Origin of the sequence: Chitinophaga sp. OAE865, assembly GCF_040546735.1 — a bacterium.
In the GTDB taxonomy this organism is placed as follows: Bacteria; Bacteroidota; Bacteroidia; order Chitinophagales; family Chitinophagaceae; genus Chitinophaga; species Chitinophaga polysaccharea_A.
The window spans coordinates 3,302,269-3,417,611 of sequence record NZ_JBEPOF010000001.1; the positions used below are offsets into that span (position 1 = coordinate 3,302,269).

Genomic DNA, 115,343 nt, shown 5'->3' on the forward strand with positions numbered 1-115,343 from the left:
CTACCCATATCGGCCTTCCTGAGAATACACCGTTCATTTATTATTCCATTAAATAAAGTGGAGGGATATAATCCTAATTATCTTGTCGTTGACAATAAGAGAATACCTATAGGCAGGAATTATAAACAAATTTGCGCTGAAAAATTCAATCCCGGGCAATCATAATATGGCTGTTTTATTGATTAGGAATAGCCCTGAAATAAACCAGGTATAAACCAGGTTCATAACAGGACTATTCACTTTTTGGGGTTAAGGCCTCATTCTGCAGGCTATTCAACTTTTTGAAGGGTAGTAGTGGAATTGGTATTACTGATGATCTTTTTAACGCCGCCGGAGGGCAACGGAACAAGTACAGTAAGCTCGCTGACGCTTTCCTCTTTTACGATACCGATGCCGTGTGCCACCCAAAGCGTTACGTTTTCAACGCCATCACCGGTGTATGTTCCGTCTTTCGTTGTAATAGTGGTATTTGAAGTGTTGGAATAAGTAAACCGGTTGCAAACAAAACTTCCGGCAGGCACCTCAATCGTTTCAACGATGGCGGTACCAAGGGATGTACTTAGCAATTGCTCCATCGATGCGGTATTTCCGTTACTTACATAATCAATATGCTGCCCCTGGGTAGTATTACCGGCAACCATCAGGATACTGCCATCCTTAATTGCATTTTCCATTGTAATAAATGCCGGAAAACCAAATGTTTCTGCTTTTGTTACTGTAGTATTAGGCATGCTTTTCAACAGGTTAATAGCGGTTGCCCAGGCCTCCGGGAGTTTTATTTCATTATAGGTTTTCCCGTTCAACGCGAATATTCTGTTGTCCAATGGCATTATGTTACCGCCGCTTTCTATATCCGTATGCACGTTGTAAATTTTAATTCCCGCAGAATCTTTTTCTGAATTTATCCATTGGGTGGCCGTTCCGGCGTCACTTCCATCACTGTTGATCTTATAAAGAAATTTTTTGCCTTTTGCCGGGATAAATGTTTGTGCGGCTTCTTGTTGCTTAGTATTATCTGTTGATTCCTTCCGGCAGGCGGAAATAGTGATAGTCACAGTTAACAGGATTGAGGAAAACAGTTTCATTTTGGATGTGTACATTGCTTTGATATTTTTATTTGAGTGCAAATGTATAAACGCTGCATAGCTTAATTGAAACAAAACGATTGATTCGCAATTTTGTAGCCGGATAACTCAAAACGTCGATGAATGGTTTCGTAGCTAGCAGTACCGCCTTAAAAGCTTTCTGCGCAATCCGGAAATGCCGGCCAGTAGATTCATGATAGCAATCGAAGTGCTGATAATGAACCTGGGTCCGGCAGGATGCATATCACTGATTTTAGCAACTACCGCTAATACCAACGGATTGCTGGGCATTCCCTTTTCGTTGGTCTTTCCATCTTTTGCAAGGCCATACAGTATACGCAGGGAATTTTCAAACCCTGCTGAACCAGGTATAATTACCGTCGTAAAAACTACCGGTAGCATTGACTCATTCGAAAAACGATGCCATTCGTTTTTTTGCACAGTAATTTTTCCGCCTGCGCTAAGGCGGGTGCTGGTTTCCCTGGTAGTTATCGTAAGTTCGCCTTCGATTACAATAAACGATTCGGAAAAATGCTTGTGGAAATGCATGGGTGTTCCGCCGCCGGGCATTAACTTAACCTGTAATGTTGTAATACGCCCGTTTGTCGTAACTGCCGATTGGACGAAAGTTACCTCATCTTTAATAACAGGATTTGTAATAGTTTCATGCATACTGCAATGTTATGAAAAGCAAATAAGTTGCGATATACTAATCGACTAAAGGCAGGTTTTGTATGCAGATGCCTGAATTTGTCGTTGTACCGGTATTTTTATCCGATTTTATTCGGGTACCTGATGGGAAAAATTTTTGTTTACGCAATTCTCAGTGCCTTCAAATTACATTTAAAAATGAGTTTGATGTGATGAAAATGCATGATCATTATACCAATGATAGATTCTTCACAAACCTGCGCTCCGTAAAAATCGACACGCTGCCCGGTATCAGATATAGTTATTCTAATGAGGGCATGGAACTGTCTGGCATTGTCCTTGAAAAGACTTACGGGCTGTCCTGCCAGCAGTTGCTGAGAAAATATATTACAGGTCCGCTGAATATACCGGCAACACCGACAGCACTCCTGATTAGTGATGCAACCAGTTATACCAAAGGCTATAGCGTGATAGCATCACCATGCCGCATGGAAACTGGAATAGGTTTGCCGGCGGAGCGGCAATTATTTCCAACAGTCACGACATGGCTGATTATTTTCTTAAGCACCTGATCCAGCAGCTTATCCGTCTGCTTAAATTTCTTATCGGTTAACTGGCATTCATTATACAATTGGATCAGGCTATGTAAGGGTGAAAAGGCAAGCGATCAAGCACCTCCTGGGGTAAAGCGTGAGGTACTCCCTCATCAGAAATTCCATTGTCTTCTACTTAACCAAAGCTTCCTTTTGTTAATCTCTTAGTCGCATAATCATAAGTATTTACTTACTTATATCAAAAAAATACTGCCCCATATTTATCTTGAATATTTTAACACATTTTCAGAGGAAAAATACTCAGCCCCCATTCATACCAGTCCGGTAATACGTGCAATTAAAGTTTCTCTGATCCTGCGATACAGAGCAGAATTGGGCTTAGGGTGAATAATTCTGGTCAGTTCATCCCAGCTAAATGTGTGCAGATGATCATCTTTCTTATCGCCAACAATAGTCCCATCCGAAAATTGAAGCCAAACCTGGTCAGCCTGGCCTATTGAGAGGAATCTCCCTTTCCAGTTGACCAGAAGTCTGTATAGATGACCTTCTTTAATGTATTCCGGGATCATTTGCCTTGTTTTTTGAAGCTCTGACAACCTCTTGATCAAGATGATTTCAACTAATGCTGGTGGTACTTCAAAATTGGCCGCAATATCGATACAAATAGTTTTCATCTCTTTGATCGTTTCCTTTTGATTCATGGACACGATTTATCTATATGAATAATGAATAGCATCTGCGCATAACTATAAATAATACTCGTTTCTCTTATTTGCCGGAGCGGTAAATAGCTATTTTGGTTGCTCAGTCTGATACTAACTGTAAACTAAATGCCCGGTTATGTAGTTTTTCAGGAAAGAAATGGTTGATAAATTTGGTTTGGCTTCCATAACATGAGATCATTATGATCTTCAAGGTTATAATGCAATGTATATTGTTTTTTGCATTAACGCGCGATTCCTGCGGATCTTTTTGAGTCTCAGAGGGGGGGATTTTTCCCGGTACGAGGTAAATTTATTTTTATTAAGTAGGCCCACATAACTGTACGTGTTATTGTTTCTGTCTGCGGGTAGAATTCAGGATTGTCGGTGCTTTTATATTTCAGTATCCGGTATTGAATTTTGAAGCCGTGTACCGGCTATTTGTAAAATGTTCCATTCTGTAGTTTGGGTTACAGCAAATCATGTAAATAACCGGTTCCCCCGTCATATTTCGATTAGCAGACCACCAGAGCCTGAAATTTTTTCGTTCTATTGAAAAATTGGCAGAAAAAATGACGAAAATTCCTGGGATGTTGCTCCGGCACAGCACTTGATGGCGGTTTTTTTACCGGGGTTAAATAGCATCCCCGCATAGTGATAACCAGTATAAAAAAGGAGGTAAGTATGTCAGGTATCCAAAAGAGATGGGCAACTTTCCCGTCATTGTTTAATCTGTTTGATGATTCATTTACCCGTGAATTCCTTAATTGGGATAATTTCAACGGTTCATCAAGTGGTACTACCATTCCGGCAGTTAATATCAAAGAAACTGCAGATAATTTTGAAGTACAGATGGCAGCACCAGGTATGGAGAAGAGCGACTTCAAGATCCAACTGGACGGTAACATCCTGACCATCACCTGCGACAAAGAATCCAGCATAGAAAGTGATGAGAATGAAAAGTTCACCCGCAGGGAGTTCCGTTACCAGGCTTTTCAAAGAACTTTACTATTACCCAAAGATGTGGTTGACCAGGACCGGGTTACAGCGAAATATGACGTCGGCTTGCTGCAACTCACTATCCCCAAGCGGGAAGAAGCCAAACAAAGACTTTCGCGGTTGATCAGTATTGGCTAAACAGCTATTGGGCTCTGGTTGAAGCAGGCCTGAAATTGCAGGTCTGCCTGGCAGCCGGATAGATATCAGGCTCACTCATCATCCCATGTAAGTTTTAACAATAAAAAATTAAAGAGATGAAAACCGTTGTGTTCATGACCTTCCTCATGATGGCCAGTATTGGATGCAATGGCCAGGAGAATAGAAAAAAATACAGCTATCACAAAGGTGATACAACAATAGAAAATCAACCGAGAATATCCTGGAAGGTCAATAAGGAAATCGACAGTAATGGCAACATTATCAGATATGATTCAACCTATGTGTGGTCTTACACGAATAAAGGCACACATGAACAGGTAAAGGTTGATAGCGTGATGAACCTGTTTAAAAGCAGGTTTGACACCCAGTTCAGGAACTTGTTCAGGCAAAACTTCGGAACGCCGGTGTGGAACGACAGTTTATTTTACAGGAAGTTCACGGACCCGGGCTATTTTATGCACAAGTGGAAGAACAATGAACTGGATATAGATAATTTCATTTCGCAAATGGACTCAACCCGGAATGCCTTTTTAAAAGATTACTTTCCGGGATTGGAAGCGTCGGAAAAGAAAAATAAGTGATAGCAGATGAACGAACTGTCGCTACTTCCTGTCGCGGAAATGTGCGTGGTGATTTTTGCGCTGATTTTTTTGTTGAAGAGATTGAAACAACCCTACCAGATCGCTTATATCCTTGCGGGTATATTGCTTGGTCCATACATGCTACATATTTTCTCTGGCCCTGAGCAAACGGCGGTTGTAGGAGAGATTGGCATATTATTGCTGATGTTTTTCCTTGGAATGGAGATCAATGTTCCCGGTAAACAAAGTCATTTGGTTAAGCCGTTGATAGCGCAGGGGACAAAAATGATATTGGGGTTTGGTTTTGCGCTATTGATAGGTTCCCTGAAGGGATGGTCAATTGTGGATATTATTATGCTCTCCGTTTTGTTTGTCTTTAACAGTACCGCGGTAGTTAGCGAATATCTCAAACGAAGCGGAGAGCTACATTCAGATTTTGGTACCACGATCCTCAATATACTGATCACCCAGGATATCCTGCTTGCGCCTGTGCTCACCCTGTTCCAGTTCTTAGGCAATAAGGAATTTCACATTATAAAGATAATAGTGCCGCTGACCCTTTCGCTTATTATCTTTTTAATATTAAAAAGCCTGCGTAATCATAAAGGCCACGGTTTATTTACCGGTAAGCTGATTAACGATGAGGAAGATCACGATTTCCAGGTCTTTGCCGGCGCTGCCATTTGTTTGTCTTTCGGAGTACTGGCTGAGCTCAATGGTTTAAGCGGGTCCGTTGGCAGCTTTATCGCAGGGATGATCATTGGCAGGTTACCGGCATTTAGCTGGCTGGAACATTCCCTGAAACCGTTTAAGGTTTTCTTCGTTTCCCTGTTTTTTGTTTCTGTAGGTTTACGGCTGGATATCTCTTATTTGAAAAGCAATTATGCCGTCGTCTTTGGTGGCACTTTTTTTATTCTCTTTAGCAACTGTGTGCTTTCAGCGCTGGTGTTCCGGTTACTTCGGTACGATTGGGAAGAGAGCTTCTATGGCGGCGCGCTGCTTTCTCAAACCGGGGAGTTTGGCATTCTTGCCTTAACAGTGGGGCATAGCTTACATGTAATAGAAGAGGGATTGTTTAAAGCAGGCATCGCTATCACAGCGCTTTCGTTGCTTCTATCTACAATCTGGATTGGCCTGCTGAGGGGACTGACAAACCGGTGGAGAAAAAGTCCCCTGCGGAATACAGGGCGAATTTTAAAGCAGGCAGGTGATTGAATTTTCACATGGTCCGGCTGGTGTTGCAGGAGCTATTAAAAAAGTATTTGATCCTGTTTAAGTCTTCGTATGCTTTTCGGGGAGTATGCGCATGCGCATACTCCCCGAAAAGCTATTTTCAATGGACATTAACAGGCTTTACTTCAAGGCCTGTTAACTTGCAGGCTTCCGGAGCACTTCAATCAAACTATTGATCCCCGCTTTTTCAAAACCCTGGTCAACAGTGGCGCTATACAAACTATAAATGATTTCCGGAAGAGAAGTGTTAATGCCGGCTTCCCTGCTCGCTTTTAGGGTATGTTCTACACTGGCTTTAAGCATGTGCATATTGTTGTCATCACCGCCGTAAGTACCTTCATCTGTTTCCCTGAAAGTTGAAGATTCTGCTATCAGCACCGGCATAAATTGCATAAATTTATTCAGATATGGTTCAAACGTTGCTGCCCTGATACCGGCAGATTGCACCATAGCAATAGCATGTAGTATACCTGCTGCTGAAATATACATATAGTCGAGCAACGCCTGGTAGTACATCATGGCGAGACGGGGGTCTTCACCGCGGAAATCAGTAGCGGTCATTACTGATAATACCGGCTGGTGCCGGTCAAAAACCTCTTTTTTACCGCTGTACAAAGTATATATTTCAGGGCCTTCTTTACCAATATAAAGCGGTGGTACCATAATACCGCCGGAAAGAAAGGAAGCACCGAGGTGCTCCAACCAATTGGCTGCTGCCGCTACCGTGCCCGGCGAATCGGAGCCCATATTAACGATAGTCTTTCCTTTAAGGGCAGTCTTTGCTGGCTCCAGCACGGTATACATATTGGCATATTCCGTAAGACTCATGATCAGCAGCTCACTGGCTTCTACAGCAGCTGTAATATCCGGGGCCAGTATAGCGCCCTGTTCTACCAGGTGTGCCGCCTTTGAAGAGGTACGGTTCCACACAGTTACTTTATATCCTTTACTGAGATAAGCGGCAGCCATTGCCTGCCCCATAGGGCCCAGCCCGATCACCGTTAATGCCCCTGCATTGTTTTGTTTGTTTTCCATTGCATAAGTTTATGATGCAAGTTAAAACGGGTAGCCACTTACCGGGCATTGCAATTGTCGGATTTAACTTAGAAAATGTCGGAAAATGGATCAGGACTGCCGGTATTTTAATGGATTGATGCCGGCATGTTTCTTAAAGAAGGCGGAAAAGTAGTCAGGGTTTTCGAAGTGCAGGCTATCGGCGATCTCCGAAATGGTAGAACTGGTTTGACGTAACAATGATTTGGCATGATGAATACGTGCATTATGGATGATCTGCAGGGCTGTCATACCGCTGATGGTCTTGATAGTTGAGGAAAGATGTTTGGTGGTCAGGTGCATCTTATCAGCATAGAACCTGACGCCTGATTGTTGCCGGGAATACTGCTGTACGAGATTCATGAACCTGTTGTAAATTTCCTGCGGCCTGTTGGCAACAGGTCCGGTTACAGGCTCCGGTTCGGCATATTTTTGAGCTAGCAGGAATACGATCTGCAGATAGTGCTGAATAATGGACCTGCTGAAAGAATTATCTTCCTGCTGATATTCCTCACTCATCTTTTTGAATAGCGCTGTAAATTCTGCAGTAGCCTTTTCTGTAAGCACTATTTCCGGGTTGCTGAAATAATTAGATAATGGAACTTCCTGTTGTTTGTAATGCCCCGTTGGTGCGGTATGAAGAAATTCCGGTGTAAAAAGGATCGTGAAACCGTTAACAGAATAGGCACCATCGGCATCACAGGACTGCAGCCTGTAAGGGTTCACAAAAAAGAGCTTATTGCCTTCCCCTGAGAAATTATAGTGATCCAGTTTAACCGGATGCCCGTTCTGCTGAAAAGTGATTTCAAAAAAATGATTTCTGTAGGGAATATCATTCAGGCAATTATATATTTTCCTGTCATCCCATTGAAAGATCACAAAATCCCTGAACCGCATTTGGATATCAATATCAGATGCAGTAAGGAACTCGTTTATATCTGTATAGTTATTAATAACAGGCATACTGCAAATTAATGAAATTAGCAGAAGAATGATCCTGCCATAAGAAAGAGTCCAATCCCCCGGAGCAAAAAAGGGGCATTAATGATCACTTTGGCAACAGTCAGCTATCAGGCTATAAAAGCGGCAATAATAAACCCGATAAACAGCCTGAAAGCCGAGTGAGAATTTCCAGGAATACCATCAATTGCACCCGCATTTGGAAAAGCGGAGGTGCGCTGGGGTTCCGTAGTTACTGTGCTGTTGTGCCTGATAAAAAGATCGGTATGATCTGGCTTTCCAACCGGTCAGACCTTGCAGATGATGAAATCGCGGAAATGGTTGATCAGATATTGTCGGCCGCCAAACAATAATGTATTTGAAGAGAATATGCCTCCTGCAGATAAAATTACGGGGGAAAAGAACAGCGCTTTTTTTCAAAGCGCTGTTCTTTTTTATTAGTACTCCTGGAAGTCATAATACGATGGGCTGCCACCGCCGCTTACAGAAACCTCTACATAAGTATTTGCATTGTCTGCAGCATTACAGTAAACCGGGTTAGATGGTGAAAGAAATCCATACCCGTTCGCAGAATATACTATGTAATTGCCGGAAGAAACATACAAATAATTGCCCGACCAGCTTAAGCCAGGTATGGGGCCATTACCGAAGGCATAGATGAAATTCCAGGCGAAAGCAGGTGAATGCAGGCCAGGTAGGGAAGCCGGCTGTCTTAACGCGGAAGTTGCTTTCATGCTAAGGCCGCAGCTAAGGAGGATTGCCGCGGTCAAAAGTAGAGTCCTTTTGGTCATAAGATAATTTTTAGAAGGTTAATGTGATGAAACTTCCTAAAAGTTAATGAGACTTTTTTTAAGCAATTCATCAATTTGTATCATATTGTCGACAATTTGTATCATTATAGATAAAGTATTCATGTCCCGCCTCACATGCAGATTGCGCGATACACATTCCCCGGAGGTTCCATCTTTAAACGAATTACAGTACGCACTCCAACAGATGATACAATTTATTTTAAACCTATAGGATTTTGATATCATTATTTATATTTGGACCTGGTAGTTATGAAATTCTTCGGTTATATCGCGTTGCTGAATTTACTGTTACAGCTTGCCATTTCTTCATGTTATGGGCAGTATTATTTTAAGCATTATCAGGTGGATGATGGGTTGGTGCACAATGCAGTAACCGCTGTAATACAGGATAGTACGGGTTTGATATGGGTAGGGACCCGTGGTGGGCTGAACCGTTTCGACGGGTACTCTTTTAAAGCATATAAAAACAATAATGATCAATTCGGCAGCCTGGGAAATGATGTTATTAATTGTATAGCCGAAGATAAGAACAGGATGATCTGGATAGCTACGGGCAAAGGTCTTTTTAAATATAACCCGTACAAAGAAGTGCTCACGGAACTTGAAACCGTTCCCAAAGAATATACCAACAATCTTGTTGTAGACAATGATAATAACCTATGGTTCCTCATCCGGTTTTCCCTGTATAAATACATACAGGCAGAGAACAGGGTAGAGGATTTAAAAATAAAAGCATCCTGTATCGCACTGGATTCAAGTATGAATTTGTGGATGGGAGATAACGACGGTAACATTCATATCTATAACCCTCAAAAAAAACCTGGTACCAGGATAAGGATTGTTAGCAGAAGTTTGCCTCCAAATGCACGGTCCATCAGCAAAATCTACCCTATTGATAATAACAGGCTCCTGATAGGCTGTTTTAAGCAGGGACTGAAAAGCTATCATACCAAAACCGGCATCGTTCGGTCCTTGTCACTGGACGATGATAAAGATAAAGACATATTTGTCCGCGATATTGCCGCAGGCAACGACGGGCAATACTGGATTGCCACCGAATCAGGAATTTACATCTACAATTTAGCCGGCAACAGGAGCATAAGCCTGAAAAAAAGGGCAGGTGACCCTTACGCTCTGGCAGACAATGCTGTGTATGCAGTATGCAGGGATAAACAGGGCGGTATGTGGGCCGGTACCTTTTTTGGTGGCTTAAATTATTATTCAAAAGATAATGCACGGTTCGAAAAATATTATCCGGTACCGGATGCTAATTCTATTTCGGGAAATGCAGTAAGGGAAATATGTGCCGATAGCAGCAACCATTTATGGATCGGTACTGAAGATGCAGGGCTTAATAAATTGGATTTAAAAACAGGAACATTTACAAACTATACGGCTACAGGCAAAAAAGGAAGTATCTCTTATGATAATATACATGGCCTGTTTTCCTGGGGAAACAGGTTGTTTATCGGCCCTTTTTTGCAGGGTATGGAAATAATGGATACACATACAGGCCTGGTTACAGACCGGTTTAAACTTATTGGTGATAGAAACAGACTGGTAAGTGATTTTGTCATTTCAATCTACCGGACAAGAAGCAATAAACTGCTGGTGGGTACCGCATATCGTAATGCCGGGCTATTTGAATATGATACCCAACATAAAACATTTAAGCGCATTAGTCAGATACCATACAACACTTACATTTACGATATATTTGAAGATTCAGAAGGAAATATCTGGACAGGCAGTGTAAAGGAAGGCGCTTTTTATTATAATCCTGAAACGGGCCGGCATGGTAATTTACGCTTTGGCGATACTACAAAGGGAAAGACCATTAACGAATTTCCTGTGTATAATATTTTTGAAGACAGCAACCATGCTTTGTGGTTTGCCACAACCGGTTCCGGGCTTATAAAGTTAAACCCTGACCGGAAAACCATCAAAAGATATACAACGGCAGTCGGATTGCCAAGCAATGTCTTGTACAGCATCCTGGAAGACAGTTCAAAACACCTGTGGATCAGCTCGTCCAAAGGCCTTATTTGTTTTGACCTGCAAACAGAACAGGTAAAAGTGTACACACAGGCCAACGGATTGATAACAGACCAGTTCAACTACAACTCGGCATATAAACATACCGATGGTAAGATGTACTTCGGCTCCGTTAAAGGAATGATTGCCTTTGACCCGGCTTTATTCAATCAAAAGGAACCCAGCCCGCCTACATATATTACAGGTTTCCAGGTTAATAATATAGAAGCGGTACCCGGCGGGCATAACAGCCCGCTTTCCAGATCTATTTTATATACGGATACGGTTATATTAAAATACGATCAAAATAATTTCAGTATTGAGTTTGCCGCGCTGAACTTCTCCTCACCCCGGGCAACGCGCTACAAATATCTGATGAAAGGTATTGACCAGCCCTGGACTTATCTCAATACCAATCGCAAAGCCTATTTTACCGATCTTACCCATGGCACCTATGAATTTGTTGTTCAGGCTGAAAGCAATACCGGAAGCTGGACGGGCAGGGAACGACGGCTGGTCATTAAAATTCTCCCGCCTTTCTGGAAAAGCAACTCCGCCTATATTGTATACCTGCTGCTCTTAGGCACTATTATATTCATCACTGACCGTTTATACCGTCAATACCTGGAACATAGAAATTTGCGGAAGTTGCAGCTGTTTGAGCACGAAAAAGAAAAAGAAATTTACCAGGCCAAAATAGAATTTTTTACCAATATCACACACGAAATACAAACCCCGCTTACACTTATAGCAGGGCCTATAGAGTGGTTGAGCAAAAGGTTTCACAATGATCCTGATGTAAAGAAAAGCCTGGCAATAGCTGAAAGAAACACCCGTCGCCTGATAGAACTGGCCAGCCAGCTGCTTGATTTCAGGAAAACTGAAGCGGATCAGTTCAGCCTGAATTTTGTAGAAACGGATATTGTCGGGCTGATAACCGACCTGGTAACAGGCTTTAAAGGGCAGGCTACCGGTAACAATATTGATCTGGCTGTAACGTTACCGGAAAAGAACTTTACGGCTTTTGTAGACCGGGAAGCGCTCATTAAAATATGCACTAATATAGTGTCAAATGCCATTAAGTACGCAGCTACCAGGGCTACGGTTAACATAAGCACGGTAAACGATGCCGATGAATATTTTACAATCAGGTTTAACAACGATGGCAAAGGCATACCGGAAGAGTTTAAGGACCAGATATTTGAGCCCTTTGTAAGGGTGCGTGGAAATGACAGGCCAGGAACCGGTATCGGGTTGTCGCTGGCAAAATCGCTCACAGAGCTGCACAACGGATCGCTGCGATTGATTTCCGGGGAAGCAGATCTGGTTATATTTGAACTGCAACTGCCCATACACCAAAAAATTGAATTTCAATTGAGCAGTTGGAAAAAGATAAAGTAGTATGACTGAAAGTATTCTTATTATTGATGATAATGAAGATATCCTGGAGTTCTTATCTGTTGTTTTGAGAGATGCCTACAAGTTGCACCTTGCAAACAACGGGGAAATTGCACAAGCCGTTTTAAGTAAAGAGATCATTCACCTCATCATATCGGATATTATGATGCCGGGAATTGACGGGTTTGAGCTGTGCAGGCTGATTAAATCCAATGTGGAATACTGCCATATCCCTATCATTTTATTAACTTCCAAGAATACATATAAGGCCCACATCGAAGGGCTGGAAGTAGGAGCAGACGCTTATATACAAAAGCCGTTCTCATCGGAATTGCTGCAGGTGCAGATTGCCAACCTGCTTAAAAACCGCCGCAAAATAAAAGAGCATTTTGCCAGTTCGCCTTTTGAGGATGTGAGGGTAATGGCGCATTCAAAAACAGATGAGGCCTTTCTAAAGAAGCTGGATGAATATATCAGGGAAAATATTAAAGACCCCAATATTGACATTGATATGCTTGCTGCACACATGTTCATGAGCCGAACTACGTTATATCGAAAGATCAAATCATTATCCTCACTATCCCCTAAAGAACTGATAGATATTACGCGTCTTAAAAAAGCCGCGAATTTAATTGCCAGGAATGAATTCTCATTTTATGAAATTTCAAAGATGATAGGTTACAGTTCGCAAAGCCTTTTCAGTCGGAACTTTCAGAAGTATTTTAAAATGTCGCCCATCGAATATTTTAATTCATTGCCAAGGGAATAAGCGGAGTAGTGATAAGATTACCCTACTCTTTAATCTTTGTCCTCATCGTCAACCGCATTTTCCCATTTGGTCCACATCTCTACACCAGGGGCATAACCGTTATACCCGGGATTCTGACGCAGCTTCCCATACAGGTTTGCATCAATAGCCGATTGGGGAATTGGCCAATAGATATTATGTGGTGCTATGGTGTAGGACCTGCCCTTTACGGTTACCTTATTTTTATTGTAGTAATTGCTGTAATGTTGTATACGCTGATACCAGTAACTGTTGTCTGAAAGGGTATTCACATTATAACTATTGCCCCATTCATCTGCTTTGCCACTTAAGGCCAGGCTGTACGACATACGGCTTAGCTCCATGTGCCGCCATTCTTCCATCCATAATTCACGGGCACGCTCATTGGCAATATCGCCAATAGTAACTGTGGTGTATAACTGCTGGCATTTTGCTCTTTGTCTTACAATATTTACATCTGCTGCAGCTGCGGCTATATTCCCTTTATAAAATTGAGCCTCCGCACGAAGCAGGTAGGTTTCCGCAAGACGATAACAGTACCAGTCGGCCGACCCGCCCTTGTTGTTATTACTGGCAGCATTGCCAATATGATCGGGATCATTTACAAAAACTTTATAGTGCGGCCAGTCAAACCAGTTACGCACGGTGTCGGTGCACAAGATTTTGTTGCCATTATAAAGTCGCAGGTTTTTACCGAAATACAATACATCAGAAGGATCATTATACTTCATGGAATCCATTATTGCCCAGTTGCCGACACGGCTGTTGTGCCGCAGATCTGCAGTATCATTGATCCCGTTTACGTTCCAGAGATCATGTTGTGCAAAATAGGTGGGACTGATCATCGCAATACCACGACCCACAGCGGAATTATAGTCCACGTTGGCCCGGTAAGAACTGCTGGAGGAAGCATAGCATTGCATAGATTTTCCTGCGGGTGAAACCAATGTAGAAATATTCCACATGGGGCCCCAGTTCCGCATTGTACGCATTTTTATAGCTGCATCGGTACCATCACGGTTGGGCATGGCAAGAATGGCTTCTTTGTTAGACATGATACATTTGTTCACCGGGCGGTGCAGGTCCCATATCACATTGCGCGTAATATGCCAGGTAGCTTCCAGCGGGCTCTCAAACGTACCGAATGTGGATGTCATTAAAGAATAGCCTGAATTATTAATTAAAGAATCGGCTTGCGCAATAGCTTTATCCCATTGGCCGGTAGCAAGGTAGCATTTGATCAATAGCTGGCGGCAGGCGCCTTTATTTACCATTCCTATGTAAGCCATACCAGACTGATCAGGTACCCACTGTACAGCATCTTCCATATTTTTGGTGATCATTTCTAAAATAGCCTCACGACTGGTGCTTTTATAGTTTTGTTTGGGAGAAGATGGAATCCGGGTTATCAGGGGAACATTGTTGAACTGAAAACACAGGGCAAGATAACGGAATGATCTGTGAAAGTAGGCCCGGCCTATATATTCATGCTTTGTAGCTTCATCCAGGTCGGGAACTTTATCAATATAAGAAGTAATTGTATTGGCATACTTAATGCCATTATAGGTTTCTCCCCAGAAATAGCTCAGCATGTTCACATCATTAGTATACATCCCGTCTGTTGGAGTAAGCCGTGTAGCTACATCTGCAAAAATACTTCCGTCATCCGTTTTACCCGATACTGCCATGTCTGATAACATATACTCGGTGTTAATAGGTACTGATATATCCCTTGTTGTAATATAGCTCCAATAACTTCTCAGATGCTTGTCGCACATTGCTATCGCAGCATCCAGCCCCGACCTGGTGGTGAAGGTAGCTTCAGGCTCATAAAAAGACAGGGGATCCGGTTTAAGATATTTCTTACTGCAGGAGGCAATCATTGCTGATGTGATCACCACGAAGAAGATTTTTATTATATAGTTATTTTTCATGCGTAAAATTTTAGAATGTCAGGTTTAATCCAAGCGTGTATATTCTCGGCGCAATATCACCGGTTTCTATATCCCAGTAATTCCAGTTTTTATCTTTTTTCCAGACTGCCACATTGCGGACCGTCGCATATAATTTCAGGTTTTCAATCCCTGCCCGTGAAATAATTTTGTGTGGCATTCTATAGCCAATTGTTACGTTATCAAGCCTGATAAAGGAACGGTCAAATACCCTGTTGGGTGCGGCAACCCCGGCCGGCCCCCTCGCATCCAGCCGTCCAAAGAAATTGTCCGGCTTATCGGGCGTCCAGTATCTTTTGTCGTATGTATTGGCATTGTATGTAACCAGTGAAACACTATTGTCCTGGTTCAGGTAAGAAGTACTTAAGCTTTTATTACCCCAGTAAGAATAGATGTTGAACGAGAAATTAAAGTCTTTATAGGTAAAATCATTTCTTAATGACCACATAACGGGTGGTGTAGTCTGGCCCAGGAATTCCTTATCATTATTATTATAGACCGGCTTTGTGGTTCCATCAGCGTTTTTAATGTCATCTGCCGTGTAATTATTGGCCACTTTAGGATCGCCGGGGCGTTGGCCGTATCTGGCGGCTTCAGCAGCCTCATTTACCTGCCATATTCCTGTTACACGGTAGTTCCAGATAGCACTGGCCGGTTGCCCGATAAACCATCCGTTGGATATATCATCAGATTCTTTGGAAGCTACCACATTTCCACTGGCATCCAGCACATCCTCATACCGGTAGTAAAGATGCCTGATGGTATTTTTATATTTCGAGAACCCAAAGGTGGTATTCCAGCTAAAACCGGGCATTCTTATATTTTGTGAGGTAACTGAAATTTCGAAACCCTTATTTTGTACTTCCCCTAAATTGGTAGTGATACTGGTAAATCCTGAGAAATCAGGCAGCGATTGGCTCATGATCATATTGGTGGTGGGCATGTAATAATAATCGAGCGTAGTGGAGATCCGGTTATTTAAGAAAGCAAGATCCAGCCCGATATTAAATGCAGTAGTTTTTTCCCATTGCAAATGTGGATTTTCCATACGGTCGATCCTTAAATAGTAATACTGGATATAATTACCGCTGGCGTCTACATATCCCTGGGTGGTTGCGCCATTGGCAAGATTGGCCAATGCGATGTAAGGATTGGCAAGCGACCTGTTCCCGTTTTGCCCGTAAGACAAACGCAATTTACCATTGCTCAGCACATTCCAATTAAAGAATTTCTCGTTGGTAAATGTCCAGGCCAAAGCTGTTGAAAAAAAGGTAGCCCGCGGATTGGAGGTACCGAAAGCAGAATAGCCATCACGGCGCACAGAGGCCGTTAACATATAACGGTCATCATACGAATAAAACACGCGTGCAAGCATACCATCGGCGGTTTCATGTGAATCGTCCGTATTAAAACTACTGTTGAGCGGGTCGCCGGTAGAAGTTTCATGAAATCCTAATGCATCACTCGGTAGAATATTACGTGCGTTAATAACATCGCTCCAATACCGCCTCTCTTCTGCTTCCTGGGCCAGGGTTACATTTACCTTGTGCTTCCCGGCAAACGTTTTTTCCCAGGTGATGGTATTATTCAACGACCAGTCAAAGCGTTTTCCCCAGTTCCGGTCCACACCACGGTTAATTGGCAGCCAGTCGGGATGCTCGGCCGATTCAAAATAACGGTTATAATACCACTGGTACCTGGGGGAAACATTAAAGGAGTAAGTGATATTAAAAGGCAGTTTTACTTTGGCAGAAAGGATGGTATTTAGTACAGTATAACCTCTTTCAAGTTTCATATACTGTTTGTTGAAGTCAAAATTATAACCTTTGCTGGCAGTCATTTCATCTCCCATAGGATGTACTTCCAGGTTCCCATTCTCGTCTCTGTAAGATGCAAAGGGGCTGTTATTGATGATCTGTGATCCCCAGTTAACTGCGATATTTCCGTCGGACCGGTCCTGGAAGTTAACATTGGCGCTGATATCCAGCCAGTCGGTTACCTTGCCCTCCACCTTTAAGTTGGAACGTACTGCCCTGTAATTATCACCCACAACCACACCCTGGTTAGATAAGTAGCCAGCAGACAGGTAGTAATTCATTTTATCGCTGGCTCCCGATACGCTGAGGTTATAATCCTGGTTAAAACCGGTACGGAAACTATGATCATACCAATCGAAGGTTTTACCTTTCAGATAGTTATCCAATGTTGTATATTGAAGACCTAACCGTTTGGCCCATATTTCATTATCAGATGCATTAATTGTATTCGTTGAATAGGCTCTCCATTCGTCAATGCTGATCCCATATTTTTTCAGCATATCGCTGGTAGGCATTTCATAATACCCCAGTTTGCCCGCTGTTGCCGCTTCTGATATGTAAGGCTCATAAGCCCCCGTTGCTGAATTGATGCCATAGGTAGCAGCCGTATACCAGTCCTGCCGGTATTGCATATAACCATCAGGCCCAAAAACTTTCCTGTTGGCGGCCATATCGGAAAGCCCGAAGTTGGTGGTCATATTGATGGTAGGTTTTCCTTTTTTCCCTTTTTTAGTGGTGATGATAAGTACCCCGTTGGCTGATTTTGCCCCGTAGATGGCAGCAGCAGAGGCATCTTTAAGGATATCAATCTGCTCAATATCATCAGGATTGATTTCAGATAGCTCTCCATAGAAAATCATACCGTCCAGTATCAGCAAGGGATCGTTATGTCCGCCATCCGTGTAAACGGAGCGCTGGCCCCGGATCCGTATCGTGCCTCCGCCTTTTGCAGAAGGATCAAAACCTACGCTCACACCTGGTGTTCCGCGTATGACATCCTGCACCGTTTTAGGGTTCTCGTCTGCGATCTTGTCCGGGCGGATAGAAGTTATTGCTCCGGTAAGATCTTTTTTCTTCATGGTGCCATAGCCGATAACAACCACATTGTTCAGGTCGTTGGTAGCTTGCTGCAGTATAATATTCAACGGTTTTCCATCCGGTATCACCTCCCTGCTGATATAGCTTACGTGTGACGCTCTCAGGGGTACGCCTTTGTTAGCCTGAATGCTGAAATTTCCTGATACATCTGTTTTTGCGATCACTGTTGTTCCCTTGGCTGCAATTGTAACACCAGGTATTCCGTTACCCAGGGAGTCTGTAACTCTGCCTGTTATCGTTTGCTGCTGTGCTTGGGTACAAAAGGGAAACAGCAAAAACAATAAAGCCCCGAGTAATCCGGGCAGTAAGAGTCCCGTGAACAAAGAAGAGGGCTGGGTCTTCCTGGTTTTTGTATAGTTTTTTTCCATAATGATCATTTAGTCGCTATCGCGATGAAATTTATAATAGCATATATTGGTTTGTGCAGATGGGATATCATCCCCGCTTGTTTAATGAGCGGAAGGTTCATGATTGGCTGATGCATGCTTTATCATAAGTGGACGCGCTTTTCCCTTTTGAGTAGTGGAAAACTGTATAAAAGCCTTTCAAAAACTAACAGCATACTACACACCTGATCTACGTGGTCTGTCTTTGTGGAATCATTAATCTTAATATTGTGGTACGAAGTAAAAATTCTTTTCTCGTACGTTTTATTCAACTTTTTGTCGAATCATTCCAAAGTAAAGAAGTATAAAAGAAGGGCTGTTAAATCATAGGTAGAGGGAACCTGGTTTTCAGGCTAAGCCGCTGGCGCTTCCTGCAGGGCGCCAACGGCAGCATTAACTATCCGGTTATTTTCCTAAAAGTGCGGTTGCGCACCACAGATAGGGCGCCTGCCCGTGAAGGTCGCCTGCATTACGCGGACGGTCGTGGTAATATTGCTTATCGTTCTTTTTGCCAGTACCAACACAAACTTCGGTTACATTATTACGTGCATCTATATACGAAACCATGGCCATCCATGCTTTTCGCGCTGCGGGAGCATACTCAGCCGCATTTAACCATCCCTGCTGAACGCCTGTAATAAATGCATAAGTAAACATAGCGGAGCCGGATGTTTCCGTCCAGAAATCTGCTTCATCAATAAGCTGGTTCCACATTCCACCCGGCCTTTGGTGTTCTTTCAGGCTTTTCATCATGGTAAGATAACCTTCCATAATACGGGGACGGTCCTTGTGATCTTTAGGCAGGTCACGAAGCAGGTCAGGCATGCCTACCGCCATCCAGCCGGCTCCTCTTGCCCAATAGTAGGGAACATCCGGAGCGTGGTAGAAAAGCCCGTTGGGACGTTGCAGCTCATTCAAGTAAAGCACCATTTCTTTTGCAGCCCTGTCAATATATTTGCGGTCGCCGGTTACTTTATAGGCTTCGTTTTGTACAACCGTGATCATATACATATCGTCGATCCACAAGCGGGTTTGCCATGAATACCCTTTATCGGCCCAGGCTTTTTCATCCGGTTTCGCATCCTTTGGTACTTCCCATTGTGAATCGGCATAGGCTAATCCTATTTTCTTGTAGCGCTCGTCTTTTGTTACCTGGTAGAGTTTCAGGGCAATGCTGCCAAACATATTGTAGTCCACATGGTTCATGGGTGGCAGCAATGCTTTTTCCAGGGCAAAGAAGGGTTCAAATTTATCCCGTAAAAGTTTGATGAGCTTCTGGTCTTTTGTTTTTACAGCATAGTCCAGCGCACCATTCCAGGTGCAAACTTCAGCATAGTGAATATACTTTCCTGCATAGAGCTCATGTCTGCCGTCCACGAAGTGGTAGGCCAATCGCTTGCCCACGTCGCCGGGTGCAGATCCCTTTGGAAATTGGGTCAGAAGATCCTGCTGTGCAAACAGGAATTGAAAAGATATAACCGCCAGCAACGATAAAAATAATTTACTCATAACGCTTTTTTGTAGAACTTATTTAAATTTTAGTGAATATTTCCAATGTTATGAACAACGACTTCTATAGATCATATAATAGAATCGTCTCCATTTATACCAGCCGGGAAGTATCAGTTCTGCGACTGGAATCGTGCGAAGAAATAAAATATCTCTTTTAAATTTTGTTCAGCTTTTTGTCGATTTGATCCTAAAAAAGGAGCAGCAAAAATACCTGGAGTGTACGGAGGGAGTCCTGGATGGAGAAAATACTATGCCCAATGCCAGTACTCATTTATGGGAGAGATATGGAAAAAGGTTTATCAGGAATAGGGGTCTGGTAGCTCCGGGGCATAGATGCGGAGAGAATTGCCTGGGCTGGGTATTGCGGGTCACACAAAAACAGGTCAGGCCCGATCAGTCTTCCTCCTTATTATACAGGCTTTGTTCCAGGAAACTGCTATTCCCCTTCATAAAAGCGTCGAGACATGACCGTGCGAAAGAGGTATCCATGCCATCCATCTGTGTACTGAATTTTGGATTGAGCACATCTTTCTTTTTAAAAAATCCCTTACGTTCCATTTTAGGCCGCATATATCCTATCCCAACACGGCCCCACAGGCCTCCTGAAATGCAAAAGGTTTCCTGTTCGCCAGGATTATTCTGCCGGTTTATTTCAAAAAAATAAAACGGATTTTCAGGACTGCTTCCACTCGCTTCGATCTGCTGGTAAAGATCCTCCCAATTGATCTCCTGGTAAAGCCTGATGGCTTCTTCGCTGTTGCAACCCGCATAGGCAACAGGGTAGCGGGTAAATGGCGATTGTATTTTTATATCGTACATAAGCGGTTTATTCCGGTAATGCGGGTGAAATTATAGCATTTCCAAATTTATTTGGTAGTGTAGGCAATTTATATTTGTTTTGCCCCATCGTTACAACTAATGGAGAATATTTATAAAAATATTATCAATCGACCTTCTTAGCAGGCACTCCTCCTGCCGGTAGCATTCCGCTGCCATTATCCACCTTATCAGCATGTATTTTCCGGCGTCATTGACAGCCATGTCTGTGTACGCGATTTCCAATCATTAACATACTTATCTGTATGATTTTCGAAAACAATCTGGCCTTCGCACAGGGCCTGGACAGACAAGATCCGTTACATCACCTGAGAGACGAATTCCTTTTCCCTAAGCAGAACGGCACGCCGTTCATTTATATGTGCGGTAATTCACTCGGATTACAGCCGCGGGCTGCCCGTAGTTATGTTGATCAGCAAATGAACAACTGGGAAAATCTGGCCGTTGAGGGATGGTTTGAAGGGAAAACTCCCTGGATGTACTATCATAAAGAACTGAAGGGCCTGATGGCCCGTATCGTTGGCGCCAGTCCCCGGGAAGTATGCCCCATGAACACACTCACGGTAAACCTGCACCTGCTGATGGTAAGCTTCTACCGGCCTACTGCAAACCGGTTTAAGATCATTATGGAAGCCGGCGCTTTTCCTTCCGATCAGTATGCAATGGAAAGCCAGGTCCGGTTCCACGGCTATGATCCGGAAGAAGCCATTATTGAAGTGCGGCCACGTGCAGGTGAGGCAACCTTGCGGACAGAAGATATACTGGCTGCTATTGCCCATCACGGCGATCAGCTTGCGCTCGTGTTATTTGGCGGTATAAATTATTTTACGGGCCAGTGGTTCGATATGCCGGCTATCACCAAAGCAGGGCATAGCGCCGGTGCAGTGGTGGGGTTCGACCTGGCACATGCCGCTGGTAATGTACCATTGGAATTGCACGACTGGGATATTGATTTTGCCTGCTGGTGCTCTTATAAATACCAGAACGCAGGCCCTGGAGGAATAAGCGGGATCTTCGTACATGAAAAGCACTTTTCCGATACCTCGCTCCACCGTTTTGCAGGCTGGTGGGGATACCAGGAACAGCAGCGATTTAAAATGGAAAAAGGGTTTATTGCCGAAGCAGGCGCCGATGGCTGGCAGGTAAGCTGCACCCAGGTGATACCAATGGCATTGTATCATGCCTCACTCAAGCTCTTTGAAAAAGCCGGTTTCATTGGCCCACTGCGGGAAAAAAGTACGAAACTAACTGCCTATCTGCATCATCTTATCAATGAAGTGAATAAAACGCTGGGCTTTGAACAATACAGGATCATCACCCCGGCCGCCGAAACGGAAAGAGGCGCGCAGCTGTCTGTCGTAGCCAGATACAAAGCCAAAGAGATCTTTCACGCGTTAGTAGCCGGCAATGTCCTGGGCGACTGGCGGGAGCCGGATGTTATCAGGCTTAGCCCCGTGCCGCTGTACAACAGTTTTGAAGATGTTTTCCTGGTGGCAGCGCAGCTGCTGACCATAAGTAAAGAACTGATCACGCCAAAACAATAATTACCGGTATGGAAATAACAGCTGAAATTAAAGACAGACTGTCCCTGTTGCAGGAAAAGTATGCCGCGATGGGGCAGGACATCACCGCATATCTCGATGGCCTGCTGTATGCCGATTACCTCACTTATTGGGACTATATCCACCTGGATACACTACTGAGCCTCCAGCATCCGAAAACTTCCTATCCGGATGAAGAGATCTTTATCATGTATCATCAAATCACCGAACTCTATTTTAAACTGGCCCTGCATGAATGCAAACAGATAAGCAACCATACCTCACTGACCCCTGCTTTTTTTGCATCCAGGCTTAAAAGGATCAATGCCTATTTCACGGCATTGGTATCCTCTTTCGATATCATGGTAGACGGAATGGACAAAGAACAATTCCTGAAATTCAGGATGTCGCTGCTTCCTGCAAGCGGCTTCCAGTCTGCGCAATACCGTATGATCGAGATTTATTCAACCGAGCTTATTCAACTTACAACAGCTGGTAAAAGAGATGCATTAAAACATGCCTCACTGGCGGAGCAGTTTGAATACATTTACTGGAAATACGGCGCTTCAGAATTATCTACCGGCAAACAGACGCTTACCCTGCAACAGTTTATTGCAAAATATGCCGGGCAACTTCTGCAGCTGGCCCAAAACAATACAGACCGTAATTTTTCCTCCCTGTACAAAACATTGCAACAACAGGGAGAAGACATGAGCACTGTGGAAGAAGAGCTCAGGAAACTGGACCTGTTCGTAAACGTGGAATGGCCCTTGTCGCATTATAAATCCGCCGTAAGATACCTGGAGCGCGACCCGGTAGACATTGCCGCTACAGGCGGCACCAACTGGCAGAAATACCTGCCGCCAAGATTTCAGAAAAGAATTTTTTACCCATACCTGTGGACGGAAGAACAGGTGGAACAATGGGGGAAATCCTGGGTGATGAACGTATTGAAGACTTACAGGATTTAACAACCAGGAAGCCCGGTATACGTTCCTTCTGGTCCGCTACCGGGCTGGTTGCTTAAAATTAAAGCAGTATTTATTTATGCTATTGCTTCCGCTTTATATCCCGCCTTTTCTATAGCCTGCTGTATCTGCTCTTTTCCTGCCTTATCTGTAGAAACAACCAATAATTTATCCGGGCTGAGGAGATCTACTTCCCAATTATCCTGTCCTGCTACTTCATTTAATACAGGCGTAACGGCGGCAATGCAACCTGAACATTTAATGTTTGTTTTGAACTGAACTGTTTCCATGTTTATTTCTTTAAAAGTTAATTATTCTTAGTTGATGATGTAAAGTTATTGCAGGTACCCGTGTTGTATCTTATACAATTGCCAGTAACTTTTATATAATTATTCTCAGTCAATTTCCACTGTTACATCGTCTGTTACAGGATAGCTCTGGCAAAGCAGGATAAGCCCCGCTTCCAGGTCCGGTTTCCTGAGTGCGTAATTGCCGGTCATGTTCACCTTCCCGGATGTTAGCCTGGCAGCACATCTTCCGCAGGTGCCGGATTTGCAGGAGTAGGGGAGCGGGATTTTTTCTTCCAGGGCAGCAGCCAGGATAGACTTCCCGGGGTGTACTTCCAGCAGGTTGGATTGTTCAAAGAAATGCAGCAGTACCTCCTGCATATTACCTGGCAGGGGATCATGATCGGCCTCCTGCCCCGGTGCAAACCACTCCATGTAAATATTATCGTCCTGCACCTGTTGAGCTTCCAGCATATCTTTATGCATTTTCATCAATTCAGCAGGGCCGCAAAGGAAATAATGAGCGGCATTAATTGCATCTCCCACAATTGATTTTATGAGCTTCCTGGCAACAAGCTTGTTTATCCTTCCTTTAATAACAGCAGGGTGTGTAACATCATTATCACCGGGCTGCGAAATAGCATGGTAAACATTCACTCTTCCCTGGTGCCGGGTGGCCCATTCTTCGATTGCCTCCCGGAATATGATCTCTTCTTTTGTGCGACTGGAATAAATAAGCGTAACCGCAGTATGTTGAGAGGCATTGATCACTGAACGGGCTATGGAAAATAATGGTGTAATACCACTACCGCCTGCCAGCAATACAACATGATCTTTATGATAGGTCCCCGGCGCTGGCGTAAAAGAGCCCCAAGGGCCCGTTACCTGCCAGTGCTGAATCAGGCTGGCATTATCAACAATATAGCTGCTCATTAGGCCTCCCTTTATTTTTTTGACGGTAACAGACGGCCTGGCATCTTCACCGGGCAATGAGCTCAGGGAATAGGACCGGGTAACAGGAGCACCGTTGATCTCCAATGTAATATTGATGAACTGTCCTGGTTTATACTCAAAAGGATAACCGTTTGTATTAAATACTATAGTTACTGCACTACCGGTTTCAGGGATAATTGCTGCAGTACTCCATATCTGTGAACTCATTCTTCGTACATTTTTTATTTTCTGTATTACAATTTTGCAGCCTTCAGCCGCAGGCTGTTGCTCACCACGCTCACAGAGCTGAGAGCCATGGCAGCACCGGCTATCATAGGATCCAGCAGGAACCCGTTTACCGGGAATAGAACACCGGCAGCAATGGGAATACCGATAACATTATATATAAAGGCCCAGAAAAGATTCTGTTTAATTGTGCTCACAGTTTTCGTGGAAAGCCGGAGCGCTTTTGGAATGCTGTTAAGATCGGAAGTGATCAGCGTCATTTTTGCAACGTCCATGGCAATGTCTGAGCCCTTTCCCATGGCAATGCTTACATCGGCCTGGGCCAGCGCCTGGGAGTCATTAATACCATCTCCCACCATTGCCACTACCTTACCTGCCTGCTGCAGTTCTTTTACAAAGGCTGCTTTATGAGAAGGCAATACTTCCGCCTTATAGGTTTGTATGCCTACCTCTCTCGCTACGGCTGCAGCAGTATGCAGGTTATCGCCGGTAAGCATATACACTGCAATGCCATCTTGCTGCAGGGTATGGATAGCCTGCCTGGAAGTTTCTTTTATTTTATCAGCAATAGCAATAATCGCCAGCAGCTTTTTAGTATCGGCGAAATAAATAACCGTTTTGGCCTCTTCCTGCAAACCGGCAGCCTGTGCAGCCATCCCGCTGTCTGCAACAATATTGTTTTCTTCAAGCAGGCGTTTATTGCCCACAAAATAGGACTGCCCGTTATAAATGCCTGTTACGCCTTGCCCGGTAATACTTTCAAAACCTTTTAATGCAACCGGTCCGGCGCCTGATAGATACCCCGTTACGGCTTCCGCCAGCGGATGTTCGGACTGGTGCTCAAGCGCGTAGAGGATAGATTGCTGAACCTGGCGATCAGTATCCCCGCTATTCCAGATAATGTTGGTGACTACAGGTTTGCCTTCAGTAATGGTACCTGTTTTATCCAAAATGATGGCGTCCACTTTATGTGCAAGTTCCAGACTTTCGGCATCCCTGATAAGAATATTGTTTTCAGCTCCTTTACCTACACCTACCATAATGGCTGTTGGCGTAGCCAGGCCAAGCGCGCAGGGACAGGCTATAACAAGCACAGTAACGGAAGTCAGCAATGCATGCGTAAATGCGTTATCCCCACCAGATATCATCCAGCAGATAAAGGTCAGGATAGCAATACCAATTACTACAGGAACGAATATTCCCGCGATCCTGTCCACCAGTTTCTGTACCGGGGCTTTACTGCCCTGCGCTTCCTGTACCATTTTGATGATCTGCGCCAGGAGCGTATCAGTACCTACTTTTTCTGCCGTAAAACGGAAGCTGCCTTTCTGGTTGATGGTACCTGCAAATACGCTATCTCCCTCTTTCTTGGCTACAGGCACAGGTTCGCCTGTGATCATGCTTTCATCTACATAAGATTCACCGGCAGCCAGCTTACCGTCTACAGGGATCTTTTCACCTGGTTTTACCAGCAGCAGATCACCTGCTTTAACGCCTGCAATGGGTACTTCGCTGGTATTCCCGTTGGGGCCAACTAACATTACTGTTTTAGGCTGAAGCCCGATGAGTTTTTTTATGGCAGAAGAAGTATTGGATTTGGCCCTTTCCTCCAGCAGTTTACCCAGTGAAATAAAGGCAATCACAACTGCGGCGGCCTCAAAGTAAACATGCGGGTGCAAACCGCGCTGGTGCCAGAACTGTGGGTATACTGTATTAAATGCGCTGAAAAGCCAGGCTATACCGGTACTGAGCGCTACAAGCGTGTCCATATTGGCTTTTCCATGCCTGGCCTGTTTCCAGGCATTCACAAAAAAGCTGCGGCCCAGGATGAACACCACCGGGGTGGCCAATGCCATCATGATCCAGTTAGCATAAGGCATATTCATAAAGAACATGCCAATGATAACAACCGGCAGCGACAACACAGACGACCAGACCGTTCTCCTTTTGATCTCCTGGTAATGCCTGTGCTGTGCTTCCTCTTTAGCCTCTTCCTGGTTTTCTTTTTCGATCAGCAAATCATAGCCTATGGAGCGGATAGCATTTTGCAGGGCTTCAGGAGTAACGCTTTCATGGTTATATTGTACCCAGGCGGTTTGATTGGCAAAATTAACACCGGCATCTTCTACACCGGGCACCGATTTCAACATCGATTCCACGCTAACGGCACAAGCTGCGCAGGTCATTTCCAGTACAGGAAAGGTTTCTTTTATACTTTCTGTTTTCTTCTTTTTAACAGCAGTTGTTTCCTGCTGCGCTGATATAGCTGCTGACATATTTCCTGATTTTTTACAAAGCTACACCAGGTCTGAGGCAGGGATGTTATACTATTACCTGTGAATTGTATATAATTTTAAGACCGGAGGCCCTGGTCATGGGAAAGGGACAGCTTGGTTTTCCGGATCTCCCTGAAATAGGATGGGTTCAGGCCAGTGGTAGATTTGAACTGCCGCGACAGGTGCGCTGCGCTGCTGAACCCCAGCTTAAATGCAATATCCGCCAGGGTAGCATCGGTATACACTAGCAGTTCCTTTGTTTTCTCAATACGGTACTCCATGATGTATTTTTCCAGGGTCACATCTTCAGCGGCTGAAAAAATACTGCTGGCGGTGTTATAATCTCTATTCAGCTTTTTTACTACGAGGTCGGAGAAACGGAAATTATCAGGGAAATCATAATTGCCTGAATAAACCTGTTCAATCAATGATTTTATATCGAGAACAAGCCGGGTCTTTTTGTCTTCCAGCAGCGTGAACCCAAGCCCCGCCAGTTTTTTACTGAGCGTGGCAATATCCGGGGCCGATAAGGCAGACACGGTGGTAACCTCCCCCAGATGGATGCTCGTCACCGGGATGTTAAGCTCCCGGAACACCTCTCTGATGGCCAGAATGCACCTGTCGCAAACCATTCCTTTTATTAAGATCTTATAATTATTCAGCATAAAGCACAGTTATTTGAACTTATACAAAAGTCTGGTAACCCATGGGAGATGCCGTTATACAATTATGGAGAAAATTTACATAATTATCAGCAATGGTGATGGGTGATAAAACGCTTTTCCCGGTATATAATATTGACTAAGTTTACAATTGTATGCAAACAATATCAGACAATACCCTGCTTAATATGCTCAGAAGTGAGAACAGCGCTTCTTTTGAGGTATTGTATCAATACTGTTTTCCTGCTATTGCCACATATATTGTCAGTAACCATGGGCAAAATGAGGATGCAGAAGATATTTTCCAGGAGGCAATGATTGTATTGCTTCAAAAGGTAAGGCAACCGGATTTCCTATTGACCTCCTCCCTGAAAACCTATCTTTTTTCCATTTCCAGGAACCTCTGGCTGAAATATCTGCGGGATAATAAGTTGCTGCCGGTAGAAGATGTGTCCATGTATCCATGCGCAACAGCCGCTTTTACAATAGAGCTGCAGCGCGAAAAAAGTAAAGATGAGAAAGTACAGTCCTGGATATCCCGCATCACGGGGCATTGCCAGCGTATTTTAAAAGCTATCTTCTTTTACCGGGAACCCATGGAGACGGTAATGAAAAAAATGGGGTGGAAAAACAGGCATACGGCTGCCAACCAGCAATATAAATGCATTCAGCAGGTTAAGAAAATAAAGGCAAGGGAAGAAGGGTGATAAATTTTATGGACCGGTATTAACTGGAAACCACTTTTAAAACCGTTTCATTATGTCTGCAAGAACAAAAATCATTCTTTGTATTGTCTCTGTTGTATTAACGGGCATTTGCCTTTATCATTTCCTTGGTTGATAAAAACAGTTAAAATGAAAACAGCTCTCAATATCCGGGGATATAAGGGAAATGGCAAGGGCTGCCCTGTTATTCCTGCTCATCTGCCCTGGTATAAGAAAGTAGTCTTAACATTTTTCCGTTTCGGCGTATGCCCCCTGTGTATTACTATGAGTGTAGCATATAGTATTGGCAGGATTTTCAGGAGAATGAAAAAAGATGTTGGCGAGGTGGCCGGATGACCACCTTCGCCAACCATGTTTAGAACGGCGCTCCCCTTTAAGGGGAGCGCCTGTTTATAATCATCCTTGTTGTTATCATTAGTGATTTACCGCGCAGTGTCCTCTACAGGATCGGGGTTTGCCGGGTGCTTTGGATCATAAATGGCTACTCCCACCCTGGAATCGGCACAGCCATAATAGAGGTGCCATTTCTTTTTAAACCATACCAGGCCTTCAATAAAAACGGTTCCGCTTGAATACTGGCCCCGTTTCTCGAAAGCTTCCCGGGGCCTGAAAAATGGCAGGTCAAGCCGCGCAATTAATTTGGTGGGGTCGGTTTTGTCAAACAGCATCTGCCCGGCGCTGTATATTCCATCCGGGAAACGTTTATCGCCTTTGGCGGCAATGTTCCTGCCATTGTATAACAAAACGATGCCCTTTTCTGTAAGCAGGGCAGGAGGGCCGCATTCGGTCATATCGCTGTCGAAATAACCTTTGCGCGGAGATGCCAGGATCAGCAGCTCTCCCTTATCGTCCACTAAAGGGCGCCAGTCGGTAAGATTAGTTGAGGTGGCAGCATACACATGCCGCTCGCCCCAATACATAAAATACTGGCCGTTTATCCTGGCAATCACCTGCCTGTTATCCTTCACCTGCGTGAGAATGGATGCCGATTTGGTTGCCATGTCAAAGAATTTCCCGTTATGAGCGTCCTGGAAAACAGGCCCGTGCTTTGTCCAATGCACCAGGTCTTTTGAAGTGGCTGCCGCCAAACGGGGCACCTTGCGGTTCCATTGGGTATACAACATTACGTATGTACCGTCTTCAGTTACTGCTATTCGCGGATCTTCACAACCTCCGGGCCATTCAAATGTTCTTTGCTCATCCTCTGCCGGGAAAAGAACGGGCTCCTTCTTCCGTTTGAAATGTAGTCCGTCCTTACTTTCGGCATAGCCGAGGCGGGATGTACGGCTGCCGATCTTTACCCCCGAGTTATCTTCAGCACGGTAAAGGACCACTATTTTGCCTTCTTTAACCGCAGCCCCGGGATTAAAAGTATCGTTGATCTCCCATTTAATTACTGACTTACTCATTGGATCTGTGAACCGGGTAGTAGAGTCGGGTGAGATGATGGGATTTTTCCCGGGCGGTCTTACAAAACCTCCCAGGGCCCAATCCGGCAGGGGGGAGGCAGACTGTGCAAATGTTATTTGAGTGATGAAAAACGACAACCAAAGTATGCTGCTGAAATATCTTTTAATCATAACTGAATCTTTATACTTTTTAATTAAATGCGGCAGTGGCCAGTGCCGGGATTTTCTGATCAGTAACCGGTATTTTGCGGATACTTGTCGCCGGTAATGGTCCTGTCTATCTGGCTTTGAGGAATTGGCCTCAGCATATGCTTGTCTTTAATATTCGCCCCTGCATCGGGGTTATGTAATTTTACACGCTCTATCAGTTTCTTTGTTCTCACCAAATCCAGCCAGCGGGTTTGTTCACCGGCTAGCTCGCGTGCGCGTTCGTCAAGGATAAAGTCCAGTGTTACATCAGCCGGTGTAATAGCCATGGCTGCAGCGTTCCCGGTAGGATATGCCGCGCGCCCGCGTACAACATTAATATATTGTGCGGCACTGGCATTATCACCAATATTGAAAGCCGCTTCTGCAGCCAGCAGGTAGGTTTCGGCCAGGCGGTAGGCAATCACTGGTCTTACTGATGGATCATTTATACTTGCCCTTTTAGTATCCTGGTATTTGAGCATGGTGGGAAATAACTGCAGGGTATACTTTCTTGGCGGCACCAGCAGGTAGCGTGTCGAATTAATCTCAGCATCGCTCACATCCACTCCCGGCATATAAATAGCCGTATCGCCAAGTGCATATTTGGGAACGCCATTTACCTTGGGGATCTTATCAGCAGAATTAGACAGCCATACTGATTGAAATGTTTTGTAATAGCGGGTATCGTTGGTTTTATCGGCAAAGCAGGTGTCGCTCATCCAGCGGGTGGGCTCCACGCGTGCAAACGGCCGTCCATAGGCCATGGAGCGAACCAGGCCCGGGAAATTCTCATACCCCATTACATAGTGAAAGTTTAATTCGTTGCTGTTGTTGTTATAAGTCAGGTTGGAAGTATGCTGCACACTCCATAATACCTCCTTGCTTGCCTCGTTGCCTTCCGCGTATACGGATGCAAAATCCGGCAACAGGGCAAGACCCAGGCCTGCGCTATTATCGATCAGGCCTTTCGCGGTGGAATAGGCATTTTGAAAATCGTCAGGTTGTTTAGCATCGGAGTATGCCCTGGTGAGATATACTTTTGCCAGCAGGTGCGATGCTGCCGCCGCGGTAGCCTTACCTGGCAATACGCCGTTTTGCACCGGGCTTGGCGGTAACCCGGCAATGGCATCTTTTAAATCCTGGATAATAAAATTGTAAACATCCGCGAGAGGCGCCCTGGTAGCGCTTGTACTTGGCTCTGTAATGAAATGCGTGTTAAGTGTAACAGGGCCCCAGAAACGGACGAGTACGAAATAGTAATTCGCACGCAGAAATTTTGCTTCAGCAACTTTTTGTTTAACAGTGGCAGGATCAAGGCCCGTCACTACACTTCCGTTGTCGATGATACCATTGCAATTGTTGATGAAGGTATAGCAGGCATTCCAGATGCCGTTTACCCAGCCGCTGCTGGCGTCGAAGCTGCTTGAATAAATATTGAAATCATTGTTACCGCCCCCGCCGGATTTGAACTCATCGGTACCGGGCACGGTCATGGTCATAAAGTTTTCGGTTCCCCATATATTCCGGTTACCGGCATATGCTGCATCCAGGCCCGACTGGAAGCCCTGTGCGGTATTGAAGTATTGCGGGATCAGCCCTGAATGGGGTTCTTCAATTAATTGTTTGTTACAGCTCAAACTTAAAAAAATGATGGCTGCCAGTGGAATAGATTTATATATGATAGATCTCATCGTGATAGAAATTAAAATGTAACATTTAAACCAAACAGTATAGATTTATTCGGCGGTGTATCCACGCCCAGGGTGCCAGCCGATTCAGGATCTACACCCGGAAATCGATTGTGTAACGGGGAAAATAAAATGATGGCATCATTTAAACTGCTATAAACCCGGAGTGCCTTTATGCCGGCTTTACGGATAATATGAGACGGCAGCGTATAGCCAAGATTGATAGTCCTTATTTTAAGGTAAGTGGCATCATAATAGCCAAGGAGATCGCCATAGGTGGGCGTGCCTACGTTAAAATTAGGTTTAGGATAAGTGTTTTCGTTATTATAAGGGGTCCAGTAATTAACATTCAGATTATTCATTTTCCCGTTTAACGCGTTTACATTGCTGCCTGGTTGGAGCCAGTAAGCGATCTGTGTACCTCCCACACGATAGGTAGTTACTACGGTCAGGTCAACGCCGCGGTAACTAAAGCGGTTGGTGAGGCCACCGAAGAACTTTGGCTGGCGTGAGCCAACAATTGTGCGGTCGTTTGAATTGATTACGCCATCGCCATTCAGGTCGGCTACTTTTATGGTACCGATCACGGAGCCGGATCCGACCATTGTGAGGTTCAGCTTCCTGGCCAGGGCAGAATCGGCCGCTGTATTTTGCCAGATGCCCAGTCGTACATAGTTATAAAGCGCATTAATAGGAGCTCCTACAAAGCGGTTATTACCAATGTCCTGTGTTACCCCATTTTGCAGCGCGGTAATTTTATTGCGGTTAAAGGTGATGTTAAAGTTGGTGGTCCAGCCAAAATCTTTCCGGTCTGCCGCCCTGATATTGATAGACGCAATGTTGATCTCCAGGCCTTTATTTTCGGTTTTACCTACGTTGGCAAGGAACTGTGAGGTGTAGCCCGTTGTAATAGGCAGGTTTTGCGGAAGGATAAGATTACTGGTACGCTGCCGGTAAGCATCCACAGATCCGCTGATACGGTCATTAAACAGGCTGAAGTCCACGGCCAGGTTCAATGTAGCGGTATACTCCCAGCCCAGTTTGGGATTGGGTACATTATTGGGATAAGTACCGGTAACATTTGTGGAGCCGTAATTATAATTGATCGATGTTAGCCCGCCAAGCGTCTGGTAGGGATTTACAGCAGCATTTCCTACTGTTCCGTAACCGGCGCGCAGTTTCAGGTTGGATATCGCGGGAATGTTTTTCATGAAGTCTTCCTGTGTAATGTTCCAGCCAACCGCTGCAGAAGGGAATACATGATATTTATTCCCCGGCGCCAGCGTAGAGGAACCATCGGATCTCATGGTGAGGGTTAACAGGTATTTGCTCTTATAGTCGTAGTTCACACGTCCCATGAATGAAACGATGCTAAACTTCGAATAACTGCCTTCGCCCTTGAGATTGGCGCCTAATGCGGGGTTGAAATACTGGATATAATCTGCCAGGATATTGTTATAGCTGAAGCTGGTAGAAGCTTTATAATCCTCCTGGTAGCTAAACAGGCCGGTAGCTGTTAAGTGATGATTTTTGGCAAACGTATTTTCATACACAAGCAGGTTTTCCAGCGTATAATCATAGTAATCGTAATTGGTATTTTTTGCAGTGGAAGGGCCGCTCAGGTTCTGATAAGTGGCGCTGCCATAAAACTCGCCATAGGTTTCCGGCGTAATTTCCACGCCCCCGTTAAAACGGTATTTAAGGTGCGGTGTAATCTGTGCTTCTGCATACGCAGTGGTGAAGGTATTATACCGGGAACGTTTTTGGACCACTGCGCCAGGCTTCAGGTTAGCCAGGGGATTATACACCAGGGAGCCGCCTCCGGGGAATGGAATAAGATTGCCTTTTTCGTCGTAGGGAACGGTAAGCGGGCTGGAGGTAAGCGCCTGGCCCACGGGGTTGATACTCTCCCCGTTAATTTTGCTCACGGTATTCAGTGAGCTTAAGCCGATCTTAAATATCTTACCCAGTTGCTGGTCAATACTTACTTTGAAGGTATAACGCCTGAATGACTGGCCGGGAAACAGGCCGGTTTCGTCATAAAAACCAGCGGAAGCCGCATATTTTGTTGATGGTGTACCACCGGATATGCCAAGCTGATGATTGGTTTTAAAACCGTTCTTAAAAATCAGCTTTTGCCAGTCGGTAGCAGTTCCGTTTTTCATACCGGCCAGTTCAGCGGGCAGGAAGGTGATACCATCTGTATAGAATTTTGGATCATCTATTCCGTTATAGGGATTGGGCGTGCCTATGGTGTTTGGGTTGTTTGCATTGTAGTTACCCCATTTCTTGTAGGTTTCATAGGTTTGAGGATCCATCACATCGTAGTAACCGAGCGGGCTTACTACGCCGGCATAACCGCTGTAGGTAACTACCGGTGCGCCCGTTTTGCCCCGTTTGGTAGTGATCAGTATCACGCCGTTTGCACCTCTTGAGCCATAAATGGCGGTGGCGGATGCGTCTTTTAATATTTGTACGGCTACTACATCATCCTGGTTGAGGTCATTGATATAGGTGCCGTTGAACGGTATACCATCTACCACATAAAGCACGTCGTTGGCGGCGCCCAGGGAACGCTGCCCCCTGATAGAGATAGATGGGGTGGCGCCGGGATGACTGTTGCCACCGGCTTTTTGTATATCAAGGCCCGGCGCCTGGCTTTGCAGCGCACTTACCAGGTTACTTGCAGGCACGCTTTTTATCGCTTCTTCATCTATAGATGCGATGGAGCCGGTAACATCCGCTTTCTTTTGTGAGCCATAACCCACTACAATTACCTCGTTCAAAGCCGATGGCTTTTCCGCTAAGGTTACATTGATCACCGTTTGATCATTCACCGCTATTTCCTGGCTGATAAATCCAACAGAGCGGAATACCAGGATAGCAGATTTATCCGGCACCGAAATGCTGTACCTGCCATTACCATCCGCAATGGCGCCGGTAGCGGCGCCTTTAACGGTTACGGATACACCGGGAACAGGTGAGCCTTTGCTGTCGTTTACCTGCCCGGTTATTCTGATGTCTGCCACCGGGGCGGCATGTGTTTCCGGCGCCGGGGTTTTACGGCTGATCACCACATTGTTCTGGGTGATCACATATACTACCGGCTGGTCTTTGAAACATTGATCAAGCACCGCTTTCAGCGATGCGTTGGTGACTGTTATTGAAACTTTTTTTGTTTCCTCCAGTGCACTGGGATTGTATAAGAAATTAAACCCGGTCTGCAACCTTATCTGGGTAAATATTTCTTCGAGGGATGCATTTTTAACTTTCAGATTAATCGATTGAGCGAATGTTGCCGCCCTGACCTGCAAAACTGTTGCAAGCAATAGAATCATTGTAAGTTTCATAACTGAGGAATGTTTAAAGAGCGCATAGAATATCCCCTGCACGTATATACATTGGGGATATCGTACAAATAAATGTTTGGTTTTATAAACTAGCTGGCGGGTTAGTTAGGCATAATTGTCACCTTCCTCCCCTCAATTTTAAATTTTAAGCTTTTGGTTAATTCAATTGTTTTTAACAGATCTTCCAGTTTTTCGTAACGGGAAACGGTTCCGCCAAGGCGTTGCTTCATTACATCGCCCTGGTAGCTAACGTCTACATCATACCAGCGTGCTATGGTTCGCATAACGCTTTCGATGCCCTCATTCCTGAAAAGGAAATAGCCGTTTTTCCAGGCAATGGCATCGTTGGAATTTACTTCATTGATGTGGAGCTCCCTGTTAGCTGCTAAAGTTGCCTGCTGTCCTGGTTTAAGCAATACCTGGTCGTTATTGACAGATAATTTAATGGAGCCTTCCAGCAGCGTAGTTTGTGTGATTGGTTCATCGGCATAGGCATTCACATTAAAACTGGTTCCCAGTACCTGTACTTCTGCATCCCTGATCTTCACTTTGAATGGCTGGGCAGCATTGGCTGCTACTTCAAAATAAGCCTCCCCGTTAACCTCCACAAGTCTTTCCTGACCAGTAAAAGCGGTAGGGTAGCGCAATGTGGAAGCCGCGTTCAGCCATACCTGTGTGCCATCGGGGAGTGTAACCCGGAACTGGCCGCCCCTTGGGGTTGCCAGTGTATTATACTGAACAGCGGCAGAGGGGCTTTGGGCATCATACTTTAGCTGGCCGCCCTGTTGATGGATAGCCGTTGCGCCTTGCCGGATCACCTGGTTGCCGGTGCTGTCCAGTGTTACGATAGACCCATCCGATAAGGTCAGGATGGCCTTGTTGGAGCCTGGTATTGCGTTGGCAATGGTTTGCTGCGCCGCCGGATGTTTGGCCGGCCGTTGCAGCCAGAAGTAGGTTCCCGCCACAAGCGCGAGTATGGCGGCAGCTGCAGCCCACCGGTATTTCCGCAGCCGGATGGTACGAACGGGGACCGCTTCCTGGTCGAGCCGCTGCATAATCAATTGCCTGATCCCTTCATCGGGAGTTCCTTCATAAGCCCGGACCACCAGTTCCCCGTAGATGGTTTCATCCAGCAGCTGTGCGCACGCGGGATCTTCCAGCGCAGTCGCCAGCCGCCGGCGTTCCTCCGCGGAGATCCTGTCATCCAGGTATTTTTCCAACAGATCCTTGAATTCGTCGATATGCATATACTATAAAGACGCACCAACGTAAAAAGAGGGTTGCTCCCTTTAAAAAAAAATTTGGAGCAGGAGCCGCAGGGCATGCCGTATAAAGGTCCGTACCTGTGCCAGGGCCTTTATCATATGGCCTTTCACCGTTTCGCGGGAAATTCCCAGTCTTGCTGCAATCTCCTCATACTTTAATCCTTCCTGCCGGCTCAGTTCAAAAACGGCCCGGCGTTGCGGCGGCATCTGGTTCACTGCTGCCTGCACCAGTTCCCGGAGCTGCTTGGTCGCCAGCCGTTCATCGGCCGGTAAGTCGGTTGCCGGCTGCAGCTGTTCCACATCATCGGGGATCGGTATCATCAGCTTCTTTCGGAATTCACTCAGGATCCTGTTCTTTGCCATTGTATATAGGTAGTGCTGCGGCCGTTCTATATCCGGTAGGGAGCTGCGGTTTTTCCAGATGGTAAGAAATACTTCCTGGACTACATCCTGGGCTTTGTGAGAGTCTTTCAGGTAGGCCATCGCCTGTCCATACAGGTTATTCCAATATTGATCCGCCAACCGGGTAAAGGCATCATGATCGCCGTTGGCAATCTGTTGGAAAATATCTTTCTCTGTATGTAGGGAACTCTCTGGCAATATAAGTGCAAGCTTTGACTGCTAAAAATAGATAAAAATTTCTACCCCTTAAAAATTCGCGTTTTGGGGAGAGATATCATGCAGTGAAATGCTGCCTGCCTGAAAAATGGCATTAAAATGGAGGCGTCTCCGGCTATGAAAAGAAAAATGCTCCTTATTATTACTTTGGCTGTCACGGCCACTGTTGGCAAAGCAAACGGACAACAGCCTGTGGCAAGTGCCACCGATACTACCCTGGAAAACAAGCGGAAGATAATTGACTCGCTCGATAGAAAGCTCTTCGAGGTACTGGGCGCAAGAGAAAGGGTTGTCCGTGAAATAGGCGTTTACAAAGCGCAGCATCATATCGCTCCATTACAGGCAGCCCGCTTTCAGAAGGTGCTGGAAAGAGGGATTGAGGCAGGTAAGAAAGAAGGATTGTCGGCAGAATTTGTCACTGAAATGCTCAACGCTATTCATAAGGAAAGCCTGAGAATAGAAGAGGCGATCTCAGATGACAAACCTTAGCGGGGGTTACAAAATTATATCTTATTTTGCCCGGTAACTAACTGCTGATCCCAGCCTGTTTTATGTTGAAATTTCATTTTCATAAGTATAAATATGGGAAAGAGCTGCTGGTCGACTGTTTCAAAATTTCGGAAATAGCCGGTCGGAGTATTTCACTGAAGGAGCTGCATGCTACCACCTTCTATGAAATCTTTCTCTTTCTTGAAGGCGAGGGCGCTATCATTTTTGAAGGCAGCCGGCTGGATTTTAAAAGCCCCGTTGTACTGCTGCTGCCGCCGGCCCGCCCGCGGCAATGGGATCTTCATACCCGGCCCGATTGCAGCATGGTCATATTTGAGGGAGAGTTTATGGAAACCTTCCTGAAAGACCACCTGTTCCTCCACCGCTTGCATTATTTCGGCAACTATGATTGCCCACCTATACTGCCATTGCAAAAGAACGATGTAAACATTTTTCAGCAACTGACGGATAATATAAGGGAAGAAATAAAAAGCCAGTCGTTCGACAGCCAGCAGCTGTTAAGGGCATATCTATACCAGCTGCTTATACAGCTTAACCGCCACTATACCGGTTTCTATCAGCTAAAAGGGAATCTCTACCAGAACACGGATATGCTGAAATTCAGGGATTTCCTCAAAAAATATATAAGGGAAAAGCAAACGGTCAAAGAGTACGCGGACTTACTAAAAATGAACCGCAACCGGTTAAACCAGCTATGCCATGATACATTTGGCAAAGACGCCCATATAATTATACGTGGTGAACTTCTGCAGTCCTGTAAGAACGAACTGCTGGGAAGCAATAAAACCATAGCTGAGATCAGTTATGAGCATAACTTTTCCGCCCCTTCCAATTTTGTACGCTTCTTTAAATCCCTGGCAAAAATTTCTCCTGCCGCTTACCGGGCTGAGTATGCAGATTGATAATAAGTAATGCATATTGATAATGTTACAAGGACCGCTTCAGGGTAGCTTTGCACCGTATTAAAGTTTTCCAACAAAAAAAAGTTAAATGAGAAAGATCATTATGCTAATGGTGCTTGGCTTCACAGTATTCAGCCAGGCGATGTCACAGGAATTGCCCAAAGCAGCGGTTGTGCTTACTGCGCAAACACCCCGGTTAAAAATATATACCCTGGTAGCCCCACCGGAAATGTTTGCAAACACCAGTCATGTTATAGAGCTGCCGCATGAGCTAATCATTGTTGATGGCCAATTCTTTGCACCTTATGGTCAGCAGTTAAAAAACCTGACCGACAGCCTGAAGAAACCCGTTACAAGGTTCTATATCTCACATGACCACCCGGATCATTATCTTGGATTCGGAGATGCTTTCCCCGATGCACCGGTCTACGCTCTCAAAGAAACAAAGGAAAGTATTGAGAAAGAAGGGCTCCAAACCCTGAAGCAGCGACAGGCGCAATTTGGGGCTATTATTGCCAGATCAGTGAACATCCCTGCTCACGTGCAAAAAACGGGAAAAGAGACAATAGACGGGGTGACATTTATTTTTGAGAAATCGCTGAACAATGAAGATGCCGTATCTATGGTGATAAAGATCCCTTCCGCCAGGGCCTTCATCGCCCAGGATATCGTTTATAATAAAATACATTTGTTTATATCAGGGAATACAGATGGCTGGCGTAGGGCGCTAAAAAAAGCAGGGGAGGAAAAGGAGTATACAATCATACTTCCGGGGCATGGAAACCCTGCTGATCGCTCCGTTATTAAAGAAAACCTGGAATACCTGGATGTTGTGAATAAAACACTGGCGGCATCCAGATCCAAAGCGGAGTATAAGGCCAAACTGCTGGCGGCTTACCCTGCGTATGGAGGCACGCGTTTGATAGATATTTACCTGGATTATTACCTGAAAAAGGATTGGGCGGAGAAGTAATGGGAAAGGTACTCATAACAAGCCCTGTTCCCTGAGATGATCAGCTTTTATCGCCTGATCATCTCAGGGAACAGGGCTTGCCGGTTATCTATTATCCTGCTACTATAACAAATCCTCCGTTTGCATTGATGGAAACGGGAAGTATGCCTTTCTTCGGGATATCTGTTTTCGTTTCTTTTAAGAGGTTTGTATCATCATCTGAGATCAGTGTTACATTTTTATTTTTCAGGAAAGATAAATTAAGCGAAAGATTTTTTGCTACAGGCTCGCCATTCATTCCTGCAATAAACCATTTCGTGCCTTTCCGTCTTGCAATCACCACCAGCTTGCCTGGATAGCCATCTATAAAGCGGGTTTCATCCCATGTATCGGGTAAGGTGCGCAGGTAGTTCTTAGCAAACTCCGGTACATGCTCCATGCCTTCCGGCGACTCTGCCATATGCTGAATGCCCGACAGGAAAACAACAGTAGTCGCTAATTCAAACGCAGTGGTGGTTTTACGGATACTTGCAGATCCTATCTTGTAAAGATTCATGGGCGTGAAGTCCATCGGGTCGAACACATTCCGGGTGAAAGGCAGCATGGTGGCATGGTTTGCTTCCAGGTTGGCATCATCCTGGCTGAAGGTGATGTACTCGAAACCCCTCACTGCCTCGGCAGTCACCAGGTTGGGATAGGTGCGCGCCAGTCCTCTTGGCAACGTGGCCCCGTGAAAGTTGACCATCAGGTTATAACGGGCCGCATCCTGTAATATATCGTGGTAATACTTTATCATTGATTGCCCGTCGCCGCCAAAGAAATCAACCTTAATTCCCCTGATGCCCATTGCCTGTATTCTGGAGAATTCCTTTTCCCTGGCTTCTTTGGTAAGCAGTATATTCCGGGGAGTATATTTTACCGTATTCCAGTCGCCGGCGGAATTGTACCAAAGGATCAATCCAATATTTTTTTGCCGGGCATAATCCGCCAGCTCTTTTATCTTCTCATAGCCTATCTTCTGATCCCAGCTTGCATCTACCAGGCAATACGGCCAATGCATATAGGAGGCAAAGTCAATGTATTTCTTCTGCTCATCGTAAACAATAAAATCATCTTTACTATTGATCCAGCTCCAGCTTGATTTTCCGGGCTTTATAAACGAAGTATTGGCAATAACGGAAGGGGAGGCCACATCAGTGCCCAGCGTTGATTCCACGATGGTTTTTAACGAACCGATAGTGATAACGCGCCAGGGAGAAAAGCCATTCATCTGCTGCTGAGGCAACAAGCCATCCTTATACATCACTTCCCTGGGATCAGGGAACTTTACCTGGTACAGGGGGCTGCCTGCTTCACAATTGAGACGGGTGGCACACCAATCAGCCCCTACTGCGGCTTCTGTGATCAGCAACCAGGTATTGTTCACCTTGAACAAGGCCGGGTAAATGAAGCCGGCGCCGAATTTTGAGGGCGTACCCGCGGGAACATCCTGGTCGTAATGCTCTTCGTAAGACGGATTTGCTTTTTCCCAGCCGGATTGGGTAACAGCAATGGGTTGTATAAATGCTTTGGCGGAAGAAGGAAGTTGAAAGGAAGTATTTTCCGAACGGACAATCTTTGTTTCCCGGCCATCCAAAAACTGGTACCTGAAGGCAACTCCATCATTTGATACCTGGAAAACCACGGAAAACTTTTTGCCGTCTTTATTCTGAAATGTAAAGCTGCTCTTTCTTGCATCATACTGAATGGATAGCTTTTTACCGCTCAGCATATTGTAATGATCGTGCACACTGGTGGCAGCAGATACATTGATCAATTGTAAACCATTGGAGAAATTGATCCCGTCCAGCTCAATTCCAAGGGACGATGGCTCCAGTACAGTTAACTTATTGTAGGTAACAGCGTATTTGGGAACACCGTTATTATCTGCAAATACGGTAACACTAATCTTTCCATCAGGACTGGATATACGATTTACAGCGAATGACTGCAGGCAAAGTAATATGGACAATGCCATCAGTATTGTAATTCTTCTCATCAGTTTATTATTTAGTAACATTAGTAGCTATTGAACGTAAAGTAGTAGTTGCCACGGGAAGTGAGCCGCTTCTGGCAGTAATGGTGATGCTGCCTTCCCTGCTGGTCGATTGAATGATGGCCAGACATTTTCCCTGCCAGGCTTCCATCTGCATGCCTTTTAACGGCGTATGGCTTTGCTGGTTACCGTTGCCCACAGCTGCCAGTTTACCTGCCCCGGTTACTTCAAAAGTAATCTTATTGCCGGCAAAAGGCACAGGTATACCATTGGCATCAAGCAGCTGCACGGCAACATAACTGAGGTCCTGTCGGTTGGCTGTAAGCACTTTCTTATCGGCCGACAATGCTATTTTAGCGGGTTCACCAGCGGTTTGAACTGCAAAGGACACTGTTTTTCCATCCCGGGTTTTCCCGATGGCTTCCAGCTTACCTGGTTCATACGGTACTTCCCAGAAAAGGAAGGCTTCATTTTTAAGATCCCATTTACGGGTTCCCAGCGATCTGCCGTTTAATCTCAGCTCCACTTCCGGTACATTGGTATACACATGCACTGCCAGGGTATCGCCTTTTTTATGATGGTTCCAGTGGGTTTCCACTTTTGGCCAGTTCCAGAAAGAGCACAGCTCCCTGTTCCTGGCGGAGGTATCGGTTTGTACGGCGATATGCAACATAGGGGTATCATTCCAGAGCGCTTTCCTGAACCAGTACCCCGTTTTCGGAAAATTGCACATATCAATCACGCCACAGGAGGCGCCACGGGATGGCCATACAGGCCATGTTTTCCAGAACTCGCAACCGCTACCTACTTCACCTATGCCGGCTTCGCCCAGGTAATCAAACCCTGTCCAGAGGAATTCCCCTGCCACATAATCTTTCTGTTGCCCTTCCAGCCATTGTTCATAAGAGCGCAGTTGCCAGCACTTGCCAGGGTGATAGGGATAGATCACCGTTTCGGAGCCAAAGATCACCCGGTTGGGATATTTTTCATGATCCGCTTTATACCAGGCTTCCTGGTAGTTGTAACCAACCATATCAAGTAATTCTCCCATCCCAAAGGAATTGACCTTGAGGATTTCGTTACAGGCTGCGGTAAAAGGACGGGTATTATCGTATTTACGCGAAGCGCTCACCAGCATGCGGGTTATTTTTAAGGCGTTCTCTTTGTTGTACTGTTCTCTTACTTCATTCCCAATACTCCAGGCAATTACACAGGCATGGTTCCGGTCGCGCCTGATCCAGTTTTCAACATCTTTTTCCCACCAGTTTGCAAACTGAGGAGCATATCCTCCCGGTGTTTTTCCATCCATCCATTCATCAAATATTTCGTCGATCACCACAAAACCAAGGCGGTCTGCATAATCAAGTAACTCCGGCGATGGAGGATTGTGGCTCATCCGCAGCGCATTACAACCCATACCTTTTAAAATTTCCAGCCTGCGTTTATACGCGTCATCCAATACGGCAGCGCCCAGGGGGCCTCCATCGTGATGCATGTTGATCCCTTTCAGCTTTACATGTTTCCCGTTTAACGAAAATCCTTTATCAGGATCGAAGCGGAATGTTCTTACACCAAAAGCCGCCGCATAATTATCGGTTATCTTTCCGCCTGATCTTACTTCTACTTTTAACTGGTATAACGCAGGATGTTCTACAGACCATAGCACGGGCCTGCTGATCCTGATATGTTGTTCGATTTTCTGTGGCTCACCGGGTGTGGCTTTCACATTCGACTCCGCCCTTCCCGCTTCCTTCCCGGCAGCGTCTATGAGTTTTGTTATTACCGTGCAGGACTGATCAGCATTATTTTCATTGCGAAGATCTATGGAGATGTCTACGCTGGCCTCATCATTGTCTGCTTTCACCGTGCGGGCGAAAACTCCCCATTGATCAATATACAGTTTGCTTTTTGTAACCAGCCATACATGCCGGTAAATACCCGAGCCGGTATACCACCTGGAATTAGGCTGTTCGCTGGTATTCACTTTTACGGCGATAATATTTTCCTGTCCTGCAGGATTCAGGTACTGTGTGAGGTCATAATAAAAAGAAGAGTAGCCATATGGACGAATACCCAGGTAATGTCCGTTGATCCATACTTCGCTGTTACGGTAAACACCATCGAACAACATCCAAACCTTCCTGTCTGAAAAATTTGCCGCTGTTTTAAAGTGTTTCCTGTACCAGGCGATGCCGCTGTAGGTATAGCCTCCGCCTGCACCTGAAGTGTAGGTGGAATCAAAAGGATGCTCAATGCTATAATCGTGGGGAACATCCAGCAAACGCCATCCGGAATCATCAAAGCCAGCCTGCTCAGCGCCGGGGTGATCATTTAAAGCAAACCTCCAGTCAAGATCGAAAGGGATCTTCTGCTCTGCTTTGCATGTTATTATTGTAAAAAACACCACCAGCAACGGGAGGCATAAAGTTCTGATCATTTTCTATAATTTATCAAATTGATTGCTAAAGGACACAGATCTATAGTTTGTATTTATTATTACCCTTTGCCGGTAACAGATCATTCACTGCGGTAACAGATTATCCGGCCGGGCCTGCCTGGGCAAAGTCATTTAACAGGAATAAATGTCCGGGTTCTTATTACTGATCACTCTTAAATTTTAATAGTGTCAAAATGACAGTTAAAGGAAGAAGCAGCTGGAAGTATAGATAACTGTATTAATGCATTCATAACGAAGAATTATTAATGTGGAACAATGTATCAAATTTATACAGCTTCCGGAAGAATAAGGGGGTGCGGATGTTTTGAATTAGGGTATAAAATGTTGCAATTGCAGGAGGAGGTTGTTGTAAAAACCGGGATCAATTGTTTATGTATCTCCGGAGGGCAGGTTAGGTAATGCGCCTGCCTTGTCGCTATTCCGGTGCGGTTATATACTCCCCGTTGTTCTTTTTTATATCTGTGCTGATGCTGCACCTGAAAAAGACAGCCATATGAAAGCCAGCTCCCGGGCGGACATAAAGGCAGTACTGAGTTACAAAGCAGGTGGTTAATTCGCACCAATATAGGCAGCCACTACATAAAGCACCTATTGGGTATAGTTCACAGTGTTCCTAACTTCTGTTCAGAAAATGCTCCATGAGCTCCCGCTTATAGGTGTTACCTACAGGCAGTATCAACCCATTTTCCAAGTGTACCCTGGCGCCTTCCAGCTTTTGTATCCCCGACAGCGCAACGATATAGGACCGGTGTATACGCCTGAAGTACCGTTTATCCAGCTGTTGTTCTATCTCGATAGTAGTTGATGCGCTCAGGTACATTTTTTCGTTTGTAAATACCTTGACATAATTACCATAGCTCTGTATATGCGAGATGGAACTGGTGATGATCCTGGTTATCCCGGCATCAACTTTCAGCATCAGGAAGTTGTTTGCCTGCTGTCCTGTTGCCGGAGCCGCATTGCTGGCAACAGGCGGTTTATAACGGGTAAATACTTTATCTACGGCAGCCATAAATCTGGCAAATTCAAAAGGCTTCACAAGATAGTCCACCACCTGGTATTTATATCCTTCCAGCGCATACTGCGTATAAGCGGTGGTCAGTACAATTAAAGGCGGATGCGACATTGCCTCGAGCATTTCCATCCCGGAGAGACCCGGCATGTTGATGTCGAGGAATAGCAGGTCTACCGGGTTCTTAAACATAAAATCCATGGCGTCTGCAGCGTTATAAAAATTTCCTGCCAGCACGAGGCTGCCGGTTCCTTTTATATAATGACCAAGCACCAGGTGCGCTCCTTCTTCATCATCAACGATTATGCAACGTAGTGATCCCATAAATTACCGGCGATTTAATAGTATTTCTAAAACAGCCCTGAATTCGTTTTCATCCCGGGAAATACCGAGCTGGTAATCTCCGGCATACAACAATTCCAGGCGTTCACGGATAGTGGCCAGCCCAATACCTGTAGAGCTCCTGCCTGGCAGGCTATCTCCTGAAGAATTTACAATATCAACCAGCAATGTCCTTTGTTCCAGCCGGATGTTTATATGTACGTACCATTTCCGGGCAGTGGTAATACTATGTTTGAAAGCATTTTCAATTAACGTGACAAGGATCAGGGGAGCAATGGAAAGCTGTTCCGGTTCCCCGTCTCCGCACTGTACAGTATAGGATATTTCACAGCGCTTCCCGATCCGTTCCTTTTCTATCGCTATATAGTTTTCTATAAAGTCTATTTCTTCCTTCAGGGAAACGAGCGGCTTGCGCCCTTCTTCAAGCTGATACCTGATCAGGTTAGATAATTTCAAGATTAAATCGGGGGCGCGTTCAGGCTCTGCTAAGCTCACGCCATACAGATTATTGAACATGTTGAAAAGAAAATGCGGGTTCAACCGGGCATGCAGCAACCTTATATTCATTTCAGCGAGGAGCAGTTTATCTTCCGTCCGCTTCCGGATCTGTGAAGCGTGCTGCCTTACCAGGAACAGGAACATGATAGTGATTATACTGGCGATGCTGATAACAAAATGATAAAGTAATATAGAAATGACGCTTTCCTGCTGGAAAATGTCCGGCTCTATCCAAAAACTATCTATGGGAAAAAGAACCAGCGTTCCTATGATCAAGGCGCAGAGCGTTGCTATGGCATATTTCCCGTATTGCCTGCTCCAGAATAACGGCAATATAAAGTGCCAGTGGAATTTTGCCTGTGCATACAGCACCACAAAGAAAACCAACCCTTTTACAACTGCAATGAATGAATCCAGCTGGAACCATTGGTTCACCATGGTCAGAATGAACATGGCTGCAAAAATTCCGATTTCCTGCAGGTAATGTTTGCTGAACCAATTGATCGTATGTGCCATCTTCTGTTAGATTTTCCGGGAAACCCAAAGGTCAGTTTTTGATATAGAAAGGAAAAATTCAAATGACGAACGTCGTTCGTCATTTGAATAGCAGTGTTGCTCATTCACTTTTTCTGTTGGAAAATTAAACATTTTCCTTTGCCGGCAGATAAAATTTCAATGTTAAAAACAAATATGTCTGATGGCTGGAAAATTTCTTGCTTTATTATTAGTGACTGTAATCCCATTGGCAGTTAATGCCCAATCTGCTATTTCTGCTGAAAAGGCTTCCTTTCAAGTGAAAGGGTTGGTGGTGGATACTTCCGGAAAGCCACTGGAGCGGGCAACCGTTCTTTTGCGGGGTAAAGACAGCGCCATGGTTAAAACCGCTGTAAGCGGCAATGAGGGCAGGTTTGTTTTAACGACGCCTGTAAAGGGAACTTATGTACTGAGTATTTCACATACCGGTTATGAACCATATTCCAGGATTATAGAAATGAATGTGCCGGAAACGGACATGGGTAAATTTATTCTTACCAGGCAAAGCAAACAGTTAAACGAGGTAGTGATACAGCACCGCAAAGCCTTGCTTCAGAACAAGGGTGATAAACTGGTGTACAATGCCTCTGCTGATATTGGAAATAAAAGCGGATCGGCTGCGGATGTTTTGCGCAAGGCGCCTATGGTAACCGTGGGCTCCGATGGTGTTGTAAAGCTCCGGGGTGACGCGGGTGTTAAGGTATTGCTCAACGGTATCCCATCCGGCATCTTCGCCAAAAATCTCAAAGAGGCGTTGAAAATGATCCCGGCCAGTGCTATACAGTCTATAGAAGTGATCACTGCGCCTTCGGCCAGGTATGAAGCAGAAGGTGCGGCTGGTGTCATTAATATCATCACAGGAAGAAAAATAAAACAAACATCGGGCAACCTGGACCTGAGCGCAGGCAACCTGGAGCAGTCGGCCAACCTGGGCCTCAGCCTGTCCAGGGAAAAGTTTGATGTTACGCTCATGGCAAGCGGCAGTTTTGAAAAGGAACAACAGAAAAATAACCTGGACAGGAGCTTGCTGCACAACGGGCAAAACACAGGCAATCTTATCCAGCGTTCCGATGTTACCCAGAAAACAAAGGGCACAGGTATAGAGCTGGGCACTGAATACCGCCCCGATTCATCACAAAAGATAGGTGCTATACTCTCTTACTGGCAGGAGCAATGGCCCGTAAAAAGCAGCCTGTATAATTATTATAAAGATGCCAAAGGTATTGCTGAATACAACCAGCTTGCAGATCAGAAGGGTGGGTATCACTACTATGATCTTGCGCTCAGCTATGTAAAACGTTTTAAGCGTAAAAAACAGGAGTTGCAGTTATTGGGGAATCTTAGCCGTTCGGCAGACAGGTCCGACTATACCACAGATCAGTTCAACCCTGATGGCCGGCATTTTTTCCGGGAACTGAGCCCTAATAAAGGGCGGTCCGGGGATTATAGTTTCCAGCTGGATTATACCCATCCGCTCAGCAAAACAGGCAAAAGCTTCCTGGAAACGGGTATGCGCTGGAGTAAGAATAATGCGGCCAGCAACTATACCGTATTTAATAATCTTCATAGTCCAGGTAGCGGTGATCTGAAGCAGGACCCTGAGCGCAGCGATTCGATGAATTATTTCCAGGATATTACAGCTGCATATGTAAGCACATCGTTTGAAACCCAAAGCAGGTGGCGTTTCCGGCTGGGCGCCCGTTACGAGTACACAAGGCTGGGCGCCCGCTTCAGGGGAACAGCACCGTCCTTTGCCACTCATTTCAGCAACCTGGTGCCGGGTATCCTGGTGGCAAAGGATATAAATGAAGAACAGGAGCTTAAATTCAATTATACAGAACGCATCCGCCGGCCTTTTATATGGGATCTTAATCCTTATACGGATGCCAGTGATCCCCGTAATTTAACAACAGGCAATCCCCGTTTACGACCGGAAATTACTCGTCTGCTGGAAGTTTCCCACGCATACAATATGCCCTCAGGTTTTACTTTGATCAGTAGTGTTTACTACAGCTTCAATTCAAATTCAATAGAATCCCTCGCTGCGGCCGACAGTAACGGCATATCCAGGACCATGCCTCAGAACATTGCATCCAACAGGCGTTTGGGCGCAAATATCAATATGTATACTGCTGTAAACGATAACTGGACCATCAGCGGAGGCCTGGAATTATACCAGGTATGGTTTAAAAGCCCGGCGTTGCAAATTGGTAATAGCGGGTTCTTTCACGCTTTTAATATCAATACCTCCTACACTGCTCCCGGTGGTTATATATTTGAATTATCCGGCGATTACAGTAATGGTTTTATCACCCTGCAAGGTAAAAACACCGCGGACTATACCTACCGGCTGGCTGTTCAGAAAGAAATTATACAGAAGAAAGCAAGTATTACGCTTTCATTTAACAATCCTTTCCGGAACTATCTAAAACAGCAAAGCGTAGCCACTGCTCCAACATTTCAAAGCCATACGGTTACCCGTTATTATAACCAGTCTTTATCCATTGCATTTAACTGGCAATTTGGAAGAGCGCATAAAAATGAAGAAGAAAAGAAAGCAGGGCAGGCAGAGTATCCGGGCCGGCGGAGAAGAAGCAGGTAATTTACATCGGCGTTAAATACCCTGCAAAACCACCGCAACGGAGCAATTTCACTTCTACCGTATCAGATTTATCTACTACCATATACCGGGTGGCAAAGCTTTTATCATGCTGGCCATCTGTAATCAGCACCAGCCTGAACTTTATGCCTTCCGGAAGAAAGTCCAGTTGTATATTCTTTTTCTTTTCCTTTCTTTCCGCATTAATACCGCCAATGTACCATGAACTGCCTTTGCGGCGGGCCATGACAACATCCAGGCCGGGGTATCCGTCGACCAGCCGGGTATCATCCCAGGCATTAGGTACCTGTTTTAAAAACGTTCTGGCAGCATCGGGTAAATCGTCATATCCTTCAGGACGGTCTGCCATATGTTGAAAGCCTGATTCAAACACCACGCTCAGCGCCAGTTCATGACCATAAGATGTGATGTGCGGGTATTGGGAATTGGTAAAGGTAACGGGGGTATAATCCATTGATCCTACTACGTTGCGGGTAAAGGGCAACGTCGCATTATGCGCCGGCGCCATCATGGTAAAATCAGGTATGTTGTTATACCATTCCGCGCCCATAACCGCTTCGTAGGTCATCAGGTTGGGATAGGTCCTTGCCCAGCCCCGTGGTACCAGGCAGCCATGAAAATAGACCATCATCTCTGCCTTGGCGGCATCTTCCAGGATATCCAGGTAATATTTGATCATCTCCTGTTTCTCGCTTTCAAAGAAATCTATTTTTACGCCGGCAAATCCCATCTTTTTGAGCCTGGCAAATTCTTCTGTGCGGCTTTCATGCGTCAGCATCCGGTCGCGCGGGGTTGCCCTAACGTTGGTATGTTTCCCTCCAGAGTTATACCAGATCAGCGGCTTTATGCCTTTTGACCGGATGTACCGGGCTGCATCCTCCAGCTGTCCGCCGTTGCCCATAGCATCCCATTCCCAGTCGAGCAGCGTATAGGGCCAGTTCATGCGTGCCGCCAGGTCTGCAAAATCGCAAACAATCTTATAGTCCTTTGTACCATGGTTACTGGACCAGTAATTCCACGACACCGGCCCGGGCTTGATCCAGGTAGTATTTTTTATCACAGAAGGAGCAGATACATCATCCACTAAAGTAGAGGCCACTACATCCGGAAGATCGCCCATAATAATCACCCTCCAGGGCGATTTCCAGGGAAGCGTTACGGTAGGCTGGGAAGCGCCCAACCCGTTTCCATCCCTGGCATCAGGAAACGCGATTTTATAACTGGAAGGGTGTGCTGCATTTGTAAGCTTGGATCCGCAATAGCTGCTGTTCACATCAGCTTCATGCAAAAGGAACCAGCAGGATTTATCATGGGTATTAAACAGGGCCGGGTAACACCAGTCCTGCGAAAGGATGTTTTCATTGCTCATTGCTGAATAGGGCCGTTCGTTGGCCGTATTCCATTTTTCCATCCACCGCATAGTTTCAGCCGGAATGGTATACGCCGTTAATTCATCTTTTATAATAAAAGTTCCCTGTTTACCGGGAAATTCATAACGGAATGCCACTCCATCATTATACGCCCTGATGATCACATTCATTTTATTTTTTTGCCTGTTCTCAAAAACAATCACTGTTTCATTGGCGCTATTACTGCAAATGGACCTTTTGCCATGCACCGCTGTATATTGTTCATTTATCAGCAGCGGTTTGCCTGCTTTCACAAATTTCAGCTCTTTTGAAAAATCCTGGTCACTGCGCAACAGGCCCAGATCAATAGCCGGGATCACCTCTGTTGTTTTACCGTTATTATTGAAAGATACTTTCATATACCATTCACCGTTATCCCCCTTTTGCCGGCAGGCAAGCGATACCACTATTTTTTTATTGGGAGAATGAACCGTGATCTGCCGGGCAAATAAAGAAGAGACGCTAAGTGCAAAAAATAAAATAAGGACAATAGTCGATTTCATACGGGGAATGCTTTTTTGGATTTTAATGCTATGATGCCTGATTAATTTTAAAGATCATAGCATCAGAGCAATTGTTGTTTCCGGAATTTTTATCAGAGAAACATGGGTGGCACGGTTATTTTCAGTCTGAAATATTGAAAACGATTGCAAAACTAAATTTTGAATGCCAGGTTGCTTATAACAGGCAGGCAATTTATAGATTATTTGTATTTATTTCCCCGTTTTAGTAAAATAAATTTTGAAATCGATTTCAAGTTTCTATATTTGCTAAACCAAAAAATGACAGGCAGGGAGTAAGCAGGAGAGTTCTTATCACGTTATGATCGAATTGCTGCCTGTTGTTATGTTTATAAGTGTCATATTGACTATTTAATAAATTCCGGCAGAAAAACTATACAGGTCCGTTCACAGGGAACCTGCCATAAAGAATTCATGTTTCCGTTGGCGCATGGAGTACCCTTTACAGGAACAAATCCCTGCTATAAAATAAAACTTATTCATCTTCCTAAATAACTTTCATACTTTATGAAACGCAGAACCGTAATAAAAGGATTGGCAGGGGCATTGCCTGCACTCTGGATATCAAAGGCAATGGGTAATGGACTGGCTGAAATAGCAGCACCCGGGGAACCGGTTGCCAAAGGTCCGTTTAAAGCATCATGGGAATCACTCAAACAATATACAGTACCGGATTGGTACCGCAATGCCAAATTCGGTATATGGGCACACTGGGGGCCGCAATGCCAGCCCGAGCATGGCGACTGGTACGCGAGGGGTATGTATGAAGAAGGAGGCTGGCAATATAATTTTCATGTGAAAGAGTATGGTCATCCTTCTAAATCAGGCTTCAAAGAGGTGATACGTGAATGGAAGGCAGAGAACTGGAACCCTGAAGAGCTGGTGGCCTTATATAAAAAAGCAGGCGCCCAATACTTCGTGGCAATGGCTAATCACCACGATAATTTTGACAACTACAACAGTAAATATCACCCCTGGAATTCCACGAAACTGGGACCGAAGAAAGATATCATCGGAGGATGGGAGAAAGCGGCACGTAGCCAGGGGCTTCCCTTTGGCGTGAGCGTTCACGCTGCACATGCGTGGACATTTTATGAAACCGCCCAGGGCGCAGATAAGAACGGCCCGCTGGCAGGTGTGCCTTATGACGGTAAACTAACCAAAGCCGATGGAAAAGGTACCTGGTGGGAAGGCCTCGATCCGCAGGTATTATATGCACAAAGCCATGTTCCCGGCTCCAGGGATATTGGTAAAGTGTGGGACTGGGATGCCACCAAAGGATGTACCGTTCCCGATAAAGCCTACTGTGAGCAATTCTTTAACCGCACAATGGACCTGATCAATAAGTACGGGCCCGACCTGGTGTATTTCGATGACACAGCGCTTCCCTTATGGCCCATCAGTGACGCAGGGCTCAGGATTGCGGCGCACCTGTATAACAGCAGCATCAAAAAACATGGTAAGCTGGAAGCGGTATTGAATGGAAAAATACTGAACGAAGAACAGCGGAAATGTATGGTATGGGATATAGAACGCGGACAAAGCAATGAGATAGAACCTTTCGTATGGCAAACCGATACCTGTATTGGCAGCTGGCATTACGACCGGGGCATTTACAACGACCGTCGCTATAAAACAGCCGGAACCGTGATCCACACACTGGCCGATGTGGTAAGCAAGAACGGGAACCTGTTACTGAATATCCCGGTAAGAGGAGATGGTACTATCGACAGTGAAGAACGCAACATAGTGGCCGGCATTACGGCATGGATGGACATCAACAAGGAAGCGATCTACGACACAAGGCCCTGGAAAATATTCGGGGAAGGACCGGCAGTGGAATCCGTGGCGCCGTTAAGCGGGCCGGGCTTCAATGAAGGCAAAGGCAAGCCAATGGGAGCGGAGGATATCCGTTTTACGGTGAAAGGCGATGCGTTGTATTGCATTGTAATGGGCTGGCCTGAAAACGGTGAAGTGAATATCAGATCGCTATCATCCGGTAGCGGCCATTATCCCGGCAGGATAGGACAGGTGGAATTACTGGGAGGAAGTAAATCACTGCAGGTGGAACGTGGCGATAAGGGGTTACTGGTAAAGCTGCCGGAGCAGAAGCTCAATACAGCAGCCCTGGTATTGAAAGTACTGCCTGCATAAGTATTTATCAAAGAAGTTAAGACCTGAATAAAAAAAATATGACATTCCCAAAGATTGTATTTGGCACCAGCGGGTTGGGAAATTTGTTTACCGTTCTGGAAGAAGCTACAAAAGAGGCGATTGTAAAGGAATGCCTGGTTCGCTCTCAATCACAGGTTGTATTTGATACTGCCGGTAAATACGGCGCCGGACTGGCGCTGGAAGCATTGGGCGCGGCTTTGCGTAAGGCGGATATTGCTCCTGAAAAAGTACTGATCAGTAACAAACTGGGATGGTTACGCGCGCCACTTACCACACCGGAACCTACTTTTGAACCGGGCGTATGGAAAAACCTGCGCTACGATGCGGTACAACGCATCAGTTACGATGGCATACTGGAATGTTTTGAGCAGGGAAATTCCCTCCTGGGAAATTACACCGCGCAAATGGTATCCGTACATGATCCCGACGAATACCTGGCCAAAGCCCGTAATAAAGAGGAAGAGGAACAACTGCTTTCGGATATTATGGGCGCCTACCAGGCGCTGCGTGAGCTGAAGCTGTCGGGCAGGGTGCAATCTGTGGGTATCGGCGCCAAAAACTGGCGGGTGATAGAGCGCATCAGCAGGGAGGTGGCGTTGGACTGGGTAATGATTGCCAACAGTTTTACCATCAAAGTACATCCCAGGCCCTTACATACTTTCCTGGAACAATTGCAACAGCAGGGAGTGCAGGTAATTAACTCTGCAGTTTTTCACTCGGGCTTTCTTACCGGCGGGAATTATTACGATTATCAATTGATCAATGCTGCTGATGAAACACATCAGCAGCATTTGAAATGGCGGGATGAGTTTTTTTCAGTTTGCCACGCGCATGCAGTTAAACCAGCTGCCGCCTGTGTGCAGTTTGCCTTAAAGGCGCCGGGAGTGGTAAGCGTAGCATTGAATACTACTCACCCGCAAAGGGTAGCTGAAAACCTGGAACTTGCCAATGTGCCTATACCACCCGCATTCTGGGACGAGATGAAGGAAAAACAGCTGATAAATTTAACGGGAGAAGCCACTGTTCATTATTAATCCACGTAAGAACTATACGCTATATGAATAAAGCATTATCAGCCAATAAAACAACCCTTGCCATAGGGCTTATCACCGCCTTGTTTTTTTTATGGGGTTTTGCACTGAACCTGAATCCCATCTTAATTCCTCACCTGAAAAAAGCCTGCCGTCTCAGTGATGTTCAATCCGCCTTTATTGATTCGGCATCTTACATCGCCTATTTTTTGCTTGCTTTGCCAGCCGGAAGGTTCATGTATAAATATGGTTACAAAGGAGGGATTCTCTTAGGATTATTATTGTTCGCTGCAGGCGCCGTTTTATTTTACCCCGCGGCGGCTACGCGCTCCTACCTCTTTTTTCTTTGTGCGCTGTTTATTATTGCCAGCGGGCTTACATTTTTGGAAACGGCTGCCAATTCATATATCACCGTATTGGGCGACCCCGCTAAAGGCGCCTACCGGTTGAATCTTGCACAGTCGTTCAACGGCCTTGCTGCATTCATGGCGCCGCTCATAGGCGGGCGGTATATATTGTCGGGGAAAGCATTAACGGCATCACAGGAGGCTGGTATGTCTGCCGGTCAGCTGGATGATTACCTGAAAGCAGAAGCTTCCTCCGTGCAGCTGCCTTTCCTGATTATAGCCCTGGTAGTGTTGAGCGTGGCGGTACTGGTATGGAGAACTTATTTACCCGAGATTAAGGAAGAAGAGACCGGTAACGCCAACGGCTCTGTTTTGAACGAGAAAAATCTTCTGTTGGGTGTGGGCGCACAGTTTTTTTATGTAGGCGCACAGGTTTGTATCAGCAGTTTCTTTATCCGCTTTTCACAACGGGTAGCAGGTATTGAAGAAGTGCAGGCCGCCTATCTTTTATCAGCCGCTCTGCTGATGTTTATGGTAGGGCGTTTTGCAGGAACTTTATTAATGAGATTTATGGCGCCGCCCAGGCTACTGGTCATTTACAGTATACTGGTAATGCTGCTGCTTGCTGTTGCCATTTCAACAACAGGCATCACCGCTGTATACGCGTTGATGGCGGTGGAGTTTTTTATGTCTATTATGTTTCCCACCATTTTTGCTTTAAGCGTAAAAGATCTTGGCGCAAAAACGAAGAAGGGATCTTCCCTGGTGATCATGGCTATTGTTGGGGGAGCAATTTTACCGGTGGTTATGGGACGCGTATCAGACGCCAGTAATATACAGCAGGCATATATTGTTCCGGCAATTTGCTTTATTGCAGTATTATATTTCGGAATAAAGAATATTGCAGTTACTAAAGTAGAATTATCTGCCTCACATTAAAAGCCAGTAAACTTTAAGGTTTTATAAAAAGTAGAGATGAGAACACTTGTATGTACGCAACCGGGAAATTTTGAGTATTTGGATGGTATAACCCCGGAGCTAAAACAATCGCATGCCATACTGAAGATCAGGCGGGTGGGCATTTGCGGCACCGATCTGCATGCTTTTGAAGGAACGCAGCCTTTTTTTGAATATCCCAGGATCCTTGGCCATGAACTGGCCGGGGAGCTGGTGGAGTTTGATAACGCCCCTGGTTTCACAGCCGGTGAGCCGGTCACTATTATACCTTATTTCTATTGCGGAACCTGCATAGCCTGCCGCAATGGTAAACAGAATTGTTGCAGCCGTATTAAGGTATGTGGCGTTCACCAGGATGGAGGGATGGTTGATTACCTGGCAGTGCCGTCGTACTCGCTGGTGCATGGACAGGGACTGAGCTTCGATGAGCTTGCACTGGTGGAGCCGCTGGCTATTGGCGCACATGCGGTAAAACGGGCAGGTATCCTGCCGGGAGAATATGTGCTGGTGGTAGGCGCCGGTCCTATCGGTTTGGGAACCATGCAGCTTGCACAAATTGCCGGTGCAAAGGTTATTGCCCTGGATGTAAATGATCTCCGCCTTAATTTCTGCAGGGAAAAGTTAGGGATCACGCATGTGATCAATGCGCTGAAAGATAATGTGAGTGAAGCATTAATGACGATAACCAATGGAGATATGCCAACAGTAGTGATGGATGCAACGGGCAACCTGAAAGCCATCAACAATGCTTTCAGCTATATGGCGCACGGGGCCAGGTATGTGCTGATCGGTTTACAAAAAGAGTCCATCAGCTTTAGCCACCCGGAATTCCATAAGCGCGAGGCAACTTTAATGAGCAGCCGCAATGCTACCAGTGCCGACTTTGAACATGTAATTGACTCCATGAAGAAAGGATTGATTGATCCTAAAACGTATATCACCCACCGTGTTAAACTGGAACAGGTAAAAGACACGTTTGAAAGCTGGCTGGATCCTTCCAATGGAGTGATAAAGGCAATGGTAAGCATGGATTAATGTTTTCCCTGAATAGGCTGGTAACAAACGGGCCCCTTATTTGAAACAATAGAGCGCCATCGATACGGGTGATTGGCTATAGCTTTGTATGCTGTTCCAGATGTACTATTTATTCCTACAACAGTTTCTTATTACAATTTGAGAATGATTGCCCCGGCCGGAAGCTTTGCGCTTCCGGCATATTTAGCGGCGCCGGTTGGCGATGGGCCTGGCGTACAATAACCATTTATTCCGGAGCAAATAGCATTAAAGTTTTAGTAATGATTTTAGTGCTGATACACTATCAGTTAACCTGCATTTTTAAAATCTTTCACATTATTGGTGACAATTATCGTAGCTCTGCTTTTGATGGCTGCAGCCAATACATGTCTGTCATCTACGTCAGGCAATGTTATTTCATCTATCAGTGATTCATATGAAGATACATGGGCATCCGGAAAGGCACTTTCCATAGCGGTACGTGCTTTTTTCAGGCTGTCAGACTTGATGTCGGGTCTATTTATTAACAGGTTCCTGATCCATTCATCGTGTATCAGGTCAGTCCATTTAGGTTGAAATAGTTTAGCATCTGCCAAATGCAATAGGATATCCCTTATCGGGGCGGGGTATAAAACATTCGCATCTAATACAGCTATTAGCCCTGTCGTATTGGTCATTCGTATCCGAGGTTAAGCTCCTGTGCCTGTTTGGCCAGGAAGTTCAGCTTGCTGTTTCGATTCTTTTGCAGCTGTTTATCGTAGGCAATAATATCGCTCAGGAGAATTCTTCTGTGTGTGCCCACTTTAGTAAATGGGATGTCTCCCTTTTTCAACAGACTTACTACATAAGGTCTGGATACGTTTAACAAATCTGCCGCCTCCTGGGTACTGATCTCTGCATCACTGGGAAACAGCGTAACAGATTTCCCCTCTGCCATAAGATCGAGTATGTTGTAAAGCAACGCAAATGCTTTTTTAGGAATCTGCCGGGTTCCTTTTGTATCGTCTATTCTAATAGTTACACTTTCACGTTTAGTCTTTATGATCATTTGGAAGGTTTCTTGCAGTTCCATCAGGAAAGATTTCGCTAATTTCTGATCTTTCTTGTTGGTTTTTTCTATGATGGCTTCCATAATCCTTTATATTTTTAATAGATCAAAGATACGTAAACGAAATAAACGAAACAATAATTTAAATAGATTATGTTATAAATGAAATATAATCAATCAAATATGAATTTTTTAAAAATATCTATTTTGAAATGAGGAGAGATCTCTCCGCTTCCGCAACCACAATAGCAGCCAGCTCTTTTTCCAGCCTGTTACGATTGGCAAGACTATTAGTAAGAATAACGAATCCTGAATGAAGACCTGGAAAACATTCCAGGGAACTACGTGAGCCGCCCGTTCCTCCGCTATGTTCAAGTATCCGATAGCCTTCGGGCGATGTATGTATAAACCAGTTCATTCCCATACCTTCCTGGTTTGTTCCAAAAGTAAGCTGGTGAGAGAGAGCTATAGCCGGTGAAGTATCGGTGTTATTGGCTTTGATAAAGGAGATCAGGTCGCGTGTGGTTGATCGCAATGCCCCCATTGCAGGCAGGTGGTGCAGGTCCCATAAGGGCACCACCTGGCGGTTTTCATTGTGTGGCCACGCAATTGCATCTGCCGGTAACGCGGTAATATCTATCCGGGTGTCCTTCATAGAAAGCGGTTCCAGGATATTTTTTGAAATGAGCGAAAAATAAGACTGACCATACGCATCTTCCAGCAGGGTGCCAAGTAATGCTACTGCCATGTTGGAATAGGAAGATATCTTTCCGGGGAAGGTGTCCATTTTCATATTGTGCAGGCCCTCGTACAATAATTGCCGGGTATAGCCATGCAGTGGATTGAGCGAGTCATACTCCGGCCGCTCCCACATATTCGGAAAGATACGGGTGATCCTTGAAGTATGATTGCTCAGGTCTTTTACCCGGATAGGAACGCCTTTATACTCAAGATTCGGATAGGCGCCTTTCAGGTACTTACGTATATCATCGTCCGGCCTTATCTTTTTATCCAGTACCGCCTGTCCGAGTAAGATACCGGTAAAGGTTTTTGTGGTTGAGCCAATCTCGTAAAGCGTGTTGTTCCGGGGGAGTTTATTGTTCCCTGCTTTTGTTTCGCCATAGTTATAAAAACAGGCCTTGTCTTTTAAAAGGATGCCAATGGAAATCCCTACCGCCCGCTTGTCCTGCAAATACTGTTGTACACTGTGATCTATCAGTGAATCCAGCCTGGTGTGAAGAGGGTTGTCGTTTGGAATCCCTTTGGTGTTAATACTGGTTTGCCCGTAACAGGCGGAAGTAACCAGGATAATAGCTATGTTGAAAAGTACCTGCTTCATATTTTTTATAGATGCAATACCTCCAAAATAGGGTATTATTTCTATAAAAGTAAAACAGCTATCCACATGAAATGTTTGTGCAGTCAGAACCTCAGTATGGGGTTTCCGGGCCCTTCCAAAGTTTATGCTTTGTGGCCTCCATCAGCCCATCTTTGTGGAGGAGTACCGAGATGCCTTTCATTTTCATGTAAGGAACGCTGAGATAAACAAAGCCCTGCCTGCTGGAGCCTGTTCCCCAGGAGTTTTTTGTTTTATAATAGATATTGCCATGTTGATCCTTTGCTTTGCCAACAATATGCATAAGGTGATCGTCGGTGGTTTCGAAAGATTCAAACGCATCCTGGCGCATTTGCTGGGTAACTTTCTTTTCCGGCCGGATATCTGTAAGTATAAGCGTGTTATCTTCCTGTTTTTCCGGCAGAACGGCTACTCCCTGGTCGGGAGCAAAGGTGGGCTCAGTGGCATCCAGGTCGAGGGCCAGTGAAAACCCGGCATCAACGGCATGGTCAATGTTATCCATAAATTCATCAAGAGGCAGGTTATAAAACCGTTCATTGGCCCAGTTGGCGGGTATGCTCAGCTGGAAAAGTTTATAGAACGGGACATCCGAAAAAGAGGTAATGGTGAGGTAATCACCTGGATTTAATTGGGTATAGGCAAGAAAGCTCTGCGGCGTATATGTTTGCCCGTTATATTGAAACTGTTCCGGCACTTTTCCCAGGAAACGATCCAGTATTTCCGGTATCTCCTTTTTCCATCCTGTACCGGCCTTATTCGCCGGATTGGCATATCTTTTTACGGCGGTATCCAGTTCATTGAACATTTTGAAATGATTATGCCGGGTTTTCCCCTCCTTTAGCCCCGTATATTCCTGTTGCGGCAGCATTCCGAATGCCGCTGCAGTGATCAGCGGATCATGATTAAGCCCGCCTTCGGTAAAGCGCGCAGTTCCCTGTCGCAGGATATAATTCCGGGCCTTTAGTAAATAGGCGCATCTTACAAAATACATCTCCGAAAGGTCGATCTTTTCACCTTTCAGCCGGATGATCTCCGACTCCAGGAAAGAAGTGGTGGAAAAGCTCCAGCATGTTCCGGAAGCGTTTTGGTCAATAACCGGTAATGCAGTTATGTCTTTTATATCGGAGAAAATATAATTGCTTTTGGGTAAGGTTTTCGTAACTTCCTTTTTGGCTTTGCTTTTACAGGCCTCCGTTACGGGCAACAAAAACAGGAATAATAATACCGGGAGTTGATTTCTTTTCATAGTTGTACTTATCATGTTTTTTTGTTAACCGGTTTGGGGTTAATGTGAGCCACATATTGTAACTCATATTAAAGGACATCATCACTCAAAGAAAGTTGCTCCGGAATGCCTGTTTTTTAATAACAGGTACTTGTGGAAGTACAAGGCATGAGATCACCTGCATATTCCTCAAAAATCCTTTAATCTGAAAAACATAAAACTAATATCTTCCCGCGGCGCTGTTGTTCCTGGTACAGGTGGATGAAGGGGAGGAACCTTCATTACAAAATAATCGCCCAGTTTTCCTGTTATTTTATTCCGGGAATGGAAGGTGGAATCTTTTCTGCTGCTATATTCTGTCAGCTGAAGTACTTTGCCGGTTTTCTTTGAAAAAAATACATTCCTCGGACTGATCCTCGATTGAAAACTATACCTGAACGATACCCACTTATCTGTAATAAACAGGGAGTTGTTATCATAAATAATATTATCAGTTTCCATTTTTTTCCAATAGGCAAAATGATCCCTGATAGTTGTGATGGCTTTGGTTTCTTCCGTTATCAGGTTGCCCCCCGGCGCATCTACCTGGTATATGGGGATTGCCCCGTCCGCTGTTACGTGGTAGATCTTATTGTCTAACAGCGGAAAATAGAAAACCGAATCTTTGTAGTTGTCGAACTGGTGCGGGAAGGCTATATCAAGTTCCTTTATCAGCGGGAAAAAAGACAGTTCCTGGGAATGATAGGTGACCATGTTGCCCTTCTCCTTGTAGATCCTGAGCCTTACCATCTCTTTATTGTTATTCACGATCTCGCTTACATACATTCCATCGCTTTTTGCAAATGTTAGCCCGAAATATCTTGAGCCTATAATTTCAAGTACTTTGGTCAGCTTTCCGCTGATGTCATACCGGAATATTTTATTCTGGCTGAGATCCAGTATTTCAACCTGGCGTTGGTGTGCATCATAAATAACATCTGTCATGCTTGCATACTGATCACGTTTATTTTCCACCTGGTGGATTTTTGTTTTGGGGACGCCGTGCTGATCAAAAATTAATACCGCCCCCTGTGAGCGGTCAGCGATAATGAGGAGGCTATCTGTTGCAAAGAAACCGGAGATTTGGTTAACAAAAAAGTCTTTGGTGGTTTTCAGTTGAACATAATAAACACTGTCGGCAATATCTTCTATAAAAACAGTCTGGCTGTCCAATGGTGTAATTTTAATTTTTACAGCGGGTGAGTCATTCCATCCTTTGCCTCCTTTTTGAGAGCAGGAAGCTGATAGCAGTATCAGAAAGATCAGTAAGTGTTGCTTCATTAGTATATGATTGAGTCGGCTTGTGAATACGAATACATCTGCCACCCGGGAGGGATGGCAGATGTTAAAATGAAATGATCAGGGTACTATCGTGGGCGGAATATTTGTTACATCATGATAGTTATTATGCGGTGTGAAAGGGTTATACTCTGCACCACACTGGTTGCCTGAGTTGTTAGGATAAAATACATAATAACCGGTGTCGTAGCCAATCCAATGCTCAACCACGTAATAATAATCATCATTTACCCAAACCCAGGTGCCTGTTCTGAAGGTCCTGTCGCCGGTAGATCCGCAATACCTGTTACCATTACCATTGGTATCAACCCATGCTGCGGATGCCTTGTTGGAAGAATTTGTAATATCAAAGCTGATAAGGGCATACTGGAGGTTGCAAACCAATATGATTACAACGGCTATACCGCCTGCGATTTTAAGGATTCTTTTCATGGTTATAATTTTAAATTGAAATATGGTTTGATTAACGCTTGCTGTTTTTGGTTGAAAGTATGGTATAAATAGACCCCATAGGGGTCACCAGTATTGCAGCAGGAATAACTCAACTGTTATGTTGGGGAGGTTAATAATAAACGGTGTCATTGATGTGGGTTATTTTGAGGAATCGTTGCTTTCTCTAAAAGATCTTTTAGCTCCTGTTTCAGGGTATCGCTGTTGCGCCAAACCTTGCTTCGCTGATGTGCATAAATTCCGATGGAAAGGGAATAGAAGAAAATAAGGGTCAGTACCAGGCGTATATGCTTTGTTTGGTTCAATGCCTTGTCTGCAAAAAAAGCTACCAGGAAAAATATTCCAACAGACGACAGGTAAGCATACCTGTCTGCCACCATGGCGAACCTGGCCATGGGAATGATATGCAGCACCATAGCAATGTGAATCAGGAAAAATGCAATGCCAAAAAAGACCCATTTCTTTTTCCAGAAATCCCAGAATGAAAATAACATGATCAGTAACAGCAGGGGATATATCCAGAATCTTTTAGGCACCTCTTCCCCGATAGCATTGGGGAAAACATACAGGTAGCTTAGCTTAACAGGGATCAGGCATTTTACCAGGTATTCGGTTACCGAATAGCTCGCAAATATAATATTCTGGTAAAATGGATAATGGCGGGAATTGGAAAGTAAACCCACTTTATCTGCACTTTGTGAAAGTAAAGTGATATAACCCATTAGGAATGCAAGGAGGAACAGCGGCAGTTTCTCCATCCATACCTGTTTGGTTTTTAAGTTCCTGTTTACGGCATAATCAACCAGTAGCAAACATACCGGGAACGTTACTGCCTGTTCTTTTCCTCCGAAAGAGCAGATGAAAAAAAGTATGGTGAGTAAGTAATAAGTTACTTTGCCGGAAGATAAATACTTTAAATAAAGATGGAGCCCAACCAGGTAGAAGCAGCTGTAAATAAGAATTTTGGAGGCCGATATCCACGCCACTGATTCTACCAGCAGCGGATGAAGGGCCATGATAGTTGCTGTGAAGAATGAGATCCTTGTGATGGAAACGAGCGTAAAATCACCTGATTGGGTTAAGATGCGCCGGATGAAGAAATAGACCAGCAGCACATTGCACAGGTGCAGCATAATGCCTGCCAGGTGAAACCAAAACGGGTTGTAACCAAATACGGAATACAGTATTGTATATAGCAGCTGGTTAAGAGGAGCGTATTGCCCCTTGTAAAATTCCGTCAGGATGGCCCATAGGTTCTGTGAGTTCAGCCCGTTTTCCGTATAGGGATTAATCACTACCCATTGATCATCCCAATGCGTTTGAAATTGATGAGAAAATACAGGGAAATAAACTATTAGTGTGAAGAGCACTAATGCAGCCACGGATAATGTTACACTATTAACAACAACGATTTCTTTCAGCCGTGGAAATATACGCTGCGTGGAAACAGCACTAACGTTGTGATTCATTTGTACAAAACTAAAGTTGTCAGGAAAAAGGTTCAGTCACGCTTCCCGTTCTCATTACGGGAAACACATTTAGATGCACTACTTTGTCAGAATAATAACCGGGTATCATGGATATATTATTATCATAAGGATTAGTGTCTGGCATATTACCGGGCTAACACTATCACGTCTCTCATCTGCCTGGAATCTCAGTTTCTTCAAATACGGGTTGGAACTATGTTCGTGGAATTATTTCAGGCACATTTACTACGGGCAACCAGGCGCCTGAAATTATCTGATCTCTTTTGCTAACGCTTTCAATCCGTTTAGCTCAACCTGAATACAGTACTTAAATATAGGATAATTTATTTCATAATGCAATATTTTCATCACAATGGCAGCAAACGGAAACCAGGTACCGTTTAAAGAATAAATTCCGATACGGAAATTTATTTTTTATATCTTGATCGGCTAATTCACTTACTTAGTTATAGTTATACGATCTTAAACAAGCCGCAATTAAATGATTAAATTTCCACTTAAGCTGATCTGTTCTCTTACAGCGCTTATTGTAGTAAAACCGTTTTCAGGGTATTCTCAAACCGCCCCCGCTGAATTAACCATCACCCGATTTTCCGGTCCTGCCATTACACCGAGCCCCGCCTGCCTGGCAGTAGCGCCTACAGGGGAAGTATTTGTTGGTGTGGACATGATAGGTTCTCTTGGCAAAGATCCGGGGAAAGGCCGGATACTAAAGCTGGTGGACAAGGACAATGATGGTAAAATGGATGAGCATACCGACTTTGCCACTGTAGACAATCCACGGGGTATCATTGTGATGGGCAACCAGGTATTTGTACTGCACACTACATTTTCCGGCGAAACAGGCAAAGCCACCGGAATGGCCCTGGTGGTTTTTGAAGATAAAGATGGCGATGGAAAGGCCGATGGCCCTGCCAGACCGCTTGTTGAACACCTCAGTAACACCAAATACATCCAGGAGCGTGGAACAGACCATGCTACCAATGGTATCCGCATGGGTATTGATGGCTGGATCTATATTGCCGTGGGCGACTTTGGGTTCCATGACGCTACCGACCGCTCCGGTAAAAAGCTAACCATGCTTGGCGGAGGCATCGTAAGGGTACGCCCTGATGGTACCGAAATGGAGGTGTTTACCCACGGTACACGCAATGTGTATGATGTAGCCATCGATCCGTACATGAATGTATTTACAAGGGAAAACACCAATGATGGCGGAGGATGGAATGTACGCTTCTCACATCATATCCAATCCGGCGAATACGGGTACCCGGTATTGTTCCAGCATTTTACAGATGAAATAATACCCGCGCTGGCGGACCTGGGCGGAGGCTCGGGTACCGGCGCCTTATTTATGTCGGAGCCAGGCTGGCCCGAAAAATATAACAATGTACCTATGATGGCGGATTGGGGAAGAAGCATGCTTTACATCCACAGGGTAAAGCCCGATGGCCCAACCTTCACACAAAAAGAAGAAGACTTCATTGCACTCCCACAGATCACCGACCTGGATGTGGACGGATCAGGCAGGCTTTACCTCTCTGCATGGGATGGCGCCGGTTATTCCGGTAGCGATACCATTGGCTTCGTGGTGAGAGCCGTGCCCAATAACTGGACCTACAAGGCTTTCCCGGACCTGGCCAAAGCCCCGGTGGAAGAACTGGTGAACCTGCTTAAATCTCCCAGTGCGGTGGCCCGGTTAAATGCGTCGCAGGAGCTGCTCCGCCGCGGCGACCAGCAGGGAGTTGCTGCCGCTTTAAAGATCGCATCGGACGCACAGTTACCATTATACGCCCGTTTGGCCGGTCTCTATACATATGCACAGGCCACAGGAAAAGATGGTATCACGGCGCTGGTGGAGCTTACAAAAGACCCTGCCGTGAAGGAGCACGCATTGCGCGCCCTGGCAGATCGCAAAGGCATTCGCGGGGATGTTCCGGAGCAACCCTTCCTGGATGCGCTGAAAGATCCATCTCCACGTGTTCAGGCCGCAGCAATTGTAGGCCTTGGACGTTTAGGCCGTATAGAAGCCGCCACGGCTTTACTGCAAACAAAAGTGCCTGCCTCATTTGTAGCGCCTGTCAAAGATAAGGAAGGACCACATGCCACACCCAATGCCGCTATTGTGTTGCCTCACCTGGCAGTGCGCGCACTGGTGGAACTGAATGCGGTAGATGCCGCCGTATCGGCCATTAAAGGCCCCGATGCCACGCTTGCATTATGGGCTTTGCGTTATATGCATGATGAAAAGGCAGTGAATGGTTTAATTGCTGCCTACAAACAATCGAAAGACGAAAAGCTGAAGAAGCAGATCCTGGTTACGCTGGCGCGCCTGTACAGGAAAGAGGACACCTATGACGCATCCTGGTGGTGGGGAACCCGGCCCGATTCACATGGCCCGTATTATAAAGCCGTACTCTGGGCAGGATCGCCTGTGATCGAGAACTTTATGAAGAAGGAGGCGGCAAACCCTGTCCGCCTGCAGCTTTTCAGAGAGCTTGATGCCCGTAACAGGATGGAGATCGCAGCTTTTGCCCCGCTGAAAAAGACGGAAGCCGTTGCAGTAAAAGAGCCTAAAGTGGACCTGGAGAAAATAAAAAGTAAGAAAGGACAGGTTGGTAAATCTTCTATTGAAGATGTGCTGCTGGCCGTGAAGCAGTTAAAAGGAGATGCCGCCAAAGGAAGGGTACTGTTCACCAACCAGGGATGTATCGCCTGTCATAGCCTCAGCAGGGGTGAAAAAATGAAAGGGCCTTTTATGGGACAGATCGGATCTATCATGAACCGTGAGCGGATCGCCGAATCCATCCTTAAGCCCAATGCTTCTATTTCACAGGGATTCGCAACTGTAACAGTCACCGCGAAGGGGAATAAAACCTATGTAGGATTTATCACTGAAGAAACAGCAACCAAAGTGGTGATGAGAGATATTGCAGGAGAAGTGTACACGGTTAATACGGCAGATATCCTGAGCCGCAAGGAAATGAAAACCTCCATGATGCCGGCAGGACTTGCCAATGCACTGTCGTACGACGAGTTTGCATCACTGGTGAGCTTCCTGGCGCAGCAGAAAAAATAATGCGCTTTATAAAACATTTATCTCCTCCGGGCTGTCGTACCCGGAGGAGATAAATTAAAGAACCTATTCCGCTCTCAGGCTTTTCACCGGGTTGGCAATAGCTGCCCTGATCGATTGATAACTCACCGTCAGCAATGCAATCATTACAGAAAGAAAAGCTGCCAGAGCAAACACCCACCATTCAATGTTCACCCGGTAAGTATAACCCTGTAGCCATTTATGCATGCCCCACCAGGCCACAGGCGCTGCCAGAAGGAAAGACACGATCACCAGCTTCACAAAATCTTTGGACAATAATGTGGTGATACCCGCTACAGAGGCGCCTAATATTTTCCGGATACCGATTTCTTTTACCCTGTTTTCTGCTACATACGTGGCCAGCCCGAATAAACCAAGACAGGAGATAAATATTGTAAGCCCTGCAAACAGGCCAGCCAGCTGGCCCTGCAGCTTTTCGCTTTCAAATTTGCTGGCGTAGGCCTGATCCACAAATTTTATATCAAAGGGATAATCGGGGTTATATTTCCTGAAAATGGCTGCGGTCTTATCCAGGTTCTGGCTGGTTGAATTGTTCCCGTTCAGTTTTATCTGCATCACATTAAAAGTCATAAACCGGCTCTTCGCGCCACATATCAGCATCGGGTTGGTAGGTTCGTACGGATTGGTAAGAATAAAGTCTTTAATAACGCCTACAATGTGCCAGTCGACACCCAGGTCACTTACTGTTTTACCGATCGGGTCTTTGAACTTCATTATTTTCAGCGCCGATTCATTGATAATAAGCCCGGCTGAATCTGTAGGGTATTGCTTCAGGTCAAAATCGCGGCCCTGTACAAACTGCAGGCCTGCGGTAACGCCCAGCCCTTCGTCGCACAGGTACCGGTCGAAGGACGGATTATAGTTAGGATCTTTTCCTTCCCAGTCCTGTCCCCATCCATCGCTCCATCTTTCGGTAAGAGGGGAATTTGTTTTGGTAACGGAAGTGGCAATACCAGATGTCAGCAATTCATTTTTTATCAACGCATAATTCTTAGCGATGTCGCCTGTCATGAAATGGTATACAAGATGATCCTTGTTGTATCCTGTATTCCGGTTGCGGGCATAATCTATTTGTTGTTTTACAATAATAGTGCAGATAATAAGCAGGATAGCAAATGTGAACTGTACCACCACCAGCGCTTTCCTTGGTGTTATCAGCGCATTGGTTTTCTTAAAGGTGCCTTTTAATACTTTCACTGGCTGGAAAGAAGAAAGAAAGAAGGCCGGGTAGCTGCCAGCCAGCACGCCGGTGAACAGGATGAAGCCTGCAAGTCCCAGCCATGTATACATATTACCAAAGTGGAGGAACAGTTTTTTACCGGTAAGCTGGTTAAAGGCCGGCAGGCTTATCTGTACAACAATGACGGCCGCAATGCCTGCCAGGAATGCGAGGAAAACGGATTCCCCGATGAACTGGCCGATAAGGGAGCTTTTCTGGGCGCCCACTGATTTCCGGATCCCCACTTCCTTTGCGCGTTTTTCACTCCGGGCGGTGCTCAGGTTCATGAAATTTATGCAGGCGATCAGTAATATAAATCCTGCAATGATGCTGAACAGCCGGATAAAGGTGCTGCGCCCCCCGTTATCTTCCACGCCGTTGCTGAAGCTGGAATACAGGCGCCAGCGGCTGAGGGGGTAAATACCCAGTTCCCAGTTTATTCTTTTGGCTTCATCATCGTAGCGTTGTTTGAGGTGTTTTATTTTAGCCTCCACCGCTGCATAACTGGTATTGGGCTTCAGTAACACATAGGTAGGCGTGCTGTTGTCGTGCCAGCCCAGGTCTGTTCCTTCCCGGTATTTGGTATAGGACCGGGGCAGCAGGTAATCAAAATTGAATCTTGAATTAGTGGGAAGGTCTTTCAGAATTCCGGTAACCGTGAAATTATCTTTATTATCAACCTTTACAATCTTACCCAGGGCTTCCTCAGTGCCGAATAATATTTTAGCAGTTTTTTCCGTGAGCACTATCGAATGCCTGTCGTTCAGCGCTGTGAGCGGATCGCCTTTCAGCATAGGGAAAGTGAATATCTGCAGGAAGCCGGTGTCCACTATATTGGCCGATTTCATTACTTTTTTATCACCTGCCGTAAGCAAATAGTTATCATAGGTTACCCTGACTGCCCGCTCCACCTCGGGCAGGTCTTTTTCCAGTGTGCCCGCCAGTAGCGAGGAAACGCTGTTCCAGCTGCGGATCTCACCATCCATGGGCACATGATTCCATACTTCATAGATCCGGTCTTTGTTCTGATGGAACTGGTCGTAGCTAAGCTCATCCTGTATCCAGAGCAGGATAAGCATGGTGGCGGCCATACCAATGGCCAGGCCGGTAATATTGATGAAAGAAAACCCTTTATTTCGTAAAAGGTTCCTGTAAGCTACTTTGAAGAAATTTCTGATCATAATATCCGCTTATAAGTCCGGGTTTGATCCTGGTAGTTCTCAAACGGGATGCCTGATACCCAGATGGCTGATTTACAAGACTATATCCTTAATACGAAAATAAAATTGTTCACTTTCAGTACAGCCGGCTGTCCGTTTTTGATACATGCCTGTTTACCTCCTGAACAACGCCGCATACATATGCCCTGATCCGTATAGTGAAGGTCTTTCATTCAGCCTGCCGGCAGATGTAAACCCTGCTTCATGGAACAACGTTTTTAAATCCCGGAATGGTACGGGATAGGGTACCCATGGATTGGACCTGGATGTTTCATATTCCACAATGAGAAAAGCCCCGTCCGGCTGCAAATGCCGGGCTATTTTATCAATAAATTCCGGCTTCCCGGGTACATAGTGCAGGGAATTGGCCATCAGTATCCCATTCAGCCCTGATACCGGTAAATCATCTGCCAGGAAATCCAGTTGCCCGGGCTTTATATGAACCTGGTGCGGATCAGGTAGGGAGGCTAACCGCGGCCGCTCTTTATCGAACGCATAAATAGTGCTGCCTGGTTCCAGCAAATGGGCCAGGGCGTAGGTAAATGTGCCGGTGCCGCATCCCAGGTCGGCCCAAACTGCCGGGGCGACTGCTTTGGCAGGTGTGTGCTTTATCAGCGCAATGGCGTCTTTTATATCCATAGGGCATAAATGTAGGAATTTGGGAGGGCTGTGCAAAGCGTTGGCAGGGAATGTACTGACCAGCTATCCGCCATCAGCAGGCCGGCCCGGGGAATACCGGGTACTACCCGTGAATGAGAAAAGGAGGAGCCCATGATTCCCCGTAGCTGAGAATATACGGGGAATATACGGGGAAATATGGCTTATCTACGGCGCAAATATGGCTTAACCGGGGAGTATCCATACTTTTGTTATACAGTAGCTTTAGGCCGCACACTTGCTGTTTCCAGCAAATTAGTTACTTTTTTCTAAACTATTGTCCTGTTCATTTTTCCCGTCCCTGTGTATTAATCCCTACTTTTGCTGCTGATAATGAAAATGAACCGGCATGAAGATTTATATAGGATTATTTATAATGGGCGTACTGGCGGCATGCGCCGGGAACGGCGGTCATGAAACCCCCGCCCGGGGAGATTCTTCCATGACAGTAGCCCCGGAGGAAAAACAGTACGATACCGCCCTGGTGGCTAACAGGCGTGACCCTGTATGCAGGATGCCCATTAAGGCGGGCATTTATGACACAGCCCATTACCAGGGCGCCGTGATCGGGTTTTGTTCTGCAGCCTGTAAAGACAGCTTCCTGTTAAATCCCGCTGCTTATACACTTGTGATGAAAGCGGCTTCCACACCTGGCGTAAAATAACAATGAAAAAGATCCTCCTGCTCGCATTACTGCTGTCCGCATGTAACAGGCCCGGAAAAAGGCTGCCCATCCTGGGAGAGCCTGATGTAATGGCGCATGAGCAGAACGGGAAAACGGTATACGACACCATTTACCCGGGGGTACCGCCTTTTTCGTTCACCGACCAGGACAGCCTCCCGGTAAATGAGCAGTCATTCGCCGGAAAGATCTACGTGGCGGATTTTATTTTCCTGTCGTGCCCGAACATCTGCCCGAAAATGACCGCAGAAATGAAGAAAGTATACAACACCTTCAAAGCAAATGACGGCGTCCTCTTCCTGTCGCATACCATAGATCCGGAAGATGATTCCATTCCCCGCCTGAAGGCGTATACCACCAGCCAGGAAGTAAGCGGCCCCAAATGGCGGTTCGTGACCGGTAACCAGGATACGGTATACCACCTGGCGGAGAAAGGATATTTCTCCACGGCATACAAAGACAGTACCGCTCCCGGTGGGTATGTTCACAGCGGGGGACTGCTTCTCGTTGATAAAGCCCGGCACATACGCGGCGTATATAACGGTACAGACCCTAAGGAAACAACCCGGCTTATAAACGATATTAACATCTTACTAAAAGAAAATTGAAACGGATATTATCCATATGGCTTTTGTGTGTAATGCTTTTGCAAAGCACCGGCAACTGCTGGATAGTAGCCGCATTTTATCTTAACAGGAACTACATCGCCTCAGAACTTTGTATCAACCGGTTCGATCTTATTCCTGTGTGTAAAGGCTCCTGTTTCCTCGAAAAGAAAATAAAGGAAAACGATCAGCAACAGGAAGGCAATACGGCCAGCCGGCTTAAAGAAATTACCCTGTTCTGTGAACCCTTTGATCTTGCCCCGGCAAAACCCGTATCTCCCGGAATTATCATCTCCTTTTGCGATTACCATTCGCCTTATTTCCCCCAGCTGCTGATCAGGCAGATCTTCCGCCCGCCCGCTGCCATGGCTTAACCAGTCACTATTGCGTTAAACATCATTAAGCTACTACATGAGTATGAAATCCGGCGAAATCGCTGTGTTATCTGCCGACATGTTTGACACTGGTAATGATTTTTTCTGGATAGGCAGCCCGGGATGTATCCCCGATAAGTACCCGCTGCTGGAACAGCCCCACAGGCAATTGTTCTACATGCTGCTGTGCATTGAAAGCGCAGAAGGCAGTGCGGTGATAGATGGTGTTACCATCCTGCTGGATCATCCGAAAATCATTTGTGTGAAACCCGGCAGCATATGCAGCATACATATTAACCGCAATGCCAGCGGTCACGTGATCTGCTTTACAGAAGGTTTCTTCTCCCTGAGATATAACAACAATGTATTGCTCAACTTCTCATTCCTGAATAAGGAAAATGTGCATGAGGTACGTCTGAACGCCGCCAAAGCGGCAGAGTGGAGCCACATTACCCGGTTTATGGAACAGGAATTCCATCACCGCCAGAAGGGAGCCGGCAACGTGCTGCGGTCTTATCTCAATATCCTGCTCTGTAACCTGGAGCGGCTGTTTAACCCGGTGGAAGGAACCGAGCGGAAGAACAACAAGGAAGAAAAACTGCGGCAGTTCAAACTGTTACTGGACGAGCATTTCATTGCGCATAAAACGCCTTCTTTTTATGCAGGTCAACTTAATATCACCACCAATTACCTGAATAAATTGTGCAGGGAATACAACGGGGTATCGAGCGGAGCGCTGATCCGAAAACGGATCACGCTGGAAGCCCGGCGACTGCTGCATTACACGGGACTATCGGTAGCGGAGGTGGCCAAGGAACTTGGCTTTGAAAGCGCCTCTTATTTCGTCACCTTCTTTGGAAAAAACACGGGCACAACGCCCGAGAGTTTCAGAAAAAACCAACAGTAAAAATATTTGTATGTCAATCAATGAATATAACGCCGGGCCGGGAAAGAAAAACCTGCTGGGCACCATCATCCTGTTAAACAGGATAGCAGTGGGCGTGCTCTTATGCTGCCTGATCCTGCTGTTGCTAAAATTGTTGTAGACTAAAAATCATCACATGGATTTTCCAATGTTTCACCTCGACTGGCTGAACGACCGGTTCCTCATTGCCATGATCGCCATCGTGCATGTTTTCATCAACCACGGGCTGGCAGTGGGTTTTATTCCCTACATCGCGTGGCTGGAACAAAAAGGCGTTAAAATGGCTGGTCCCACGCAGATCACAAACCCTGCCTGGGATGAAATGGTATATAAAAAAATGAAGGTGGCCTTTATCATCACTACCACCATCGGGGCTATGACGGGAGTAGGTATCTGGTTTTCCGCCGCATTGATCAGCCCTTCTTCTATCGGGAGCCTGATCCGCGTGTTCTACTTCGCCTGGTTCGTGGAGTGGCTCACCTTTGTAACGGAGGTAGTGCTGATCATGATCTATTTCCTCACCTGGAAAAACGCAAATGCCACCCTGCGCGGAAAGCTGCGTCATATCCGCCTGGGATGGTTCCTGTCCATCTTTTCCTGGATCACTATGGCCATTATTGTATCCATACTTGGATTTATGATGGACCCCGGTAACTGGAACAAAAACCATAGCCTGCTGAACGGGTTTACCAATCCCATTTACCTGCCACAGCTCTTTTTCAGAACGCCTGCGGCCATGGTCCTGGGCGGCATCTTTGGTATGTTGCTCACCACCATCTTTGGTAAAAAAGGCAGTATAGAAAGGAGCGGGGCGCTGAAAAGTGCTGCACAGTGGATCCTGGGCTGGGCACCGTTTGCACTGGCGGCAGCCTGCATCTATTACAACGCCATGCCGGAGGCCATGCGCGCCAATATGAGTACGGCAGTGGGTAGCATGGAATTTGAAAAATATTATGGATTGCTGAGTTATATTATTCCCGGCGCCGTGTCGCTGGTGGTGCTCATCAGTATCTGGGCCTGGGCGCGGCCGGAGAGTATACGTTTTGTCTTTGTACTGGTGCCCTGCCTGGCTGCCTTTGGGTTCCTCGGCATTTTTGAAAGGGTAAGGGAATTTATCAGGAAGCCTTACGTGATAGGAGGGTATATGTATTCCAATTTATTACGGGAGGAAGATTATCCCTTATACAAAAGGGATGGTATCCTGAAATACGCCACCTATGCGGGATCGGCGGTTATAACGGAAACGAATAAACTAAGTGCAGGCAGGGATGTGTTTATGTTGTCGTGCAGCCGTTGCCATACCACCAATGGCATTAATTCCATTGTAACGGTATTTGAAGGCGTATACGGCAAAGGAAAACCACTGGAGGAAAATTCAATGGAAGCATATATTCCGAACATGCACAATGGCCGTACCTATATGCCGCCCTTTCCGGGGAATAAAGCAGAGCTGAAGGCGCTGGCCGCTTATATCCGGCATCTGCAGCTGAGTGGGGAATCGCTGGAGGGAGCGCAAACCACCGGCGTAATGGTGAACCCACTGCAAAATGTGTCTGCCGCAGAGGCATTACTGAAAGAAGAAAAGAACCCATAAAACATCAAAAACATGACAGCTTTTTTGCAGGCGGGTACGCCTGTGCCAAGAGATATCCCGTTGGATCTGCCTTTGCCGGAATGGTTGCTGGTAGTATTACTGGTAGTGTCGTTCCTGGCACACATTGTATTTGTGAACCTGATGCTGGGCGGTTCTGTGCTTACCTTATGGGCGCAGCTGAAAGGGTTGAAGGATAAAGAGTACGATACCCTGGCGCATGAGATCGCGCGGACCATTACGGTCAACAAAAGCCTGGCGGTAGTGCTGGGCGTGGCGCCTTTACTGAGCATTAACGCGCTTTACACTATTTACTTTTATTCCGCCAACGCCCTGACCGGGCTGATGTGGATCTCCATCATTCCGCTGGTTACATTTGCCTTCCTGCTCACTTACCTGCATAAATATACGTGGCATAAGCTGGAGCACAATAAGCCGCTGCATATATCCATTATCGCGGCAGCGGTGTTGGTGTTCCTATTTATCCCGCTTATTTTTTTAGCCAACATTAACCTGATGTTATTTCCTGAGAAGTGGGGCACCGTCAGGGGATTCGTGAGCGCTTTGGCGCTGCCTAACGTTTTTCCCCGGTACCTCCACTTTCTCTCTGCTTCCATGGCGGTAACGGGTTTGTTTTTGTGCTGGTATTTCGGGAGAAGGAATTATCCTTTTGAACGTTACTTTACTACGCTTACCCGGTACCAGGTAAGAAAGAAAACCTATTCACTGGCTTTCGCATTTTCATTGTTCCAGTTTATGATTGGGCCGGTGGTGCTGTTAACGTTGCCGGCGAAGGGAATGAACTGGCGCCTGCTGGGGATCATTTTTGCAGGAGCCGCCATTGCGCTGCCTGCCATGTACTGGATGTGGAAAGCCATCAACGGGCCGGAGGAGCAGCTCAACAAACATTTTGGTAAAGTGGTGGCAGCCATGACCCTCACGGTATTGTGCATGGGCAGCGGCAGGCAGGTGTACCGGGCCAATGCGCTGGCGCCGCATAAAAAGCTGATGGCAGCCAAAACTGCGGAGTTTGAGCGCTTATCGGCCGAAGCAAGGATGCACCCGGTGCAGGAGGATGCGGAAACTCCGCCGGGAGAAGGAGGGAAAGGCGCTGCTATTTTCCAGGCTAATTGCTCGTCCTGTCACCGGCCCTACGAAAAACTGGTGGGCCCGCCCATGACGGAAATGGTGAGCATTTATAAAAACGATGCAGCCGGTTTGCAGCGCTGGATCAAAACGCCGGGAAAGAAAAGGGCGGGATACCCGCAAATGCCCGGCTTCCCGCAGTTGTCAAAAGAAGATCTGAATGAATTATCTGTATATATTCTTTCCATTAAATAGCTTTTATATGTTTATCATAGCCATTATACTATTGCTGTTCTGTATCCTTCGACTGGTGATCCTTATCAGCAGCACGGTGCAGTTATTATCAAAAGATGCGGAGCTGCTGAAAAAGCATGCAGCGGAAGAAAAAGATTACCTGCTGATAAAAGGGTTTTATTAATTGAAAAGAGCATGTATCAGAAATAAATGAAAGCGTGGAGCTTCGCTTAAACAACAGCCGGCCTTCATCAGGCATCCGGGTAAAAGAGGATATATCGTACTTTGATATATCCTCTTTCGATTTTGACCAAGGTCAATGTTTTTTAAAAAGGTTCGCTGTAGCTTTGGTATATGATAACAATGCTTGCAGATCTGATACGGGAAAAAACATCGCTTGACGATGAAGAGCTAAGCACAGTATTATCCTGCTTCCATACTGTCGAAGTTCCGAAAAACAAATTGTTATTGGAGAAAGGAGTGGTAGCCGACCGGATTTTCTTCATTAATAAAGGTTGTCTTCGTTTGTATTACAGTAACGATAATAATGTAGCTACCCGGTTCATGGCATTTGAGCATACTTTCTTAACGTCTATTGTCAGTTTTATTTCGAGGGAGCCTTCACCTGAATATATACAGGCTGTGGAAGCTTCTGAACTGCTGGTGATTTCCCATCATGATTTTTTCCGGTTAAGGAAAACAATACCGGCATGGGATAAAATGTATATCTATATACTTGAATACGGGTTAACTGTGATCACCTCCAAACTAAGCAGCCTGCTTACACAGAATGCCACCGAGCGGTACAGGAACCTGCTTGAAAATAATCCGGAACTGATACAAAGATTATCTAACGCCAATCTCGCCGCTTACCTGAACATTTCTCCTGAAACGCTCAGCAGGCTGAAATCACACATGTAATAAAATTCAACATCATGTCAGCAATACTCAACAGATATTCACGCGTGTTAACGCAGGACGAAACATTGCCCGGTGCAAAGGCTATGTATTATGCCATCGGTTTTAGGGAGGAGGACTTCAACAAAGCACAGGTAGGCATTGCAAGTATGGGTTGGGACGGCAACCCCTGTAACATGCATCTCAATGACCTGGCAACAGAGGTGAGGGATCACATCAACCAGACCGATGGGCTCCTGGGTCTGCGCTTTTATGCGGCCGGTGTTAGTGACGGTATCAGCATGGGCACGCCAGGAATGCGTTATAGCCTGGTAAGCCGCGATCTGATTGCGGATAGCATTGAAACAAATGCCGGCGCGCAGTATTATGATGCGCTGATTACAATACCCGGTTGCGATAAGAATTTGCCTGGTTCAATGATGGCCATGGGACGGCTCAATCGCCCTGGTATCATGTTGTACGGAGGTGCGATTGCGCCGGGGCATTACCAGGGAGAAGATATTAACCTGGTAAGTACCTTTGAGGCATGGGGCCAAAAAGTGGCGGGTAAAATCAGCGAGGAAAACTTCAAAGGGATCATCCGGCATGCATGTCCGGGCGCCGGCGCCTGCGGAGGTATGTATACCGCAAATACCATGGCAAGCGCTATAGAAGCTTTGGGAATGAGCCTGCCCTATTCTTCGTCCAACCCCGCTGTAAGCCGGCAAAAAAAAGAAGAATGCGCCGCCATCGGCAAGGCCATCAAACTGCTGCTGGAAAAGGATATTAAGCCCCGGGATATTATGACGCGCAAAGCCTTTGAAAATGCCATTACCCTGGTGATAGCGCTGGGCGGCAGTACGAATGCCGTGCTGCACCTGATTGCAATTGGCAAAAGTGTGGATGTGCCGCTTACTCCGGACGATTTCCAGGATATCAGCAACCGTGTGCCGTTGCTGGCGGATTTTAAACCCAGTGGTAAATACCTGATGCAAGACCTGCATGAGCATGGCGGAGTGCCTGCAGTGATGAGGTATTTACTGGAGAAAAAAATGCTGCATGGAGACTGCCTGACGGTTACCGGTAAAACCCTGGCAGAAAATCTGGAGAAGGTGCCGCAGCTGGACTTCAATAAGCAGAAAATAGTGATGCCACTGGAAACTCCTCTTAAACCGGGCGGACATTTGCAGATATTATACGGGAACCTGGCGGAGAAAGGAAGTGTTGCAAAAATAAGCGGGAAAGAAGGTGAACGGTTCTGCGGACCGGCCCGCGTTTTTGATAACGAGGAAGCTTTCAGCAAAGGTATTACATCGGGTAAGGTGAAAGCAGGTGATGTGGTAGTTATCCGTTATATCGGGCCTAAAGGCGCACCAGGCATGCCGGAAATGCTGAAACCTACAGGAGCCATTATCGGCGCAGGACTGGGCAAAACCGTGGCATTGATCACAGACGGCCGGTTCAGTGGCGGAACGCATGGTTTCGTGGTAGGACATATTACACCGGAGGCCTCAGAAGGCGGGTTGATTGCTTTGGTGGAAGATGATGACCTGATAGAGATTGATGCAGTAACCAACACCCTTAACCTGAAGGTGGCAGAAGAGGTGATAGCAGTGCGCCGCAGCAAATGGGTGAAGCCCGCAGCTAACGTAAAGAGCGGGGTATTGTTAAAATACGCCCGGGCCGTAAGCAGCGCTTCTGAAGGATGCGTAACTGATCTTGCATAGGAGTCGTTTTAATCATTACTATTTCAGCTCCTCCGGCAACCATAGGGGATAATTACTCACAGCGTTCTTCGCTGTTTCTCTAACAGGTACCTGCCACTTGTCAAAAAAGAGCGAAAGGTTTTTCTGCGTGGCAGCACAAATAGCCGTAAACCAGTAATCCCTTTTATCTTCTTCTGTTACCGGATACTGAGAAGCAGGCAGGGCGCGGTATTTTTTAAACACCGCTTCAACAGGTTGCCAGCCAAAACCTTCAATAAGCTCGATGTACATTTTTAAAGCAAGGAACGGATCTTCACAAAATTTATCAAAGCCCGGTTGTTCTTTCATATACTTACGTATATCATCCATTACCGCCTGTTTACCCGAAATATTTTCGTGGTTATAAAGCCCTTTATGTAATACGTGATCATATACATACATCGTGTACAGGTTTACGGTTACTTCGCCAAGGCCATTGAAATCAATACCCCAGAACTGGTGACGGTGGCCCAGTTCATGAAAATGACCCCATGAGCCCTTTGCACGCAGCTGCTGTTCATCCAGCATAAGGGTGCAGCTTTCATCATCGGGCGCCATGATTTTATAGGGGGCAGTATACATATAACCGAAGGCCACCTGCTGGTCTATGATGATCCTTTCCGGGTGAACCCTGTCGGGGGCGATATCTGCCAGTTTAGCATCGGCATCCATTACCTCATCCCAGAACTGCAGGAGCTTCCCGGGATCATCCAGCTGACGGATACGATAGGAGGGTACAGTGAGTATAATTTTATCGGTGGCCAGTTCCGCCCAGGGCCCGGGATACTGGCGGATGGTCTTTTGCCAGTCTTCCCGGCTGGTAACGCCCTGTTTGAAATAAGGGCTTTTAACGGCGCCCTTTACCTTTACAGTAAGCGTTTTCAGGGAAGAGGTGTCTGGAATATTGATCATCAGCAGGCCGCCGAAAGGAGAAAAGATAGTAGTGACCATTTGTTCCAGTTCAAATGTCCTGGTGAGGTTATCAATATGACGGGTGAAATAAGTCATGTGGCTGAGGTCATCTTCATGCACGCCTATCTGCGCTTTCAGGTGCAAGGGAATACAGTTTGCGGGTATGGTCACTGTTACGGTATCGCCCGCGGCCACATACAGGCCGGTGCTGTGCCACCTGTAAAAAATTCCATCAGGTTCCAGTAAACCCTGTGCGCCGGTTTTTACGGGGATCACTATTTGTTCATTTACTCTCGGAGCAGTTTTGCTTACCTCGCCGGGGAATATTCTGCTGGCAGGATGTATGTACCCTGTGTCAGGATGCGATTGCTGGCGTTGTGTAACCAGGTAGTTCTGTACCCGGTAGATTAACATGCTTTTTACATCATTTTTTGAAACAGGATGTTGGGGAGAAGGGATAACGGGCGCCTGCGATGTTTCGAATAATGCCCTGATCTTATTGGATATGGCAGATGTACCGGGATTATTGAACAGGTAGTTGGCGATGGTACTTGAGTAGCTGTCTGCCTCCGCAGTGGGGGGAATAAACCCTGGTGTTTTAAACTCGTTCAGCAAAGAAGTGATATGCACGTAAGCCGGGATAGGGTTGGTAGTAAGCCAGCCTTTTTTGTCATCCGGTTTTGCCGTAGAGCTGACGTGAAACATGCCTGCCTTTCTGAACAGCTGGTTCAGCCCCATTTCAAAATAAGTGACCTTTTGCCGGTTTAGCATGCCGGCAACGGGAGAGCCGAATATGAGGGAGCCGCCTTTTCTTACAAATGCTTCCAGGTTGTTTATTTTAACGGAATCGGTAACATCCTGTGTAATGATAATAATACCTGTTGAGGAATGGATACTAACGGTATCGGTTATGCTTTTATATCCTTTTGGGAATGTTGGAAGATCCATATTACTACCCCATAGCTGTATGGTATTGCCTTTGGTATTGGCTGCCCAGGCAATGGCATTTTGCAGCAGCTGCTGTATATTTTTATCGTTTGAAAGCGGTTTTTTAAAATACTGGTCCGATCCTGTTATCAGTATCCTGCCTTTACCCAGCCGGGAAGTGACGATAACAGGCAGGTGCTGTTTGATTTCTTTTTCAGTTGCGGAAGCAATAATAACAGGTATTTCGCTGATGGGAATGGTGAATGCTGCATCATCAGGGGCAGGCGGCAACATTATCTTTTGCACTTTATTCAGCAGTTGTTTTTGATCGCCCTGCCGGGCATATAAGGAATGATGAAGAAAGATAAGGCATAGAAGGATACCGGCGGCAGTGTTTCTTGGTGTCATGAGCTGGGTTTAATAATAAACTAATGTCAATTTAATAAGAATAAACATAGCTGCGGGGATCTTCCCGGACTAGACAGGAATATTATAGCCGGTCTGACATTAAACAGCGGCACGTGTTGTGTATGATTATTGCGGATGTTGTGTATTATAGCAGTGACACTAAATGCAAATCATACAATGATAAAACGAGCCTATAAGAAAGCCGGCCTGCCGGTATCGGAGATCCGCAGGTTCCTGGAGCCTGGTCCTGTTGTGCTGGTAAGTTCCCGCTGGAAGAACAGTACTAATATTATGACCATGGGCTGGCATACTGTCATGGAGTTTTCTCCTTCATTGATCGGATGTATGATCACGGCTGCCAATCATAGTTATGAGATGATCCGGAAAAGCGGGGAATGTGTGATCAATATTCCCACCGTTCACCTGGTGGAGGAAATTGTGGGCATTGGCAATACCACCGGCGCCCGGGTGGATAAGTTCCGGAAATTCGGGCTAACCCCGGAAGAAGGAGCGGTGGTGAAAGCGCCGCTGATAAAGGAATGTTACGCCAACTACGAATGCAAGGTGGCTGATACACAATTGCTGAAAGGTTACAATTTCTTTATACTGGAAGTAGTGGCGGCACGGGCTGCGGTGTTTCCAAAATATCCTAAAACGGTACATTACAGGGGAGAAGGTATCTTCATGGTATCAGGAAAACATATTAACTTGAGCACTAAATTCAAACACCAGAACCTTTAGTATGCTCGCTACCGTTATAGAATACATTTTACTGATCTTTTTTATTCTGTCTCTGGTGATGATCGCCCAGAAGCTGAAAATTGCTTACCCCATCGTACTGGTGCTGGGTGGACTTGCGCTTAGTATGTTCCGGTTGTTCCCTTCTATTCAGATCAACCCGGAAATGATCCTGCTTATCTTCCTGCCGCCCTTACTATATGAAGCGGCCTGGTATACTTCCTGGAAGGAGTTGTGGCGGTGGCGGCGTGTTATTTCCATCTTCGCTTTTCTGATAGTGATCTTTACCTCCGGGGTAGTGGCGGTAGTGTCGCATGCGCTGATCCCGGGATTTTCGCTGGCGCTGGGTTTTGTGCTGGGAGGGATCGTGTCGCCACCGGATGCCGTATCTGCCACTACTATCCTGAAATATGTGAAAGTGCCTAAAAGGCTTTCCTCCATCCTGGAAGGGGAGAGCCTGATGAATGACGCTTCCAGTTTGATCGTATTCAGCTTTGCCAGCACGGCCGTTACCACTGGCGTATTCGTATTGCAAAATGCGGCGCTGAGCTTTGTTATTGCGATTGCAGGGGGAATTGCCATCGGGTTGCTGGTAGGGTTATTATACTATGCTATCCACCGCTGGTTGCCTACCGGTACAGATATGGATGTGATTTTAACGCTTACGGCGCCTTATGTAATGTATATCTCCGCAGAATATTTCCATGGGTCCGGGGTGCTCGCAGTAGTGAGCGGAGGGTTGTTCCTCTCGGCCCGGAGCCAGCATTTTCTTACATACCGGAGCCGGTTGCAGGGAGCCAATGTGTGGGCCACGCTGGGATTTATGCTGAACGGACTGGTATTTATGCTCATAGGGCTGGAGCTGCCGGTGATCATTAAGGAATTGGGCACTGTTAGTCTTTCTGAAGCTATTAAGTACGGTGTTATTATAACCGTGGTGCTGATCGTGACCCGTTTGCTTTGCACCATGTTTGCCTCGGTGTTCACTGTATTTATCAGCCGGTACATCACTACTGCCGATAACCGCCCGGGCTGGAAAGGGCCATTGCTCCTGGGCTGGGCAGGTATGAGGGGCGTGGTATCACTGGCGGCGGCTTTATCCATCCCTGTGTATATGGACAATGGTCAGCTTTTCCCCCAGCGCAACCTGATCCTGTTCATCACCTTTACGGTGATACTGCTTACCCTGGTGGTGCAGGGGCTTACGCTGCCGGTGCTGATCCGGTGGGTGAAAATGGAAGACCCGGATAATGAGCTGCCTGCTGAAGAGCAGGAACGGATGATCCGCGACCGGCTGCTGGAAGGAAGCATCCATTTCCTGGATACGCATTTCAGCGAGGAGGTGAGGTCGCATGAAGCATTAAAACAGCTGCGCGACGACCTTGAGCACCGCAAAGCAGTGGCCATGCACAATAAAACGGATGGGGTGGATCATAAGTTATACAAGAAAGTATACCTGAAGATGCTGGATCACCAGCGTAGCATATTACACGAACTGAACAGGGACCCTCATACCTCGCATGAGCTGATCAGGAAGTTTCACGAGCTGGTGGATATTGAAGAAGAGATCCTGAGAATGAAATATGATCATGCTTCCTGAAAAAGCCAGGTCATTCCGGGCTTCACAGGGCATACCCGCCGGTTACTTTGGGCTTCGTAAATGAAATATAAATATGCTTCCTGGAAGGGCGTAGCATATCGGCAGGGGAGCTTCCGGGTTTCTCCGGAGGCGCCCGCTCATGGCCTGTTCACCTTTCCTGCCGGTAATTTATTTCACATGAACACTGATCACTTTGGCCAGGTCGAACATGGAGATCTGCTTTTTCCCGCCAAATATTTTACCCAGTTTATCATCTGCATTGATCATGCGCTTGTTGGCGGTATCCTGCAGTTTATTGGCTTTGATATAGTCCCATACTTTCTTAACGATCTCTGTTCTTGGCAGCGCTTTATCGCCAATAACGGCCGCCAGGTCAGCGGAGGGAGACAGCGGTTTTTTCAGGCCTGAATTGCCGGATGCGCCGGCAGCGGATTTTTTGGCAGGACTAGCCTTGGTTGTCGCTGCACTTTTCTTAGCCGGAGCAGCTTTCTTAGCCGCAGCTTTTTTGGCTGGCGCAGCCTTTTTAGCCGGGGCTTTTGCAGCAGCTGCTTTTTTAGGCGCAGCGGCTTTCTTTGCGGCTGTTTTTGTAGTGGAACCTGTTTTGGATTTTCCTGCAGTGGTTTTCTTTGTTGCCATTTTTTTGTGTTGTTTTAAGATGATATTTATTCAGTTTTTCAGATGACCTTTTTCATTTCGGGTCAGCGTTCAGGGTAATACCGTTTTAAAACGCAGGTATCCCCTGTATTGTTGCAGCATGTAGCACATAAAGGCCAGGTTGTTTCCGGGCCGTTGCGGCATAAAGCAAAGGAGCACTCCGGTAAGCATCCCGTGAAACCATCAACACATATGCCAGTTTACGGCAGTCAGACAGGCAATTTCTCCGGTTGTGGCGGATCTGATCGCCTTTTGTTATTGGGTGATTGCTGGCTAAAAACAATACAGGCCCGCTTTTAAAGCACTTAATTGTATCTTGCCACCATGAAAAGGAGTGATTACCTGCGGCAGGGAAAGTCCGAAAATTACCAGGATGCAGAAGCAAAGGGCTTATTAAAAGCCGGTGAGGCGGCGGTATTACTGTCGAAGAAGTTCAATATCAGAATATCGGCGAAGGAACTGGGCGTATTTTCCACAGAATGGCACCACGCCGGCGTTTTTAAGGGAGCAAAGAATGGCCGGTTGATCGGCCGCAAAGTTTATTTCTTTTCGGCAGCTGCGCTTAACAACATCTCCCTGGATGCCATACTGGCCAACAGGAATAAGGCAGCGGAAAAACCGCTGCCGGACAATAGTCCTGTGCAGGGCTGGTACCCGCAGTTTTTTCGTATGACCGATCCCGTTACCCGCAAAACCTTCCCCAAACCCTTTATCGGCATTTACAAGGGGCCTGCTTCCAAAGCGCCGAAAGGCTTCCGGCCATTGGCGGATGAAGCTTTCGCCGCGGCGGAAAAACAACGGGGCAAAGCATTGAAACCGGGAGAGGAGCCCTGGTCATGATCGGAAGAAATACCTTCCGATCTTTCTTTAATTTCTTAAAATTATATTGATAATCAATTAATTGTGATTTTGTATATAACGGCAGGGTAGTATCCTTTGCGTATATTTGGCGGCGTTGTTATTATATACAAAACGGCCTCACTGAACCGGTAAGGCTGAAATCAGTAGCCGTATTTTCTACTCCAGCAGCTCCGAAGACGGCGTTAATTTAAAATTTAACACAAGGCTATCGCCTTTGGAGAGCGTAATCTTCTTTACCGATAGTTCATTGTACATAAGCGCTGCGCCTGCAAAGTTATATTTTCCTTCAGCTAACTTAAATGTGAACCTCCCTGCTGAATCCCCCTGATAACCCTTGCCGTTTATTTTGATTCTGGTCAATATACTATTGGAATAACGACGACCTTTTGTGCTTATTTCTCCTGTTACAATGGCACTGTCGTCACTTTCACCTACGCGTTTTAGTCTTATAGCTTCCAACTCATTTCCATTCTTTTCTGAATATTGTTTGGTACCCTGCCCTGATTTATACCATGATCTGCAAGCACCTAAAAATAAAAGGAGGGATAGACTTATCAATAGTTTATTCATATTCAATGGTTTTAGTTGTTATTGCATTTAGTTACAGGCTCTTTTTCCTTTGGGTGATACAGTGGTACCATCGCTTTGTTCTACAGATGACGCAGTTTGTTCCGCCTCAAGAATTGCATTTATTCTGTCTTGGTCTGCCTGTGGTAACCTCATAAAGTACCTGGTAGTCTGCAAGCCACCCCAGGCCATATCCGCGTAATACTGACTATTAAGTACATAACCCGATGCCCGTCCAAATAATTCCAGGTTGTGAGCTATGTCATTAATAAATGATCGTACTATCTCATTGTGGTGTGCCTCATTTAAATCAGTTTTTCCGGCCACGAATTCTTCAAACAATTTTGGATAGTCCAGCTTTGCCTTCTCTGCATCACTTTTAAAGGCATTGACCAGCCAGGCATGAATGCCTTCATGTAGCATGGTTCTTGCAATTGACAGGTCTGTTGCAGCCTTCAGATATCGTTCATCAAAAGTAGATATTACTGATTCCCTGTAAGGTAAATTATTCGTATTAGCATTTGTCTTTCTTCCTGCGTCTCCTATCACCAATGTCCAGCTAAATGTGGCGATCTGCCCTGTAAAATTATCAATAATTGTTGCAAACTCCCCCGTCCTTATTGCCAATAATTTATTGAAGATGTTCCGTGCGCACGCTGGCAAATTGAGTTGATTTGCGCGCTGATCAAAGCTTTCTAGTAGCTCTTCTTTTGAAATAGTTACCGTCTCAGGGTCCAGGGGCGCAGGCCAGCAATTACAACCACCGCCACCTCCTCCAGTATTGCCGCCACTTGTACATTGGGTTGTGGAGTAATTGTAATGACAATCCGTTGGATAACTACCTACCTTAACACAATTGTACCAATCGGTCGTAATGCAGGTTTGTTCCGTTGTTACATTCCTTTTACGCTTATCAATTACTGTCGTAACCACATTGTATTCACGACCATTCTCATATTTGTAACCCGATTTGATGGCTCCGTCCCAATCTTCAACTATTATCGTACCTGAGAAGGCATCTTTCTTTGAATTCTTGTCCGGAAACAGCAAAACGACATCTGCCTGCTTAACCTTATTCTTATCACTATAAACTACAAGAAAGGACGTGCCATTAAGCGACTGCTTTGTTCCGCCCATATCGGTTGTTGTATATGTATTAGGAAGGTTAAGTGGCACGACTACTGTTTTTCCCCATCTTAGGTCCTGGACATTCGCCATTCTCCAATTTGCAATTTTGCCTAGGGGAAGTCTGTTGTTGCGCTCCACAATTGGGTTTTGTGTGAGCTTATCAGGCAATACTTCCTTCAAAAAATAATTTTTTGCATCTTGAATCAGACGGGTATCAGGGTCTATCGAAGCTGCCTGTTCGTTATTTTTATTGCAGGCAAGAAATAGGTACAACAGACATAAGGGGGTAAGTAGAAACAATACAGATTTAGTTTTCATAATTTTTTTTTGGGTAACATCGCTAAATGCTGATACTGGAATAAAGTAAAATATTTTCACATAGAATAACCTCTACATGCTCTCTCAATCTCTTGAATTTGTGTTTATGTGATGGCATAACCTGCCATCATACATAATAGATGGGACCTCCCGGGTTAATTAAGAGGTGGTATAAATATATGATAATTTAGTATTGTCCGGATAAAATAAATTTATAAAGCAAAAAAATGACTCATTGACCGCTTCAGGCGTAGCTTCTACTTAAAACCCCGGGAGCTACCCCACTTTTGACAGCGATTTCCCATTCCGGCTTTTTTGCTTAACTTAATTACAGTAAATCATCCACTACATGAAAAGCTTACCTACTTTGCCACTTATTTCCAGGTATGCTGCAGAGCAACCCCGCTTTACGTTACTGGATTCCGTAGCCAACAGGATTTCCCTGATCGTATTTTGCAGCGTTTTCAGTTTCCTGTTCATGTACATCTTTCTGCCATTTAATATTAACATGTGGTACGAAGGGCAACAGCTGTCGCTGATGGCATTGTTCTTTATTTTTACCCTGTGCGGGGTACTGGTGCTGAGCATTTCACAGTTCGGCCTGTACCGCCTGAAGTGGCGCCGCAGACTCACTAACGCTACTTACCTTTGCTGGTTTGTAGGAGAAATAGTGGGTATCGCGGTAATGGTTACTATAGTGGATGTAATTCTTGTAGATACCTTTTTCCTTACCTGGTCTGAATTTATTAATACCCTCCGTTATATCGCCCTTATTTTACCATTGCCTTACTGCATTGCCCTCCTGTGGTTCTTTACCAGGGAGAAGATGGCCCAGCTCCGGAGCCTCGAAAAAGAACAGGTAACCAAAACCATAGCAGATCCCTGTATCCTGATCCGCGATGAACATGATAAGCCCGTACTTACCCTGCACCCGGGCAAACTGCTGCTCATGAAAGCGGAAGACAACTACGTGCAGGTGTTTTACCTCTCCGGGAATACTATCAGTAAAGAACTGGTCAGAACCTCCCTGAAAAAACTGGAGACTTACCTGTCTGCCGGTACTTTCGTGCGCGCACACCGCTCATATCTTGTAAATATCTCCAAAGTGGTTCTTTTTAAGAAAAATTCAAAAGGACATTACCTGGAACTGGAAGGGCTGAGCGATATCAGCGTGCCGGTATCGGCCAGCTGTTTAACCGCCTTCCAGGAACGATTCGCCCCCACGCCCTGATTTTACCCCCAATAGCCCTGGTTTCGCCCCAAAGTCAATGGTACCAACACTTCCCGTGCAGGGATTTTGGTAATATCGCTATGCCGCAAAGGCAATAAACGACTAACAACCAAGCCATCTAAATCCCACCTGCCGATGTTAAGATCCTTTATCATAAGTATGGTATGCCTGTTGGGGGTATGCCTTACGGCAAATGCACAGATCGTGATTTCGGGCAACGTCCGCAACAGCGTTACCCAGGAAGTAGTGCCCGTTGTTTCCGTAACCATGAAGGAAGCACAGAACGGGGATTATACCAACGACCAGGGAAATTTTAAATTCTCCACCCGGAAAAATTATCCTGTTACCCTTATACTGTCATCGGTGGGCTTCGAAACAAAAGAAATCATCATTTCCGGCCCCGGGTTCCAGCGTATAGAATTGTCGCCGGCTTCGGTACTGGGAAAAGAAGTGGTGGTTTCTGCCAGCCGGTTCACACAAAAGAAGATTGAGTCGCCGGTAACCATTGAAAGGATCAGCACCAAAGACATTATCAATTCTCCACAGCCCAGCTACTATAACATGCTGCAGGGCCTCAAGGGAGTAGATGTAACCACTTCCAGTCTCCTGTTCACCACCATCACCACCCGCGGTTTCAACACCAGCGGCAATACCAATTTCACACAGATCGTGGATGGTATGGATAACCAGGCCCCCGGCCTCAACTTTCCTATCGGGGCTATTATTGGTCTTACTGAACTGGATGTAGACAACCTGGAGGTGCTGTCCGGCGCCTCTTCCGCATTATACGGCTCCCGCGGCCTCAATGGCACCATGGTAATGACCGGCAAGGACCCGTTCAAATACCAGGGGCTCAGTGCGCAGATCACGCAGGGAGTGAATCACGTGAAGAAAGGAAAATCCAACGACCCGCTGGGGCCATCGCCTTATTACGACTGGACCGTGCGCTGGGGTAAAAAGGTGAGCGATAAGTTTGCCTTTAAAATAAATGTGCAGTACACCCAGGCGAAAGACTGGATGGCCAACGATACCACCAATACCAACGGTCCCGGTGGCCCCCGGCAGGACCCTAATTATAACGGCGTGAATATTTACGGCAGCAAAACATCGGTTGACATAAATCCCTTCCTGGAAGGCGCCCTGGCACAGGTGCCGGAGCTGGAGCCTATTATAGCGCCCCTGCTGGCAGAAGGCCAGCATAAGGTGGCGCGCACCGGCTACACCGAATATGGCTACCTGAGCAGCGATGCCAAAATGTTTAAAGCCAACGTGGAACTGCGTTATAAGATCAAACCCAAGCTGGAAGCTATTCTCTCAGGCACCTACGGACAGGGTAACGCGGTATACAGCAATGATACCCGTTACGCGCTCACCGGTTTTCACCTGGGGCAATACCGCGCTGAAGTGAAAGCCGAGCACTGGTTTGTGAGGGCCTATACTTCCCGGGAAAATTCAGGGCGCACTATCATTGCCATGCCTACTGCCCAGCTGATCAACGAGGCCTGGAAGCCCAGCTATGACGCCGGTACAGGCGACGGCTGGTACCCGCAGTATACCAGCGCATTGCTGGAGGCCATGTCGCAGGGCCAGAGCTATATAGACGCCAGCAACCTGGCCAGGGCCTTTGCCGACCAGGGCAGGCCCGATGCCGGCAGCCCGCAGTTCCTGCATCTGAAAGACAGTATCTCCAACATCCCTACCTCCAAAGGCGGTACACTGTTCACAGATAAAAGCCGCCTGTTCAATGCAGAGGCCCAGTATAATTTTACGCACCTGGTAAAGTTTGCAGAACTGATTGCCGGCCTGAATTACCGTCTTTACCGGTTGGATTCCAAAGGCACCCTGTTCCCGGACAACGACAGCCCTATTGATGTAGCTGAATACAGTGCGTACGCCCATCTCACTAAAAAAGTGATCCGCGAAAAACTAAGCCTGGCAGCTGCTTTCCGCTACGATAAGAATACCCTGTTCGCCAAGCCCCGGGTCACTACCCGGGTATCTGCCGTACTGGAAGTGAACAAGGAAAGTTTTATCCGTTTCTCTTACCAGAACGCCTACAGCTTCCCGTCTAATATACAGTCGCTCCAGAGCACCCCGGTCGATTACAACAGCTTCGCCTCCGGCGGGTCAGACAGGCTGCTCAACGGTGTATACCAGTTCAATAAATACCCGGCCTATACCCTGGAAAGCGTGGATTCTTTCCAGCGCACAAAGAACCCTGCTGATCTGAAACAGTTTAGTTTAAACGACATTAAGCCGCAGTCGGTAGATGCGTTTGAGTTAGGTTATTCCTCGCTCATCGCAGGCCGGGTGCTGATAGATGTGCTGGGTTATTATTCTACCTGGAAAAATTTTATCGGCTATGTAAACGTGGCCAATACGCCGGGTACAGCAGATCCCAATGCCTTCCTGGATCACAGCACTTATATCCAGTATAATATTGCCTATAACGGTGCGGAAAAAGTGAATACCTATGGTTATGCCGCCAGTGTGAGCGTAGACCTGTCGAAACATTTCCTAGCAAAAGTGAATTTCTCGTCCGATTTCCTGAAAAACCGGAACAACAGCCAGGTGAATAACTTTAATACGCCTAACTATAAATTCAATGTGGATTTTGGAAATACCGGCTTTGGTAAGAAGGAAAGATTCTCATTTAATACTACCTTCCGTTACAGACCGGCCTATTTTTACCAGATTGGTTTTGGCAGCGGTACAGTGCCCGCCTCGGCAGTGATTGACGCCCAGGTGAGTTACCGGCTCCTGCAGGCGCATTCCACGATTAAACTGGGAGGAGTAAATCTCACCAATACTTACTACAGAAATGGCTTTGGCAGCCCGGCCATCGGGGGGATGTACTACGTCACCTTCGCTTACAATGTTTTCTGATTTATCTAAATAAAACAACCTGTATATGAAACGGTATCCTATCTGTTGGTTATTGATAACCCTGTTGGCAGCCTGCCAGGGCCCGGAAGTTAAGGAGAAAAACGATTATAAGACCCGGCTGCAGTTTGGCCCGGGCGAAGAAACAAAAATTGCCGAAGCGTTCCTGTCGCTGACCGATAGCAGCAGCATCACCTTAAAGGAAGGCACCTACAAATTTGATAATCTCAGTATCGCCCAGGTGAATCACATTCTCATCCAGGGCGCCGGACCGGATAAAACCATTTTTGATTTTTCCGCCCAGAGCCAGGGTGGGGAAGGCATCCGGGTAACTGATGTAAAGGGCTTTACCATCGACGGTCTTACCCTGCGCGACTCCAAAGGTGACCTGATCAAGATCAACAAAAGCGAAAAGGTGGTAGTTGCCAACGTGCATGCCATCTGGTCTGTTTCCGATTCCACCAGCGGCGGCTACGCCATTTATCCCGTGATGTGCAAAAACGTGCTGGTAGAAAACTGCTACGCACAGGGCGCATCAGATGCGGGCATCTACGTAGGGCAAACCGACAGCGCTGTTGTGCGCAAATGCAAGGCATTTAAAAATGTAGCCGGCTGCGAAATAGAAAACACTTCCCATGCAGAGGTATACGACAATGAGTTCTGGGGCAATACCGCCGGCTTCCTCATTTTTGATCTGCCCGACCTGTCCAAACGTGGAGGCTTTGTAAAAGCGTATAACAATTATATGCATGACAACAACGAAAAGAACTTTGCCAAATCCGGCAGCTTCGGTTCCACCTGGGGCGTAGGTAACGCCGCCCCCGGCAGTGGCGTAGTGATCCTTGCGGCATCCGACATAGAGCTGTACAACAACCGCATCATTAATAATAATTCCAGTGCCATTTCCGTGGTGTCGGGATTTTTTATTGATGAAAAAGCAGGAGGAAAGATCAATGATCATTATTTTCCTATTCCCCGTAATGTGCATATACATGATAATATCATGGAAGTGGGACCTGCATTTCCGCCGGCAGTATTTGAGCATCATACCGGTAAAATACTGGTAGGCATAGAACAGAAACTGAATGCAGATGATCCGTCGAGGAAAAATGCGCGGCTGCCTTTTATTACCTATGATGGCATTACCACCAACATTCTTACAAAGGGCACTGCTGTGAACCCCGATTCGCTTTGCATACAGCAAACAGGTCCTAACTTGTTTGTGAACGTGGATGCTATGAATATGATGTCGAAAAACTGGAAGCCCAGTACCGATATCACGCCTTATGTATGTAAATAGTTTTTTTGTTTAAATTTTTTTAGGGAGATGAGGAAGTCCTGCTTATTTGTGATGTGTTTAATTTTATGGATCGCCGCCACGCAGAGCTGTCAGCAAAAGCCGGCGCCTGCCGCAACGGCCGGGCTGTTCCAGTTTAAACCGAAATTATCTGATTATGGATTCTTTACCGGCGCGCTTAAAACATTGCAGCCGCGTAAAGGCGTGGTGAACTATGAGCTGGTAACGCCATTGTTCACCGATTACACGGTAAAAGACCGCTTTATTGCTTTACCGGAAGGGAAAACAGTGACCTATACAGATCATGGTCCGCTTGATTTCCCCGATTCAACTTTTATTATAAAGAACTTTGCCTACACCAACCCGGCACACGAAAAGATCATGATAGAGACCCGGTTGCTGTTCAAAGACCCGGCAGACCACCAGTGGAAAGTGATGAACTACCTGTGGAACAAGGAACAGCAGGATGCAGAGAAATGGATCCTGGGAAAAAAGATCCCTGTCATTTTCCTGGACGACAAGGGGCGTGAGCATTCCACCATGTACCAGATGCCCAATACGAACGATTGTAAACGCTGTCATATTAACAACAGCGTGCTTACGCCTATAGGGCCCAAAGCGCGTAATCTTAATTTTGTGCGGCGGGGGCAAACCCAGGATCAGCTGCAGCGGTGGGCAGCCAACGGGTTGCTGGCAGGGATGCCTTCACCAGACAAGGTACCGCGCCTGCCGGATTGGAAAGACAGCCTTCACTATACCGTGAATGAGCGCGCCCGCGCTTACCTGGATGTAAACTGTGCGCATTGCCATACCAAAGGCGGCGATGCATTCAATACGGGGTTGTTCCTGGAATATGAGCAAACTGCCCCGGATCACCTGGGCATCATGAAATCGCCCGTATCTGCCGGCGGCGGCGCCGGCGGGCTGGATTACGATGTTATTCCCGGCGATCCGCAGCACTCCATCCTCGCCTACCGCATGAACAGCGTGGAGCCGGGCACCGCGATGCCGGAGCTGGCGCGTACAGTAGTGCATGCAGAAGGAGTAGAGCTGATAAGGCAGTGGATCCGGGGGATGAAATAAAGGCCTTCGGCCTTTGTGCGAACGTTGTCTGACTCAGGATTAAACTGATTAGAATGATTTTCCTGAGTTTTTTAGATTTTTAAAGGATTTTTTGGAAATATAACCGGATATTTTTCCTGGTAATTTTTAAAGGATTTTGGGAGATAAGTAAATATATTATTCGCTTATATCTCCCAAAATCCTTTAAAAATCCAAAGTTATCAAATCAGACTAATCATTCTAATCAGTTTAATCCTGAGTCAGACAAAATCCGCGTAAGGCCGGAGGCCTTACTTACAAGCGCCTTCCACCAGGGGAATGTTATCGAATTTAAGCGCCGCGTTATCGCTGTTGAATATGGGTAAACCCTGGTGATCCACGCTGTCGGCCAGCGCTTCGTAGGCTTCGTGGTCGGATATTTTGAAGATCACCGGGCGGGAACTCTCCACGCCTTCACTGTAGAAAACGTATTTGCCACGGATAATACCGTTGCTGACAATGCCGTTGAACTGGCCGGTGTTTTTATCTTTCTCAAAAAAATTATATACCAGGGTGCCGGTAGCTACACTGTCGTGCATAGTGATCCTGAGCTGGATAGTATCCCTGCCAAGTACTTTCTCGAAGCAATGACCGGATTTTTCTTTTTCCACCACCGGTGGTACTGAATCTTGTACAACATTGGTTTGCTGCTGCCCGCCTTGCTGGTTACAGGATGCAAAGAGGCCTGCGCCAAGCGCCAGTAAAATATAAGGTGTTTTCATATAGTGAAAATAAGGAAAATGGCGCAATTGCTTTGGTACGCACCTTTTTATTTCCCCGGAAAAAATTGTAATTATGTGGCGCCGCCGCCAGGGTGGCGTTATATCTTACAAACAATGAAAAAAAGAAGATCCTTACCGGCCGCTTTGTTTTGCCTGCTGGCCATTGGCGCTACCGCCCAGAATAATGGAAACAACCAGGATGCACTTGCAGTAGCGGCCTGTAAAAAATGTCTGGTAATAGCGGAACAATCACAGCACCGGATCGTGATTGCAGAAGTGTCTTCCGGCAGGGTGATCTGGGAATGGAAACCGGAAAGCTCCAATGTGCAGCCGGCACATGTAAAATGGTTCAGTAATCCCAGCGATGCTAAAATGGTGTACAATAACGGGTACGTGTTAATGAATGCCTCCGGTGGCGGTGTAGCGCTGATCAGGGTGGCTGATAAGAAAACCGTATTCTATGCCTACGCAGGCGGCAACACGCATTCCGCCGAACTGTTGCCCGATGGCAATATTGTAAGCGCTTCCAGCACCGGTAATTACCTGATGGTGTTTAAAACAGATACCCTGCATTACCCCGGCGATGTATATACGAAAAAGATCCCCATCGATTTTGGGCATAACGTAGTATGGGATGCCAAACAACAGCGGTTGTGGTCTGCCGCCAGGGAACATATGCATTCCTTCCGGTACAACTTTAACTGTAATGCTCCGGACCTGGTACAGGATACGGTTTTTTCCCTTCCGGGCACAGAAGCGCATGACCTGTTCCCTGTATATGGCGAAAATAGTTTATGGCTTACCAACACCACCAACGTATACAAGTTTGATCCCGTTACCCTGAAGCTGACGCAGGCTGATGTGGTGCAGGCGAATATTAAAAGCGTCTCCTCTGCAGGGGATGGATTTCCAACCATTGTGGCAAGGCCTAAAGTATCCTGGTGGACAGACGAGGTGATAGACGCCAAAGGCAAGCGCCTGTTCATCCGGAAAGGTTGGAAGATCTACAAAGCAAGATGGGTGGTGCCCAATACATTTAGCTACCCGGCAGGCGATCAGATGCATTTGTGCAGGTAAAACCCTTTAATCTTCGTACTTTTGCGCCAATGCAAAAAGAAAAGTACGCAATAGGTAATATTCTTACCAATCTCAAGATCGATTCACTCAATGAAATGCAGCAGGCATCGGTGAACGCGAACAAGCATCACGATGATGTAATCCTGTTGTCAGCTACCGGTTCCGGTAAAACGCTGGCATTCCTGCTGCCCATCCTGGAACGGCTCGATCCTGCCAATAAAAGCACCCAGGCCCTCATAGTGGTGCCTTCCCGTGAGCTGGCCTTACAGATAGAGAAAGTGTTCAAACAGATGGGCACCGGTTATAAGATCACCGCCTGTTATGGCGGGCACCTGCGGGAAACAGAGGAAAATAACCTGATACAGCCTCCTGCGGTGATTGTGGGTACACCCGGCCGCCTGGGGGATCATATCCGCAGGGGAAATATAACCACCGCGGCCATTGAAACCCTGGTGCTTGATGAATTTGATAAAACCCTGGAACTGGGTTTCCAGGAGGAAGTGTCTTTCATCATAGCGTCACTGCCAAATATAAAAAAGCGGATGCTTACGTCGGCTACGGAATCAGTGGAGATCCCGGGCTTCCTGGCGCTGAACAATCCGGAAAAGCTGGACTTTCTGCCGGAGGAAGGCACTCCTGCCGCCCGCTTAACGATCAAAGAAGTATTATCGCCTGAAAATGATAAGGTAGAGACCCTGTTCCGCCTGATCTGTTACCTTGGCAACCGCTCTACCATTGTGTTCTGTAACCATCGCGAAGCAGTGGAGCGTACCAGCAGAATGTTGTCTGAAAAAAGTATTATCAATACCTTCTATCACGGCGCCATGGAGCAGCGGGAGCGGGATGCCGCCCTCTGCAAGTTCCGCAACGGCTCTGTAAATGTACTCGTTACAACAGACCTGGCCGCCCGTGGGCTGGATATTCCGAATATCCGTTATATTATTCATTTCCACCTGCCGCATACGGAAGACAGCTGGACACACCGCAACGGCCGTACCGCCAGGATGGAAGCCAGCGGAACCGCCATACTCATACTGGCGCCCGACGAAAAACGCATGCCTTACCTGGCAGATGAAGTGATCGAAAATATAGAACTGCCTGCCACCTCTACTATACCCGACAAACCAAAATGGACCACCATTTTTATTGGCGCCGGTAAAAAAGATAAAGTGAATAAAGTAGATATCGTTGGGTTCCTGTCCAAACAGGCGCACCTGAAAAAAGAAGATATCGGCTTAATAGAAGTGAAGGATTTCTTTTCTTTCGCAGCAGTAGTGAAATCGAAAGTGCAGCATGCGCTGGAAGCGGTGAAGAATGAGAAGATCAAGAATAAGAAAGTAAAGATTGATATAGCGAAGTAGGAAATTTTGTAAGATGATTTAAAGAGGCGTCTCAATATGCTGAGGCGCCTTTTTTTTAACTGACGCTATTTTTTAGGAACGACAATACTCTTGCAGTAACAGCCTCCGGTGCATCTTCCTGTACCAGGTGCCTGGCTTCCGGCACCGCTTTGAAAGTAGCGCCTGGAATGCGCCTTGACAGTTCCTTACCACGTTCAACAGGGATCCATTCATCACATTCTCCCCAAAGTATAGTAACCGGGCAACGCATTTCTGCATACCGGTTTTCAATCTCATCTGTATAACGGTCGCTCATCTGGGCAATTTGCCGATAAAAGGCAGCCTGTCCTTCTTTTCCCATCCAGGGCTTCAGGTAATACTGCATTTCTTTTTCCGGAAGCGGACGAAACACGGCGCCCCCGATGTATGCACGAAGTATGGCCTCATGAATGTAGGCCGGCAATCCGGTGAAAACTTCCGGATGATTTTTTGCAGCCTGAACAAATGGTGAGCCGGAAGGGCCTATTGCAACAGGATCTATCAGTGTTAGGGAATGATAGTCATGCTTGTTTAACAGATGCGCACGCAAAGCGGTGGTGCCGCCAAAGTCGTGTGCAACAACGTCTGGTTGTTCCAGGCCCCAATGATCGAGCAGCGCTGCGAACACCTCATTTTGTACGCCTAATGATACATCCTGCTCTTCGTGTTTTTCCGAGCAGCCATATCCCAGGAGGTCAAAATAAAACACGCGGTAATGCTCAGCCAGCCATGGAGCAATCCGCCGCCATACAACGGATGAAAACGGCGTGCCGTGAAGGAGGACTACAGGGCTTCCTTTTCCAATAATGCCAAAGCGGATTTGCTGACCGCGAAAATTAAAAGTATCCGGTGGTTCGGGGAGATAAGATATAGTGGGCATACAATGGTTTTTGGGTGAGGTAATACAGATGCTTTCAGTTCAGGATTGCTGCTCAATTCCCGTACCAATTGAGATAACGGGGCACTTCAGCCCAATCTATTATCGGACGTCCACAATTTGATTATTCGCCAAAAACACCAGATGTTGCTGCTATGCAGCAAATGATTGACATCCCCGTCAGTAATTATACTGGGGCAGCCAGTATTTCCATTCCTTTACATGTTGCCGGATCAAAAAGTATTCAATTACCGGTTGAATTAAGCTATGCCACTGGTGGCATTAAAGCAGATCAGGCGCCAACAGCAGTTGGCTTGGGATGGGTGCTGAATGCAGGTGGGATGATATCCTGTACCGGTTTTCAATGTCATCTGTATAAGGCTACCTATTGGGTAATTTATCGGTAAAAGACGATCCGTCCTTATAATACTCCTGCGTCACCTCGATCACCCCCACAATATTATCATTAAACGCTTCCAGCTCTTCCGCCGGCACCCATAATTCATTGTGAATTTCACCGCCTACATTTTCAACCTTATATCTTTTCAGGAAATCACTATTCACCGAAAACTTAGTGACGAAGCCGGACCCATATGCAGGAACATTCCATTCCACCGATATCTGGATGGCATATGCCTCGTTCATTACGGGGTAAAAAATGGGTTGGTCCGGCCGCCTGGGTGGAAATCTTTTCCAGCCGGATTGCTCAATCAATACCAGCTCATCTGGTCCTACAGGGCGATACAAGGTGGTTAACTCCATTGATAATATTTATCTAATTTTAGAGAACGAATATAGGTAAATGGCAACGAAAACCAAGCTCAGCAAACCGGAAATACCACAATACGTATTAAAAGATTTCCGCCATCTTCACCGCGAAGAGGGCGATACTTCCAGCTTTGGCTATAGTAACCTGGATCCGGCAAAGAAGATTGCCGGTATGGAAATATATTCCAGTGAAGGATTACGGCCGGCAGTAGGGCCTTTAAAATCTGATTTCTACAGGATCAGCATTACACTCAGGGGAAGCGTGGATGTACAGCTGGGACTGGAGCAGTTTAAACACCGGCCTGGTACACTGAGTTTTACCTTTCCCGGGCAGGTGTTCAGTAAAAGCAATATCAGTGCAGATACTTTCGGGTATTATATTTTGTTTGATACAGATTTTTTGCAGGAACTTATCCCGGGAGATGAAGTACCAACAGTGTTTCCTTTCTTCGATTATACAGGCGTACCCTTTATACAGTTAACGGAAACGGAAATAACAGCGGTAGCTGATTTCTGCGGGAAGATCAATGAAGAGCTGCAGCAACACCGGCCGGGATGCGGGAAGGCGGTGAAGATGTATCTGTACCTGCTGCTGCTGGAAGTAAAAAGAAGTTATATGGCGCAACAGCTTCACTTAACGGCTACGGATACACGAAATACATACCTGGTGCCCCGGTTCAAAAAACTGGTAAGCCAGCATTTTCTCTCTAAAAAAAGAGTATCAGATTATGCTTCCATGCTGGGCGTAACTCCTAATCACCTTAACCGCACCGTAAAAGAAGTAACCGGCCGCACTGCTTCAGACGCCATTGCAGAAATGCTGGTGCAGGAAGCCAAAGCAGTGCTGCGGTATACGGATACTTCCGTGGCGGAAATCTCTTACCAGCTTAATTTCAGCGATCCGGCCGGATTTAACCGCTTCTTCCGCGAACAAACCGGGCAAACCCCGCTGGCCTTCCGCAAAAATGCATGATCGGGTTAATACAATGCATAATCCCGGTAGCAGCCTGCACAACTTTCTGCCCCAACTTTGCAGGTATAAATAACAACAATATGTCGGAATCATTTGAAAGTAAGAAAGTAATTATTGCCGGCGGCTCTTCGGGAATAGGACTGGCCACTGCCGCCAAACTGGCCGGGGAAAAAGCGCATGTAACGGTTACCGGCCGTTCTGCAGCACGACTGGCAGATGCGACGAAAATCATTCCCGGTATTCACACCGCAGCGCTGGATAGCGGCAACCGGAAAGACCTTAATGCATTCTTTGATACCAGGGGAAATTTTGACCACCTGGTGATTGCCGTAAGCGGGTCTAAAGGAGCGGGTAAATTTGCAGACCTCCCGTTGGATGAACTGCGGGATGGTTTTGAAGGTAAGTTCTGGCCCCAGCTGAACACCCTCCAGGCAGCGTTGCCTTATGTGAACAAGGGAGGCAGCATTACCCTCATCACTGCTATTTCTGCTATCAGCCGGGCTCCAGGCGTATCCGGGCTGGCTGCCATCAACGGCGCACTGGAGCTGATGATCCCTTCCCTTGCAAAGGAAATACAACCCTTACGCATCAACGCTGTTTCTCCCGGCGTGGTAAATACGCCCTGGTGGGACTTCCTCCCTGCGGACGCCAAAAACGATACCTTCGCAAAGTACGCCGCGCAACTCCCTGTGGGAAGGGTAGGAGAACCGGATGATGTGGCAGACGCCATCCTTTTTCTCATGCGCAATGGCAATGTAACGGGAACGGTAGTACGCTGCGACGGCGGGTTGAGCTTATAGCCTGCTTATACCCGCAATGCCTTCATGGTGCGCTGAAAGGCCTGCTGCAGCAGTTCGTTGCTCAGTGTAAAAGGAATACCCGACATAGTGGCATGATGATCCAGGTGGAATTTAACAAGCGTGTAAAAAGGACCATAGGCAATAGCCCAGAATACTTCACGCGGCAGGCTTACTATCTCGCCTTTTTCTACGGCATTGGCCACAAACTGCTGCATGGCCCTCTTGAAAACAACTTCCGGCGCATCATCCTGCTTTTTTATCAGCGGGGAATTGCGGAACTGTTCCGAGAAATGGAACTGCAGCGGGTACTTAAGAATATAGGCATACCTGTTTTGCCATTGCAGCCATAAGCCGGCTTCAAAGTCCATGGCTGGGTCAAAACCCGCCATGGTATGTTCCACAAAGGTTTCCACCACTGCTGCGTATAACTGGTTCAGCAGGTCTTCCCGGTTCCTGAAATAAATATAAATGGTAGACACGGAAATATTGGCTGCCCTGGCAAGTTTATGCATGCTCAATCCGTCAAAGCCTTCATGAACAATCATTTCTATGGCCTTTTCCCCGGATGGTCCATTCTTTATTTTCATCTTTTGCACGCATGGGGCAAAGATAAAAGAATGATTGTTCTTTTAAAATTTTACGGCAAATTATTTCAGATGAGTCAGGGAGCTGCCTGCGGGCAGTTCATACGGGTCTTTACCTGCTTCGAAGATCCTGGCGCTGAGCGTACCTTCCAGCGTTAAAGCATCGCCATGTGCATAGATCCAGCTGCCTTCCCTTAACCCCAGCACCGGCGTCGTGTTTTGTGTATGATATTCCCTGATACGTGTTTCGCGCGTTTCTCCCATATGTTGTGAGCCCGGCTGAGGATCCAGGTAATGCGGGTTAAGGTTAAAAGGGATCAGGCCCATTGTTTCAAAGCTGGGCGGATATACAATGGGCATATCGTTGGTATTTTGCATGGTAACCCCGCCAATGTTGCTGCCTGCACTGCATCCCATGTATGGGGCGCCATTGTTTACCGCATCACGGAGCAGGGACATCAGTCCCGCTTCATGTAATTGTTTCACCAGCAGAAAGGTGTTGCCGCCTCCTGTAAAAAAACCTTTGGCGTTCTTAATGACTGCAGCCGGATCGCTGAAGGTATGCAGGCCGCGCACACGGATGCCTGCTTCTCCAAAGGCCTCCGCGGCCCTGCTGGTATAATCGTTGTGCGAAATGCCACCCGGGCGGGCAAACGGAACAAACACAATCTCGTCTACGCCGGCATACAATGTTTTCATCGCCGGTTGCAGGTATGCCAGGTAGGTTTGGCCAAACAAAGTAGAAGTGCTCGCCAGTATAAAATGCTTCATATTTTTTAAAATTAAGCAAAGGTAAAACTAATCTTCTTCCGGCAGCTGCTCATGATCCAGGAACAGGGAGCGGCAGTTTTCCGGCAGTGAACCTGCAGGCATTACCATATGTTATTCCGCTGGCGCAATAGCTGTAGTGGCAATAGTATCCGTTGTTACCTTTTTTCCCGGGAGATGGGAAAGGTATGCTGCCTGCTGTAAATAACAAACAAAAGAACATTTGTTCCTGGTTGGTGAGCGGCATAAAATAAAAAGATAAGGCACAGGGGCCATCCCCGGCGGATTTAAATGTTTTTTTTACGGTTTTAATTGTAAATGTGACAATTATTTTGTTCTTTTGAATTACCGCAGCAAAACAGTGCTGTGATACTTGATTTTTAAAACCTCGTTATGAAGAAGAAATATCGTTATATCCGTACGGGTATCCTTGGTATGTTGCTTTCCACGCAAGCTTTACAGGCGCAGAATACAGTGACCTTTCGTCCGGATGCGCCCACTCAGACCATTGACCGCAATATCTATGGCCACTTCGCAGAACATCTGGGAAATTGTATCTATGGCGGGTTTTATGTGGGAGATACCTCACACATCCCTAATACAAACGGCGTACGTAAAGATGTAATTGCCGCATTGCGCAAAATGAAGATCCCTAATCTCCGCTGGCCGGGCGGCTGCTTTGCAGACACCTACCATTGGAAAGACGGGATTGGCCCAAAGGATAAAAGACCAACCATTGTAAATACCTGGTGGGGAAATGTAACCGAAGATAATAGTTTTGGTACGCACGACTTCCTCAACATGTGCGAAGAACTGGGAGCAGAGCCTTACCTGTCCGGCAACGTGGGCAGCGGTACTGCGCAGGAACTGGCCGATTGGGTACAGTATGCCAACTTTCCCGGTAAAAGCCCTATGTCCGATCTGCGTCAGCAGAACGGCCGCAAGGAGCCCTGGAAAGTACGTTACTGGGGTGTGGGCAACGAAGCCTGGGGCTGCGGTGGTAATATGCGGCCGGAGTACTATGCCGACCTTTATCGCAAGTTTGCCACTTTCATGCAGGGCAACCGCCTGTTCCGTATCGCCTCCGGCGCCAGCGATGGTGATTACAACTGGACGGAAGTGCTGATGAAGAATATCCCTGCAAACCTGCTGGATGGTGTGGCGCTGCACCACTATTCAACGGTTGAATGGAACCATAAAGGCGATGCGGTGGATTTTACCGAAAAACAATATTTCGCTACCATGAAATCGGCCCTGCTGATGGATACACTGATCCGCAGGCATACGGCTATCATGGATAAATACGACCCGAAGAAAAAAATAGCGCTCCTGGTAGACGAATGGGGCGGATGGTATAACGTAGAGAAAGGAACGAATCCCGGTTTCCTGTTCCAGCAAAACACCATGCGCGATGCGATGATTGCAGGCGCCACACTGAATATCTTTAATAATCACTCCGACCGTGTACGCATGGCCAACCTGGCACAGGCTATTAACGTACTGCAATCCGTTATCCTTACTAAAGGAGATGTGATGGTGCTTACGCCAACCTATCATGTAATGGAGATGTATAACGTTCACCAGGATGCTACACTGATTCCCATAGAAATTCACTCCAACGACTATACGTTCGAAAACGAGAAGCTGTCTGCAATTTCCGCCTCTGCTTCCAAAGATAAGAACGGCGTTACGCATATTTCCCTCGTAAATATCGACGCGCATAAAACACAGGAAGTAACGCTGGATACCCATAGCGAAGCCTATAAATCAATCAGCGGTAAATTGCTGGCATCTGCAAAACTGCAGGACTATAACAGCTTTACAAAGCCGGATCTTATTAAACCGGTGGATTTTAAAGGCGCATCGCTTAAAAAGAATACGGTTAGCGTAAAGCTGCCGCCATTTTCCGTAGTAGTGCTGGAATTAAAATAACGGATAGCGGTGGGGTGGTTCTGACCGAACTGGAATCCGGTCTGTATACCACCCGCCGACATTCGTGTTTTTTACCTTGTTAAATAAGTGTCAATATAACATTAATATGAATTCATCCTGGGTAATAGGGGTAGACTATGGTACCGATTCGGTGCGCTCTATCATTGTAGATGTACATAACGGGAATGAAATCGCCTCGGCTGTTTTTTATTACCCGCGCTGGAAAGACGGCCTGTACTGCAATGCAGCCCAGAGTCGCTTCCGCCAGCACCCGCTGGATTATGTAGAAGGACTGGAAACGACCATCCGTCAATGCCTGCAACAGGCAGGGCCCGGCGCTGCCGCCAACATCAAAGCCATTTCAGTGGATACCACCGGTTCCACTCCCGTGGCGGTAGACGAAACAGGTACGCCGCTGGCGCTTACCCCGGCCTTCCGTGAGAACCCCAACGCTATGTTCGTGTTGTGGAAAGACCATACCGCACTGAAAGAAGCCGCCGCTATCAATGCTACGGCCGCTACCTTCGGGGAAAACTACCTCCGCTTTGTGGGAGGGATCTATTCCTCTGAATGGTTCTGGGCCAAACTGCTGCATATTCTGCGTACAGACGAAGCCGTCAGGAATGCTACCTATTCATGGGTAGAGCATTGCGACTGGATACCGTTCCTGCTTTCCGGCGGAAAACATATCAGCCAGCTGAAACGCGGCGTTTGCAGCGCCGGGCATAAAGCGCTGTTTGCAGAAGAATTCGGCGGCCTGCCCCCGGATGCTTTCTTCACCGCTATTGATCCTTTACTGCAGGGATTTACCCAACGGCTCTTTACAAAAACATATACCTCCGGCGAAGCCGCAGGTCATCTTTGCCCCGAATGGGCGGAGAAGTTAGGCCTCCCTACCAGTGTGGTGATAGGCATTGGTGCATTTGATGCGCATATGGGCGCGGTAGGCGGACAAATTGAACCTTACCATCTCAGCAAGGTAATGGGCACTTCCACCTGCGATATGCTGGTGGCGCCCATGGATGAAATGAAACATAAACTGGTGAAAGGTATCTGCGGACAGGTGCCGGGATCTGTGATCCCCGGCATGATGGGCATGGAAGCGGGGCAGTCGGCTTTTGGCGACGCCTATGCCTGGTTCAGCAACGTACTGGCGTGGCCGTTACATCAGCTGCTGCCTTCGTCGTCGCTCATTGATGCGGAAACCGCTGCAAAACTGGCACAGGAAACTTCCGCCAGGCTAATTACGGAACTGGCCAAACAGGCCGCACAGATCCCGCCTGAAGAGCACAGTGAGCTGGGAATCGACTGGCTCAACGGGCGCCGTACACCGGATGCCGACCAGTCGCTGAAAGGTACCCTCACCGGCCTGAACCTGGCTACGGACGCTCCCCGCATTTTCCGCACCGTGGCGGAATCTACCTGCTTTGGCGCCAAAGCCATCGTGGAAAGGTTTGAAAGGGAAGGAGTGCCTGTGAAAGGTTTAATAGGCATCGGCGGCGTAGCCAAAAAATCGGCCTTTATCATGCAGATGATGGCTGATGTGATGAATATGCCTATCCGTATTCACCGCTCCGAACAAACCTGCGCGCTGGGCGCCGCCATGTTCGCAGCTACTGCGGCAGGATTGTTCAGCAGGGTGGAAGACGCCATGGAAGCAATGGGACAGGGGTTTGAAGTGACCTACCACCCCGACGCCCAACGGGCAGGTATATACGAAAGCAGGTACCAGAAGTATAAAGCATTAGGCGCATTTACCTCCGCCATCACTATTGATTAATTCAGTATGCAACAGTATCAACATATCCGGCAGGCGGCATACGAAGCCAATATGCAGCTGCCCGCGCTGGGACTGGTGATCTTCACCTTCGGGAATGTAAGCGCGGCCGACCGGCAGCTGGGCGTGTTTGCCATCAAGCCGAGCGGCGTACCCTATGCGGAGCTATCTCCCGAAAAAATGGTAATCGTGGACTTTGATGGTAAAACAGTTGACGGGCAGTTACGTCCCTCCTCTGACACCCTCACCCACGCCGTATTGTATAAACACTGGGAACATATCGGCGGCATTGTGCATACCCATTCCACCTACGCTACGGCATGGGCACAAAGCCAGCGCGACATTCCCATTTACGGCACCACGCACGCCGATCATAACACTGTGGATATTCCCTGCGCCCCGCCCATGTCGGACGAGATGATTGCCGGCGATTACGAATACCAGACCGGCTTCCAGATCATGAACACACTGGCGGAAAGAGGGTTGTCCTACGAAGAAATTGAAATGATCCTGGTAGGGAACCATGCACCCTTCACCTGGGCAAAAACTCCTGCCAAAGCAGTATATAACAGCGCCGTACTGGAATCGGTGGCTCAAATGGCGTATCTCACTGAGTCGATCAACAATAAAGCACCCCGACTGAAAGATGCGCTGATCCGGAAACATTTTGAACGTAAACATGGCCCCAATTCCTATTACGGGCAATAAACCAAGCAACATGATTAATCTGAAAAATTTCGAGATCTGGTTTGTAACCGGCAGTCAGCACCTGTACGGAGAAGAAACATTGAAACAGGTAGCCGCACACAGCCAGGAAATTGCCGCTTCCCTGAACGGCGATGCACGTATACCCGTTACCGTAGTATATAAACCTACTGTGAAAACACCGGACGAAATCTATGCTGTATGCATGGAAGCAAATGCCGCTCCCAACTGTATAGGCGTAGTTACCTGGATGCATACTTTCTCCCCCGCAAAAATGTGGATCCGTGGCCTGAAAGCATTGTCCAAACCCATCTGCCACCTGCATACACAATTCAACCGCGATATCCCCTGGAGTGAAATTGATATGGACTTTATGAACCTGAACCAGAGCGCGCATGGCGACAGGGAGTTCGGATTCATGATGAGCCGTATGCGTATGAACCGCAAAGTGATAACAGGTCACTGGCAGGACCCTGAAGTACTGGATGAGCTGGGCGCATGGGCAAGAGTTGCCGCCGGCTGGCACGACTGGCAGGGCGCACGTTTTGTACGCTTTGGCGATAATATGCGCTTTGTAGCCGTTACTGACGGGGATAAGGTGGAAGCGGAATCCGTATTCGGGTTCTCCTGCAACACTCACGGTATAGGCGATCTCGTTAGTGTGATCAACGGTATCTCCGATGCGGCTGTAGCCTCCCTCGTAAAAGAATACGGCGACGTATACACGATATCTTCTGCGCTCCTGCAGGACCCCGCCCTGAAAGATGCGGCACGCATTGAGCTTGGCCTGAAAGCCTTCCTGGAAAACGGGAATTTCAAAGGCTTCTCTGATACTTTTGAAGACCTTCACGGCATGGTACAACTGCCGGGCATTGCAGTGCAACGCCTCATGAAAGCAGGTTACGGTTTCGCCGGGGAAGGCGACTGGAAAACAGCTGCGCTGGTGCGGGCCATGAAAGTAATGGGTAGCGGCTTACCCGGTGGAAATTCCTTCATGGAAGATTACACCTATCACTTTGACCCGTCTAATCCAATGGTGCTGGGCTCCCATATGCTGGAGATCTGTGAATCCATTGCCAGCGGCAAGCCATCGTGCGAAAAACACCCACTGGGCATAGGTGGAAAAGCCGACCCTGTACGCCTTGTATTTAATGCTGCTGCCGGACCAGCTATCAACGCTTCCATTGTGGACATGGGCAACCGTTTCCGCCTGCTGGTAAATGAAGTGGAAGCCGTGGAACCGCCACAGGACCTGCCCAAGCTACCAGTGGCCCGCGTGCTCTGGAAGCCATACCCTGATATGAAAAAAGGCTGCACCGCCTGGATCCTCGCAGGTGGCGCACACCATACCTGCTACAGCCAGAACCTTACCTCCGCACATATGCAGGACTTTGCAGAGATGGCAGGTATTGAACTGGCACTGATAGGAAAGCATACCGACCTGCGCGAGTTCAAAAATGAGCTGCGCTGGAACGATGTTGCTTTTAAATAATTCCAACTGCCGGCGGGCGCTTCAGTCACATCTGAAATGCCTGCCGGTTGCTTTATCATCAGCCAACTTCTTAAAGCAAAAGATAATAAACTGCCCGTTATGCAAAACATCCTTTCCACCGGCGATATACTCGTCTTCATTACTTATTTTATCGTGGTTGCCGTATATGGCTACTGGATATACAGGAAGAAAAAGAAGCAGCATACAGATACCAAAGACTTCTTCCTGGCAGAAGGTTCCCTTACCTGGTGGGCAATCGGTGCTTCACTGATTGCATCAAATATTTCTGCGGAGCAGTTTATCGGCATGAGCGGCGATGGCTACTTTGTTGGTATTGCTGTTGCCGCCTATGAATGGATCGCCGCTATTGCCCTTATCATCATTGCAGTCTGGTTTATTCCCATCTACCTGAAGAATAAGATCTATACCATGCCGCAGTTCCTGAAAACGCGTTACAACGAAACAGTGGCGCTGATCATGGCTATTTTCTGGTTATTCCTCTACGTGTTTGTTAATCTCACCTCTATCCTCTACCTCGGCGCATTGGCCATCAATGGCCTGCTGGGAGGAGAGTACCTGCATGTGGTGATGATTGCGCTTTCTGTATTTGCCATCATTATTACGCTTGGCGGTATGAAAGTGATCGGTTATACAGATGTGATCCAGGTAGGAGTATTGATCATTGGGGGATTGGCCACTACTTACATGGCCTTAACGCTGGTAAGTGAGAAGTTTGGCCTGGGCCACAATGCGCTTGCTGGTTTTGGCGCCCTCATGAAAGATGCGCCGGATCATTTTCACATGATCCTTGCAAAGCCGGATGCCACTTCTTCACAGGAATACATCAATAAGTACCTGGTGCTCCCCGGTATCCTGATGTATGCCGCCGGCCAGTGGATCGTGAACCTCAACTACTGGGGTTGTAACCAGTATATTACGCAACGTGCATTGGGTGCGGATCTGCAAACAGCCCGCAACGGTATCCTCTTTGCAGGCTTGCTGAAAATCATGATGCCTATCATTGTAATGCTGCCGGGTATTGCTGCGTATGTATTGCAGAAGAATGGCCACCTGCCTAACCTGGCCAGCAAAGACGGCGCCTACACCGCTATTCTCGGATTCCTGCCATCAGGATTGAAGGGCTTGTCTATCGCCGCTTTAACAGCCGCTATCGTAGCCTCTCTTGCGGGCAAGGCCAATAGTATCTCTACTATCTTTACACTCGACGTATACCGTAAATATATTAAGAAGGATGCCTCTGAAGCAAAGCTGGTGTGGACCGGTCGCATCACCGTTGTTGCCGCCATGTTGCTGGGCATCCTCTTTACCTGGAACGACCTGCTGGGCATTGGTGGTGAAGGTGGATTTACTTTTATCCAGAAATATACCGGCTTTATCAGCCCGGGCGTATTCGCCATGTTCCTGCTGGGAATGTTCTGGAAACGTACTACCGGCGCTGCTGCTGTAGCGGGTATCATTACAGGTTTCACACTTTGTGTATTCTTTAACCAGTTTGCACCAGCTGTACTTGGCCATGAAACAATTTTCTATACCGCTTACCCCAATGGTAAAGGCGGTTATGAAATTCCTTTCCTCATCTGTATGGGACTGGCCTTTATGTTCACCATGATAGTGATGATCGCCATCAGCTTTGCAGGACCAAAAGTGAACCCGAAAGCCTTTGTACTGGATAAATCAATGTTTAAGATCAGCCCGGCCACTACCGTGATGATTGTAATAACACTGCTGCTCTTATCCGCGTTGTACATCCGCTTCTGGTAACGCGAGTTTCGTCTGACTCAGGATTAAACTGATTACGCTGATTACGCTGATTTTATTTTTTTAGATTTACCTTGATTTATTTCTATTGTTTTAATAAAAATTTCCTGAAATCATCTAAAATCCAAAATAATAAAATCAGCGTAATCAGTTTAATCCTGAGTCAGACAAAATCCGCTACAATAAATTATTATTATGAGAAGATATTCACAGCAGACCCGGTTATTATTTGCCGTTGACTGTATCATATTTGGATTCGATGGACAGGAACTGAAACTGCTGCTGATACAGAGGGGATTTGAGCCCTGCAAGGGTCAGTGGAGCCTGGTAGGCGGATTTATCCAGGAAGAGGAAAGCGCCGAAGATGCTGCCAGCAGGGTACTGAAAAACCTCAGCGGACTGGATGGTATTTATATGGAACAGCTCCATACCTTCAGTTCCCCTTCCCGCGATACGGTGGAACGCACCGTATCAGTGGCCTACACAGCCCTGATCGATATTCAGAAATACAAACAGCAACTGAATGAAGATTTCCATGCAGTATGGTTCCCGATCAACCATCACCCGGAACTCATTTTTGATCATAAGGCCATGGTAGATCTTGCAAAGGAGAAACTGCGCTATAAAGCGGCATTGCATCCGCTGCTGCTGGAACTGTTGCCGGGGAAATTCACTATCCCGCAGTTACAGCACCTCTACGAATCTGTGTATAATATTTCTTTTGATAAAGGTAATTTCAGCCGCAAGATCCTGTCTACCAAGCTGCTGGTAAAGCTCACCGACAAGGATAAACTAAGCTCCAAGAAAGGCGCTTTTTATTATAAGATAGACCGGAAAAAATACAACGCCAATTTCCACGCCTTCCTGAACTTTGTTCCGGATCCGCATATGCTGCAACATAACGGCGCTGCAGTCTGAATCAAAAAAACGGTATAATCATATATGAGAACACAACGTTTTATCACGGCGCTGGCCCTGCTCGGGGGCGTATATACTACCCCGTTAGCAGCGCAGCAACCGTTGAATTTTACTGTAAAGGCCGGCGAGGTGAAAACGCCGGTATCGCCCAACATGTGGGGTATTTTCTTTGAAGACATCAATCTTAGTGCAGATGGAGGTATTTATGCGGAGCTGGTAAAGAACCGTTCTTTTGAGTTCAGCTCTCCGCTTATGGGATGGAGCATACCAAAAGACGCTGTATCCAACGGGCAGATAGTGGTGGTTAACCGTAAAGAAGACCATCCTTCCAATCCCCGCTTTGCAAGGATAACGATGCCGGATACACGCAATTTTGAGATCGTGAATGAGGGTTTCCGTGGTATGGGGATCAAAGCAGGGGAACAATACAACTTTTCCGTTTATGCCCGCCAGCAGGAGGGCGCTGTAAAGCTTACTGTGACCCTGCTGGATGATGCAGGCAAAGCCATTGGCAGCGCTACTGTAACACCGCAAGGCAGCAACTGGCAGCAATACAAGGCCAGTTTCACCGCTAATGCTACTGTACCAAAAGGAAAGCTGAAAGTGGCTTTCGATGGCAACGGTGTAATAGATGTTGACATGATCTCCCTGTTCCCTCAGCATACCTGGAAGGAACGGAGCAACGGGTTGCGAGCCGACCTGGTGCAACTGCTGGCCGACCTGCACCCGGGTTTCCTGCGCTTTCCCGGCGGCTGTATTGTAGAAGGGCGTGAGCTGACGAACCGCTACCAGTGGAAAAAAACAGTAGGAGACGTGAATGATCGCGAAGTGATCATGAACCGGTGGAACAATGAATTTGCACACCGCGCTACACCGGATTATTTCCAGTCGTTCGGACTTGGCTTCTTTGAATATTTCCAGCTGGCGGAAGATATAGGCGCTTCTCCTTTGCCTATCCTCAACTGTGGCATGGCCTGCCAGTTCAACAGTGCAGAGGTGGTTGCTGTGAATGAACTGGATCCTTATATCCAGGACGCACTGGACCTGATTGAATTTGCTAACGGGGACGTAAGTACGAAATGGGGCGCCCTGCGTGCAAAAATGGGACATCCTGCGCCTTTCAACCTGAAAATGATGGGTGTAGGTAATGAGCAGTGGGGACCGCAATACGTAGAGCGTTATACAGCGTTTGCAAAGGCCATAAAGAATAAATACCCGGAGATTAAACTGGTGAATAGTCTTGGCCCCGGCCCCGACGGTGATAAATTTACTTTCCTCAACGATACCCTCCGTAAGCTGAATGCGGACATTCTTGACGAGCATTACTACAGCTCTCCCGAGTGGTTCTTCCGCAATGCGGCCCGTTATGATTCCTACGACCGTAAAGGCCCTAAGATCTTTGCCGGCGAGTATGCCGCACACAGCAAGGGAGTAGGCAATGGTGATAATAAGAACAGCTGGTTGTGCGCATTGGCGGAAGCCGCCTTTATGACCGGCCTGGAACGTAATACCGATGTAGTGGTAATGGCATCCTATGCACCGCTGCTGGCGCATGTGGATGGATGGCAGTGGACACCGGACCTTATCTGGTTTGATAACCTGCGCTCCTATGGTACGCCTAATTACTATGTACAAAAACTTTACGGCAACCACAAAGGCACAGCTGTAGTACCTATACTAAAAGGTAACGAGTTCATCAGCGGGCAGGACAGCGTATATGCGTCTACGGTAGTAGATAATGCCACCGGTGAACTGATCATTAAACTGGTGAATGCGGCAGCTACTCCCAAACCGGTGACGGTAGCCGTTCAAGGGGTGAAAGGGCTGGCGGCCAATGGCCGCCTGATTACCCTGGGCAGCGACAGCCTGCTGGGGCTTAATTCACTGGATCAGCCTACCCGCATTTCCCCGCAGGAGAAAAGTATTGCGATCAAAGGAAAAACGATCCGTACAGAAATGGCGCCCTGGTCATTCTATGTGATCCGCGCAAAAATAAATAAATAGTCACCTGACAGGTATGTACCGGCGGCAGGAAAATTTTCCTGCCGCCGTTTTTTTTGGGTAAAAAAAGACGCATGAAACAGGTATTATGCTTGATATTGTTTTTTTGCTGCCGGCATAGCCAGGCCCAGTTTGTTCATGACCCGGTAATGATCCGCCAGGATAGTACCTGGTATTTGTTTTGCACCGGGAATGGGATCACGGTGTATTCATCTCCCGATATGAAGAACTGGCAACAGCAACCACCGGTATTTGCTACTCCTCCTTCCTGGACAAAGGCCGCCGTTGCCGGTTTTAAAGGGCATACCTGGGCGCCGGACATCAGTTATCATAACGGGTGGTATTATCTGTATTATGCGGTTTCCGCCTTTGGTAAAAATACATCTGCCATCGGGGTGGCGGTTAACAGGACGTTGGATCCGCGATCGTGTGATTTTAAATGGATCGATAAAGGTATGGTGATACAATCCGTTCCCGGCAGGGATAACTGGAATGCTATTGATCCCGCATTAACCAGGGATGATAATGGGGTGCCGTGGCTGAGTTTCGGTTCTTTCTGGGGAGGCATCAAAATGTTTAAGCTGGATACCACGGCTACGCGCCCGGCGGTACCGGAAGTATGGTATACATTGGCTGCGCGCCACCGTGATGAGGCACTTGCAGATTCCCTACCGGGAAATGGGGCCATTGAAGCGCCTTTTATCTATAAGAAAAACGGGTACTATTATCTTTTTGTGTCGTTCGACTATTGCTGCCGGGGCGAAAAGAGCACGTATAAAATAATGGTAGGCAGGGCTGCACAGTTACAGGGGCCTTATACAGATAAAGATAACCGGCGTATGACAGAGGGGGGCGGCACATTGGTGTTGGCTGGAGATGACCGCTGGCACGGAGTTGGGCATAACGCGGTAATGGGGTATAACGGGAACGACTATCTTGTTTTTCACGGGTATGATGCGGGCAACCGGGGTAAACCAACGCTGAGGGTAGAACTGTTGCAATGGGAAAATAGCTGGCCGGTTGTAAAACAGGTGTTAGCGGAAACTACCCGCTAACACCTGTAGTGTTTATTCTTTTATCATTCTGCATCCGTATAATGGGCCTGCGCTGTTATTGGCTTTAGGCACGAAGCGGATGTTCACGCTTTGTTTTCCTTTGGTAAGATGCTCCGGAATAGCGTATGAAACAGGATAGAAGCGGCTCTCTTTAAATTTGTTGAGATCTTCGGTAGCAATGGTAGTGCCATCTACAATGATATCAAAGGTGCGGCCCCGGTTATCCATGCCCCAGTAGGTGCATTGCAGTGAATGACGGGAGTTGGGATCTACCTTCATGTTAAAGGAGAAATATCCTCCGGGCCAGGCGATACGCCATTTACGTCCATGTTCCTCTTCTGTGCCGGTTTTTTCACCGGTAAATTCATGATCCCTTTCAGGTTGCATTTCACCGGGGCGCAGAATATCTGTAGTACGTGCATCCAGTTCCTGCTGGGCTTTTTTCGCAGCAGCGTATTTCACCTGCTGTTCCTGCCAGCTTTGCGGGGTAAATACATCCCAGTATACGGTGTAGTATTCATTGCGGGTTTGATAAAAAGGAGTGAGCGTTACATCCTTTGGCTGCGCGGTACCTGCGGTGCGGAAGATGAGCGAGTTAGGATCTTCCGTCCGGCTGATCCACGTAGCGGGTTGCCGGTTAGCTGCTACCAGTACAGGAACGCCGCTTACAGGGTCGGGTTCTTTTTCTCCCAGGATGCCGGACAATAATACCGGGCCATAGAATAATGCCTGCCTGTTGGGATTGTCAGGGAGGGCTTCTGTGTATACATCTGCCGGCAGGGTAAGCGTTACCTGGTCGTTGTTCTTCCAGTTGCGGGTAACAGAGAGGTAGCCGCTTTCATCTGTCTGCAGTGGTTGTTCCGTACCATTTACCCGGAGAATCATACCTGCCCTGGCCCATGCCGGTTTGCGGACACGCATGGTGAATGGCGCTGCTTTCTTTGTGCTAACGGTGAGGGTTATACGATTATCTGCAGGCAGTTTGTTTTCCTGTTTTATAGTAACGCCTTTCTCTTTCCATTCCAGTACGGAAGGGATAAACAGGTTTACGAACAGGCTGCCGTCGGCGCCGCGATAGTAAATACTTTCCCCGTATTTCACATGATTTTCCATGCCTGATCCCACGCAGCAGGTGAAGGTTTCAAACTCATCGCTGTATTCTTTATGACCTCCCATACGGAGCGGCACAAAATAACACATCATACCGGTTTCGTGGTGTTGCGAGGCGAGGATATGATTGTATAATGCTTTCTCGTAGTAGTCCATCAGGCGTGCCTGCGGATCCAGTGCAAACAGGTGCCTGGTAAGTTTAAGCATGTTATAGGTATTGCATGTTTCGGTAGTATTGTCGGTGAGCGCTTCATTGAGCTGTCTTGCGGGACCGAAGTATTCATAGTTGCTGTTGCCCCCGTTTGCGTAGGAGTGGTCCCTGGTAACTACTTCCCAGAAGTATTTTGCGATAGCGGCATCTTTGGGATCTTTATTCAGCTCATACCTGCGGATGCTGGCAATGGCTTTAGGGATCTGGGTGTTGGAGTGCTTTCCCGGAAGTATATCTTTCCCTATAGCCAGGGAATCCAGGATGCGTTTATCATAAAAGCGATAGGAGAGGTCCAGGTATTTTTTATCGCCGCTTAAAGCGTAGGTATTTACCAGTGTTTCCGCCATGCCCCCGTATTCGCAGATCAGCATTTTCTGCATTTGTTCTTCCGACAGGTTTTTGATCACGTTGCCGGTCCAGTCGGCGATACCTTTATTTACCTGCAGCGCTTCCGCATTGTTGCAGTACAGCCATGCGTCCAGCAGGCCGGCCATGATTTTGTGCACGGTATACCAGGGCGACCAGCCGCCGTTCAGGTCGAAGCCCCGGGAACGGATATCGCCGGCAGCAATTTCAGACCAGAGTTTATCATCATTGGGGAAAGCGCCTATATAACCATTGTGGCGGTTCTGCTGGCACAGCGCCAGCTCACTGACCAGGTAGGCCACCCGGTTGAGATAGGCTGTATCTTTAGTGGCGGCATATTGCATGGAGCAGGCCGACAGGTAATGTCCCATGGTATGGCCTGCAAGGCCGCCCGTTTCCCATCCGCCATATTGTTTGCCTTTTGCAGGCAGCCCGGCATTGGTGCGGAAGGCAGATAACAGCCGGTCGGGATCTATCTTTAACAGGTACCTGGCATCCGCCTGCATCGCTGTTTTAAATGGGCTCTCCAGGAGGGTGACATCTGTTATCGGGAACGGGTATGCTTTTATGGTAGCAGCCGGCAGCACTTTCATCTTTTTTTCTTTCCATTCCGGCACATAGGATTGAGCGTGGGCGCTATAGTACAGCTGGAGGCTGCCTGCCAGCAACAGCCCTGTAGTGATCAGTCTTTTCATTTCATCAGTATTTAACATGCTAAAACTAATCCGCACACCGTATACTTACTTTCCAATTATTGACAGATAGTACACGTATTTTAATCAATAGCGTTTTTAATTGTTCTTGTGACAATAAATTTCAAATAAAAATATTTGACTTTAACGGGATTATCCCGATATTTAGTGACTCTTTTTCACTTAACATCAAAATACGTTATGGACATGAACCTTAAGGCGTTAACCGCTCTCATGATTTCCGGCGGTACCATGCTGGCCTCCTGCAACAATAATACTGCAAAAACAGCCGAAAGCAAGGATTCTACTGCAACAACTGAAACGGCTGTAACAAATGGTCCACGCAGCTTTGGCCAGGCAGATGGCCAGGAAGTGTTGCAATATACCCTGAAGAATGCAAACGGGATGGAAGTAAAGATCCTGAACTATGGCGGTACCATTACGGATATTATCACCCCCGACAAACAGGGAGAGAAAGGCAATGTGGTATTGTCTTACGATTCACTTTCGGGCTATCAGCAGAAAGGTCAGCCGTATTTTGGCGCACTGGTGGGCCGTTATGCCAACCGTATTGCCAATGCAAAGTTTAAACTGGATGGCAAAGAGTACACACTGGCTCCTAACAATAACGGTAACAGTTTGCACGGCGGACTAAAAGGATTTGACAAAGTAGTTTGGGCGGCCACTCCTGCCGGCGACAGCAGCCTGCAACTGGTATATAACAGTAAAGACGGAGAAGAAGGCTACCCTGGTAATCTCCAGGCTACTGTAACGTATACGCTCACGCCAGACAACGCCCTGCAGATCACCTACAAGGCTACCACCGATAAACCAACACCGGTGAACCTTACCAATCATGCTTACTTCAATCTTTCAGCGGGAAAAGACAGCACTATCCTCGGGCATGAGTTGTCTCTGAAGGCAAGTCGCTATACCCCTGTAAATGATAAGCTGATCCCAACCGGTAAACTTGAGCCTGTGAAAGGCACGCCAATGGATTTTACTACTGCTAAAAAGATCGGTGCAGATATAGGTAAAGTAAAAGGAGGCTACGATCACAACTGGGTACTGGACAAACAGGAAGGCGTACTGGAAACAGTAGCTACGCTGTATGACCCTACCAGTGGCCGTTACATGGAAGTAGCCACCACTCAGCCGGGTATCCAGTTCTATACCGGCAACTTCCTGGATGGTACGCTTACCAACACCCGTAACGGGCAGAAATATGTGCAGAATGCCGCTCTTTGCCTGGAAACACAACACTTCCCTGATTCTCCCAACCAGCCGTCTTTCCCGAATGTGATCCTGAAACCAGGTGACACATTTTCGCAGACAACTGTGTATAAGTTTTCAGTGAAGTAACTCGCTTACCGCCTTCGGCGGCGCGC

95 protein-coding genes (1 of these 95 running past the window's edge) are annotated in these 115,343 nt (G+C 46.6%); 52 read left to right on the forward strand and 43 right to left on the reverse strand.

What is annotated here, in order from left to right; all coding sequences use genetic code 11:
- On the forward strand, positions 1-165 hold the 3' portion of the coding sequence (locus ABIE50_RS13470) for a LytR/AlgR family response regulator transcription factor (protein ID WP_354028001.1). 561 nt of this gene lie to the left of the window's left edge; only the last 165 of its 726 coding nucleotides appear in the window; its start codon lies off the left edge, out of view; its stop codon occupies positions 163-165.
- Positions 166-269: 104 nt separating this feature from the next.
- Here the strand turns inward: ABIE50_RS13470 and ABIE50_RS13475 are convergent, their stop codons facing one another.
- Positions 270-1,100 carry a TapB family protein gene (locus ABIE50_RS13475; RefSeq protein ID WP_209860736.1) on the reverse strand — a complete coding sequence of 277 codons (831 nt, stop codon included), beginning with the start codon at positions 1,098-1,100 and terminating at the stop codon, positions 270-272.
- A 120-nt stretch (positions 1,101-1,220) separates the two neighbouring features.
- Positions 1,221-1,757, reverse strand: a complete 537-nt coding sequence (locus tag ABIE50_RS13480; RefSeq protein ID WP_209860734.1) for a cupin domain-containing protein — start codon at positions 1,755-1,757, stop codon at positions 1,221-1,223.
- Positions 1,758-1,819: 62 nt separating this feature from the next.
- Between ABIE50_RS13480 and ABIE50_RS13485 the strand changes: the two genes are divergently transcribed.
- Positions 1,820-2,308 (forward strand): serine hydrolase, encoded by a 489-nt coding sequence (locus ABIE50_RS13485; protein WP_209860732.1) that lies wholly within the window; start codon positions 1,820-1,822, stop codon positions 2,306-2,308.
- A 293-nt stretch (positions 2,309-2,601) separates the two neighbouring features.
- On the opposite strand, the gene ABIE50_RS13490 is transcribed toward ABIE50_RS13485, so the two are convergent.
- Positions 2,602-2,991, reverse strand: coding sequence for a hypothetical protein (locus ABIE50_RS13490; protein WP_209860730.1), 390 nt, complete (start codon positions 2,989-2,991; stop codon positions 2,602-2,604).
- 684 nt (positions 2,992-3,675) lie between these two features.
- Between ABIE50_RS13490 and ABIE50_RS13495 the strand changes: the two genes are divergently transcribed.
- From ABIE50_RS13495 to ABIE50_RS13505, 3 genes are all read left to right on the forward strand, one after another.
- Positions 3,676-4,128, forward strand: coding sequence for an Hsp20/alpha crystallin family protein (locus ABIE50_RS13495; protein WP_209860728.1), 453 nt, complete (start codon positions 3,676-3,678; stop codon positions 4,126-4,128).
- Between the two features lie 116 nt (positions 4,129-4,244).
- A complete protein-coding gene (locus tag ABIE50_RS13500; protein ID WP_209860726.1) occupies positions 4,245-4,730 on the forward strand; it encodes a hypothetical protein in 486 nt (161 codons plus the stop codon).
- Between the two features lie 6 nt (positions 4,731-4,736).
- Complete coding sequence (locus ABIE50_RS13505; RefSeq protein WP_209860724.1) at positions 4,737-5,945, forward strand: cation:proton antiporter domain-containing protein; 1,209 nt, start codon at positions 4,737-4,739, stop codon at positions 5,943-5,945.
- A 153-nt stretch (positions 5,946-6,098) separates the two neighbouring features.
- On the opposite strand, the gene ABIE50_RS13510 is transcribed toward ABIE50_RS13505, so the two are convergent.
- Both ABIE50_RS13510 and ABIE50_RS13515 read right to left on the reverse strand, forming a co-directional pair.
- Positions 6,099-6,998 carry an NAD(P)-dependent oxidoreductase gene (locus tag ABIE50_RS13510; RefSeq protein WP_209860722.1) on the reverse strand — a complete coding sequence of 300 codons (900 nt, stop codon included), beginning with the start codon at positions 6,996-6,998 and terminating at the stop codon, positions 6,099-6,101.
- 90 nt (positions 6,999-7,088) lie between these two features.
- The gene (locus ABIE50_RS13515) at positions 7,089-7,979 is read right to left on the reverse strand and encodes an AraC family transcriptional regulator (RefSeq protein WP_209860720.1); all 891 of its coding nucleotides are present in this window, start codon (positions 7,977-7,979) and stop codon (positions 7,089-7,091) included.
- Between the two features lie 158 nt (positions 7,980-8,137).
- Here ABIE50_RS13515 and ABIE50_RS13520 point away from each other — a divergent pair, with 158 nt between their 5' ends.
- Positions 8,138-8,329 (forward strand): hypothetical protein, encoded by a 192-nt coding sequence (locus ABIE50_RS13520; protein WP_209860718.1) that lies wholly within the window; start codon positions 8,138-8,140, stop codon positions 8,327-8,329.
- Between the two features lie 84 nt (positions 8,330-8,413).
- On the opposite strand, the gene ABIE50_RS13525 is transcribed toward ABIE50_RS13520, so the two are convergent.
- Positions 8,414-8,710 (reverse strand): hypothetical protein, encoded by a 297-nt coding sequence (locus ABIE50_RS13525; protein WP_142684930.1) that lies wholly within the window; start codon positions 8,708-8,710, stop codon positions 8,414-8,416.
- 327 nt (positions 8,711-9,037) lie between these two features.
- On the opposite strand from ABIE50_RS13525, the gene ABIE50_RS13530 reads away from it, so the two are divergent.
- Entirely contained in the window at positions 9,038-12,223 is a 3,186-nt protein-coding gene (locus ABIE50_RS13530) for a ligand-binding sensor domain-containing protein (RefSeq protein WP_209860716.1), read from the forward strand.
- Between the two features lies 1 nt (position 12,224).
- Positions 12,225-12,989: a response regulator transcription factor gene (locus ABIE50_RS13535; RefSeq protein WP_142684932.1), complete on the forward strand. Its 765-nt coding sequence runs from the start codon at positions 12,225-12,227 to the stop codon at positions 12,987-12,989.
- Positions 12,990-13,018: 29 nt separating this feature from the next.
- On the opposite strand, the gene ABIE50_RS13540 is transcribed toward ABIE50_RS13535, so the two are convergent.
- The 4 genes from ABIE50_RS13540 to ABIE50_RS13555 form a co-directional block, all read right to left on the reverse strand.
- Positions 13,019-14,941: a RagB/SusD family nutrient uptake outer membrane protein gene (locus tag ABIE50_RS13540; protein ID WP_209860714.1), complete on the reverse strand. Its 1,923-nt coding sequence runs from the start codon at positions 14,939-14,941 to the stop codon at positions 13,019-13,021.
- A 10-nt stretch (positions 14,942-14,951) separates the two neighbouring features.
- Complete coding sequence (locus ABIE50_RS13545; RefSeq protein WP_209860712.1) at positions 14,952-18,242, reverse strand: SusC/RagA family TonB-linked outer membrane protein; 3,291 nt, start codon at positions 18,240-18,242, stop codon at positions 14,952-14,954.
- Positions 18,243-18,665: 423 nt separating this feature from the next.
- Complete coding sequence (locus ABIE50_RS13550; protein WP_142684935.1) at positions 18,666-19,769, reverse strand: glycoside hydrolase family 88/105 protein; 1,104 nt, start codon at positions 19,767-19,769, stop codon at positions 18,666-18,668.
- Between the two features lie 396 nt (positions 19,770-20,165).
- Positions 20,166-20,591, reverse strand: a complete 426-nt coding sequence (locus ABIE50_RS13555) for a hypothetical protein (RefSeq protein WP_209860703.1) — start codon at positions 20,589-20,591, stop codon at positions 20,166-20,168.
- A gap of 263 nt (positions 20,592-20,854) precedes the next feature.
- On the opposite strand from ABIE50_RS13555, the gene kynU reads away from it, so the two are divergent.
- Positions 20,855-22,153, forward strand: coding sequence for a kynureninase (kynU, locus tag ABIE50_RS13560; protein WP_209860701.1), 1,299 nt, complete (start codon positions 20,855-20,857; stop codon positions 22,151-22,153).
- A gap of 8 nt (positions 22,154-22,161) precedes the next feature.
- Positions 22,162-23,121, forward strand: coding sequence for a tryptophan 2,3-dioxygenase family protein (locus ABIE50_RS13565; protein ID WP_209860699.1), 960 nt, complete (start codon positions 22,162-22,164; stop codon positions 23,119-23,121).
- A 74-nt stretch (positions 23,122-23,195) separates the two neighbouring features.
- On the opposite strand, the gene ABIE50_RS13570 is transcribed toward ABIE50_RS13565, so the two are convergent.
- From ABIE50_RS13570 to ABIE50_RS13585, 4 genes are all read right to left on the reverse strand, one after another.
- The gene (locus ABIE50_RS13570; RefSeq protein WP_142684949.1) at positions 23,196-23,408 is read right to left on the reverse strand and encodes a heavy-metal-associated domain-containing protein; all 213 of its coding nucleotides are present in this window, start codon (positions 23,406-23,408) and stop codon (positions 23,196-23,198) included.
- A gap of 105 nt (positions 23,409-23,513) precedes the next feature.
- Positions 23,514-24,566: a 2Fe-2S iron-sulfur cluster-binding protein gene (locus tag ABIE50_RS13575; RefSeq protein WP_209860697.1), complete on the reverse strand. Its 1,053-nt coding sequence runs from the start codon at positions 24,564-24,566 to the stop codon at positions 23,514-23,516.
- 26 nt (positions 24,567-24,592) lie between these two features.
- Positions 24,593-26,860: a heavy metal translocating P-type ATPase gene (locus tag ABIE50_RS13580; protein WP_209860694.1), complete on the reverse strand. Its 2,268-nt coding sequence runs from the start codon at positions 26,858-26,860 to the stop codon at positions 24,593-24,595.
- Positions 26,861-26,937: 77 nt separating this feature from the next.
- Positions 26,938-27,525 carry a helix-turn-helix domain-containing protein gene (locus ABIE50_RS13585; protein WP_209860687.1) on the reverse strand — a complete coding sequence of 196 codons (588 nt, stop codon included), beginning with the start codon at positions 27,523-27,525 and terminating at the stop codon, positions 26,938-26,940.
- A 152-nt stretch (positions 27,526-27,677) separates the two neighbouring features.
- Between ABIE50_RS13585 and ABIE50_RS13590 the strand changes: the two genes are divergently transcribed.
- Positions 27,678-28,229 carry an RNA polymerase sigma factor gene (locus ABIE50_RS13590; protein ID WP_209860685.1) on the forward strand — a complete coding sequence of 184 codons (552 nt, stop codon included), beginning with the start codon at positions 27,678-27,680 and terminating at the stop codon, positions 28,227-28,229.
- 147 nt (positions 28,230-28,376) lie between these two features.
- Complete coding sequence (locus ABIE50_RS13595) at positions 28,377-28,583, forward strand: hypothetical protein (RefSeq protein WP_209860683.1); 207 nt, start codon at positions 28,377-28,379, stop codon at positions 28,581-28,583.
- A gap of 86 nt (positions 28,584-28,669) precedes the next feature.
- On the opposite strand, the gene ABIE50_RS13600 is transcribed toward ABIE50_RS13595, so the two are convergent.
- From ABIE50_RS13600 to ABIE50_RS13620, 5 genes are all read right to left on the reverse strand, one after another.
- Positions 28,670-29,827: a beta-1,2-mannosidase gene (locus ABIE50_RS13600; protein ID WP_209860681.1), complete on the reverse strand. Its 1,158-nt coding sequence runs from the start codon at positions 29,825-29,827 to the stop codon at positions 28,670-28,672.
- 59 nt (positions 29,828-29,886) lie between these two features.
- On the reverse strand, positions 29,887-31,536 hold the full coding sequence (locus ABIE50_RS13605; RefSeq protein WP_209860679.1) for a RagB/SusD family nutrient uptake outer membrane protein: 1,650 nt from the start codon (positions 31,534-31,536) through the stop codon (positions 29,887-29,889).
- A gap of 11 nt (positions 31,537-31,547) precedes the next feature.
- A complete protein-coding gene (locus tag ABIE50_RS13610) occupies positions 31,548-34,883 on the reverse strand; it encodes a TonB-dependent receptor (protein WP_209860677.1) in 3,336 nt (1,111 codons plus the stop codon).
- A gap of 101 nt (positions 34,884-34,984) precedes the next feature.
- Positions 34,985-36,130, reverse strand: coding sequence for a FecR domain-containing protein (locus tag ABIE50_RS13615; RefSeq protein WP_209860675.1), 1,146 nt, complete (start codon positions 36,128-36,130; stop codon positions 34,985-34,987).
- A 42-nt stretch (positions 36,131-36,172) separates the two neighbouring features.
- On the reverse strand, positions 36,173-36,748 hold the full coding sequence (locus ABIE50_RS13620) for an RNA polymerase sigma factor (protein WP_209860673.1): 576 nt from the start codon (positions 36,746-36,748) through the stop codon (positions 36,173-36,175).
- 117 nt (positions 36,749-36,865) lie between these two features.
- Between ABIE50_RS13620 and ABIE50_RS13625 the strand changes: the two genes are divergently transcribed.
- From ABIE50_RS13625 to ABIE50_RS13635, 3 genes are all read left to right on the forward strand, one after another.
- Positions 36,866-37,255 (forward strand): chorismate mutase, encoded by a 390-nt coding sequence (locus ABIE50_RS13625; protein WP_209860671.1) that lies wholly within the window; start codon positions 36,866-36,868, stop codon positions 37,253-37,255.
- A gap of 62 nt (positions 37,256-37,317) precedes the next feature.
- Positions 37,318-38,178 carry a helix-turn-helix domain-containing protein gene (locus ABIE50_RS13630; RefSeq protein WP_209860668.1) on the forward strand — a complete coding sequence of 287 codons (861 nt, stop codon included), beginning with the start codon at positions 37,318-37,320 and terminating at the stop codon, positions 38,176-38,178.
- An 88-nt stretch (positions 38,179-38,266) separates the two neighbouring features.
- Positions 38,267-39,151 (forward strand): MBL fold metallo-hydrolase, encoded by an 885-nt coding sequence (locus ABIE50_RS13635; RefSeq protein WP_209860666.1) that lies wholly within the window; start codon positions 38,267-38,269, stop codon positions 39,149-39,151.
- A gap of 91 nt (positions 39,152-39,242) precedes the next feature.
- Here the strand turns inward: ABIE50_RS13635 and ABIE50_RS13640 are convergent, their stop codons facing one another.
- The 4 genes from ABIE50_RS13640 to ABIE50_RS13655 all read right to left on the reverse strand — a co-directional run bounded on the left by ABIE50_RS13640 (position 39,243) and on the right by ABIE50_RS13655 (position 45,991).
- Positions 39,243-41,168, reverse strand: a complete 1,926-nt coding sequence (locus ABIE50_RS13640) for a glycoside hydrolase family 97 protein (protein WP_209860664.1) — start codon at positions 41,166-41,168, stop codon at positions 39,243-39,245.
- Positions 41,169-41,175: 7 nt separating this feature from the next.
- Positions 41,176-43,602 (reverse strand): glycoside hydrolase family 2 TIM barrel-domain containing protein, encoded by a 2,427-nt coding sequence (locus ABIE50_RS13645; RefSeq protein ID WP_209860662.1) that lies wholly within the window; start codon positions 43,600-43,602, stop codon positions 41,176-41,178.
- A 634-nt stretch (positions 43,603-44,236) separates the two neighbouring features.
- A complete protein-coding gene (locus ABIE50_RS13650; protein WP_209860659.1) occupies positions 44,237-44,959 on the reverse strand; it encodes a LytR/AlgR family response regulator transcription factor in 723 nt (240 codons plus the stop codon).
- Positions 44,960-44,962: 3 nt separating this feature from the next.
- Entirely contained in the window at positions 44,963-45,991 is a 1,029-nt protein-coding gene (locus tag ABIE50_RS13655; RefSeq protein ID WP_209860657.1) for a sensor histidine kinase, read from the reverse strand.
- A gap of 181 nt (positions 45,992-46,172) precedes the next feature.
- Here ABIE50_RS13655 and ABIE50_RS13660 point away from each other — a divergent pair, with 181 nt between their 5' ends.
- Positions 46,173-48,611: an outer membrane beta-barrel protein gene (locus ABIE50_RS13660; RefSeq protein ID WP_209860655.1), complete on the forward strand. Its 2,439-nt coding sequence runs from the start codon at positions 46,173-46,175 to the stop codon at positions 48,609-48,611.
- A 1-nt stretch (position 48,612) separates the two neighbouring features.
- On the opposite strand, the gene ABIE50_RS13665 is transcribed toward ABIE50_RS13660, so the two are convergent.
- Complete coding sequence (locus ABIE50_RS13665; protein WP_209860653.1) at positions 48,613-50,541, reverse strand: glycoside hydrolase family 97 protein; 1,929 nt, start codon at positions 50,539-50,541, stop codon at positions 48,613-48,615.
- Between the two features lie 525 nt (positions 50,542-51,066).
- Here ABIE50_RS13665 and ABIE50_RS13670 point away from each other — a divergent pair.
- From ABIE50_RS13670 to ABIE50_RS13685, 4 genes are read left to right on the forward strand one after another with little or no spacing between them, the layout of a single operon-like run.
- Positions 51,067-52,713: an alpha-L-fucosidase gene (locus tag ABIE50_RS13670; protein ID WP_209860651.1), complete on the forward strand. Its 1,647-nt coding sequence runs from the start codon at positions 51,067-51,069 to the stop codon at positions 52,711-52,713.
- Positions 52,714-52,751: 38 nt separating this feature from the next.
- Positions 52,752-53,768 carry an aldo/keto reductase gene (locus ABIE50_RS13675; RefSeq protein WP_209860649.1) on the forward strand — a complete coding sequence of 339 codons (1,017 nt, stop codon included), beginning with the start codon at positions 52,752-52,754 and terminating at the stop codon, positions 53,766-53,768.
- Positions 53,769-53,791: 23 nt separating this feature from the next.
- The gene (gene fucP, locus ABIE50_RS13680) at positions 53,792-55,051 is read left to right on the forward strand and encodes an L-fucose:H+ symporter permease (RefSeq protein WP_209860647.1); all 1,260 of its coding nucleotides are present in this window, start codon (positions 53,792-53,794) and stop codon (positions 55,049-55,051) included.
- A gap of 36 nt (positions 55,052-55,087) precedes the next feature.
- Positions 55,088-56,104, forward strand: coding sequence for a zinc-binding alcohol dehydrogenase family protein (locus tag ABIE50_RS13685; protein ID WP_209860645.1), 1,017 nt, complete (start codon positions 55,088-55,090; stop codon positions 56,102-56,104).
- A 287-nt stretch (positions 56,105-56,391) separates the two neighbouring features.
- On the opposite strand, the gene ABIE50_RS13690 is transcribed toward ABIE50_RS13685, so the two are convergent.
- The 7 genes from ABIE50_RS13690 to ABIE50_RS13720 all read right to left on the reverse strand — a co-directional run bounded on the left by ABIE50_RS13690 (position 56,392) and on the right by ABIE50_RS13720 (position 62,970).
- Positions 56,392-56,760, reverse strand: coding sequence for a PIN domain-containing protein (locus tag ABIE50_RS13690; protein ID WP_209860643.1), 369 nt, complete (start codon positions 56,758-56,760; stop codon positions 56,392-56,394).
- Positions 56,757-57,215, reverse strand: a complete 459-nt coding sequence (locus ABIE50_RS13695) for a helix-turn-helix domain-containing protein (RefSeq protein ID WP_142684973.1) — start codon at positions 57,213-57,215, stop codon at positions 56,757-56,759. The genes ABIE50_RS13690 and ABIE50_RS13695 overlap by 4 nt, the downstream gene beginning before the upstream one ends.
- A 118-nt stretch (positions 57,216-57,333) precedes the next feature.
- Complete coding sequence (locus ABIE50_RS13700; RefSeq protein ID WP_209860641.1) at positions 57,334-58,470, reverse strand: serine hydrolase domain-containing protein; 1,137 nt, start codon at positions 58,468-58,470, stop codon at positions 57,334-57,336.
- 91 nt (positions 58,471-58,561) lie between these two features.
- Entirely contained in the window at positions 58,562-59,734 is a 1,173-nt protein-coding gene (locus ABIE50_RS13705) for a C1 family peptidase (protein WP_209860639.1), read from the reverse strand.
- 168 nt (positions 59,735-59,902) lie between these two features.
- Positions 59,903-61,033, reverse strand: a complete 1,131-nt coding sequence (locus ABIE50_RS13710) for a DUF4934 domain-containing protein (RefSeq protein WP_209860637.1) — start codon at positions 61,031-61,033, stop codon at positions 59,903-59,905.
- Positions 61,034-61,111: 78 nt separating this feature from the next.
- A complete protein-coding gene (locus ABIE50_RS13715; RefSeq protein ID WP_209860635.1) occupies positions 61,112-61,483 on the reverse strand; it encodes a hypothetical protein in 372 nt (123 codons plus the stop codon).
- Positions 61,484-61,629: 146 nt separating this feature from the next.
- On the reverse strand, positions 61,630-62,970 hold the full coding sequence (locus ABIE50_RS13720; RefSeq protein WP_209860632.1) for a glycosyltransferase family protein: 1,341 nt from the start codon (positions 62,968-62,970) through the stop codon (positions 61,630-61,632).
- Positions 62,971-63,472: 502 nt separating this feature from the next.
- On the opposite strand from ABIE50_RS13720, the gene ABIE50_RS13725 reads away from it, so the two are divergent.
- Positions 63,473-66,070: a DUF7133 domain-containing protein gene (locus tag ABIE50_RS13725; RefSeq protein ID WP_209860630.1), complete on the forward strand. Its 2,598-nt coding sequence runs from the start codon at positions 63,473-63,475 to the stop codon at positions 66,068-66,070.
- Between the two features lie 63 nt (positions 66,071-66,133).
- Here the strand turns inward: ABIE50_RS13725 and ABIE50_RS13730 are convergent, their stop codons facing one another.
- Positions 66,134-68,509, reverse strand: coding sequence for an ABC transporter permease (locus ABIE50_RS13730; protein WP_209860629.1), 2,376 nt, complete (start codon positions 68,507-68,509; stop codon positions 66,134-66,136).
- 153 nt (positions 68,510-68,662) lie between these two features.
- On the reverse strand, positions 68,663-69,187 hold the full coding sequence (locus ABIE50_RS13735) for a class I SAM-dependent methyltransferase (RefSeq protein WP_209860627.1): 525 nt from the start codon (positions 69,185-69,187) through the stop codon (positions 68,663-68,665).
- Positions 69,188-69,554: 367 nt separating this feature from the next.
- On the opposite strand from ABIE50_RS13735, the gene ABIE50_RS13740 reads away from it, so the two are divergent.
- The 10 genes from ABIE50_RS13740 to ilvD all read left to right on the forward strand — a co-directional run bounded on the left by ABIE50_RS13740 (position 69,555) and on the right by ilvD (position 77,326).
- The gene (locus ABIE50_RS13740) at positions 69,555-69,869 is read left to right on the forward strand and encodes a YHS domain-containing protein (protein ID WP_209860625.1); all 315 of its coding nucleotides are present in this window, start codon (positions 69,555-69,557) and stop codon (positions 69,867-69,869) included.
- 2 nt (positions 69,870-69,871) lie between these two features.
- Positions 69,872-70,495: an SCO family protein gene (locus tag ABIE50_RS13745; RefSeq protein ID WP_209860623.1), complete on the forward strand. Its 624-nt coding sequence runs from the start codon at positions 69,872-69,874 to the stop codon at positions 70,493-70,495.
- Between the two features lie 32 nt (positions 70,496-70,527).
- Positions 70,528-70,866: a hypothetical protein gene (locus tag ABIE50_RS13750; protein WP_209860621.1), complete on the forward strand. Its 339-nt coding sequence runs from the start codon at positions 70,528-70,530 to the stop codon at positions 70,864-70,866.
- A 37-nt stretch (positions 70,867-70,903) separates the two neighbouring features.
- On the forward strand, positions 70,904-71,773 hold the full coding sequence (locus ABIE50_RS13755) for an AraC family transcriptional regulator (protein WP_209860619.1): 870 nt from the start codon (positions 70,904-70,906) through the stop codon (positions 71,771-71,773).
- A gap of 10 nt (positions 71,774-71,783) precedes the next feature.
- The gene (locus tag ABIE50_RS13760; RefSeq protein WP_260607404.1) at positions 71,784-71,912 is read left to right on the forward strand and encodes a hypothetical protein; all 129 of its coding nucleotides are present in this window, start codon (positions 71,784-71,786) and stop codon (positions 71,910-71,912) included.
- 15 nt (positions 71,913-71,927) lie between these two features.
- Positions 71,928-73,385 (forward strand): c-type cytochrome, encoded by a 1,458-nt coding sequence (locus ABIE50_RS13765; protein WP_209860617.1) that lies wholly within the window; start codon positions 71,928-71,930, stop codon positions 73,383-73,385.
- A 12-nt stretch (positions 73,386-73,397) separates the two neighbouring features.
- Complete coding sequence (locus tag ABIE50_RS13770) at positions 73,398-74,723, forward strand: c-type cytochrome (RefSeq protein WP_209860615.1); 1,326 nt, start codon at positions 73,398-73,400, stop codon at positions 74,721-74,723.
- 7 nt (positions 74,724-74,730) lie between these two features.
- Positions 74,731-74,886 (forward strand): hypothetical protein, encoded by a 156-nt coding sequence (locus ABIE50_RS13775; RefSeq protein WP_185937172.1) that lies wholly within the window; start codon positions 74,731-74,733, stop codon positions 74,884-74,886.
- 179 nt (positions 74,887-75,065) lie between these two features.
- Complete coding sequence (locus ABIE50_RS13780; protein WP_209860613.1) at positions 75,066-75,623, forward strand: Crp/Fnr family transcriptional regulator; 558 nt, start codon at positions 75,066-75,068, stop codon at positions 75,621-75,623.
- A gap of 14 nt (positions 75,624-75,637) precedes the next feature.
- Positions 75,638-77,326, forward strand: a complete 1,689-nt coding sequence (gene ilvD / locus ABIE50_RS13785; RefSeq protein ID WP_209860612.1) for a dihydroxy-acid dehydratase — start codon at positions 75,638-75,640, stop codon at positions 77,324-77,326.
- A gap of 18 nt (positions 77,327-77,344) precedes the next feature.
- On the opposite strand, the gene ABIE50_RS13790 is transcribed toward ilvD, so the two are convergent.
- Positions 77,345-79,591: a M60 family metallopeptidase gene (locus ABIE50_RS13790; protein ID WP_209860610.1), complete on the reverse strand. Its 2,247-nt coding sequence runs from the start codon at positions 79,589-79,591 to the stop codon at positions 77,345-77,347.
- 177 nt (positions 79,592-79,768) lie between these two features.
- On the opposite strand from ABIE50_RS13790, the gene ABIE50_RS13795 reads away from it, so the two are divergent.
- Entirely contained in the window at positions 79,769-80,332 is a 564-nt protein-coding gene (locus ABIE50_RS13795; RefSeq protein WP_354028002.1) for a flavin reductase family protein, read from the forward strand.
- Position 80,333: 1 nt separating this feature from the next.
- Positions 80,334-81,929: a Na+/H+ antiporter gene (locus ABIE50_RS13800; RefSeq protein ID WP_209860601.1), complete on the forward strand. Its 1,596-nt coding sequence runs from the start codon at positions 80,334-80,336 to the stop codon at positions 81,927-81,929.
- A gap of 168 nt (positions 81,930-82,097) precedes the next feature.
- Here ABIE50_RS13800 and ABIE50_RS13805 read toward each other — a convergent pair whose 3' ends face one another.
- Entirely contained in the window at positions 82,098-82,565 is a 468-nt protein-coding gene (locus ABIE50_RS13805) for an SWIB/MDM2 domain-containing protein (protein WP_209860599.1), read from the reverse strand.
- Positions 82,566-82,907: 342 nt separating this feature from the next.
- Here ABIE50_RS13805 and ABIE50_RS13810 point away from each other — a divergent pair, with 342 nt between their 5' ends.
- A complete protein-coding gene (locus tag ABIE50_RS13810) occupies positions 82,908-83,423 on the forward strand; it encodes a hypothetical protein (RefSeq protein ID WP_209860598.1) in 516 nt (171 codons plus the stop codon).
- Between the two features lie 177 nt (positions 83,424-83,600).
- Here ABIE50_RS13810 and ABIE50_RS13815 read toward each other — a convergent pair whose 3' ends face one another.
- On the reverse strand, positions 83,601-84,014 hold the full coding sequence (locus tag ABIE50_RS13815; RefSeq protein ID WP_209860596.1) for a hypothetical protein: 414 nt from the start codon (positions 84,012-84,014) through the stop codon (positions 83,601-83,603).
- A gap of 27 nt (positions 84,015-84,041) precedes the next feature.
- Positions 84,042-85,457, reverse strand: a complete 1,416-nt coding sequence (locus tag ABIE50_RS13820) for a hypothetical protein (RefSeq protein WP_209860594.1) — start codon at positions 85,455-85,457, stop codon at positions 84,042-84,044.
- 349 nt (positions 85,458-85,806) lie between these two features.
- On the opposite strand from ABIE50_RS13820, the gene ABIE50_RS13825 reads away from it, so the two are divergent.
- The 4 genes from ABIE50_RS13825 (at position 85,807) to ABIE50_RS13840 (ending at position 91,951) form a co-directional block, all read left to right on the forward strand.
- On the forward strand, positions 85,807-86,688 hold the full coding sequence (locus ABIE50_RS13825; protein ID WP_209860592.1) for a LytR/AlgR family response regulator transcription factor: 882 nt from the start codon (positions 85,807-85,809) through the stop codon (positions 86,686-86,688).
- 135 nt (positions 86,689-86,823) lie between these two features.
- Entirely contained in the window at positions 86,824-89,574 is a 2,751-nt protein-coding gene (locus tag ABIE50_RS13830; RefSeq protein WP_209860590.1) for a TonB-dependent receptor, read from the forward strand.
- A gap of 25 nt (positions 89,575-89,599) precedes the next feature.
- Complete coding sequence (locus tag ABIE50_RS13835; protein WP_209860588.1) at positions 89,600-90,871, forward strand: parallel beta-helix domain-containing protein; 1,272 nt, start codon at positions 89,600-89,602, stop codon at positions 90,869-90,871.
- 27 nt (positions 90,872-90,898) lie between these two features.
- Positions 90,899-91,951 carry an SO2930 family diheme c-type cytochrome gene (locus ABIE50_RS13840; protein ID WP_209860586.1) on the forward strand — a complete coding sequence of 351 codons (1,053 nt, stop codon included), beginning with the start codon at positions 90,899-90,901 and terminating at the stop codon, positions 91,949-91,951.
- 269 nt (positions 91,952-92,220) lie between these two features.
- On the opposite strand, the gene ABIE50_RS13845 is transcribed toward ABIE50_RS13840, so the two are convergent.
- Complete coding sequence (locus ABIE50_RS13845) at positions 92,221-92,691, reverse strand: hypothetical protein (RefSeq protein WP_209860584.1); 471 nt, start codon at positions 92,689-92,691, stop codon at positions 92,221-92,223.
- A 114-nt stretch (positions 92,692-92,805) separates the two neighbouring features.
- Between ABIE50_RS13845 and ABIE50_RS13850 the strand changes: the two genes are divergently transcribed.
- Together ABIE50_RS13850 and ABIE50_RS13855 are read left to right on the forward strand one after the other, a co-directional pair.
- On the forward strand, positions 92,806-93,768 hold the full coding sequence (locus ABIE50_RS13850; protein ID WP_209860583.1) for a DUF6528 family protein: 963 nt from the start codon (positions 92,806-92,808) through the stop codon (positions 93,766-93,768).
- Positions 93,769-93,797: 29 nt separating this feature from the next.
- A complete protein-coding gene (locus tag ABIE50_RS13855) occupies positions 93,798-95,129 on the forward strand; it encodes a DEAD/DEAH box helicase (RefSeq protein WP_209860582.1) in 1,332 nt (443 codons plus the stop codon).
- 55 nt (positions 95,130-95,184) lie between these two features.
- Here the strand turns inward: ABIE50_RS13855 and ABIE50_RS13860 are convergent, their stop codons facing one another.
- Positions 95,185-96,027, reverse strand: coding sequence for an alpha/beta fold hydrolase (locus ABIE50_RS13860; protein WP_209860581.1), 843 nt, complete (start codon positions 96,025-96,027; stop codon positions 95,185-95,187).
- A gap of 152 nt (positions 96,028-96,179) precedes the next feature.
- Between ABIE50_RS13860 and ABIE50_RS13865 the strand changes: the two genes are divergently transcribed.
- Positions 96,180-96,431, forward strand: a complete 252-nt coding sequence (locus tag ABIE50_RS13865; RefSeq protein ID WP_209860580.1) for a hypothetical protein — start codon at positions 96,180-96,182, stop codon at positions 96,429-96,431.
- On the opposite strand, the gene ABIE50_RS13870 is transcribed toward ABIE50_RS13865, so the two are convergent.
- Positions 96,406-96,786, reverse strand: coding sequence for a hypothetical protein (locus ABIE50_RS13870; RefSeq protein WP_142685007.1), 381 nt, complete (start codon positions 96,784-96,786; stop codon positions 96,406-96,408). The genes ABIE50_RS13865 and ABIE50_RS13870 overlap by 26 nt on opposite strands.
- Positions 96,787-96,826: 40 nt before the next feature.
- On the opposite strand from ABIE50_RS13870, the gene ABIE50_RS13875 reads away from it, so the two are divergent.
- The gene (locus ABIE50_RS13875; protein WP_209860579.1) at positions 96,827-97,765 is read left to right on the forward strand and encodes a helix-turn-helix domain-containing protein; all 939 of its coding nucleotides are present in this window, start codon (positions 96,827-96,829) and stop codon (positions 97,763-97,765) included.
- An 80-nt stretch (positions 97,766-97,845) separates the two neighbouring features.
- Complete coding sequence (locus tag ABIE50_RS13880) at positions 97,846-98,565, forward strand: SDR family oxidoreductase (RefSeq protein WP_209860572.1); 720 nt, start codon at positions 97,846-97,848, stop codon at positions 98,563-98,565.
- 5 nt (positions 98,566-98,570) lie between these two features.
- Here ABIE50_RS13880 and ABIE50_RS13885 read toward each other — a convergent pair whose 3' ends face one another.
- Both ABIE50_RS13885 and pepE read right to left on the reverse strand, forming a co-directional pair.
- Positions 98,571-99,152: a TetR/AcrR family transcriptional regulator gene (locus ABIE50_RS13885; protein ID WP_354028003.1), complete on the reverse strand. Its 582-nt coding sequence runs from the start codon at positions 99,150-99,152 to the stop codon at positions 98,571-98,573.
- A gap of 60 nt (positions 99,153-99,212) precedes the next feature.
- Positions 99,213-99,920: a dipeptidase PepE gene (pepE, locus tag ABIE50_RS13890; RefSeq protein ID WP_209860569.1), complete on the reverse strand. Its 708-nt coding sequence runs from the start codon at positions 99,918-99,920 to the stop codon at positions 99,213-99,215.
- Positions 99,921-100,310: 390 nt separating this feature from the next.
- On the opposite strand from pepE, the gene ABIE50_RS13895 reads away from it, so the two are divergent.
- From ABIE50_RS13895 to ABIE50_RS13930, 8 genes are all read left to right on the forward strand, one after another.
- A complete protein-coding gene (locus ABIE50_RS13895) occupies positions 100,311-101,849 on the forward strand; it encodes an alpha-N-arabinofuranosidase (protein ID WP_260607405.1) in 1,539 nt (512 codons plus the stop codon).
- Positions 101,850-101,955: 106 nt separating this feature from the next.
- Entirely contained in the window at positions 101,956-103,629 is a 1,674-nt protein-coding gene (locus ABIE50_RS13900; protein WP_209860567.1) for a ribulokinase, read from the forward strand.
- A gap of 6 nt (positions 103,630-103,635) precedes the next feature.
- Positions 103,636-104,334, forward strand: a complete 699-nt coding sequence (locus ABIE50_RS13905; protein ID WP_209860565.1) for an L-ribulose-5-phosphate 4-epimerase — start codon at positions 103,636-103,638, stop codon at positions 104,332-104,334.
- Between the two features lie 10 nt (positions 104,335-104,344).
- Positions 104,345-105,823 carry an L-arabinose isomerase gene (gene araA / locus ABIE50_RS13910; protein ID WP_209860563.1) on the forward strand — a complete coding sequence of 493 codons (1,479 nt, stop codon included), beginning with the start codon at positions 104,345-104,347 and terminating at the stop codon, positions 105,821-105,823.
- 99 nt (positions 105,824-105,922) lie between these two features.
- Entirely contained in the window at positions 105,923-107,605 is a 1,683-nt protein-coding gene (locus ABIE50_RS13915) for a sodium:solute symporter family transporter (RefSeq protein ID WP_142685016.1), read from the forward strand.
- A gap of 192 nt (positions 107,606-107,797) precedes the next feature.
- Positions 107,798-108,520: an NUDIX hydrolase gene (locus ABIE50_RS13920; RefSeq protein WP_209860561.1), complete on the forward strand. Its 723-nt coding sequence runs from the start codon at positions 107,798-107,800 to the stop codon at positions 108,518-108,520.
- 24 nt (positions 108,521-108,544) lie between these two features.
- Positions 108,545-110,524, forward strand: a complete 1,980-nt coding sequence (locus ABIE50_RS13925; RefSeq protein ID WP_209860559.1) for an alpha-L-arabinofuranosidase family protein — start codon at positions 108,545-108,547, stop codon at positions 110,522-110,524.
- 71 nt (positions 110,525-110,595) lie between these two features.
- Positions 110,596-111,576, forward strand: coding sequence for an arabinan endo-1,5-alpha-L-arabinosidase (locus ABIE50_RS13930; protein WP_209860557.1), 981 nt, complete (start codon positions 110,596-110,598; stop codon positions 111,574-111,576).
- Positions 111,577-111,588: 12 nt separating this feature from the next.
- Here ABIE50_RS13930 and ABIE50_RS13935 read toward each other — a convergent pair whose 3' ends face one another.
- Complete coding sequence (locus ABIE50_RS13935) at positions 111,589-113,958, reverse strand: beta-L-arabinofuranosidase domain-containing protein (RefSeq protein ID WP_354028004.1); 2,370 nt, start codon at positions 113,956-113,958, stop codon at positions 111,589-111,591.
- 198 nt (positions 113,959-114,156) lie between these two features.
- On the opposite strand from ABIE50_RS13935, the gene ABIE50_RS13940 reads away from it, so the two are divergent.
- Positions 114,157-115,317 (forward strand): aldose epimerase family protein, encoded by a 1,161-nt coding sequence (locus tag ABIE50_RS13940; protein WP_209860555.1) that lies wholly within the window; start codon positions 114,157-114,159, stop codon positions 115,315-115,317.
- Positions 115,318-115,343: the final 26 nt, after the last annotated feature.

What these genes read in the sequence shown, in the direction of transcription:
- ABIE50_RS13665 (WP_209860653.1), bottom strand. Translation starts at nt 50,541, where the DNA reads ATGAAATCGACTATTGTCCTTATTTTATTTTTTGCACTTAGCGTCTCT.
- ABIE50_RS13750 (WP_209860621.1), top strand. Translation starts at nt 70,528, where the DNA reads ATGCTTTTGCAAAGCACCGGCAACTGCTGGATAGTAGCCGCATTTTAT.
- ABIE50_RS13855 (WP_209860582.1), top strand. Translation starts at nt 93,798, where the DNA reads ATGCAAAAAGAAAAGTACGCAATAGGTAATATTCTTACCAATCTCAAG.
- ABIE50_RS13835 (WP_209860588.1), top strand. Translation starts at nt 89,600, where the DNA reads ATGAAACGGTATCCTATCTGTTGGTTATTGATAACCCTGTTGGCAGCC.
- araA (WP_209860563.1), top strand. Translation starts at nt 104,345, where the DNA reads ATGATTAATCTGAAAAATTTCGAGATCTGGTTTGTAACCGGCAGTCAG.
- ABIE50_RS13490 (WP_209860730.1), bottom strand. Translation starts at nt 2,991, where the DNA reads ATGAATCAAAAGGAAACGATCAAAGAGATGAAAACTATTTGTATCGAT.
- ABIE50_RS13935 (WP_354028004.1), bottom strand. Translation starts at nt 113,958, where the DNA reads ATGAAAAGACTGATCACTACAGGGCTGTTGCTGGCAGGCAGCCTCCAG.
- ABIE50_RS13760 (WP_260607404.1), top strand. Translation starts at nt 71,784, where the DNA reads ATGTCAATCAATGAATATAACGCCGGGCCGGGAAAGAAAAACCTGCTG.
- ABIE50_RS13720 (WP_209860632.1), bottom strand. Translation starts at nt 62,970, where the DNA reads ATGAATCACAACGTTAGTGCTGTTTCCACGCAGCGTATATTTCCACGG.
- ABIE50_RS13700 (WP_209860641.1), bottom strand. Translation starts at nt 58,470, where the DNA reads ATGAAGCAGGTACTTTTCAACATAGCTATTATCCTGGTTACTTCCGCC.
- ABIE50_RS13580 (WP_209860694.1), bottom strand. Translation starts at nt 26,860, where the DNA reads ATGTCAGCAGCTATATCAGCGCAGCAGGAAACAACTGCTGTTAAAAAG.
- ABIE50_RS13480 (WP_209860734.1), bottom strand. Translation starts at nt 1,757, where the DNA reads ATGCATGAAACTATTACAAATCCTGTTATTAAAGATGAGGTAACTTTC.
- ABIE50_RS13865 (WP_209860580.1), top strand. Translation starts at nt 96,180, where the DNA reads ATGCAGCAAATGATTGACATCCCCGTCAGTAATTATACTGGGGCAGCC.
- ABIE50_RS13825 (WP_209860592.1), top strand. Translation starts at nt 85,807, where the DNA reads ATGAAAAGCTTACCTACTTTGCCACTTATTTCCAGGTATGCTGCAGAG.
- ABIE50_RS13505 (WP_209860724.1), top strand. Translation starts at nt 4,737, where the DNA reads ATGAACGAACTGTCGCTACTTCCTGTCGCGGAAATGTGCGTGGTGATT.
- ABIE50_RS13675 (WP_209860649.1), top strand. Translation starts at nt 52,752, where the DNA reads ATGACATTCCCAAAGATTGTATTTGGCACCAGCGGGTTGGGAAATTTG.
- ABIE50_RS13635 (WP_209860666.1), top strand. Translation starts at nt 38,267, where the DNA reads ATGAGAAAGATCATTATGCTAATGGTGCTTGGCTTCACAGTATTCAGC.
- ABIE50_RS13870 (WP_142685007.1), bottom strand. Translation starts at nt 96,786, where the DNA reads ATGGAGTTAACCACCTTGTATCGCCCTGTAGGACCAGATGAGCTGGTA.
- ABIE50_RS13510 (WP_209860722.1), bottom strand. Translation starts at nt 6,998, where the DNA reads ATGGAAAACAAACAAAACAATGCAGGGGCATTAACGGTGATCGGGCTG.
- ABIE50_RS13625 (WP_209860671.1), top strand. Translation starts at nt 36,866, where the DNA reads ATGGAGGCGTCTCCGGCTATGAAAAGAAAAATGCTCCTTATTATTACT.
- ABIE50_RS13530 (WP_209860716.1), top strand. Translation starts at nt 9,038, where the DNA reads ATGAAATTCTTCGGTTATATCGCGTTGCTGAATTTACTGTTACAGCTT.
- ABIE50_RS13500 (WP_209860726.1), top strand. Translation starts at nt 4,245, where the DNA reads ATGAAAACCGTTGTGTTCATGACCTTCCTCATGATGGCCAGTATTGGA.
- ABIE50_RS13740 (WP_209860625.1), top strand. Translation starts at nt 69,555, where the DNA reads ATGAAGATTTATATAGGATTATTTATAATGGGCGTACTGGCGGCATGC.
- ABIE50_RS13650 (WP_209860659.1), bottom strand. Translation starts at nt 44,959, where the DNA reads ATGGGATCACTACGTTGCATAATCGTTGATGATGAAGAAGGAGCGCAC.
- ABIE50_RS13535 (WP_142684932.1), top strand. Translation starts at nt 12,225, where the DNA reads ATGACTGAAAGTATTCTTATTATTGATGATAATGAAGATATCCTGGAG.
- ABIE50_RS13730 (WP_209860629.1), bottom strand. Translation starts at nt 68,509, where the DNA reads ATGATCAGAAATTTCTTCAAAGTAGCTTACAGGAACCTTTTACGAAAT.
- ABIE50_RS13595 (WP_209860683.1), top strand. Translation starts at nt 28,377, where the DNA reads ATGAAAACAGCTCTCAATATCCGGGGATATAAGGGAAATGGCAAGGGC.
- ABIE50_RS13795 (WP_354028002.1), top strand. Translation starts at nt 79,769, where the DNA reads ATGATAAAACGAGCCTATAAGAAAGCCGGCCTGCCGGTATCGGAGATC.
- ABIE50_RS13485 (WP_209860732.1), top strand. Translation starts at nt 1,820, where the DNA reads ATGCAGATGCCTGAATTTGTCGTTGTACCGGTATTTTTATCCGATTTT.
- ABIE50_RS13875 (WP_209860579.1), top strand. Translation starts at nt 96,827, where the DNA reads ATGGCAACGAAAACCAAGCTCAGCAAACCGGAAATACCACAATACGTA.
- ABIE50_RS13590 (WP_209860685.1), top strand. Translation starts at nt 27,678, where the DNA reads ATGCAAACAATATCAGACAATACCCTGCTTAATATGCTCAGAAGTGAG.
- ABIE50_RS13570 (WP_142684949.1), bottom strand. Translation starts at nt 23,408, where the DNA reads ATGGAAACAGTTCAGTTCAAAACAAACATTAAATGTTCAGGTTGCATT.
- ABIE50_RS13840 (WP_209860586.1), top strand. Translation starts at nt 90,899, where the DNA reads ATGAGGAAGTCCTGCTTATTTGTGATGTGTTTAATTTTATGGATCGCC.
- ABIE50_RS13725 (WP_209860630.1), top strand. Translation starts at nt 63,473, where the DNA reads ATGATTAAATTTCCACTTAAGCTGATCTGTTCTCTTACAGCGCTTATT.
- ABIE50_RS13810 (WP_209860598.1), top strand. Translation starts at nt 82,908, where the DNA reads ATGAAAAGGAGTGATTACCTGCGGCAGGGAAAGTCCGAAAATTACCAG.
- ABIE50_RS13600 (WP_209860681.1), bottom strand. Translation starts at nt 29,827, where the DNA reads ATGATTAAAAGATATTTCAGCAGCATACTTTGGTTGTCGTTTTTCATC.
- ABIE50_RS13615 (WP_209860675.1), bottom strand. Translation starts at nt 36,130, where the DNA reads ATGCATATCGACGAATTCAAGGATCTGTTGGAAAAATACCTGGATGAC.
- ABIE50_RS13815 (WP_209860596.1), bottom strand. Translation starts at nt 84,014, where the DNA reads ATGAATAAACTATTGATAAGTCTATCCCTCCTTTTATTTTTAGGTGCT.
- ABIE50_RS13685 (WP_209860645.1), top strand. Translation starts at nt 55,088, where the DNA reads ATGAGAACACTTGTATGTACGCAACCGGGAAATTTTGAGTATTTGGAT.
- ABIE50_RS13715 (WP_209860635.1), bottom strand. Translation starts at nt 61,483, where the DNA reads ATGAAAAGAATCCTTAAAATCGCAGGCGGTATAGCCGTTGTAATCATA.
- ABIE50_RS13905 (WP_209860565.1), top strand. Translation starts at nt 103,636, where the DNA reads ATGCAACAGTATCAACATATCCGGCAGGCGGCATACGAAGCCAATATG.
- ABIE50_RS13820 (WP_209860594.1), bottom strand. Translation starts at nt 85,457, where the DNA reads ATGAAAACTAAATCTGTATTGTTTCTACTTACCCCCTTATGTCTGTTG.
- ABIE50_RS13850 (WP_209860583.1), top strand. Translation starts at nt 92,806, where the DNA reads ATGAAAAAAAGAAGATCCTTACCGGCCGCTTTGTTTTGCCTGCTGGCC.
- ABIE50_RS13630 (WP_209860668.1), top strand. Translation starts at nt 37,318, where the DNA reads ATGTTGAAATTTCATTTTCATAAGTATAAATATGGGAAAGAGCTGCTG.
- ABIE50_RS13575 (WP_209860697.1), bottom strand. Translation starts at nt 24,566, where the DNA reads ATGAGTTCACAGATATGGAGTACTGCAGCAATTATCCCTGAAACCGGT.
- ABIE50_RS13670 (WP_209860651.1), top strand. Translation starts at nt 51,067, where the DNA reads ATGAAACGCAGAACCGTAATAAAAGGATTGGCAGGGGCATTGCCTGCA.
- ABIE50_RS13655 (WP_209860657.1), bottom strand. Translation starts at nt 45,991, where the DNA reads ATGGCACATACGATCAATTGGTTCAGCAAACATTACCTGCAGGAAATC.
- ABIE50_RS13765 (WP_209860617.1), top strand. Translation starts at nt 71,928, where the DNA reads ATGGATTTTCCAATGTTTCACCTCGACTGGCTGAACGACCGGTTCCTC.
- ABIE50_RS13540 (WP_209860714.1), bottom strand. Translation starts at nt 14,941, where the DNA reads ATGAAAAATAACTATATAATAAAAATCTTCTTCGTGGTGATCACATCA.
- pepE (WP_209860569.1), bottom strand. Translation starts at nt 99,920, where the DNA reads ATGAAGCATTTTATACTGGCGAGCACTTCTACTTTGTTTGGCCAAACC.
- ABIE50_RS13735 (WP_209860627.1), bottom strand. Translation starts at nt 69,187, where the DNA reads ATGGATATAAAAGACGCCATTGCGCTGATAAAGCACACACCTGCCAAA.
- ABIE50_RS13690 (WP_209860643.1), bottom strand. Translation starts at nt 56,760, where the DNA reads ATGACCAATACGACAGGGCTAATAGCTGTATTAGATGCGAATGTTTTA.
- fucP (WP_209860647.1), top strand. Translation starts at nt 53,792, where the DNA reads ATGAATAAAGCATTATCAGCCAATAAAACAACCCTTGCCATAGGGCTT.
- ABIE50_RS13545 (WP_209860712.1), bottom strand. Translation starts at nt 18,242, where the DNA reads ATGGAAAAAAACTATACAAAAACCAGGAAGACCCAGCCCTCTTCTTTG.
- ABIE50_RS13585 (WP_209860687.1), bottom strand. Translation starts at nt 27,525, where the DNA reads ATGCTGAATAATTATAAGATCTTAATAAAAGGAATGGTTTGCGACAGG.
- ABIE50_RS13495 (WP_209860728.1), top strand. Translation starts at nt 3,676, where the DNA reads ATGTCAGGTATCCAAAAGAGATGGGCAACTTTCCCGTCATTGTTTAAT.
- ABIE50_RS13895 (WP_260607405.1), top strand. Translation starts at nt 100,311, where the DNA reads ATGAAGAAGAAATATCGTTATATCCGTACGGGTATCCTTGGTATGTTG.
- ABIE50_RS13610 (WP_209860677.1), bottom strand. Translation starts at nt 34,883, where the DNA reads ATGAAACTTACAATGATTCTATTGCTTGCAACAGTTTTGCAGGTCAGG.
- ABIE50_RS13710 (WP_209860637.1), bottom strand. Translation starts at nt 61,033, where the DNA reads ATGAAGCAACACTTACTGATCTTTCTGATACTGCTATCAGCTTCCTGC.
- kynU (WP_209860701.1), top strand. Translation starts at nt 20,855, where the DNA reads ATGATTTTCGAAAACAATCTGGCCTTCGCACAGGGCCTGGACAGACAA.
- ABIE50_RS13705 (WP_209860639.1), bottom strand. Translation starts at nt 59,734, where the DNA reads ATGAAAAGAAATCAACTCCCGGTATTATTATTCCTGTTTTTGTTGCCC.
- ABIE50_RS13880 (WP_209860572.1), top strand. Translation starts at nt 97,846, where the DNA reads ATGTCGGAATCATTTGAAAGTAAGAAAGTAATTATTGCCGGCGGCTCT.
- ABIE50_RS13515 (WP_209860720.1), bottom strand. Translation starts at nt 7,979, where the DNA reads ATGCCTGTTATTAATAACTATACAGATATAAACGAGTTCCTTACTGCA.
- ABIE50_RS13885 (WP_354028003.1), bottom strand. Translation starts at nt 99,152, where the DNA reads ATGAAAATAAAGAATGGACCATCCGGGGAAAAGGCCATAGAAATGATT.
- ABIE50_RS13805 (WP_209860599.1), bottom strand. Translation starts at nt 82,565, where the DNA reads ATGGCAACAAAGAAAACCACTGCAGGAAAATCCAAAACAGGTTCCACT.
- ABIE50_RS13770 (WP_209860615.1), top strand. Translation starts at nt 73,398, where the DNA reads ATGACAGCTTTTTTGCAGGCGGGTACGCCTGTGCCAAGAGATATCCCG.
- ABIE50_RS13695 (WP_142684973.1), bottom strand. Translation starts at nt 57,215, where the DNA reads ATGGAAGCCATCATAGAAAAAACCAACAAGAAAGATCAGAAATTAGCG.
- ABIE50_RS13925 (WP_209860559.1), top strand. Translation starts at nt 108,545, where the DNA reads ATGAGAACACAACGTTTTATCACGGCGCTGGCCCTGCTCGGGGGCGTA.
- ABIE50_RS13660 (WP_209860655.1), top strand. Translation starts at nt 46,173, where the DNA reads ATGGCTGGAAAATTTCTTGCTTTATTATTAGTGACTGTAATCCCATTG.
- ABIE50_RS13830 (WP_209860590.1), top strand. Translation starts at nt 86,824, where the DNA reads ATGTTAAGATCCTTTATCATAAGTATGGTATGCCTGTTGGGGGTATGC.
- ABIE50_RS13475 (WP_209860736.1), bottom strand. Translation starts at nt 1,100, where the DNA reads ATGTACACATCCAAAATGAAACTGTTTTCCTCAATCCTGTTAACTGTG.
- ABIE50_RS13900 (WP_209860567.1), top strand. Translation starts at nt 101,956, where the DNA reads ATGAATTCATCCTGGGTAATAGGGGTAGACTATGGTACCGATTCGGTG.
- ABIE50_RS13550 (WP_142684935.1), bottom strand. Translation starts at nt 19,769, where the DNA reads ATGAGTAAATTATTTTTATCGTTGCTGGCGGTTATATCTTTTCAATTC.
- ABIE50_RS13565 (WP_209860699.1), top strand. Translation starts at nt 22,162, where the DNA reads ATGGAAATAACAGCTGAAATTAAAGACAGACTGTCCCTGTTGCAGGAA.
- ABIE50_RS13645 (WP_209860662.1), bottom strand. Translation starts at nt 43,602, where the DNA reads ATGATCAGAACTTTATGCCTCCCGTTGCTGGTGGTGTTTTTTACAATA.
- ABIE50_RS13790 (WP_209860610.1), bottom strand. Translation starts at nt 79,591, where the DNA reads ATGACACCAAGAAACACTGCCGCCGGTATCCTTCTATGCCTTATCTTT.
- ilvD (WP_209860612.1), top strand. Translation starts at nt 75,638, where the DNA reads ATGTCAGCAATACTCAACAGATATTCACGCGTGTTAACGCAGGACGAA.
- ABIE50_RS13755 (WP_209860619.1), top strand. Translation starts at nt 70,904, where the DNA reads ATGAGTATGAAATCCGGCGAAATCGCTGTGTTATCTGCCGACATGTTT.
- ABIE50_RS13775 (WP_185937172.1), top strand. Translation starts at nt 74,731, where the DNA reads ATGTTTATCATAGCCATTATACTATTGCTGTTCTGTATCCTTCGACTG.
- ABIE50_RS13860 (WP_209860581.1), bottom strand. Translation starts at nt 96,027, where the DNA reads ATGCCCACTATATCTTATCTCCCCGAACCACCGGATACTTTTAATTTT.
- ABIE50_RS13920 (WP_209860561.1), top strand. Translation starts at nt 107,798, where the DNA reads ATGAGAAGATATTCACAGCAGACCCGGTTATTATTTGCCGTTGACTGT.
- ABIE50_RS13605 (WP_209860679.1), bottom strand. Translation starts at nt 31,536, where the DNA reads ATGAGATCTATCATATATAAATCTATTCCACTGGCAGCCATCATTTTT.
- ABIE50_RS13800 (WP_209860601.1), top strand. Translation starts at nt 80,334, where the DNA reads ATGCTCGCTACCGTTATAGAATACATTTTACTGATCTTTTTTATTCTG.
- ABIE50_RS13640 (WP_209860664.1), bottom strand. Translation starts at nt 41,168, where the DNA reads ATGAGAAGAATTACAATACTGATGGCATTGTCCATATTACTTTGCCTG.
- ABIE50_RS13555 (WP_209860703.1), bottom strand. Translation starts at nt 20,591, where the DNA reads ATGTACGATATAAAAATACAATCGCCATTTACCCGCTACCCTGTTGCC.
- ABIE50_RS13930 (WP_209860557.1), top strand. Translation starts at nt 110,596, where the DNA reads ATGAAACAGGTATTATGCTTGATATTGTTTTTTTGCTGCCGGCATAGC.
- ABIE50_RS13525 (WP_142684930.1), bottom strand. Translation starts at nt 8,710, where the DNA reads ATGAAAGCAACTTCCGCGTTAAGACAGCCGGCTTCCCTACCTGGCCTG.
- ABIE50_RS13745 (WP_209860623.1), top strand. Translation starts at nt 69,872, where the DNA reads ATGAAAAAGATCCTCCTGCTCGCATTACTGCTGTCCGCATGTAACAGG.
- ABIE50_RS13845 (WP_209860584.1), bottom strand. Translation starts at nt 92,691, where the DNA reads ATGAAAACACCTTATATTTTACTGGCGCTTGGCGCAGGCCTCTTTGCA.
- ABIE50_RS13780 (WP_209860613.1), top strand. Translation starts at nt 75,066, where the DNA reads ATGCTTGCAGATCTGATACGGGAAAAAACATCGCTTGACGATGAAGAG.
- ABIE50_RS13940 (WP_209860555.1), top strand. Translation starts at nt 114,157, where the DNA reads ATGGACATGAACCTTAAGGCGTTAACCGCTCTCATGATTTCCGGCGGT.
- ABIE50_RS13915 (WP_142685016.1), top strand. Translation starts at nt 105,923, where the DNA reads ATGCAAAACATCCTTTCCACCGGCGATATACTCGTCTTCATTACTTAT.